Below are 83304 nucleotides of genomic sequence, written 5' to 3' on the forward strand. Positions count from 1 at the left end.
CCCCCCAAACCGATCACAATTCCACTCATTGGCACACGTATCGGCCACACCCTTCGGCGGCGGACCGAATCGCTGCTGGTCCTGCCGTGAATCTACGTCTTGTCACGCATGGTCAGCCATTACTCGGACAGGCTCCTAGCTGGAAGGTATGAGGCATGAACGGTCGATTGATCCTGCCTATCCGCGATGCGCTGTGCCTGCTGGCATAGTCACGGCTTATTATTTCGTGGACGTGCCCATTACTATGTGGCCCGAAAGTGAATCGAACCTTTGGAAAGAACCGCGTACTTTCTTGACTGGTTCTAGGGCTTCTGCCATGTTGCTTGAGTATATTTTGGAGGGCGTATGGGTAAAGAGCAGACTCGTTCAATTGCTGTCGTAGGGCTGGGATATGTGGGCCTTCCCATTGCCGTGGCGTTCGGCAAGCAAGGCCCCGTAGTTGGTTTCGATATTAACAAAGCCAAGATTGCGGAGCTGCGGCGCGGGGTCGATCGAACGGGTGAAGTGTCAACCGCAGATCTCAAGGCTTCGCAGGTGCAGTATACGTGGGAACCGGCGGAGCTCAAGGCGGCTGATTTCATTATTGTTGCGGTGCCGACGCCTATCAACGAGGCGCTTCAGCCTGATTTTACAGCCTTACAGAAGTCGTCCGAGCTGATCGGCTCGAACTTGGCTCCGGGCACCATTGTTGTTTATGAGTCGACGGTCTATCCCGGTGCCACGGAGGAAGTGTGTTTGCCCATCCTCGAAAAGATGTCCGGGATGAAGGCCGGGGTCGATTTCAAGATCGGATATTCCCCGGAGCGCATCAATCCAGGCGACAAGGAACATACACTTGAGAAAATCATCAAGGTCGTTTCAGCGCAGGATACTGAATCGCTGGAAATCGTTGCGAAGACCTATGAGACAGTGGTGAAAGCCGGAATCCACCGTGCGTCCAGTATCAAGGTGGCTGAAGCGGCGAAGGTGATTGAGAATACGCAGCGCGATCTCAATATCGCGTTGATGAACGAGCTCGCATTGATTTTTCATCGGTTGGGAATCGATACGAAATCGGTCTTAGAAGCCGCAGGAACGAAATGGAATTTCCTGAGATTTTCGCCTGGCTTGGTCGGCGGCCATTGCATCGGGGTGGATCCCTATTACCTGACGGCGAAAGCCGAGTCGGTGGGGTACCATCCTCAAGTGATTCTTTCAGGCCGCCGGATCAACAATGGCATGGGAAAGTTCGTCGCTGAGCAGACGATGAAGCTCCTGAGCCGGCTTCCACGGCCGGTCAATGAACTCAAGATCGCGGTGCTCGGATTGACCTTCAAAGAGAATGTGCCTGATCTTCGCAATAGCAAAGTCCCGGATATCATCAACGAGCTTCTTGAGTATGGTGTGCAGGTGGTTGTGCACGATCCGATCGCCGAATCGGAGGAAGCTGTGCATGAGTACGGGATCAAATTGGTTGATTTGAAACAGATCAAGGATGTTGACGGGGTGATCGTGGCGGTGGCTCACCGGAGTTTCCTTGAGATGGGGCTCAGTGAACTGTTAAAGCCCTTGCGTGATCAGAAGAGCGGAGTCCTGATCGATGTGAAAAGCATTTTTGACCCATCCAAAGTCCCTTCCTCAATAAAATATTGGCGTCTCTAGATTAGTGGGGACGGCTGATACGGTTTTCAGCCGTCCCGTCCCTCTATCAGTGCTCGTACGCTCTCAACTAACGAGTGGGGACGGACCTGTAGGCTCCAACCTTCACTGGGTTCCTCGTGCTACTGCCTATTGACAAGTTCTTTCTGAACTTCTCAATATATAGTATAAATAGCCTGGTATGTCTGGTATCAAACTTCCATCCTTCCGTGCTGTTCTTCTGCTGGTCTAAAGAAAGGCTGCTGGCATTGTGATGTGGAGTCTACTGATTCGCGTCGATAGGTTTTTCCCCCACTCAGGGCAAATTGCCCCGGTGCTTTTGTCTCTTGTTCTTCTCTCGGGTTGTCTCGCCTCTCAGGACGCGAAGCGCGGCGATCAGCATTTGGCAGCCGGGAATTGGGAGGAGGCTAGTCTCGCCTACAAGGAGGCCTTGAAGAATGATCCATTTGATCCAGGTCTCACCAGCAAGTATGCGATGGCGCGAGAACGAGCTGCAGGCCTCTATCATGACCGCGGGCAGACGTTTCTCAAAGAACGGCAAATGGATCTGGCGATTGAGCAGTTCAAGCGGGCGCTGACGATTGAGCCTGCCAATCTCGCTCATCAGGCCAGTCTGGCGGAAGCGACCCGAATGAAAGAGTCTCGCTCGCATTTCCGTGAAGCCGATCGGTTGGCCCAGCTCGGCAGAACCGACGAGGCGATGGGAGGCTATACCAGGGCTGCGGAGCTTGACCCTACCTTCAAAGATCCTCTTGAAAGCATCAGCCGATTGACGGAAGAGCAGCAGGCGGCCATGCGCGGCGACCGTCTGAAGCAGCCGGTGACGATGCGATTCAAGAACGCTGGGATTAAAGAGGTATTGGAGGGCGTGGCGAAGGTCGGCGGGTTCACCCTGATCTTCGATAAAGATGTCCGAAACGATCCGATTTCCATCGGGGTGCAGGATACGCCATTTGAGGACGCGCTGAACTTGATCTTGAACAGCAATAGTCTCTTTTCAAGGCAGGTCTCTTCCGGAGTTCTCATCATCAGTCCGAACACCAAACAGAAACAGGAACAGTATCAGGATCTGATGATCCGCACATTTTATCTTTCGACAGCCAAGGCCAAGGATATGTTGGTGTTGCTCAAAAGCATGCTGGATTCCAAACGGATGCATGCCAATGAACAGCTCAATGCCATCGTGATCCGCGATCAACCGGAGAAGCTGGATCTCGCGGAGCGGATCATTCTTTCAAACGACCGGCAAGAGCCGGAAGTTCTGTTTGATCTTGAAGTGCTGGAAGTCAATCGCACCAAGAATCAAACGTACGGATTGAACTATCCCAAGCAGGCCGGCGCCGGACTCATTCCTCCCGGCTTTACGGGGGCGTTGGCGGCAGATCCTGTCCAAATGACGTATCGCCAACTGACGAGTCTTGGGCCGGACAGTTATCTGTTTCGTCTTCCAACGAGTGTTTTGCTCGATTTCTTTAAGCAGGAGTCTGATGCTAAGACGCTGGCTGCGCCAAAAGTGCGGGTGGTGAACAATAAGAAGGCCGAGATTAATATCGGAGACAAGCAGCCGATCCTCTTGTCGACCACCAATGTGTTGCCTGGGCAGGCGGCAACCGGGGCTGTGCCGACGACCTCAACCGTCACGTCGATTGAGTTTCGGGACACCGGAGTCAAGCTTACGGTGGAGCCATCCATTCGATTGGGCAACGAACTTTCCTTGAAGATGAAAGTTGAAGTGATTCGCATCGGCGACCAGGTGACCTTACAGGCCTCGCCGCCAATCCAGCAGTTCCGTTTCGGCAATCGATCTGCGGAAACGACACTCAATATGCGTGACGGGGAGACCATCGTGCTCGGCGGTTTGATTCAGGAGGAGGATCGCAAGACTCGCGTGACCATGCCGTGGATCGGCGATCTGCCTCTCATCGGGAATTGGCTCAGCTCATTCAAAACGGAACGGGTGACGACCGAAGTCATCTTGACGATTACCCCTCGTATCATGCAATCCCCGTTGGCACCCGGATCAACCAACCAGGCTTTCTGGTCCGGGACTGAGACAAGTTATGCGACCACGCCGCTGTTCTCCAGTGCGCCGAAAAAAACGCTGGCCCATCTTTCCGGCAGTCAGACCGGACTCGGATCACTCGCTTCCAACGGCATACGGTCCAAGAGCGACAAAACGTCAGCTGCTTCTCTGATGAAGGCCGCAGTCAGTGGCCCGATCCTTTCTATTCAGCCAGGCGATACTGCGGTCCAAGTCGGAAAAGAGATCAAGCTTTCGATCTTGGATGGGCGTCTTCAGGCATCGGCCGATGGTGTCTTCCTGCTGGAATACGATCCGCTGGTGTTGCACTTCAAGCGAATCGGCGATGCGGAGCTGCTCGATGCCGCGGCCTTTGGAAACGATGGTGGGGGTGAAGACGCGGGGAAGTTGGCGTTCCGTCTGTCAAAAACGGACAGCCGCGCCCCTCGATCAGTGACGGTCATCTTTACGGCTGCTGCCGTGGGTGTTTCTCCGGTGAGGGTCGAGCTCGCTGCGGCTGATCGGGACGGTGGGGCGCAAGCGACCGAAGTCGGGACGGGGGTCGTGAGGGTCCGGTGAAAGAGTCGGGAGTCACGCTTCTTGAGCTCCTTGTCACCATGACGATCGTCGTGATTCTCGCATCAATTGCGATGCCCCTGAGCAAGGTCACGACGCAACGACGGCAGGAAATCGAATTGCGCCAGCAATTGCGGACTATCCGAGCGGCCATTGATACCTTTAAGTTGGAATGGAATCGAGATGGCGATACGCTGCTCGGGCCTGTCTGTCTGAAGAACAAGCTGACCTGTAAAGATGTGACCAGCATCTATGGGTATCCCAAGACGTTGGATGCGCTTCTCGGGGTCAAATTGACCGGGGAGGAAGCGACGGTTCGCGGGACGACGATGCGGCGATACCTTCGAGGAATGCCCGTCGACCCGCTCACCGGGAAGATCGACTGGATACTCCGTTGTTATAAAGACAGTCCGAAGCCGTCCAGTTGGTGTGGCGAGGATGTCTATGATGTGGTGACCCAAAGTGAGGCCGTAGCGCTGGATGGAACGAAGTATCGAGATTGGTAGGCGCGGCGCACTCAACGCAAAGGGTTTTACCCTTATTGAGTTGATGATCGTGATTTCGATTATCGGAATATTAGCCACGCTTGCGGTGCCGTCGTATCAGTCTTCGCTAATCAAGGCGAGGGAGACCGTGTTGCGGCAGGATCTGTTCACGATGCGGGAACTCTTGGATCACCATCGGGCCGACCATGGGAAATATCCGACCAGTTTGGAAGGGCTTGTGGTGGCCGGATATCTGCGGTCGATTCCTAAGGACCCGTTTACGAGTTCTTCCACGACGTGGCAGGAGATCATTGAGCCTACGGAGGGTGGCATCTTTGATGTCTATTCCGGGTCTGATCTTGTCGGAACAACCGGGACCGCCTACAATCAATGGTAATGCTGTCTATGCGCACATGTTCACTTCATGAATCGCCTGTCCGGGTCCCTCGTCCTACGTGGCGGAGAGGACTGGGGGCATGGGCCATTTGGTTTCTGCTCGGGGGGACAGGTCTTGTCGGGTGTGGACCGCTTGAACCTATCGTTGAGCAGGAGGTATCGGACCTTCAGCTGACGGTGGATACGCTGAAGACCTCGCTCCGTGATTCCCAGCGTACGATTGCGGAACTTCGTTCGGAGCTCGATTCTAGGCGGCAAGAGCTCGCGGATTCCCAGATTGCCCGCGCGCAGATGGAAGGACGAATTCGAGAAGCTGAACGGCGGTTGACGGAGGCGCGGCATATCATTGATCTTCAGCGTGAGGAGCTGACTTCATCCCGGACTGAGCGGCAACGGGTTTCCCAGGCCGGCACGGCATTGCAGAACCAGCTCAAACAACTCCAGAAGCAGTTGGCGAAGATGGGAAAGCAGTTTGAACGCGGTGGCGAAACCGGTGCCGCACCGGCCAACCTGTCTTCGACAAATACCCGCCCGTCTGCTGTGCATCCTGTCAACATGGATTCATCCCGTCATGGCGCTGAAAAGTCGCGCGTGGCGGTGGCTCCGGTTGAGCCACTGCCATCCGACGCGCTCATTGATGGCGGAGAGCGTTCTGTGGCGGCGGCCGACTATCCCGCCAGTCTCTCGGTGAAGCCGGGGGATACTCTGTGGAGCATTGCGCAGCGATTTCATACCACGGTACAGGAACTCATGGCGGCGAACGAGTTACAGGACAATCGGATTCTCATTGGGCAAGCCCTTCGGCTCCCCAGCCGTGTCGCATCCGGAACGTCTCCACTCGATAAGGCTGAGTAACCAGACGCCCCATCTCCCGGGGACGCAGGTACCTATTCATGGCCATCTTCACCTACAGAGTCGCTCGGTCTGACGGCTCAATCGTCGACGGGCAGATCGAAGGGGTCGAAGAGGCGGCAGTGCGCGGCAAGCTAGAGTCTCAAGGCCTCTTGGTCTTTACTTTACATCAGCGAAGCGGTGTGGCCTCCGGCCATCCTGCCCCGAGTCGATCCTGGGGAAAGCTTCCTCTGGGAGAGTTTCTGATTTTCAACCAGGAGTTTTTGGCGCTGGTGAAGTCGGGATTGCCGGTGTTGCGAGTGTGGGAGTTGCTTATCGAGCGGGCTCAACACACAGGGTTTCAGCAGGCGTTGCGGGATGTGCGGCAGGATATTCGAGGAGGGACGGCGTCGTCCGACGCGTTGGCCAAGCATTCAGCCTATTTCCCCGAGTTGTATATCGCGACGGTTAAGGCGGGAGAGCAATCGGGTAATCTTCCCGAGGTTCTGCAGCGATACATCGGCTACCTCAAGCTGATGATGGCACTGCGGCAAAAAGTGACGAAAGCCCTGTCCTATCCGCTGTTTCTGGTATTGATCGGAGTGGCCGTCATTGCTTTCTTGTTGACCTATGTGATGCCGACCTTTGTGTCCGTGTATGGGGAGAATGCAAAGACCCTCCCCTGGGCGACTCAATTGCTGATGGATCTTGTGCAGCATAGCGAGGCGCAAGTAATTCCGGGGTTGATACTGGTCGGTGTAGGCGGGGTGGCCTTGCGGGCCTACTATACGACTCCGGCCGGGCGATTCACGATGGATCGCCTTTTGCTCGCGCTCCCATTGATCGGGCCGATTATGGTGAAGCATCACACGGTGCAGCTGACCAGAACCCTGGGGACCATTCTGGCCGGAGGTACGCCTCTGGTGGAGGCGTTGCACATCGCGCGCGGCGCGGTCTCCAATCGCTGGGTGCGGGCCGGTTTGGATGAGGCGGAAAGCGAGATTCGTGAAGGGGCCACGCTGGCGACTGCGCTCGAGCGTCCGCACATCTTGCCGAAGCTGGCGATCGAGATGGTGTCGGTCGGTGAGGAGACCGGTTCGTTGGAAAGCATGTTGCGAGATGTCGGAGATTTTTACGAGGCGGATCTCGATACACGGTTGTCTCAATTGACCACGTGGATTGAGCCGGTCTTGTTGCTGGTGATGGGAGTCCTCGTCGGAGCGATCGTCATTGTTATGTACCTGCCGGTGTTTCAGATGGCCGGCACGATTGGGTAGGCCGTCATGAAGATCGTTTCTACAGGCGCGGCGAACGGTGTCCGGAGGCGTGAGGTGTGTAGTGGCTCGTAGTGTGGCCCGTCCCACGTTGTTGGAGGTCTTGGTTCGCCATGGCCTTGCTCGTGAGCCGATTGAACAGGCGCTTCGCCGCTTAGGTGGAGTATCTCTGGCGCTCGGTCAAACGCTGGTGAGCGAAGGAGTGCTTTCGGAAGAGCAGCTTGCCAAGGCTCTGGCCGAGCAGTACGGACTTCCCTACGAACCGCTCACCGATTATCGCGTCGATCCGCAGTTCTATGAATCCATCTCCGTGAAGCTCATGCAGCGCCATCCGTTTGTGCCGATGGGGGAGCGGGCCGGGGTTCTGACCATTGCCATTGCGGATCCGCAGAATGTGCTGGGATTTGATGAGCTGGAATTGCTGATCGGCAAGCCCCTCGCGCGTGTGGTGAGTTCGCGGAGCGCGATTCTCTCCGCGCTTGAGCGAAGTGAAGGTTCGAGCCAGGCGTTGCGGGAATTGGAAGCGGAATACCGGTCCGTTCTGGTCAAGGAGGACGACCGCGGGGAAGAAGTGCTCACCGTCAATCATGTGGCCGAGGATCAAAGCCCGGCCGTGAAATTGTTGGATTCGATCCTGCTCAGCGCGATGCAGCGTCGCGCGAGCGATATTCATATCGAAGCGTCGGATCGAGCCACGAAGGTGAAGTTGCGTGTGGACGGCATTCTCGTTCCGGCCATGGAACCGTTGGACGTCCGCTTGCATGCGCCGCTGGTGTCGCGGCTGAAGGTCATGTCCGAACTGGATATTGCCGAGCGGCGCGTGCCGCAAGACGGCAGTTTTCGTATGCGGTTGGATCGGAAGACCGTCGACTTTCGCGTGTCTATTCTCCCCAGCGTATTCGGTGAGTCCGTCGTCGTCCGCATCTTGGACCGGGAGGCGATTACTACCGGGGTCTCGGCCCTCCGCCTGGAGCGGTTGGGTTTCAACCCTGAAGATCTGAAGCGGTTTCGTCGGGCGATCGTCAGGCCTTACGGGATGGTCTTGGTGACCGGGCCGACCGGAAGCGGAAAAACGACGACATTGTATGCCGCGATTTCAGAAATGAATACAGCGGAAGACAAGCTGATTACCATTGAAGATCCTGTCGAGTATCAGCTGGCTGGGGTCGTGCAAATTCCGGTCAATGAAAAGAAAGGGCTGACGTTCGCGCGAGGGCTCCGATCCATTCTTCGTCATGACCCGGACAAGATCATGGTCGGAGAAATTCGTGATGCGGAGACCGCGCAGATTGCGATTCAGTCGGCGCTGACCGGACATTTGGTGCTGACGACGGTCCATGCGAATAATGTGTTCGATGTCATCGGCCGGTTCGCCTCCATGGGCATCGATGCCTACAACTTTCTCGCGGCGTTGAATTGCGTGTTGGCGCAACGGCTGGTGCGGATCCTCTGTCCCTCGTGCCGGGTGCCGGTTGTGGCTGAACAATCGCTCTTGGAGGATTCGGGCCTCGACTATGAACAATATAAAGATACCCCCTTCTATCAGGGGAAGGGGTGCTCGAATTGCATGGGGACCGGGTATCGCGGACGGAAGTGTATTACGGAATTTCTGGATCTGACGGATGAGATCAAGGAAATGATCTTGGCGGAACGGCCCCTGTCAGAAATCCGGTATCGTGCCGTGACGGACGGGATGATTACGCTGCGTCAATCCGCCATCAAGAAAGTATTGCAGGGAGAGACCTCGCTGCGTGAGATCAATCGTGTGACCTTCAGCGAGGAGGGGTGAGGGATGTGGGGATGGATGAGCGGTCGGCCGCGACAGTGTCTCAAGATCGGTGTGGAGTCTGTGGCATGGGCGGAGGCGCAGCCGGATTGGCGTGGCAGGCGTGGACATCGATGCGTCACCTCCCCGCTTCCTGAGGGAGCGGTCAAGCCGTCGCCGGCTGAACCGAATCTCGCTCAGCTGACTGTTGTGGAAGCGAAGATTCACGCCTTGGTCGGTCCTCCCCATGACGTTCGGATCCTGGGGCATGCGGTGATGGCCAACTGCCCTCGTCCAGTGACCTTATTGCTCCCGGATGCGGCGGTGCGTGCCGTGGTGCTGCATCTGGACCAACTGCCTGCTCGCGCGGATGAGCGCGACGCGTTGATTCGCTGGCGATTCGGGCAGGAACAGCTGTTCCCACTCACCGGAACGACGATGGTCTCTCAAGTATTTAGCGGACCCCCACGTGCCGCTGGCGCGGCGCAGTCTGTCCTGGCCGTGGCGGTCCATCAATCCGTCTTGCGTCAGTATGAGTCTGTGTGTGAAAGCGTCGGTTTGGTCCCACGGGATGTGGGGCTCACGAGCCTGCGTCTCTTTGATCTATGGGCCAAGATGGCGGGGCGGAGCGGATGGGAAGGCGATGATCTTCTGTGGATCAGCCTGCTGGATCGAGCGTTGACGGCTATGGTGTTTCAGCAGGGTCGCCTGTTGTTCTATCGCTGCAAGTTATTGACCGCTGATGCGCTGAGCGGCGCCGATGCCGGATTGCAGAAGATCGCGGAAGAATGTGCCGCTTCGGTGGAAATGTGCCAGCAGCGCCATTCGGGAGTGTCGGTGAAGCGCGCCGTGCTGTGTGCCGATGATATGGTGCCCTTGCATGAAAAGCTCGAAGAGCATCTGGCGCTGTCCGTTGAGTCCCTGGGCTGGGAAGATATTGAATCGCGTGGATGGGGGAGCGGGGACCATCGTCAAGGCGTGGATTCCCTGGCCGCGCTGGCGGGAGTGTTGTCATGATGGCGGCCCTTCGAGACGGCGTGAGCCGCGTCGCCGATCGCGTTGCGCGTGTCATGGGCCTCCGTCGATATTTTCAGATTTCTCTCGCCACTCGATTTCGATGGTATTTGCTTCCGCTCCAACTTGGGCTGATGGCCGGTTGTTTGGGGCTCTGTGTGGCGATCGTGTGGAGTATCACCCGGACGGTTCTCGGGTACCAAGATGTCCGGCAAATGAGCGTAGAGCTGGAGCATGTGCGGCAGCAGGATCAGCAGCTCATGGCCGAGGCGACTCAAGAAGGGATCGATCTGTCCGAGCGGGCGCTGCAGCAGTTGCCTGCAGAAGTCGCATTGGCCAATCAGCTGCTTGAGAAGCGGACCTTTTCTTGGACGGCGTTTTTGGCGGGGTTGGAGCAAGCGATTCCGCCACGGTTGGCGCTCACCAGTGTCCGGTTGGAGTCCGGAGGGTCTCTCGTGCATTTGACCGGCTCGGCGACGAGTTTGGAAGATCTCACGGCATTTACCGTGGGGTTGCAAGACCATCCCAAATTCAAAGACCCGGTGCTAGCTCAGCATCGAGTCGGGCCGAGTGGTTTGGTGGAGTTCGACGTGACTGTGCGCTATCGGCGGGAGGGCGTGTAAGTGACTGATCGGTTGCAGCGCATGTTGTCCGAACCCTATGCCCCGCTATTGCCGTGGGTTGGGCTGGCGGCATTGTTGCTGGCAGGGCTGATGGTGGTCAATGCGTTCGGCGTTCGGGGAGTCGAAGGCGATCGGATCCAAATAGAAAAAGAGTGGGTGTCCGCGCGCCAGGTGTTGGCCCAGCATCGGGAAGCCAGGAAAGCGCGAAAGGATGTGAGTCAGGTGTGGGCGGTCCTGCCGGTCGAGCGTGACTTTGCTCCGCTGGCCTTGGGGATATCCGAAGAGGCCAAACGCGACCATGTGACGCTGCCGGCGCTGTCCTACAAGACGGAGGCGACGGCCGTAGCGAACACGAGCAAAGGGGTGCTCCAGGGTTCCATGACCGGCCGGTATGAGGATCTGAGGCGGTTTATCTACGATCTTGAAACAGCGGAGGAGCTGCTGTTCATAGAAGATCTGGAGCTTGCCGGTTCTTCTAGTCCGCGCGATCAACAGTTGACCTTTAACATTAAGATTGTGACCTATTTGCGTGGAGAATCAGTGAAGTCTCCATTGGGTGTACAGCAATAGATGGATGCCAAGCGGAAAGCGCTCATCGCAATCGGACTGGTCGCGCTCTGGGGTGGAGTGGCCTATTGGCAGTGGGGCGCGTTGCCCGATCCGGTTCGCATGCCATTGGCCAATACCTCTGGCCCGGCGTCGTCGCTCGTGCGTCCGCTTTCCCGAACCGGTGGATTACGTGTCCACCTCGAGCAGCTGGCGTCCGCACGAACCCAGCGCGAGGCCACGTTTACTGCACCTCGAAATATCTTTGCGGCGTCTGGTTTAGATGGAACGACGTCAGCGGCCGGTGACGGATCGGATGGTGGTCAGTCGACCCAAGTTTCTGAACAGGCATTGCAGCAGCAGGCGGCGTCCTTAGAATTGGATCAATATCGGTATTTGGGATTTGTCCGGATGGGTGAGTCGGCCAAGGGCACCGGCAATACGGCCGTGCTGAGCAAGAATGAAGAGGTGATGATCGGCCGGGTCGGCCAGCGTTTGGAGCGGCATCTGGTGGTGAAAGCCATCACTCCGGACAGCGTGACGCTCCGAGATACTCAGGCGCGGGTCGACCACACGGTTCCCCTCACGGAGGATGCGGAACAACCGCAGCCATAGCCCATGAGAGGGTTTGTCTTCAATGGCAGAGAATCTGAGCGTGGATTTTCCTATGTCGTCTTGATGTTTGCCATCGTGCTCATCGGCCTCGGGATGACCGTGGCCGCACGGCAGTGGAAAGTAATGATACAGCGCGAGCTGGAGGCGGATCTCATTTCTAAAGGCATTGAGATTCAGAACGCGTTGGCGTTCTATTCGGCCAGCATGAAAGCGGGACGAGTGGTTCCGGGAGAAGTGTATCCGCAAACACTGGCCGAGCTCACTCGATTGCCCAAGCCTTTTCTGCGCAAGGTCTATGGAGATCCTGTGGGGCATGGCGACTGGGAGCTGGTTCGTGCCCCGACCGGTGGAATCATGGGAGTGAGGAGCAAGAGCAAGAGCCTGCCGATCTGGCAACACAACTTTCCTCCTGCGGTCAGGCATTTTGACGGGCGCAAATCATATTATGACTGGGTGTTTCAGCATCCGAATCCCTCCATGATATTGATGGGGATGACTGGGATGGGGGCCCCGGGACCAGGTTCAGCCGGGCAGCAGGGCGCGTTCCCGGGAATGGCTCCGATGTCCCCTCAGAACCCCGTCGGCACGACCCCTCCTCAGTTAGGACCTCCAGTCGCCCCGCCCGCTCCCTAAGTCGGCAGGTGAGTCATTGCCAGTCTTCCATTGAACCCTGACACTGCCTGCATTGGGATCTCAATGGCGGAGGATGGTGCCTTGACCGCCTTCAAACGCGCGCGGTATCCTGTCGCCCGTTCACTTTTACACAGAGAAGGCGATGCGCATGATCTCCGACGAGGAACAGCAGGAATTAGCCCCCGTTGATGCTCCCGAGACGAAGGACGTTCAGGAAGTCCCGCCGCTCTCTATCCCGGATTATGTACATGAGCTGGTCACGCGGGCGAGGCAGGCCGCCGGTCGTCTGGCGACGCTCTCCACGGTCATAAAAAATAACGCATTGATCGCCATGGCCGATGCGCTGGATGAGAAACAGGCCCTGCTCATCGAAGCCAATGAAAAAGATATCGAGGCCTTCGGGACTGACCCGGACAAGGCTGCGATGGCCGATCGGCTCCGGCTCACGGAGCAGCGGATCGCCGACATGTCGGCCGGGATTCGGGAAGTCGCCAAGCTGCCGGATCCGTTAGGCGATATGCCGAAGATGTGGACCAGGCCGAACGGGATGCAGGTAGGCCGGGTGCGTGTGCCCATCGGTGTGATCGGCATCATTTACGAATCCCGTCCGAATGTCACCGCCGATTCTGCCGCACTTTGCTTGAAGTCCGGTAATGCCTGTGTGTTGCGCGGCGGGAGCGAGGCCATTCATTCGAATACCGCCATTGCCGCTGTGTTGGCCGAAGCCGCCGAGAAGGCAGGGATTCCCCCCGGCGCCATCAGTTTTGTCGAGCGTCCGGATCGGGAACTTGTGCCGGTCCTGCTCAAGCAGGATCGCTATATCGACCTGATTATCCCGCGGGGCGGTCCGTCACTCATGAAGACCATCGCCGAGCACGCCACCATTCCGGTCGTCAAGCACGATGCGGGGATCTGTCACATCTACGTGGATGCGGATGCCGATCAGGCGATGGCCGAGACAATCTGTGTGAATGCCAAAGCCCAGCGGCCCTCGACCTGTAATGCGATGGAAACGTTGCTCGTCCATCAAACGATCGCGCGGACGTTTCTCCCGCGTCTCATGGAAAAGCTCCAGGCGGCGAAGGTGGAAGTGCGCGGTTGTCCCAGGACTTGCCAGTTGCTGCCGGACGCGAAGCCGGCGGCCGACGATGACTTTGGAAAAGAGTTCTTAGAGTTGGTCCTTGCCGTGAGGGTCGTGAAGAACATGGACGAGGCAATGGAGCACATCGCCAAGTACGGGTCCCAGCACACCGAAGCCATCATCACAACCAACTATCAGCGGGCTATGCGGTTCCTGCGGGAAGTCGATGCGGGGGCGGTGCTGGTGAATGCGTCCACGCGGCTCAATGACGGCTATCAATTCGGACTCGGGGCGGAGATTGGCATCAGCACCTCTCGGATCCATGCCCGTGGTCCCATGGGGTTGGAAGAGCTCACCTGTTCGAAGTTCATTGTCCTGGGGAGCGGCCAGATCCGCGAGTAAATGGCTGGCGACCCTGTTCGTACCGCACTAGCGTCTTCCGACTCTCTCCGGTTTTCTGCCAATCAGACCTTGGCTCATCAATTCGACCAATCCGGCGGACGCGTCGTTCGCCAAGCCACCGGCCATCTGGTCTTCTATCGCCCCGATGGTCGGAGAATGCTTGCCACCGATCCTGACGGCCATCCGCTGCATGAATGCGAGTGGGGTGTCGATCCTCGCGGGAGAACGGTCTTGGTTCGTGCGCGCCTGCGGCTGGACTGGGGGCGATGGGTCGGGCTGAAACCTGGCGGACTGGTCAATGAAACCCGTCTCAACCTGGCAACGAAGCCGGGCTGGCAGCGCCTGAAAGCGGAAGATCTTCGCCATATGGCGGCGCAGGCGATGCGGGTGCCGATCGAAGAGGTCCGTTTCTTCTACGGCGACGAAGATCTGGTCATCGATGCGCATGGCCAGGCGACGATCCGGCATCGGAAAGATGCGTTTTATGTGCTGGAAGACGGCTCGTTTGCGTCGGCTCGTTTCATGTCCTGCATGGGGGCGATGCACTGGGACCAGATCGATTTTCTACCCGTCGTCGAACTTTTCAAATCGCTCCTGCCGGGCACCGGGTCGGCGGCATTTGAGCTGATTCGCGGGCTCTACGACGACCAGAACGGGGGACCATCCAGTCCGCGCCCCTTGCGCTATCGCGGCATTCCGACCTATCCATCCGAAGCGGCCTTTCGGCTCTTCAGCAGTTTCTTCACGCCGCAGGCCGATGCCGGCGGCGATCCGGTCGCGCTGTTCATGGACCCCTCCCGCTCTCATCGGGTCACGTGGCTCCCGGCACCGGCGCCTCCGCTACGCTATTTCGATGAGGCCCAGTCTGTCTGTCTCACGGTGCAGGGAGATGAATTGCTGAAGGCGACCTGCGCCGACGATGGGATGGGCTTGTCGTACGTGAATCCCAAGGGACGGCGGATGGTGGCCTGGGATCGATCGGCCGTCATCGTCGACGGTGAGCTGCAGTTGAACGATCGAGATCACCGGAGGGCGATATCGCTCACGAATGGTCTGGCAAGGGTACGGTCTTCATCTTCAGTGCCTTCTTCCAGTCCCGTCGATTGGCGCTCGGTATTTCAGTCTGGCCTTCCCGCTGTCCAATCCGGAGAAGTGTTTGGCGCGGTGCTCTTGTATCCAGGGGATGAGACGCCGGTCGGAGAATTGGCGGCCCAGCCGTTTGTGGCGGACTATCTGCAAGACCTTGCCGAGCAGGATCGCGAGATCGGGCAGATACTCATGAGAGCAGAGCGCATCCTAATCGACAACGGGGATGCGGTGATCTCAACCTGTGTACCATTCGATCGCCCGCGCGAGGTCGTCGCGCACATCTCGCACCCGCCCTTTGCCTACAAACAGGCGCAGCAGCTTTGGACCGTGTGCGCTGAATTGCAGCGATGGGAGTGGTTGCAGCGAACCAGATTCATGCTCTCTCCCGTCACATCCCAAGCCGAATCCTATGATCTGGTCTATGCCTGGCTTCCCTATGCCGAGTTTGAACAGGCAAGCGCCCTCACGGCGCGGGTACGTGCGCTCACGCTGCAAGTCAAAACGGGTGGCAATGCGTTTATCGTAGGGTCGGCACGAACGGGCGATGAGTTGAGCCGAGCCGGCTTGCAGCGTTGCTGGGAGGAAGCAGTTGAGCGACTCCCGACATTTGCGATGCATAAGACGATTCTGCCGAAGGCCAAGCTCCGGAGCGGGCTGACGCTGTTTCATGTACGCCGAGGTTAGCCGCTTTCCCCTTGCGCCGATCCGTCTTCTTCGATTACTGTCAGGCCTATGAGTGAGCCAACTACAGAGCCGGTGTCTGTCGAGGAGAGCGGCGACAAGGTCGTCATCTACTGGGAGCGGGAGTATTCGACCGCGTTTCCACCGGAGCGGCTGAAGCTGGATTTCAATCCGCACCGTCCGATGTTGAACAACATGACGCTCGATGAACAGCGAGGGCTCGCCGCCGGCGGGTATAAGGTGTTGCCGGACGACTGCGGCCCGGTCCGCACGGTCGGCAGCTATGGCTGGCTGATCCGGTGCCCGGCGGATGTCAAACTGCGCCGGACGGCCGATGGGGTCAGATGGCAATCGCCGCCCATCCAGCCGGAAGAGCGGTTGCTCGGATACAAATCGTTTTCCGGGACGTACGTCGATCTGATCCTCAACAGCGGCTATCCCAAGCTCTGCTGCGGGATTCGCTTTTACTATCCCAAGCATGTCGGGCTGATGATGAAGGACATTCCCAATCACTTCTATCATTACCCTGAGCGCACTTATGCCATCTGGGAAGGCATTAAGACCCAGGAATATAAGCGCACCCCGAATCAGTACGACTGGCTGCCGGACTATGAGGCCTTCACGGCCAATTTCCTGCTCCAACTTCACAAGCCCACGACCATCAAGCGTGGCGATCCCATCGGATTAGTGCTTCCTGTCATGCTGCCGAAGCAGTTCTCCCTCGAAGAAATCAAGCGCCCCTAGCAGGATGCTCAAAAAGTCCGCCAGCGGCGTTCTCGCGTCGCTCAGAGGCTCAACGTACGGAAAGGCAACCGGAGGCAATGGACCTCTCCGCTCGCTGCGCCTTGCCCGCGGAACGGCGCGTCTCGGCGCGCCGGGGTTGGGCGGGTGAGAACGGTGGCCTTTTTGAGCATCCTGCCGTGATTGATGGATTCAATCCTGTCCTCTAGGTTCTCGACATCGTTTGTCCCTCAAGTGTTTTTGCCATAAACCGATACAGGTAGTGGTTCCGCATGCCGGGAGGGGGAGGGGCTATGCGAAAAGTCTTGTTCGTAGATGACATGCCGGAAGTCCTGCGCATGTTGAAGCGCACGCTCGACCCGATCAAGGGCGAGTGGGACATGCGTTTTGTGGAAAGCGCGCCGGAGGCCCTGGCCGTAATGGAACAGGATGCGTTCGACGTGCTGGCGACCGACATGATCATGCCGGGGATGGACGGGTTCCAACTGTTGAAGGAAGCCAAGGCCCGGTATCCGCAGATGGTGCGCATCGCCTTCTCCGGCCAGCAGGGGCAGAGCCTGGGCCTGCGCTCGACCGATCTGGCGCATCAGTTTCTTGAAAAGCCCATCGATGCGCAACTCTTGCGGTCGATCATGATCCGCGCCTGCGGGCTGCGGGCGCTGTTGTCCGACGACAACGTGCGCAAGATTGTCACCAATCTCAAGTGCCTCCCCAGCCTTCCGGTGCTCTATAAAGAATTGATGGATGAAATCCATTCCGGCGATGCCTCGCTCAAGAAGATCGCCAAGATCATCTCCAAAGATATGGCGATGGTGACGAAGATTCTCCAACTGGTGAACTCCGCCTTTTTCGGATTGCGCACGACGGTGTCGAATCCCGAGCAGGCGGTGGCCTTGCTCGGCAGCGACACGATCCGGTCTCTCGTGCTGTCTATGCAGGCCTTCTCCCAGTTTGATGCCAAGGCGTTGCCGGGCTTTTCACTCGAGGCCTTGTGGCAACACGGGCTGAAAACCAGCGGCTATGCGAAAGCGATCGCAAAGGAAGAGCGCGTCCCTCAGGCCATGATCGACGATGCCTTCACGGCGGGACTATTGCACGATATCGGCATGCTGGTGTTGGCGAGTAACATGCCTGACGGGTACAAACAGGTATTGGGACTTCAGAAGGATAAGGGCCTGCTCGACTGGCAGGCGGAGCAGGAGGTGTTCGGCGTCACCCATGCTGAAGTCGGGGCCTATCTGTTGGGACTGTGGGGAGTCGGCGAAGCGATCGTCGAAGCCGTCGCCTATCACCATCGGCCATCCGTCTGCGACGAGCTGGCGTTCAGTCCGCTCACCGCCGTGCATGTGGCCAATGTGCTGGCTGAGAGTGAGCAGCCTATGGGAGAGAGCGGCACATCTCTTTCAATAGATGAAGCCTACCTGACCAAGCTGGGGAAATTGGATCAGCTTGCAGCGTGGAAAGAAGCCTGTCAGCCGGACGAAGAGTAAGACCGCCCTTTCTTCATTGCCCCGTCGAAACTAATCCTAGATCAATCAAGTCAGCTGCCCTTCGGCTCTGTGGAAGCCGGATGGAGTGCTGGCTGTCCATCTATCGAACAGGTAAGATGCCAGCGTAGGAAGATGGATGCCGCAGCAATCCGTGGGTGAGGTTGGTGCAATGAGTATCATGTGGGCCATCTACGCAGTGCGAAATAAAGTTGGCGCTTCCGGAAATCGAGTGGGTCAAGAGCCTGGCGCTCGGTCTACGGCGTCGCGTTCCCTTTCCGATGCCTCCCCTTCGTAAGGGGAGGGGAGGTGGGGTCGAGTCGAGTCTCCGCAGGCTGGCGCGCGCTCATGTGTGCCAGGCAGGTCCGTCCGCATGGCCCCGCGTCTTCGACCTCCCCTGGCCCCTCCTTACGAAGGAGGGGAGTGGCGGGGCGTGGATAGCGTCAAGCCGATGGTGCGAGATCGTGCTCTTCCCCACAGGGAACCCGGAAGCGCCATAAAGTTAATGGGAAGCAGTATGTGGGGCAGACGAAGCAGGACCCCGAGGTGAGATGGCGTCGCCATCGGTCTACGGCTAAGCAGTTCGAGTTACACCGTGATATGGCGCTCTTCGGGAAGCAGCAGTTCAGCATGCGCGTGCTTCAGTATTGCACGACGCAGGACGTGGCAAATGCAGCGGAGGTTCGATGGATCAAGAAGCTGCGCACGATGGTCCCGATGGGCTACAACATGATTGAGCCGCCGTTGTCGGAGAAGGCGCAGGCGGAGAAAGGTCGTCTCCTAATGGCGTCGTTTCGGAGGCGGCGCATGACAGGACTGTTTATGTGCGAGGGGTATGAGCGACAGATGATTAACGGGAAGTGGCAAGGGCCGTGGCGGAGATCTATCTCCAAGGCGCGGAAGGGCAAAGGGTGAGCGGAGAGAGTGAGTTCAACGGGAGGGTAAGAAAAGAAGGCGAGAGTCTGCCCTTGGTAATGCCTACGTGGGTTCAGTTGAAGCGCGCCATGCCCCGCCGCTCGCGCCAGGCCAGTGATGGAGGTCTGTCACGTCTTTGGCGAATGGGTTTCGTTGCCCGGTTACGCACGAACGTGAGGTGGATTCGACAGTCGGATTGGAATTGCGGAGCTTGACAGTCGGGGCGCGCCCCAGTAAGATCCAGATGCCTTTAATGCTCATCCAGAGAGGTGAGTAAGGAGCTTCTATGACAGCGATCTCCGGCTACGGCCGGTCCTCACAACCGAACCTTCTTGCTTGCAAATGCGGCGAGAGGGTTTTTTTTATGTCCACAATTCAGGAATGATGGGATCTGTAATGAATCGTGAGCAAGAGCGGTTGATTATGGATGCCGGCGATATCGCCCGGGCGTTGACCCGTGTGGCGCATGAGATTCTGGAGCGGAACAAGGGCGTGAAGGATCTGGCGCTGGTCGGGATCCGGACGGGCGGCGTCCATCTGGCCCATCGGCTGGCGAAGCGCATTCAGGAGATCGAACAGGCGCCTGTACCGATCGGGGATCTCGACATCACGCTCTATCGCGATGACTTGTCGTTGCGTAAGGAACAGCCGGTGCTGCGCACGACCTCGGTGCCGTTCGATATTTCCGATAAGATCGTCGTGCTGGTGGATGATGTGCTCTTTACGGGGCGAACGATTCGCGCTGCGATGGACGGTTTGATGGATCTGGGGCGTCCCGCGGAAATTCAATTGGCCGTCCTCGTCGATCGCGGCCATCGTCAACTGCCGATCAAGGCCAATTACATCGGGAAGAATCTCCCTACGTCGCGCGACGAACAAGTGCAAGTTTTGTTAGAAGAAGCGGGCGAAGATGATCGGGTGGTAATCCTAAGGGCCTGATGCGGAGGATGCCATGAGTCTCAAACATAAAAATCTGCTCAGTCTGGCACCCTTGTCGGTGGAGGATATCCAGCTCATTCTTGAGACGGCCGATTCGTTCAAGGAAGTGAGCGGCCGCGAGATCAAGAAAGTGCCGGCGCTGCGGGGGCGGACGGTCGTGAATCTTTTCTTCGAGCCGAGCACGAGAACGCGCACATCATTTGAATTAGCGGCCAAGCGGCTGAGTGCCGATGTCATTAATTTTTCTCCTTCGTCGAGCAGCGTCGTCAAAGGGGAAACCTTGCTCGATACAGCGCGCAACATTGAGGCCATGCAGGCGGATATTATCGTGCTTCGCCATTCGTCGGCGGGGGCGGCCGAGACCTTGGCGCGCGGGGTGAAGTCTTCGGTGATCAATGCCGGAGACGGCTGGCACGAGCATCCGACCCAGGCGCTGCTCGATCTCTATACGATTCGAGAGCGGGGGATGGCGTTCAAGGGATTGCGCGTGGCCATTGTGGGGGATGTGGCGCATAGCCGGGTGGCTCGGTCCAATATACTGGCCTTAACCAAGCTGGGCGCGGAAGTCCGTGTGGTGGGGCCGCCGACCATGATTCCTTTGGGCATTGAAAAGATGGGTGTGCGCGTCTTCCACCATCTCGACGAGGGCCTGCGGGATGTGCAGGTCATCATGATGTTGCGGCTCCAGCTCGAGCGGCAGGGACGGGCGCTGTTCCCGACCATTCGAGAGTATGCGCGTCTGTACGGACTGACGGCGGAGCGGGTGAAGCTGGCGGATCCGAAGGCGATTGTCATGCATCCCGGTCCGATCAATCGAGGGGTCGAGATCGCGCCGGAAGTCGCGGACAGTTTGTCGTCGGTGATCTTGGATCAAGTCGCGAACGGTGTGGCCGTTCGTATGGGTGTCCTTTACCTGATGTCAGGAGCGAACTAAATCCTAGCGATAGTGACTCAGGGCGGACGGGTGATCGATCACGGGATCTTGGATCCAGCGGCGAACGGCGTGGCCGTTCGCATGGGCGGCCATCTCATATTAGGAGCAAACTAAATCGTGGCGATACTGATTAAGGGCGGACAGGTGATCGATCCGGGGCGCGTCAATGGAGCAGCGGATGTCTTGATCGATCAGGGCAAGATTGCGGCGGTGGGGGCGAACCTGAAGGCTCCCGCCGGCTGTACGGTCATTGAGGCCAAGGGGCTGTTGGTGTTGCCTGGGTTCGTGGATTTGCATGTGCATTTTCGCGAGCCGGGGTTTGAGTATAAGGAAACGATTCAGAGCGGCAGCGCGGCGGCGGTGGCCGGCGGCTTTACCACGGTGTGTGCCATGCCGAATACGAAGCCGGTGAACGATAATCAAGCAGTGACGGAATTCATGATCGATCGGGCGCGCACGGCGGGGTTGGCGAATGTCTTGCCCATCGGAGCGATCACGAAGGGTTCAGAAGGCAAGGAGTTGGCGGAGATCGGCGATCTGCACCGCTCCGGCTGCGTGGCCATTTCCGACGACGGCAAGCCGGTCATGAACAGTCTCGTGATGCGGCGGGCGATGGAATATGCGGTGGCCTTTGACATCCCGGTGGTGGATCATTGCGAAGATCTGCATCTCGCCGAGGGCGGCTGCATGAATGAAGGGTTGATCTCCACCGAGTTGGGCTTGCCGGGGATTCCGGCCGCCGCGGAAGACGTGATGGTCGCACGCAATCTGTCCTTGTCGGAACTCACCGGGGCACGCTTGCATCTGGCCCATATCAGCACGGCGGGATCGGTGCGGATGGTGCGCGAAGCGAAAGCGCGCGGGATCAAGGTGACGGCAGAGGCGTGCCCCCACCATTTCACGCTCACGGAAGATGTCGTGCGTGGGTACAACACGCTGGCGAAAATGAATCCTCCGCTCAGAACCGGCGAGGATGTGCAGGCGATTAAAGAAGGGTTACGGGACGGGACGATCGACGTCATCGCCACAGACCATGCGCCTCATGCTACGCAGGAAAAACAGCAGGACTTTACTGAAGCCCCATTCGGCATTGTCGGCTTGGAAACGGCGCTCTCGTTGACGCTGGCGCTGGTGGATGAAGGCGTGCTGACGCTGGAGCAGGCGGTTGATAAATTGGCGACCGCGCCGGCTGTGGCGTTCGGACTTAAGAAGGGCACGCTAGCCGTCGGGGTGGATGCGGACGTCGCGATCGTCGATCCCAACGAACAGTGGCAGGTCGATCCCAGCAAGTTCAAGTCGAAGAGCCGGAACACGCCGTTTGCCGGATGGAAGGTGAAGGGGCGGGTCAGAACGACGATCGTCGGCGGGCGGGTGGTGTTTGAAGCGACTCCAGCGGAGCGGTAGTCTATGATGGAGTCTCGGGCGCGCTTGTGGATCTCACGTATCGGTCTGACGCTCGAATGGGTGGCCTTGGGAGTCTGGGTGGGCGGGTTGGTGATTCTGGTGGCCGCCGTGATTCCGGCGGTGTTTAACACGTTCGGCGGGCAGGATAGCGGGGGATTTTTTCTGACGAGAGCCTTTGAAGGATTCAATCGAGCGGTGATGGTGGTGATGGTGGTGATGATAGCCGGGATGGTCTGGCGCCGGTGGGTTCAGCATCCTGTGATGGCTCCCACTACTCTTGAAATGGTCCTGCTCGGGGTGATGGTACTTATTGCGGGGATCATTATCGGGTTCTTGCACCCTCAGGCAGCAGCACTGCAAGCCGAGGCGTTTGCGATCAAAGATGACGCGGCAAGGAAGGCGGCGTTTGAAGCCTTTTTTAAGCTCCATATGCCGGTGCGCGCGCTCTATATGGTGAATCTCTTTTTGGGTATTGCGTTGATGGGCGTGCGGGTCAATCATACGTTGCACACATTGCGAGTGAGTAAGGGGCAGGCATGAAGAAGGCGCTCTTGGCATTGGCCGATGGAACGATTTTCGCGGGGCGCGCTCTTGGCCACGCAGGCGAAGCTGTCTCTGAAGTACTGTTCAACACGGCCATGACCGGGTCTCAACTGGGCGTTCGCGTCAATCACACATTGCGACTGAGTAAGGGGCAGGCATGAAGAAGGCGCTCTTGGCATTGGCCGATGGAACGATTTTCGAGGGGCGTGCCCTTGGGCATGTAGGCGAAGCCATCGGTGAAGTGGTCTTCAATACGGCCATGACCGGGTACCAAGAGGTGCTGACCGATCCCTCTTATAAAGGACAGATCATTACGATGACCTGTCCCCATATCGGAAACTACGGGGTGACGCCGGAGGATAGCGAGTCTCGGAAAGTCTGGGCCGAGGGATTCGTGGTGATGGAGGCCAGCCGGCTGGTGAGCAATTGGCGAGGGAAAGACTGTATTCAGGATTATCTGGCCAAAGCCAAGATCGTCGCGATCGAGGGGTTGGACACACGTGCGCTGACGCGTCATCTGAGGGAGAAGGGCTCGCAACAGGCGGTGATTACACATGTAGATGCCGATCGAGAATCTGTCGTCAAGAAGGCCAAGCAGGCGCCGAGCATTCTCGGCCGCGATCTCGTCGCCGAGGTCACCTCGAAGCGTTCCTATGAATGGGACAAGGGTTCGGGGGAATGGATGCCGGATGTGGTGCCGGTGCGGGCGCGATCCGATCGACGAAAGCCCTGGCGGGTCGTGGCCTATGATTTCGGCGTGAAGGAAAATATCCTGCGACGGCTGGTCGATGTGGGGTGCCATGTGACGGTGGTGCCGGCGTCGACGTCGGCTGCCGAGGTGCAGGCGTTGAAGCCGGACGGGGTGTTTCTCTCGAACGGTCCGGGCGATCCCGAGGGTGTGCCCTATGCGATAGAAGCGGTGCGTGCGTTGATCGGTCGTTATCCGATCTTTGGCATTTGCCTGGGCCATCAGATCATTGGATTGGCCTTAGGTCTTAAGACCTACAAGCTGAAATTCGGGCATCACGGGTCGAACCATCCGGTCATCGATATCAGGACACGCAAGGTCGAGATCACCTCGCAGAATCACAATTTCGCCGTGCAGAGCCCGACCCCGATCGCTGGCGTGCCGGATCGTCCGATGACGATCGAGACCAAGCTCGGCAAGGTGTCGATTACCCACCTGAGCCTGAACGATCAGTCGATTGAGGGGATGGTCTGTCTGGACCAGCCGGTCTTTTCGGTGCAATATCATCCCGAGGCCTCGCCGGGCCCGCATGACTCGGCGTACCTGTTCGAGGAGTTTGTGCAGCTCATGGAGAAACATCATGGATAGATTCCGTCAATCCGTCGCCGGTGTGTTCGTCGTGGTTTTGAGCGCGTTACACACGGGCTGCGTCAATATTCAGATCCCGCCTCCGCCCGCTCCGCTGGAGGAACGGCAGGTCAGCGGAACCGGCAAGGACAAGATTCTGCTCGTGGATGTGTCCGGGATGATCAGTTCGGAAGAGAAGTCGAGTTTCTATACCCATCCCAGCATGATCGCGACGATCAAGGAAGAACTGACGCGGGCCTCACGTGATGAGTCGGTCAAGGCGCTGGTGTTGCGGATCAATACGCCTGGCGGGACCGTCACGGCGTCGGATATCATTCATCATGAACTCAAACTCTTCAAGGCGTCCCGCAAGATTCCGGTCATTGCTTCGATCATGGACGTGGGGGCCTCGGGCGGCTATTACATCGCCTCAGCCGCAGACCGGATCATGGCCCATCCCTCGACGGTGACGGGAAGTATCGGCGTGATCATGCTCACGGTGAATACTCACGGACTGTTGGAGAAAGTGGGGGTAGAGGCCACCGCGATCACGTCCGGCCCCCGGAAGGATATGGGGTCACCGTTTCGCGCGATGACTCCGGAAGAGCGGGGCATTTTCCAAGGGTTGATCGATTCGTTCTATCAGCGGTTCCTGACCGTTGTGCAGGAGGGCAGGCCGAATCTCCAGATGGAGCAGATCAAGAAGCTGGCCGACGGTCGGATCTATACCGGCGATCAAGCGAAAGCGGCGGGACTGGTTGATGAGATCGGCTATCTGGAAGAAGCCATTGAGGCAGCCAAGAAGAAAGCGGGACTGACCGAGGCGAAGGTGGTGACCTATCACCGCCCGGGCGATTATTCGAATAATGTGTACACCAAGCTCATGGCGCCAGGTCCGCTGGCGGCGCTGGGCAATCTCGACGTGATGTCGTTTGTCAGAGGCGGGACGCCGCAATTCATGTATTTGTGGATGCCCTAGGCCAGGCTGAAATCGTTCCGGGCCGGTTCGATTGGGTGACGTCATGGCAGAACAGGTTGATCATAACGTGGACCAGTTTCTCGCTACCCCTGTCGGGCGTCGCGCAGTACTGGCGTTTGGGGCGCGAGGAGTGGCCGGAATTTATGCGGCACTTGGGGCTTGCACGGCTCTGGGACTATTGTCGTCGTTGACCGGCTGTTATCGCGCACCGGGAACCGCCCGCGATCAGCTCATTTTCTTTTCGGAAGAAAAGGAAATGGAGTTTGGTCTTGGCGCGTACCGCGAGGTGTTGCGGCAGGCGACGCTGAGCGACAATGCGGAAATCAATGAGCTGGTTCAGAAGGTGGGGCAGCGGATTGCCAAGGCGGCGAATAAGCCGGAGTATCAGTGGGAGTTTGCGGTCATCGAAGATGACAAGATGGTGAACGCGTTTTGTCTGCCCGGCGGCAAAGTCGCGATCTTTACGGGCATCCTCAAGACGACGAAGAGCGAAGCAGGATTGGCGACAGTCATGGGGCATGAGGTTGCTCATGCGCTCCAGCGGCATGGCGTCGAACGGATGAGCCGCAGTATTATCGATCAAATCGCCCAATTGGGTGCGATCGGGGCGGCAGCGGCCGGGCATGCCGGAGGCGGAGCGATGCAGGGGTTGCTCGGAGCCTACGGCGTGAATGTATCGTTGCCGTTCAACCGGAAGCAGGAGTCGGAAGCGGACTATATCGGCCTGCGCCTCATGGCTGAAGCAGGATTCGACCCGCGGGAAGCGGTGCCGTTCTGGGAGCGCATGAGCGGCTGTCCCCGGCAGATGATCGGGAAGGTGTGCTTTCGGTCGCAGCAGGCGGTTCCGGAGTTTCTCTCGACGCATCCCTCGGACCTTACCCGTATCAATCAAATCGAGGCCTGGTTGCCTGACGCGATGCAACATTATCATGGGGCCAATGCCCCGACGGCTCCGCCTCCGGCACCCTATCGTCCCCTGATCGGGCCGATGCCGCAAATGAGCTAGTTTTTTACTGTCGAGAACGCATGCCGAAACGCACTGATACCAAGTCGATGTTGTTCGGTGGATCCGGTCCGATCGTCATCGGTCAGTATGTTGCACGTGAGCTAGGTTTCACACTGTAGAGGACGCATGCCGAAACGCACTGACATCAAGTCGATTCTGTTAATTGGATCCGGGCCGATCGTGATCGGCCAGGCTTGTGAGTTTGACTACTCCGGCACGCAAGCCTGCAAAGCGCTGCGGGAAGAGGGATTCAAGGTCATTCTCATCAACAGCAACCCTGCAACGATTATGACCGATCCTGAGCTGGCCGATCGCACGTACATTGAGCCGATCACGCTGGAGGTGGTGGAAAAAGTCATTGAACGTGAGCGCCCCGATGCGCTCTTGCCGACGATGGGCGGGCAAACGGCGTTGAATGCGACGATGGGGTTGGTGAAGCGTGGTGTGCTGGAGAAGTACGGCGTCAAGCTGATCGGGGCCTCGGCGGAAGCCATTCACAAGGCCGAAGATCGGGAGGCGTTCAAACAGGCGATGCAGCGGATCGGTTTGAAGGTGCCGGAGAGCGGGACGGCGCACAACCGCGATGAGGCGGCCAGGATTCTTGAGAAAGTCGGATTTCCCGCCATCATCAGGCCTTCGTTTACGATGGGCGGAACCGGCGGCAACATTGCCTACAACCGGGAGGAGTTCGAAAAGCTCATCGACTGGGCGCTGGCCATGAGCCCGACCAGTCAGGTGCTGATCGAGCGGTCGTTGATCGGATGGAAAGAATACGAGTTGGAGGTCATGCGGGATCTCAAGGACAACGTGGTCATCGTTTGTCCGATTGAGAATCTGGACCCGATGGGCGTGCATACCGGGGACAGCATCACCGTCGCACCGGCCATGACCCTGACCGACAAGGAATATCAGCGTATGCGTGACGCGGCTTTGCGGATCATTCGCGAGATCGGCGTCGATACAGGTGGCTCGAACATTCAATTCGGTCTGAACCCCGAGAATGGGGAGATGATCATCATCGAGATGAACCCGCGCGTGTCGCGGAGCTCGGCTTTGGCTTCGAAGGCTACCGGCTTTCCGATTGCAAAGATCGCGGCGAAGCTGGCGATCGGCTATACGTTGGACGAGATCACCAATGACATCACCGGCGTGACCAAGGCGTCATTCGAACCCACGATCGACTATGTCGTGGTCAAGATTCCTCGCTTCGCGTTTCAGAAATTCAAAGGAGCCGATCCGACGCTCACGACGCAGATGAAGTCCGTGGGCGAAGTGATGGCGATTGGTCGGACGTTCAAGGAGTCGCTGCAAAAGGCGATTCGCTCGTTGGAGCTGGACTTGAACGGACTGGCCTCACGGGTCGGCATCGATCGGGGGATTCCTGCCGAGTTCAATCGTGCCGAGGCGGTCGAGAAGATCCGGCGTACCCTGAAAACCCCATTACCTGAGCGGCTCTGGTATCTGGCCGACGGGATGAGGCTTGGCCTTACGAATGACGAATTGTTCGCGATTACCAAGATCGATCCCTGGTTTTTGGAGCAGGTTCGCGAGCTGATCCAGTGTGAGCAGTTGTTAATCGGCAAGGCTGACAAAGCCGCTGCGGTTCTCGCCGGCGATCTGTTGTGGGAGGCCAAGGAGTTGGGATTCTCCGATGACCGGATCGGTCAATTGCTCGGCGTCGAGGGGGCCGTTGTTCGCAAGGCACGCATGGGAACCGGCAAGTCTGCCAAGCCGGCCAGGGCCGTGACGTATAAGCGGGTCGACACCTGTGCGGCGGAGTTTGAAGCCAATACGCCCTATCTCTATTCGACCTACGGCAGTGAATGCGAATCGCGTCCCTCCGATCGCACCAAGGTGGTCATTCTCGGCGGCGGCCCCAACCGGATCGGGCAGGGGATCGAATTCGACTACTGCTGTGTACATGCGGCGATGGCGCTGCGCGAAGAGGGCGTCGAAACGATTATGGTGAACTGCAATCCGGAAACGGTGAGTACCGACTATGACACCTCGGACCGTCTCTACTTTGAGCCGCTCACGGAGGAGGATGTGCTGAACATCATCCATCGGGAGCAACCGCTCGGAGTGGTGCTGCAGTTCGGCGGGCAAACGCCATTGAAATTGGCGTTGCCGCTGTCCAAGGCCGGGGTGAAAATTCTCGGGACCAGCCCGGAGGCTATCGATCGAGCGGAGGATCGGGAACGGTTCCGCGACTTGCTGGACAAGCTTGGATTGCGTCAGGCCGAGAGCGGCATGGCGCGCTCTGTCGATGAAGCGGTGCGGATTGCCGGGAAGATCACCTATCCCGTGATGGTGCGTCCTTCTTATGTTCTGGGCGGGCGGTCGATGCAGATTGTTTATGAAGAAGCCGATTTGCTGGAGTACATGCGTTCGGCAGTGAAGGCGTCGCCTAAACATCCGGTGTTGATCGACAAGTATCTCTCGGACGCGATCGAGATCGATGCCGATGCCATTTCTGACGGGAAGACGGTAGTGGTGGCCGGCATCATGGAACATATTGAAGAAGCCGGGGTGCACTCGGGTGATTCGGCCTGTTCGCTTCCGCCGTACACCTTGGATAAGGCCCTCGTTCGAGAAATTGAACGCCAGATGAAGGCCTTGGCGTTGGAGTTAGGCGTGGTGGGTTTGATGAATGCGCAGTTCGCCGTGAAGGACAAAACGGTGTATGTGCTGGAGGTGAATCCGCGGGGCTCGCGCACGGTGCCGTTCGTCAGCAAAGCGATCGGTGTTCCGCTGGCCAAGCTGGCCATGAAGGTCATGCTGGGGAAATCGCTCCAGGAGCTTGGTTTTACGAAAGCGCCGCAGCCTGCGCACTTGTCGGTGAAAGAAGCGGTATTCCCGTTCAATAAATTTCCGGGGGTCGACGTGTTGTTGGGGCCGGAAATGAAATCGACGGGAGAAGTCATGGGCATCGACAGCGATTTCGGCTGGGCATTTGCCAAGTCCCAGGCTGGAGCAGGAGCCACCTTGCCCCAATCAGGGACGGCCTTTATCAGCGTCAAAGAATCCGATCAGTCGTCGGCGTGGGGTGTGGCAAAACGGTTGCACGGCCTGGGGTTTAAGATTCAGGCGACCAGCGGGACGGCCAGTTTCTTGAAAGATAAAGGGGTTGAGGTGGAGATCGTCAATAAAGTAAAAGAGGGGCGTCCCCATATCGTTGACCATATTAAAAACGGGGCCGTCGCGCTAGTCGTGAATACCGTGCGGACGGCCTCCGCCCATACGGACTCACTGTCTATTCGTCGGGAGGCCCTGCAGAGGGGCGTGCCCTACTATACGACGATGCGAGGAGCGCTAGCGGCTGTGATGGGGATCGAAGCCCTGGCGAAGAAAAAATTGTCGATTCGATCTCTGCAAGAGTATCATCGAGCTCAGGTGTAAAAGGAGTCTGCGGGATGCCGACACCCATTACTAAAAAAGGTTATGAGGCGCTCAAGGCCGAACTTGATCGCTTACGCAAGGTCGAACGACCGAAGAATATCGAAGCGATTGCCGAAGCTCGTGCGCATGGCGATTTGAGCGAGAATGCCGAGTATGACGCGGCCAAGGAGCGGCAGGGATTCATAGCGTCGCGTATGGCTGAGCTCGAAACCAAAATTGCTGAGGCCCGGGTGGTGGATACGACCGGCCGCACGACGGACACCGCGGTGTTCGGCGCAACGGTGCTGGTGATCGAGCAGGAATCGCAGTCGAAAAAAACGTACACACTGGTCGGCCAGGACGAAGCCGATATGAAGGTCAACAGAATCTCCGTGCAGTCGCCGGTCGGCCGCGCGCTCATCGGGAAGCGGGTCGGAGATTTTGTCGAGGTGACGACGCCCACGAAGGTCATGGAATACGAAGTCGTGGAGATCAAGTTCGAGGAACTGTGACGTGCCTCCAGCCCTCCCGCTCATCACTCTCCTGACCGATTTCGGCTCCAAAGATTATTTTGTGGCCAGTATGAAAGGGGTAATCCTGACAATCCACCCCGCTGCCCGCATTGAAGACGTGTCCCATCACATCACGCCGCATCGAATCGACGAAGCCGCCTACTGTCTCCAGTCCTGCTACCGGACGTTTCCCGAAGGCACCGTACACGTTGTTGTGGTCGATCCCGGTGTCGGCAGCAACCGACGGCCGATTCTGGTCAAAACGGGTCGCTATTTCTTCGTGGCGCCGGACAATGGTGTGCTCTCGCCGGTCTTGAATTTGGAAGAGAATGTTGAGATCCGGGAAATTGAACAGCAACAGTATCAATTGCAGTCCCCCGGAGCGACCTTCCACGGCCGGGATGTGTTTGCCCCGGCGGCAGCCTGGCTGACCAAAGGCACGGCGCTGTCATCGTTCGGCCGATTGGTCTCTGATCCGGTCAGAATGAACTGGCCTCAACCCCAGGTGACAGCGCGAACGATTGTCGGAGAGATCGTCTACATCGACCATTTCGGCAATCTGATCTCGAACATTTCCCACACTCAGATTGAAGCCGGCAAGCTCGGCAGGGCGGAGATTCGGGTGGGGGAGCATCGCATCGGGAACTTGGTGGGGAGCTATAGTGAAGGGAAGGCCGACGCTCTCCATGCTTTGATCAATAGCAATGGGATGCTGGAGCTATTTCTCAAGGAACGATCGGCAAGCGAATGCTTGAAGATTGGCGTCGGAGCCGGCGTCGAGATGAATGGGTAATGGAAGGTTATCGTAGACGTTGGTCGATCTGATCGCACACATGAGCGGCGAAGGGCAGTGAACAGGTGAAGGCGGGCGAGACCGCATTGAGGACATGCATCGAGCCGCGGTCTCCTTCCAAGACGAAGTCCATTTCAAGTTTCTTTTTCGTGATGTCGAGGAGTTGCGCCCTGATGCCGGGCCGTCCCCACTTCTGATAGTTCGATTCCTGTACCCCTTCGGCGAGCACCGAGGCGAGTTCGACCATCTTGCTGCGGGAGTATTTGGCAATCTCTTCCATGGCGAGGCGACGGTAGTCGAACTGCGCATTGGTCAGCAGGCCGAGTCCACGGCCCGCGACCTCCATCATCTCACCCAGTTTGAAATTGCTGAGGCCCTCGTAATTCTCGCGCCAGAAGGCCGGAATGGCCGTGGGGCCGATTTTAGCCTTTCCGTCAGCGGTGATGGTGAAGTGCACACCGAGAAACGGATTTCTCAGGTCAGGCACCGGGTAGATATTCGTGCGGATCGCGCCCGGCGGCTCGTTTGAATAGAGATAGAGCCCTTTGAAGGGCAGGATCCGATACTTTTCCGAGAAGCCATACGCCATCGCGATTTTGTCCGCGTACAATCCCGCGGCGTTGACGACATATCCGGCGGTAATCGTGTCGGAGTTGGTCCGGACTCCTTGATCGGTTCGGCTGATATATGCGGTGTCGAATCGTATCTCGATACCTTCTTGGATGGCATCGCGTTGCATGGCGTCGACGACGTGCAAGGGGTTCACGGTCGAGGTGCGGGGTGAGAACAGGGCGCGCTGGTAGGTTTTGACGCGAGGCTCGATCCGTTTGGCTTCCGCTTCGGTCAGCTCCTGAATTTCAATCGCGTTCGCTCGGCCGCGCTTTATAAGCTCGTCGAGGGAGGCAAGATCGCCGGCATCTTTGGCCACGACGAGTTTGCCGCAGCGATTGAGCGGGATGCCTTTCTGCTCACAATAGGCGGTCATCCGCTCGTTCCCGAGCTTGGTGAATTTCGCCTTTAGGCTATCGGGGGAATAGTAGAATCCTGCATGGAGCACACCGCTGTTGCGGCCGCTGGCGTGGGCTCCGCAAGCGGACTCTTTCTCGATCAAGAGAATGCGGGCATCGGCATGGCGTGACTTGAGTTCTCTGGCGATACTCAGTCCAATGACTCCGCCGCCGATCACGAGAAAATCACAGATCCGCATGGACCCTCATGATGGCTTCTTGAAGGATCGTTGTCATGCGTTGGAGTTCCCGTGGTGTCACGGAGAGCGGCGGCATCAGGACGATCACATTGCCGATCGGGCGGAGCAAGAGTCCGCGACGGCGTGCCTCCATGGCGATCCGATGGCCGATTCTAGCCTGCAGGGGGATGGCTTCGCGGCTGGTCTTGTTCCGAACGAGTTCGATGCTCACCATCATGCCGCGCTGGCGGATCTCTCCCACGAACGGCAGGTTGGCAAGGGGCTTGAGCAGGCGTTTCAAGAGGGCGATCTTCGGGCGTAGTCCCGCCAGGGTTTTTTCTTTGCGGAAGACTTCAAGGTTTGCCAGTGCCACCGCGCAGCCCAGGGGGTTGCCGGTATAGCTATGGCCGTGAAAGAACGTCTTGAACTCTTCGTATTGCCCCAGAAACGCGTTGTAGATGTCTTCAGTCGTCAGCGTAGCGGCTAAGGGCATATATCCGCCGGTCAATCCCTTGCTGATGGCCATCAGATCCGGGGTGACGCCCTCATGCTGGCAGGCAAACATCTTTCCCGTGCGGCCGAATCCTGTCGCCACTTCATCGGCGATGAGTAATACATTATGTTGAGTGCAGAGTTCGCGGATGCGCTTCAAGTAGCCGGGCGGAGACATGATCATGCCGGCCGCGGCTTGCACCAACGGTTCGATGACGAATCCGGCGATCTCGCGATGCCGGGTTTTGAGCAGCTGTTCGATCGGATCGAGGCAGGCCATCCGGCAGGAGGGATAGGTGAGTTTGAGCGGACAGCGGTAACAGTAGGGAGGCTCGGCGTCGAGGGTTGGAAACAGAAGTGGTTTGAATCGGCCGTGAAACAGCTCGATATTCCCGATGCTGATGGCCCCGATCGTGTCGCCGTGATAGGCCAGCTTGAGATGCAGAAAGATATGTTTGGGTCCGGCCTTCGGACGGTGTTGCTGCCAATATTGGACCGCCATCTTGAGCGCGACTTCCACGGCCGTTGACCCGTTGTCGGAATAAAACACTCGTGTGAGTCCTTTGGGTACGATTCGGATCAGCTCGCGCGCGAGGCGAATAGCCGGCGGGTTTGAGAGGCCCAGAAAAGTCGAGTGGGCAATCTTGTCGAGTTGGTTTTTAATGGCGCGATCGAGCGTCGGATGCCGATGCCCATGGAGATTCACCCAGATAGACGAGGTTCCGTCGAGGTACTTCTTGCCCTGAGTATCGACCAGGTAGGCGCCCTTTCCCCGTTCGATAATGAGGGGGGCCTCCTGTTCCCATTCCTGCATCTGTGTAAAGGGATGCCAGAGATATTTCCGGTCCCAATCCGCGAGTGTGTCTGAGGGGGTGCGTGACGCCATGCGATTCAGAGTTCCTGCGAAGTCGGGCGGAGTTGAGATGCGTAGAAAGGCTCGAAAATCACTGTGCGGCGGCGATTATACGAGTGAGTCCTGACTTTGACAACCCAGGGGGCAGTTACTATAATGAACCGATTTTTTTCTGAAAAGAGCTAGGATTTGCAAAGCCTTATACGAAACTTCTCGATTATCGCCCATATCGATCACGGTAAATCGACCCTCGCTGACCGGCTCTTGGATGCGACCGGCGCGGTGACCGCCCGCGAGGCCAAGGAGCAGATCCTTGATGCCATGGATCTTGAGCGGGAACGTGGCATTACGATCAAGGCCCATGCGGTCGCCATCCGGTACAAGGCCAAGGATGGGAAGACCTACGATTTGCACTTGATCGATACGCCGGGGCACGTCGATTTCACCTATGAAGTCTCCCGGAGTCTCGCGGCGTGCGAGGGTGCGCTCTTGCTTGTGGATGCCACGCAGGGGGTGCAGGCGCAGACCATCGCCAACGTGAATCTGGCTATGGCGAACAATCTGACCATTATCCCCGTCATCAATAAGATCGATTTGGCCAGTGCGGACGTCGAGGGCACCAAGAATTCCATTTCAGAAGTGTTGCAGCTGGATGCCAGCGATGCGATGCCCATCAGTGCGAAAGAGGGCAAGGGAGTACCGGCAGTGCTCGAAGCGATCATCGAGCGGATTCCGCCGCCGTCCGGTGATCCCAAGGCCCCGCTAAAAGCCCTCATTTTCGATTCCTGGTTTGATAACTACCAGGGGGTGATCGTCCTCATCCGCATCGTGGACGGCGAAGTCCGTCCGGGGATGAAGATTAAAGTCATGTCCAATGACCGGACATTTGAAGTGATGGAAGTCGGGAAGTTTATTCCCAAGCGGTCGAAGACGACCCAGTTGCTGACCGGTGAGGTCGGCTATCTCTGTGCGAACATGCGTGAAGTGGCGGACGTCAAGATCGGTGACACGCTGACCGATGCCGTGCACCCGACGGCTACGCCGTTCCCGGGATATAAAGAAGTGAAGCCGCTGGTCTTTTGTGGACTCTATTCGACCGACACGGCGAAGTATGAAGACCTGCGGGATGCGCTCGTCAAATTGCGATTGAACGATTCCTCTTTCGTCTATGAGCCGGAGAGTTCCTTGGCCTTGGGCTTTGGCTTTCGTTGCGGCTTCCTGGGTTTGCTGCATATGGAAATCATCCAGGAGCGCCTGGAGCGGGAATACGGCCTGACGTTGATTACGACCGCCCCCACCGTCGTTTATCGCGTGATGACGACCAAAGGCGAGGTGCTGGAGATCGACAATCCCGCCGAGCTGCCGGAGCCCAGCAGTATCGAGTCATTTGAGGAGCCCTTTATCCTGGCGACCGTCATTACGCCGGAACGCTACATGGGGGCGATCCTCAAGCTCTGTCAGGAACGCCGTGGCATTCAGCGGGATATCCACTTTCTCGATCCGACGCGTGTCGTCATCAGCTATGAGATGCCGCTCAACGAAGTCATCCTGGATTTTTATGACAAGCTCAAGTCGCGCACGCAAGGCTACGCGTCGCTGGATTATGAATTGCTCGGCTATCGCGAATCCGATCTGGTGAAGCTGGATATTCTGCTGAATGGCGAGGCGGTGGATGCGTTGTCGTTCATTACGCATAAAGAGCGATCGGTCCATCGCGGGCGGCAGATGGCGGAAAAGATGAAAGAGCTGATCCCTCGCCAGATGTTTGAAATTGCCATCCAGGCGGCGATCGGGACGAAGATCATTGCCCGCGAGTCGATCGGCGCGATGAAGAAGAACGTCATCGCGAAGTGCTATGGCGGCGATATCTCACGCAAGCGGAAGCTCTTAGAAAAACAGAAAGAGGGTAAGAAGCGGATGAAGTCGGTGGGGAGCGTGGAAGTGCCGCAAGAGGCCTTCCTGGCGCTGTTGAAAGTGGGGGATGAATGAGTGTCGAACCGACTCCGCCTAATCTTGAGGACGTGTCAGGGGGCGCCCCGGTCACGGTTCCGACCGAAGCCCCGACGGCGGGCGAGGCTCGTCAGAGCGGGAAGTCTATTGTTCGGGAGTATGCCGAAGCCATCGTTGTCGCGATGTTGCTGGCTTTCGCCATTCGGGTGTTCGTTGTGCAGGCGTTTAAAATTCCCTCCGGATCCATGATTCCCACACTGTTGATCGGGGATCACATTCTGGTCAGCAAGTTGTCCTACGGGTTGCAATGGCCGACCGACTGCAAGCTGCAATGGAATTTTCCTCCGGTGAATTGCTACACGTCCTCCAACGTGATGCCGTTCGGCAAGCCGCAGCGGGGTGATGTCATCGTCTTTCGCTTTCCGGAAGATGAAGAAAAAGACTTTATCAAGCGCATCGTCGGCACCCCCGGAGACACGGTGCAGATCCATAATAAGCAGGTGCTCGTCAACGGCCAGGTACTCGACGATCGGGCTTTTACGCAACGGATTGACCCGGGCATCATCGATAGCACGATCAATCCCCGCGACAATTTCGGCCCGGTGACGGTGCCGGAGGGAGCCTATTTTGTCATGGGCGACAATCGCGACCAGAGCCTCGATAGCCGGTTCTGGGGCTATGTGCGGGAAGAGAAGATCCGCGGGAAGGCGTTCCGAATCTACTGGTCCTGGAGCGGCCAGGGGCAATGGACTGAGTGGGTTCGATGGGATCGGTTCGGTAAAGCCATTCAATAGAAGGACGCGCACGGCATGGCTTCGCAAACCACGCAGAATCAATCCGTCTCACAGAAGGCGCTTCGCCAGTATCTCCAGCGATTCCCTCAGGCCAGCCTGCTGGTCATCGGGGATTTGATTCTTGACCACTATGTGATGGGACGGGTGAGCCGGATTTCTCCGGAGGCTCCGGTGCCGGTCGTGCATGTTGAGTCCGAGACTCTCCGATTGGGCGGGGCGGCCAATGTCTTCAACAACATTCTCGCGCTCGGCGGGAAAGCGGACTTATGCGGTGTCATCGGCGCCGACGAGAGTGGACGGCTGCTGCTGAAGGAATTGGGCAAGTCGCGCTCCGGGCGGGGTGGGGTGATTATCGATCATGATCGTCCGACCACCAGGAAGAGCCGGGTGATCGCCCACAATCAGCAGATCGTGCGCTATGACATGGAGGGGCGACAGGAACTGAAAGGAACGCTTCAGAAACGGTTGCTGCGCTATGTCGAATCGCGGATTCGCGAGTTGTCCTGCATTGTTGTCTCAGATTACGCCAAAGGCGTCGTGTCGGCGGCCCTCATGACCGAATTGACGCGGATGGCGGCCTTGCGCAAGATCCCGATCATCGTCGATCCGAAGGTCGAGCATTTCAGCTACTACAAGGGCGTGACGGTCATGACGCCGAATCATCTGGAAGCCACCCAGGCGGCCGGCTTGCATGGCGATGATGATCAGACCATCAATCAGGCCGGCGCCGTGATTCGCCAGCGGCTGGGGTGCCAATCCGTACTGATCACACGCGGTGAGAAAGGCATGAGCCTGTACGAGGGCGAGGGCACGTCCTGGCATCTTCCGACGCAGGCCCGGCAAGTCTACGATGTGACGGGGGCCGGCGATACGGTCATCGGGACCTTGGCCTTGGCGCTGGCAACCGGCGCGAACATGCGGGAAGCCGCGACGCTGGCCAATCATGCGGCCGGCATCGTCGTGGGGATGGTCGGCACGGCGACGGTCTCGCCTAAGCAGCTCCTGGAGGCGGTCGGCAATGGCTAAATCATTGTCGTCGGTCATCGTGGTGATTCCGGCACGGTACGGCTCGTCGCGGTTTCCCGGGAAACCGTTGGTGAAGTTGGCCGGCAAACCGATGGTCCAGCATGTGTACGAACGGGCGCGAGCCTGTCGGTCCGTGAACGACGTGTTGGTGGCGACGGATGATGAGCGCATCAAGCAGGCCGTCGAGCAGTTCGGCGGTCGGGCCATCATGATGGGCGGCGAGTACCGGACGGGGACTGATCGTGTGGCGGCGGTGGCGCGGATGTTTGCGGGGGACTGTTTTCTGGACTTGCAGGGTGACGAGATTCCGCTGAACCCCGAGCTGCTGTCGGATCTCATCGACCCGTTTCTCCAGAGCGGCGCCGAAATGGGCACATTGAAGCGCAAGATGGATGCGACCGACGATCTGCAGAATCCGGCGATCGTGAAGGTGGCGACGGATACCAAAGGCTATGCGCTGTATTTCTCGCGCGCGCCGATCCCGTTGGTCCGCGACGATCCGAGCCGGCGTGTGGTGAGCGGGCTGCATTACATACATCTCGGGGTCTATATCTATACCAAGGAAACCCTGCTGCGCTTCGCCGGGATGAAGACGGGCCTGTTGGAAGATGCGGAAAAGCTGGAGCAGTTACGCGCGCTCGAAAACGGCGTCCGTGTGCGTGTCTGGGAGACGCCCTATGCCTCGCTGCGCATCGATACGCCGGAGGATGTTCCGGAGGCCGAAGAGAAATTGCGGCAGTACGAATCCCTGAAGCAGGAACTCAACCTCAAACGGACCGCACCGAGCCGATGATGGGGGCAGCCATGAGCAAGTTTATTTTCGTCACGGGTGGAGTGGTCTCGTTGCTGGAGAAAGACTTGGCCTCGGCGTCGATCGGCACTGCATGGGGGCAGCCATGAGCAAGTTTATTTTTGTTACAGGTGGAGTGGTCTCGTCTTTGGGAAAGGGGTTGGCCTCGGCGTCGATCGGCAATCTCCTGGAGAGCCGCGGGCTCAAGATCACGTTCTTGAAGCTCGACCCCTACATCAACGTCGATCCGGGCACGATGAACCCCTATCAACACGGCGAAGTCTTCGTCACCGAAGATGGGGCCGAAACGGATCTCGACCTGGGGCACTACGAGCGGTTCACCTCGCTGTCGCTGACGAAGGAAAGTAATTACACGACCGGGCGGATTTACCATTCCGTCATCACGAAAGAACGCCGGGGCGACTATCTCGGCGGCACCGTCCAGGTCGTGCCGCACATCACCGACGAGATCAAGCAATGCATCATGCGGATCTCGCAGGGAATCGATGTCACCATCGTCGAGATCGGCGGGACCGTCGGCGATATTGAAAGTCTGCCGTTCCTCGAAGCCATCCGCCAGATGCCCTACGACGTGGGCCGCGACAATGTGTTGTATGTTCATCTGACGCTGGTGCCCTACATCGGCGCCGCCGGTGAATTGAAGACCAAGCCCACACAGCATTCGGTGAACAAGCTTCGCGAGATCGGTATCCAGCCGCATATTCTGCTGTGCCGTACGGATCGCTACATTCCGCCGGAGATGAAGGCCAAGATCGCGATGTTTTGCAACGTCGAGAAGGATGCCGTCATTACTGCGAAAGATGTGGAGACGATCTATGAAGTGCCGATTGTCTTTCGGAAGGAAGGCCTGGATGAATTGATCGTCCGGCTGTTGCACATCGAGACCGGTCCGCCCAATCTTCGTGAATGGGATGCGATGGTGCAGAAGATCAAGCATCCGAAGCACGAGATTTCCGTCGCGCTGGTGGGGAAATATGCGGGGCTGAAGGAGTGTTACAAGAGTCTGGCCGAAGCGCTGGTGCATGGCGGGATCGATCATGAGACGAAGGTCAACATTACCTGGATCGAGTCCGAGGATGTCGAACGCCAAGGAACCGAGCGGATTTTGCGCGAGGCGGACGGGATTCTGATTCCCGGCGGGTTCGGGACACGCGGGGTCGAAGGGAAAATCCTCACCATCAAGTATGCGAGAGAGCGCGAAATGCCGTTCCTCGGGCTGTGCCTGGGTATGCAATGCGCCACGATCGAGTTTGCGCGGAACGTGGCGGGCCTGGCGGGAGCCAACAGTTCGGAGTTCGACGAGCAATCGCCGCACCCCGTCATCCATTTGATGTCAGACCAGCAGTCCGTGAGCGACAAGGGCGGAACCATGCGGCTGGGCTCCTATCTGTGCAAACTCGGAGAGGGGACGCTGGCCCAGAAGATGTACGGCGTCAACGAGATCGGTGAACGGCATCGGCATCGATACGAATTCAACAACGCCTATCGCGAGCAACTTACGGCCAAGGGATTGGTGCTGAGCGGCCTGTCGCCCGACGGGCGGCTGGTTGAGATCGTCGAGCTGAAGAAACACCCCTGGTTTCTCGCGACGCAGTTCCATCCTGAGTATCGTTCGCGCCCGCATCATCCGCATCCTCTTTTTAGTGGATTCGTTGGCGCAGCATTACGCAAAAAACTCGGGCACTAATCGAAGGACACTATGGCGCACGAAGTCCAGATCGGTTCGTTCAAAGTCGGCGCGGGGAATCGTCCATTCCTCATAGCCGGCCCCTGTGTCATCGAGAGTGAACAGCTCGTGCTGGATACGGCCGGGAAGATTGCCGAGATCGCCAAGGCGCTGGGTATTCCCTATGTCTTCAAGTCATCGTTCGACAAGGCCAACCGGACTTCGATCAAGTCGTACCGTGGCCCTGGCATCGTGAATGGCTTGGCGGTGTTGAAGAAGGTGAAGGAGCAACTAGGACTCCCAGTTCTGACCGACGTCCACACAGAAGAGCAGGCGACGGAAGCGGGCAAAGTGGTTGATGTCTTGCAGATCCCGGCGTTTCTCTGTCGTCAGACTGATCTGCTCATCGCCGCGGCGAAGACCGGCAAAGTCGTCAATGTGAAAAAAGGACAATTCCTCTCGCCGCCTGAAATGGCCAACGCCGTGAAGAAGGTGGAAGAGTGCGGGAGTCAGCGGATTGTGCTCACGGAACGTGGATCGTCGTTCGGCTACAACAACCTCGTCGTCGATATGCGCTCGTTTCCCATTATGCGAAGTTTTGGTTACCCGGTCGTCTTTGACGCAACGCATAGCGTGCAATTACCCGGCGGCGGAGGCACGAAGTCCAGCGGACAGCGGGAGTTCGTCGAGCCGCTGGCTTGTGCGGCAGCCGGCGCCGGTGTGGACGGGTTTTTCATGGAAGTGCACCCCAACCCGGACGAGGCCCTTTCTGATGGTCCCAACATGGTGCCGCTGCATCAACTGAAAGCTTTGCTCGAACGGGTCATGCGGATCTGTGAGGCAGCCAAGCCGCGAAGCTGACTTGGGAGGTGGACCGCTTTATCATGGAAGTTCATACCAATCTGGATCAAGCATTGTCCGACGGTCCGAACATGGTGCCGCTGCATCAATTGAAATCTTTGCTCGAACGGGTCATGCGGATATGCGACGCAGCAAAACCACGAAGCTAAAGCCAAAGCCGAAGCGTTCTCCCGCGCCCAAGGGAGTGAAGAGCCTGGGGAGTCTGGGTGACGGGAAGCGTGTGCTCGAGATCGAAGCGCGCGCGGTGTTGGCGCTCGTCGATCGGATGGACAGCAAGTTCGAAAAGGCTGTGGACTTGCTGGCTCAGTGCAAGGGGAAGGTCGTCGTCTCCGGTATGGGCAAGTCGGGGCTAATCGGTCAGAAGATCGCCGCGACGCTGGCCAGCACCGGTACCTCCTCATTCTTTCTTCATCCCGCAGAAGGCGTGCATGGCGATTTAGGTATGCTGGCCCGTCGCGATGCGTTGATCGCCATTTCCAACAGCGGCGAGACGGCGGAGTTGCTGCAGATCCTGCCCTATGTCGAGCGCATGGGCATTCCGGTTATTGGGCTCACGGGTCGTATGACATCGACTTTGGCGAAGCAAAGCGATGTCATACTGGACGTTTCGGTGTCGGAGGAGGCCTGTCCCATGGGGCTCGCGCCGACGGCCAGCACGACGGCAACCTTGGCGTTGGGGGATGCGCTGGCCGTGGCGCTGTTGCAGAAGCGCGGATTCAAAGAAGAAGACTTTGCGCAGTTTCATCCGGGCGGCACGCTCGGGCGACGGTTGTTGGTCCGGGTGAAGGATCTCATGCATGCGGGGGCCGATTTACCCAAGGTCGATGAGTCGGTGGCCGGCACGACGGCGATGTTGGAAATGACGGCGAAGAAGCTCGGGATGACGACGGTCGTGGATCAGGCGGGGAAACTGGCCGGGATCATCACCGATGGAGACTTGCGGCGGTTCATTCAGGGCGGCGGAGACTTCACGAAGGCGACGGCGAGCGTGCTCGCGTCGAGACAGCCACGGACCATCGGACCAGACGATCTGGCGGCCAAAGCGGTCGAAATGATGGAACGATTTTCCATTACGACGCTCGTGGTGAGCGAAGGCGATCGGAGTATCCGCGGTGTCATTCATTTGCATGATCTGTTGAAGAGCGGCATCGTTTAGTCAGGATGCTGAAAAAGTCGCCCAGCGGCGTTCTCCCCTCGAACGCATCCTCAACGTAGCCGAGAGGCTACGCCTCCGGTGCCTTCTCGGCTGCGGCCTTGCTCGCGGAACGGCGCGTCTCGGCGCGCCGGGGTTGGGTGGGTGAGAACAGCGAGCTTTTTGAGCATCCTGCAAATTAATATCTTGTTGTTCCAGGCGCGGAGTGATATCAAATTCGAGGGGACCTAGTCGGTTCTTTGTAGTTTGAAAGAGGATCGCAATTAGCTATGAATCGTGTCTTAGCAGCATGGCGGGAAATCGGACAGGATTCGTTGAATCTGCCCAACCTGCTCACGCTTACCCGCATTCTCTTGATTCCAGTGTTCGTCGTGTTGTTTGTCACGCCGGATCCGGATCGCTCGCTCATGGCCGCCATCGTGTTTGTCGTGGCCGCCGTGACGGATATGCTGGATGGCTATCTGGCGAGACGGTCGGGTCAGGTCACCAAGCTTGGGAAGTTGCTCGATCCCATCGCCGACAAACTGTTGGTGTTGTCCGCGCTGATTCTGCTCGTGAACGTGGACCGGGTCAGCGCTCTAGTGGCTATTTTGATCATTGCCCGGGAGCTGGGAGTGACCGGTATACGAGCGATTGCCGCCAGTGAAGGATTCATCATTGCCGCGGAGACGACGGGCAAGTACAAGATGGCCTTGCAGGTTGTAGCCATCGTCATGCTGATTCTCGAAGGAACCAGCCTGGCCGCGCTGGGGAATTTGCACCTGGCCGGCATCGTGACGCTCTATCTGTCGCTGGTGCTGGGCTATATATCCGGCGGTCAGTATGTGTGGAGCTTTTGGAAGCAGGTGGTGGAAAAAGGTCTGTAGGCCCACGGCAGGATGCTGAAAAAGTCCTCCAGCGGCGTTCTCGCCTCGAACGCGTCCTCAACGTAGCCCAGAGGCTACGCCTCCGGTGCCTTCTCGGCTGCGGCCTTGCTGGACGAGCTTTTTGAGCATCCTGCTGAACTCGAAGGCGTTCACTCGTTACGCCCCATTCTCCTTGTTTCTATTTCTGAACTATGAATCAAGAAATTCTCTGGGTTCTCATGGCAATGGCCGGCTATCTGCTGGGGGCTATTCCATTTGGCATCGTCGTGTCCAAAGCGATGGGGTTGCCCGATCCGAGAACGGTCGGCAGCAAGAACGTCGGCTTCACCAACGTCTTGCGGGTTTCCGGCAAGAAGGCCGGCATCCTCACGTTGATCGGAGACATGGGCAAAGGATGGGTGATGGGATTTGCGGCAACGCAGATGCTTCAGCAGGAGTGGATGATTCTCATCGTCGCGCTGGCCCCGTTTCTCGGTCACCTCTTCTCGCCGTTTCTCGGATTCAAAGGGGGCAAAGGCGTGGCGACTGCGCTCGGCTCCGTCCTGGGCGTGGAGCCGGCCATCGGATTTCTGCTTTTATTGGCCTGGCTCGGCGCGGTCGCCCTGTGGCGCTATTCATCCGGCGGCGCGCTCACCGCGTTCGGTCTTTTCCCGCTGATTGCTTCGTTGGCCAGGCCTACCGTTGAATTCGTACTCTTCTCCGTGATCGTCAGCGGCCTCATCGTGCTGAAGCACAAGGGGAATATTGAGCGCCTCTGGAATGGGGCAGAGAGTAAGATCGGACAGAAGAAGGCAAGGTAGAGCCAGTCTTGGTGGGCCGCGCCGAACGCGCGCCGGCTTGCACCGGCGGAACTTTTATACTACATTGTCATACATGAAGAGTGCGGTCACCATTCGCCTGGATCAAGACCTTGAGCGCATGCTTGACAAGTTTTGCCGCCGATCCAAGCGGAAGCGCAGTGATGTGGTGCGCGATGCTCTCCGCAGGCAGCTCTCCCTCATGACCTTCGAGCAACTTCGCCACAAAGCGATGCCCTTCGCCGAAGCACGCGGGTTTCTCACGGATGAGGACGTCTTCAAAGCGGTATCGTGAAGGTCTTTCTCGACACCAATGTCTTGGTGAGCGGTTTCGCCACACGCGGTCTCTGTGCGGATGTTATCCGACTTGTCCTCGCCGAACATGAGTTCATCACGGGCGAAGTCGTGCTCAAGGAGCTTGAACGAGTCCTCAAACAGAAAATAGCGCTTCCGACTGAACAGATCCAAGAAATTCTGGCCTTCCTCGAAACTCAAACCATCCAGCCCCAGCCTAAAGTACCGCCTTCGATTTCCGTTCGTGATGAAGAGGATGAGTGGGTGCTAGCCTCAGCGGTGGCGGCTCAAGCCGACGTTTTGGTGACCGGGGACAAAGATCTGTTGGATATTGCGGCACAGGTACGGGATCTGGTGATTACCGATCCTCGCGGGTTCTGGACCCTTGCAAAGAAACGGTCAAAATAGTAGGGGCATCTCGCATGTGAGAAGCAGAGGAATTGAATTCTAATGTCTTTTTTCGACCTTCTCCGCCGTCGTCAGCAGCCAAGCACAAGGGGAACATTGAACGTTTGTGGAGCGGCACAGAGAGTCGGATCGGGCAGCGCGGTTGATTCTTGATTCTGATACGAGGCTCGGCCTTTTCAGGACTACCGCCTGGTGAAGGCGTCGGAATGCCGTGATCTCCTGCACATTGAGAGGCATAGTTAACACCTATACGTTCCTGGGTTATTGCAGGCCTTCGAGGAATTGAGTCTGCTTCTCGGCCACAAATTCAAACCCTAAATTATCGAATGGTTCGGCGTACCATTTGCCCTGAGAAGTGGTTTTGTTGATGCGAACATACCCTTCACGCTCAAGACAATTTAACGTAAATTCGGCCTGGGCTATGCGTTCCTTCATGAAAGGACCTTCTCTAGGCGAACCACCAGATTTTTGCATGACCAATTGCAGATCTGGATTTTTATAACCTCTGATACTGAAAATCACTTGCATCCAATATCGGATAAACCTCTCAGGAGGTTCTCTTATTACTGGATTTGTTATGGGATACGTTTTGATCAAAAGATCAGAAAGGGCTTTTGGTTTTGAACCAAGATTTTGGAAGCTTAGAGAAGGAAGCTCTTTGAGCGCATTTCGTACAATGATGTGGGATAGATCTCTTTGGCTATTTGGCTTCACGGCATTTGAGTGATTCGTCGGGAGCGCTTCTGGATCCTTTGTGCACAGCAAAGTTGCACTACTTCGATCGACGGTAAGTGAGCCTTCCGATGTTTGCGTCTCAAACGCGCAGTAACTAACCACACGTTCCTGAAGGCCTCCGCTTAGCCAATCGCTTTGCTGTGATTTCAGATAAGAGTTCACATCCATTTTTCGCAAATCATCGACCTGTGAACAAGTAGACAGCAAACTGGCAGCATTTGCTTTCCAGGAGCCTCCCGTAGGGGTTGCAAAGAACATTACTAGCGGGACTTTATTTACCATTTCTCTGTTTCGGAGAAGGAATTGTCGCGTAACTAAGCCTCCCATGCTGTGAGCCAAGAAGACGACTTGGTCATGTTCGGAAAATATTCCATCGTTCTTTAGATGAGTGCGCATATGGTTCGCAAGATCTGTTATGGGCAGGCACTGGCCAAATGCGCTAGTTGGATATTGATATGCATATATATCGAAGTCGTTAAAGGCAGGGTCGTCTTTCATTATGTCTGGCCAATAAGTATCGCTTTGATTAGTCCAGCTCGAATAACCATCACCTGTAATTCCGTGTACGAGAATCAAAGCACGTGGGACTTTATCTTTTCGCCTTACGACATATCCTGGCAATGTTGGTCTGGAAGTTTCAGCCGATTCTATAGAAAGCGTAGGGGCAGAGAGAGGCGAGCTTGTGGCACAGGCTGTAATAAGTTGATACGCTACTAGCAGCAAAATGACTGACCGAATGATAGTCATAGTAACGTCCTGAAATATAAGTGCCTCTCTTGTTTCATGAATCTATTAGAACCATAGTTTCCTAATCGGCCGGTTCTCCTCCATGAATTCTCACCGCTACTTCATCGACGATCCATAGTCGGCCTTCGACAGATTCTTGGGACAGAATAGAAATCAGATTCTGTAGAATTCGCAAAACGTGGGCGCGGCTTTGACTGCTGAGGCGTAAGACAATGAGACCTGGTATTGATCTGGCGGGTAAGTTCGGATATCCGCAAAGTCGAGGTCGAGGGTCATGAAGGCCCGGTTCTCTTTCTGGCAGATAGCGGCGATAGAGACGTCAGGCTGTCCTTGAAGCCCCTGGTCCCAAACCGTAAGCGCGTCATGTCCGTGATTTCGGAGGAGGGCAGAAGCCTCAGGCGGGAGATTTTCGTCAATCTTGAAGCGCACTAGGCTGCACCGGTCTCCAGAGAGACGATCCGTTCACGCGCCAACACGGCGGCATATTGCAATGCAGCCTGAACATCTTCTTTGGCGAGACGGTATGTCGTTGCGATGTGTTCTTGGGTTTCTCCGGCGGCGATATTGTCCAAGACGACGGATACCATCACTCTGGTCCCTTTGATGCAGGGCTTTCCATGACAGATGGTAGGGTCTACGGTAATGTGATTGCGCCAGGCCATGTGTAGCCTCCAGCTTTGTAGAATGTCATGCTCGCATAACAGCAACAGCCTTGCAAGAAGTGATGTTCGCTGCCATTCAATTGACTCTCCTCCGACCCATTCCTATAATGCCTTTCCATAACTGTTTTGACTGCCTTTCCACACACTTATGGCGTCCTTCACCAAGGTTTCTCTGACGGAAAAGTGGAAACAGGTCCGTGCGGGACTGTCCCATGCGTTTTCCACTCGATCTGAAGCCGAGTTTTTTACGATTGAAGATCTGGAGTTGCTTCAGCGGGTGGCCGATGCGGTGGTGAAGCGTGGCATGGCTGCTCCGGCTGTCGTGTTTCTGGAATCGCTCGGGCCGATGAGTTTTCTTGGCAGCCAGGCGCTGCATTTCTTTGCACCCATTATCGAGCTCGCGTTCAGCGCCCATGAAGTGTCGCAAGTCGCAGCGCTTCTTGAGCGCCGGGATACGACCGTTCGCCTGATTGCGTTGATCGAGGCGGCTTCAGCTCCTCAGGGAGCGCCGGCCCGATGAGCGCATCTACGCACGTTTCCGAGAAGCCGGCCATCGACCGTCTGCTGAATGTCATTGTTGCCACGGACTGCGGCAGCACCACTACCAAAGCCATTCTCATTGAAAAAGTCGGCGATGAATACCGCCAGACGTTTCGCGGCGAAGCGCCGACGACTGTGGAGGCGCCGTTCGAAGACGTGACGCGCGGGGTGCTCAACGCGATTGCTGAAATTGAAGAGCTGTCTGGCCGGAAGATTCTGGACGGCGAGACGATCATCACGCCGTGTCGTGATGCCAAGACCGGCGTCGACATCTACATTTCCACGAGCAGCGCCGGCGGCGGTTTGCAGATGATGGTGACGGGTGTTGTGCAGAACATGACGGGCGAGAGTGCGCAGCGAGCGGCGCTCGGCGCCGGCGCGATTGTGATCGACGTATTGGCCTCGAATGATGGCCGGCTGCCCCACGAAAAGATCGAACGGATCCGGACGATGCGGCCCGACATGATTCTGATGTCCGGCGGAACGGATGGCGGGGCGGTTACGCATGTCGTCGAAATGGCGGAATACATTGCGGCGGCGGAGCCGCGTCCGCGGTTCGGCGCAACGTACAAGTTGCCGTTGATCTACGCCGGCAACAGAGAAGCCCAGCCGCAGGTGCGGAAGATATTAGGCGAGAAGGCGGCTCTTGAAGTGACGGATAACATCCGCCCGGTGTTGGAAAAGGAAAATCTTGCGCCGGCTCGCAATAAGATCCACGATCTGTTTCTTGAACATGTGATGCAGCAGGCGCCGGGATATAAAAAGCTCATCGAGATGACCGGGGCGCCGATCATGCCGACACCGGCGGCGGTCGGTCTTATCATGGAAGCCATCGCCAAACGGGAGCATCTGAATCTGATCGGCGTGGATATCGGGGGCGCGACGACCGACGTGTTCTCAGTATTTGAAAGCGTCTTCAATCGGACGGTCAGCGCCAATCTCGGGATGTCTTATAGCATTTCCAATGTGCTGGCGGAGGCAGGGCTGGCGAACATCATGCGCTGGGTGCCGTTCAACATCGATGAACAGACGCTTCGTAATCGCATTAAGAATAAGATGGTCCGGCCCACGACGATTCCGCAGACGCTCGACGAATTGCAGATTGAACAGGCCATTGCCCGTGAAGCGCTGCGGTTGGCATTGATCCACCATAAGTCGCTCGCGACCGGTCTCAAGGGCATTCAGCAGGAGCGCACGATCTCCGACGTGTTCGAGCAGCAGACATCCGGCAAGAGTCTCGTGGACATGCTCAAGCTGGATCTGATCGTCGGGAGCGGCGGGATTTTGTCGCATGCCCCGCGCCGCATCCAGTCGATGCTGATGATGGTCGATGCCTATGAGCCGCTCGGGTTTACGATGCTCTCAGTGGACAGCATCTTCATGATGCCGCATCTGGGCGTGCTCTCGACGATCAATGAGAAGGCGGCGACAGATGTCTTTGTGCGCGATTGCATGGTCTATCTCGGCACCTGTGTCGCGCCGATCGGGCAGCTGAAAGACGGCGAACGGTTAGCGGACTACGAGATCATGTTTTCAGACGGGCGCGTCGTGAAGGATCAGTTGAAGATGGGTGAGTTGCGACTCTTCCCGCTCGGGCCGAATCAGAAGGCCAAGCTGACGATGCAACCGGCGAAGACGGTCAACCTTGGCCAGGGCGCCGGCGTGCCGGTCAGCCGCGAGGTGCAGGGCGGTGTCGTCGGCCTCTTGCTGGATGGCCGTGGCCGGCCGCTGCAGCTACCGGCCGATGAACCGGCTCGCGTTGCGGCGCTGACGAAATGGTTCAACGCTGTGGATCTGTATCCGAGGGCCTAGGGGTGATACCGTTGTTCTGCTTGCTCAGGTTGCTCAAAATGGCCTCCGGCGAGGCCGCAAGGAGCGAGCATCCCGAGGCGTACCGGTTCTGTACGTCGAGGGAGCAGAGCGACTGAGAACGAAGCTGGAAGGCTTTTTCAGCAACCTGTTATGGCGCATTCATATACACCAGGGCTGACAGTGACCGAACAGACCGTCGTGCGGCGGCGGCGGCAGTTGCCGTTGCCCGGCACCGTGCTGGTCGCGGTCGGTGATCTCGTGCAATCCAGTCAGCCGGTGGCCAGAGCCGAGTTGCCGGGCAAGGTCTATCCATTGAATCTGGCGAATCAACTGGGTGTCGCGCCGGACGAGATCAAAGAATATTTGATCAAAAAAGAGGGCGAACCGGTTCAGAAGGATGAAATTCTGGCCGAGAACAAGCCGCTGATCAAATGGTTCAAGACGGAGATCAAGTCTCCGATCACCGGCACGGTGGAATCGCTCTCGACCATCACCGGCCAGGTGCTATTGCGTGAGCCGCCGCGCGTGCTGGAGTTGCTGGCGTATGTGGATGGGACGGTCGTGGAGGTGCATCCGCGTCAGGGTGTGACGGTCGAGGCGCGCTGCAGTCTGGTTCAGGGGATCTTTGGCATCGGCGGCGAGACCTCCGGTGTTTTGGCAATCGCCGTCGCGAAGCCGGACGAACCCCTGACCCCGGCTCATATCAACGCCGATATGAAGGGGAAGATTGTCGTCGGCGGGTCGTTTCTCTCCGCTGAGACGATGGCCAAGGCGAAAGAAGTCGGCGTTGCCGGGTTAGTCGTCGGCGGGATTCATGATAAGGATCTCCGGGCCTTGTTGGGATACGATTTGGGAGTGGCTATTACCGGAACCGAGCAAGTGGGGTTTACGCTGATCCTTACAGAGGGGTTCGGGACGATCCCCATGGCGCAGAAGACCTTTACGCTGCTCTCCGCCCATGCCGGGGAAAAGGCGGCGATTTCCGGGGCCACGCAGATTCGCGCCGGGGTCATCCGGCCCGAGATCATCATCGCGAAGCCTGCCGGTGTGGCACAGACCGGAGCGACGGCAGCGCCGCAGCGCGAGGGCATCCGGATCGGCGATCCGGTGCGCATCATTCGCGACCCGCTGTTCGGCAAGATTGGAGAGGTCTCGGCGTTGCCCACCGATCTGCAGAAAATCCCCACAGAAAGTGACGCGCGCGTGTTGGAAGTGCGATTCCCGGACGGGCAGGTTGCCGTCATACCGCGAACCAATATCGAAGTCATCGAAGGCTGAAGCCCGTGAAATGTGAAACGTCAAACGTAAAACGTGTGAAGACTTGGTCGGCAAGCTTGGTCGTCATCGCCTGTGCCGTGGCGTTTAGTTGGTGCTCGGCTGCGGTTTACGCGGAAGATCAGCTGGCAGCTCCGGCTAATCTACAGGTGTTCGATACGCCGAATGATGGAGGCGAAAGTCTCACAATACAGTGGGCGCCGAGTCCTTTGGATGGCCCTGAGGCCCGCTATCAGGTGTTGCTCGGCGATGCCGGGGCCTCGGATGCGGCTTCACTGAAAGTCATCGCCGAGTTCCCGGCCCAGACTCGCTTGGTGAAAGACCTCAAGGGACCTTGGTGGACGAGAACGGCAGAGCGGAATTGGCATCAGTTCGTGATCCGGAACGCAAAGGGTGTCGAGCTGAAAGATGGGACTGCGTGTACGGTGACCGTGGCGATGCTCAAAGGCGAGGACCGAACGGTCGGTCCTTTGCTTCATGCGACCCCGGCTCCCAACTGGTTCAACTGGAACTCGGTGAACAACCTGGTCTTGACGCTCCTCTTCGGGGGCGTCGTGTTTTACTCCATTGCGCAAGCGAAGCGCCGCGAGATCTTTCTACGGCGGATTCCCGGTCTCGATGCGGTGGACGAAGCGATCGGCCGGGCGACCGAGTTGGGGAAGCCGATTCTCTATCTGACCGGTGCACACGATATGCACGATCCCTCGACGATTGCCGCGGCGGTGATTCTCGGACGGGTGGCGAAAAAGACGGCGGCCTATGAAACGGAGCTGCTTGTGCCGCACCGCGATCCCATTACCATGGCGGTCTGCCAGGAAATCACCAAACAAGCGTATTTGGAAGCGGGGAAGCCGGATCTGTTCAAGGAGGATTCGAATTTTTTCATTACGAGCGATCAGTTCAGCTATACCGCCGCGGTCGACGGTATCATGCTGCGCAAAAAGCCGGCGGCGAATTTCTTCATGGGGTCGTATTTTGCCGAGGCGCTGTTGCTCACGGAAACCGGTGCCAGTACCGGGGCCATTCAGATTGCGGGAACCGACTCGGATCACCAGTTGCCGTTCTTTGTGACCACCTGTGACTACACGCTGATCGGGGAGGAGCTGTATGCGGCGAGCGCCTATTTGTCGCGCGAGCCGGTTCAGCTGGGGACCCTGCGCGGGCAGGATATCGGGAAGGCCATTATCCTCTCGGTGATCGGAATCGGAGTGCTGTTGGCGACACTGGGCGTTGTGACGCAGGCCACCTGGCCACAGGACGTGCTCGACTTCTTCAAGGATGTGAAATGATCTTTCTTCGCCGGCAGATGCCGCTGCTGATTACGATGATTACCGGGCTGATCTTTGCGGCTCAGTATTATGTGCCGCATCCCGCCTCCGAGCAGTTGCTCACCTCCGCCACGAAGTGGCTCCAGATTATCGGCGGTTTTGCCCTCGTGCTGGGCGTGACCAGTCTGTTCCATGTGCATGCGGCCAAGATTCGCCGGAAAGAGGCGGGTTGGGGCTACAGCGTAGTCCTCTATGCCGGCATGTTGGGCACGATAGCCGTCGGTCTGTGGGCCAACGGCAAAGAGAGTGTCGAGGGTGTCTCAACGGCATTCGGCTGGGTGTACAACTTTATGATGGTCCCGTTGCAAGGGACCATGTTTGCCATCCTGGCGTTCTTCATCGCCTCGGCGGCCTATCGCTCGTTCCGCGCCAGAAGCCGGGAAGCCGCCGTGCTGCTGATCGCGGCCGTGATCGTCATGATGGGCCGCGTTCCGCTGGGTGAATATCTGGTGCCGATCAGCGGGGATATCTCCCAGTGGATTCTGAATGTGCTGAACGCCTCCGTACGCCGTGCCATTTTGATCGGCGTCAGCCTGGGGGCCGTGGCGCTGTCGTTTAAAATCATCTTCGGCATAGAGCGATCGTATCTGGGCGGGGGGAAAGAGTGACAGGTGACGCGTGACATGTGACGAGCGCAGAAACAGGCCGGTCCAAGTAAATCTTCTACGCGTCACGCGTCACGCGTTACGTGTCACGGTGGTGCCATGACCTTCGCGGAACGCATGCTCAATATCGACCGGCGGATCATCTTTGTGGTGATCGGGCTGTGCACCCTCTTGCCGCTGCTCTATCCGGTCGGCCTGCCCATCAAGATTTCGCAGGAAGTGCGGGGGGTCTACGATCACATCGAAAGCCTGCCCGAACGTTCGGTACTGCTCCTCTCCCTCGATTTCGATCCCGCCTCAAAGCCGGAACTCTATCCGCAGGCCGTGGCCATTCTCCGCCATGCGTTCAAGAAGAATCTCCGGGTGATTGCAATGACCCTGTGGGTCTCCGGTACGGGCATGGCCGACGAGCTGTTGACCAAGGTGGCGACCGAATCGGGTAAACAGCGCGGCGCCGACTATGTCTTTCTTGGGTGGAGCCCGGGAGGGACGGCCGTCATCATCAACATGGGGCAGGATCTCTACAACGCATTTCCCAGCGATTATGGCGGTAAGCCAACCAAAGGACAGCCGGTGCTGGAGGGGGTCAACAGTCTGAAGGACGTCACGTATGCGATCAGTCTGGGGGCGGGGAATCCCGGCGTCGAGGCCTGGTATGTCTTCGGGAAGGACAAGTACAAATTCGAGTTGGGCGGCGGTTGCACGGGGGTGATTGCCCCGGGCTTGTACCCCTTGCTGCGCAGCGGCCAGATCAACGGGTTGATCGGCGGGCTGCGGGGCGCGGCGGAATACGAAAGTCTGATCGGACAAAAGGGCCGGGCTGTGGCGGGGATGGATGCGCAATCGGCCACTCACGTTGCGATTATCGTCCTGGTAGGGCTCTGTAACATCTTTTATTTCTCGCTAAGGCGGCAGTCGCGGCAGCAAGGCTCGCAGGTATAGAAGATGCGAGAAGTCTGTTGTTCCCCTCCTTCGTAAGGAGGGGCCAGGGGAGGTCGAGTCTGACGGCTGGCATATCGGGTGAGGCGGGATCTTACAACCCAGCGGCCCGAGATCTTCTACCCCTCCTTGCCTCCCCTTACAAAGGGGAGGAAGTGTGAAGGGAGCGCAGGCATGAGGACACTCCGAACGGCTGGGCGTTTGGTGTTCTCGATGGCCTGAAGTACCAACGGGATCGTTCCCGTCTTTGAGAGGATCGATCAAGGCAATGGATGCAACGATCATCGGGGCGTGGGTAGCAACAGGGTTAACTCTGTTTATCTTCTCCTTTTTGTATAAGGATAATCCGCTCTTTAAACTGGCGGAGAATCTCTATGTCGGGGTGTCCGTCGGCTACACGATCGTAAAGACCTACGACACGGTGATCCTGCATCTGATTTGGAAACCCATCGTCGAAAATCAGGAATGGACGCTGCTGATTCCCGTGACCATCGGCATGCTCATGCTCACGCGCTATGTGCCGAAAGCTGCCTGGCTATCGCGCTATGCGTTTGCCTTTATCGTCGGGGTGGGGACGGGGCTGGCGATTCCGCGCACCGTGTCATCGTTTATTCTGAAGCAGATCGAGGACACGGTCCGGCCGTTGCTGATGCTCGTGCCGGGGGATGGCGTGACCTTCTCCTGGAATCTGCTGAATCCGGCCAGCAGTATCAATGTCATCATCGTGCTGCTCGGCGTGAGTTCGGTGCTGTTTTACTTCTTCTTCTCAGTGGAGCACAGCGGGCCGGGAAAGGCGGTGGCCAGGACGGGCGTCCTGTTCCTGATGATCGCGTTCGGCGCGGCCTTCGGCTATACGGTCATGGCTCGCATGTCGCTGTTGATTGGCCGGTTGACGGACTTAATCGAGTATTCCGATCCCTCCTATGGGCGGCCGACGCTGTGGCTGGCACTCGTGACCGTCGGGACCCTGATCGTACTCAGCCGGCGGAGTCGAAGCGAGCCGCCGGAGGGGGGATAGGTCTGTCTGGTCTCTCTGGTCTATTCGGTCTGTTCTGTCTGTCTGGTCTATCAGGTCGAACGAGACCAACCAGATAGACGAGATAGACCGAACGGACTAGACCGACCAAACCCCCGGTTGCAGCTTCTTCTTTCCCTCCTTTACAATGACGCTCGACCAAGGAGCATTATGACTACCACGACTGCCAAAGACCCCAAGCACTATCCAGCCCTGCGGAATCTCCAGTTCTCCCCCATTAAGGAAGGAGAAGAGCAGTACATCGTGTTGTGGGATCCGACCGGCCTGAGCAAGGAACGGCTGGTGCTTCCGCTCAACTACTTTTTCATCATTCAGCATTTCGACGGCGAGCATTCTCTCCAGCAAGTGGGGGCCCTCTATCTGAAACGGTTCGGTGAATTCCTGATGCCGGATAAGGTTGAGCAGTTGGTAACCGACCTCGATCAGAAACTGTTTCTGGAAGGGGAACGGGCAGAAGAAGCCCGCAGAGAGCAGCGCGCTCAATATCGCGAAAGCCCGCTTCGCCAGGCGGCGTTTGCCGGCCGCGCCTACGAGGCGGACGGCGTGAAATTGAAGAAGCAGATCGACGGATTTTTTACGTCGAAAGAAGGCCCGGATTTTAAACCCTCAGAGAATGCCGGCAAACCCATCAAGGGGCTTGTCGCACCGACCTACGATCTGAAACAGGCCGGTCCGATCTACGCATGGGCGTACAAAGAGCTGCAAGAAGCCACGCAGCCGGATGTGTATGTCATCATCGGGACAGCCTACGCCGGTCTCGATAATCTCTTTGCCGTCACGGACAAGGATTTTGAAACACCGGTGGGTGTTGTAAAAGCCGATCAGCCCTTGTTGGCGAAGATCAAAGAACGGTTCCCGGTGGCGTTCGAAGAGGATCTCTGCCACCAAGCCGAGCATGCGATTGAATTCCAATTGCCGTTTCTCCAGCAGGTCGTCGGAGCCAAGAAGCCCTTTACCATCGTGCCGATCCTATGTTCATTTTCCGCGCTGAGTATGGCCGAAGCCCCGGTGCAACAATCGGTCGAAGTGTTTCTGGCCGGGCTGCGCGATATTCTCAAATCCTCCAACCGCAGCTATTGTGTCATGGCAGCGGCAGAGTTGGCGCATCTCGGGATGCGCTACGGGGATAAAGAGCCGCCGACCGACTTTTCGTTCCATCGATCGATGCAGCATGATTTGGAAATGTTGAAGCCGGTGGAAGAACGAAAGCCGGAAGAATTCACCAAGTACATCATCACGGAGAACGACAAGCGCCGCATCTCCGGGTTCGCGCCCATCTATGCTCTCTTGCGCCTCATCGAAGCCGAATCAGGCCAAGTCCTCCGCTACGACCGCGGCATCACCGATCAATACAACTCGACCGTCACCTACGCCAGCATGGCGTTCTTCTAGTCAGGCTGCTGAAACAGATCCCCAACTTCGTTCTCGGCTCGACAGAATTCTCAACGTACCCCACCGGGGAAGAGCTGCTTTGGCAGCGCGGGGTTGGGTGGGTGATGAAAGCTACGCCTCCGGTTCTGCCTTGCCTGCGGCTTTGCTGGATAGTTTTTTGAGCAGCCGTCCCTTGCACCCGTCTCCTCTCGATTTCTTGGGCTAGAGTTTTCCCTGGTGTGGTGATTACAATATCCCGCAATGAGAATCCGAACCATTCGAGGACGTATCGTATTAGCCATTGTGCTGGTGGGTTGTATCCCCCTGCTGATCGGTCTTGTGCTGGCCTATGTGTCGGGCATGCGTTCGTTGCGGGACGTCATCGGTGGCAATCTTGAGGCCGTGGCGGTTCAGGCGGCCGATCGCGTCACAATGTTGGTTCAGAGCGAAGTGCAGGGTGTGCGGTTGCTTGGCACGGCGCCGTTGCGAGTGCGTCAGCCGGTCGAGACGGCCAATAATTCGTATCCGGAGGATCGTGCGAAGGCGCAGGCGCTGATCACGGAGCGGATGCAGGTGTGGGAAAAAGGCGGGGACGGTGTCAGGCGGCTGTTGAATGCCGAACTGTCGCGATTCCTCCTGGAAACCAAAGTGCGCGACGGGGATAAAGTCGTCGGCCTATTGATCGCCGATCAACACGGGGCGCTGGTGGCGGCGAGTTCAGAGCCCGACCACTACTCATTTGAAAAAGAGACCTGGTGGACGGCCATTCATGCGGGGGGCGTCGATCAGGTCTACGTCAGCGGGCTGATTCCCGCGCAGGAAGGATCCTTCAGGACGCCCGAGGAAACCATCGACATTGCCGTGCCGATTCTCGACGACCGGCAGCACACCATCATCGGGGCGGTGAAGGCCTCCTATCGGTTCGACAGTCTCTTCGCGATGATCAATCAGATCCGGATCGGGCAGACCGGCCACGCGATGCTCTTCGATGCGGCGGGCAATCCGCTCGTCTGTCCCATCCTGCCCCGGCAGGCCCATCGTATTCCCGCTCAATTGATGACGATGATCGTGTCTTCGCAGCCGGGATGGGGCAATGCGGAGGATGACGGGCATGGGGCGACGGATACGGTCGTAGGGTTTGCGCCGGTTACCGGTCTCCCCCTGCCGGACAATTCCTGGCATATCTTTGTGCGGCAACAGCCGGGAGAGAGTTACGCGCCGATTCGGGATCAAATACGGAACCTGGCAGCGATCGGCCTGGTGATGCTGGGGCTGCTTTGGGCGATGGGGCGCTATGTGGCCGCGAGGATTGCCCGTCCGATTCAGATTCTCCAGACCGGTGTGGAAGCGATTAGCCAGGGCACCTACGACCGCCCGTTGAACATCCAAACAGGGGATGAATTCGAGGAACTGGCCGCCGCCGTCCATCGGATGGCCGACCGGCTGAAGGCGTCGCGTGTGGAGCTGGAGGCGTTGAATGCCGATCTGGCCAGGCGCGTCGAGGAAAAAACCGCCGAAGTGACGGAGCAAATGAAAAAGCTGCAGTTCGCCGAACGGCTCGCGACTCTCGGGAAAGTGGCCAGCGGGATCGCTCATGAAATCAATAATCCGCTGGGGATCATTCTGAACCGGATCGAGTGTATGGAGTTGGAGGCGGCACAGCTGCGCCTGTCGGACGAGCAGCAACGGGACCTGCTGGCGATCCGGACCCAGGCCGACCGTATTTCCCGGGTCACCAAGAGTATGTTGGCCTTGTCCCGGGGATCGGCCACCGTGTTGAAACCCATGGACCTGAATTGCGTGCTTCGGGCCTGTGTGGAGGCGTCGAAGGATCGGGCTGCGGTGAAAGGCGTGCGTATCGAAACGGCGTTGTCCCGGGACGTGTTGCCGATCATGGGCGATCGAGACCGGATTGAAACGGTGATGTTGAACTTGATCAACAACGCGCTCGATGCAGCCCAGGAAGGCGTGCCGCCCGGCCTTGTGACCGTTGAGTCTGAAGGCTGTCCGGGCAAAGAGGGTGATCTGGCAGTGGTGCGGATCAGCGATACGGGGCCGGGCATCCCTCAGGAGATGCTGGGACGCATCTTCGACCCGTTCTTTACGACGAAGGATGAGGGGCAGGGCACCGGCCTGGGGTTATTCCTCAGTTACGGCATTGTGGCCGATCATCGTGGACGTCTTGAAATCGACAACGGCCGGCGCGGGGCCGTGGCGACGGTATCTCTTCCCGCGCTGGTGTCGGTTACGGAATCGCAGCAGGAGGCCGGATGGGAGCAGGTAAGATACTAATCGTCGATGATGAAGTCGATGCGCTGGACAACTGTCGCCGCATCTTGAGCCGGTTGGGGTATGACTGTTCGACGGAGCACGATCCGTTGCGCGCCGTGCAACGGATACAGCTGGAGCGTCCCGATCTGGTCTTTACGGATTTGCGCATGCCGGGCCTTGACGGGATCGGCCTGTTGGTTGAGGCAAAACGGGTGGATCCCAGGATCAACGTGGTCTTGATGACCGCCTATGCCACCGTGCAGACCGCGGTAGCCTCCATGCGGTATGGCGCCTTGGACTATGTGCTGAAGCCCTATACCAGTCAGATTTTGGAAGCGGTGGCCAGACGGGCGTTTGAACAGACCGGATCGGCACCCGCCGGCGCTCTCTCCTGGGCCGGTCTCGACGGACCGGCGGGGATTTCTGGCACCGGCGATATGAGCGCCATCGGGCGCATTCTTGGGCGGAGCCTGGCGATTCAAGAGGTGAAGGATCTCATCAAGAAAGTTGCGCGGACGGACGCCAATATTTTGATCTATGGCGAAAGCGGGACGGGTAAGGAATTGGTGGCTCGGGCCATTCATGATGAAAGTGAGCGGACCCGCCAGCCGTTCATTCCCCTCGATTGTGTCGCCATGCCGGATACGTTGCTTGAATCGGAGTTATTCGGCCATGAGAAGGGGGCGTTTACCGGGGCGCATGCGGCGAAGGTCGGCCTCTTCGAAATGGCCAATCACGGCACGGTCTTTCTGGACGAAGTCAGCGGAATGAGTCAGGCCCTCCAATCGCGACTGCTTCGCGTGTTGCAGGAGCGCCATGTGCGTCGTGTGGGCGGGACACGCTATGCGGACATCGACGTCCGGGTGATTGCCGCGTCCAATCGCGATTTGGAAGAAGCCTGCCGAAAGGGCGAGTTCCGGGAGGATCTGTATTATCGGCTGAACGTGATTCCCATTCTGCTGCCGCCGTTGCGGGAACGTAACGGGGATGTTCAGGTGTTGGCGCAGGAGTTTCTCACGCGCTATCGCGGGCGGGGGAGCGCCGGGTCAGAAGCTCAGCCGGCGTTCGACCCGGCGGCCCTGGCCTGCTTGAAGGCCCATCCGTGGCCCGGCAATGTCCGGGAGCTCCAGAATGTGATCGAACGGGTGGCGGCGCTGGCCGATGGACCCACGATTCGGGCCGAGCATCTTCCCGAGCGGATTCGCGCGGCGCGCGCGGAGGAGTCGTCGGCTGAAGAGGCGGCATCGTACAAACATGCCAAGCAGGAAGTCGTCCGTTCGTTCGAACGCAGTTTTCTCCTGGAGCTTTTGAAACGCCATGACTGGCACATGAGCAATGCGGCGCAAGAGGCCGGTGTGGATCGTAAAACGATCGAGCGCATGGTCAAGCGGCATGGCCTTCGCGAGCCCGGTTAGTGGAATGTGGGCCGCCAGCCGGGGTGAGGTGATCGAGGCTGATCTGGCGGATGTCGATGGATTTATGCTGGAGGCGTAACGCGTTTTCATCGTGCGGCTTCCTCCCTGTCCGGTATTTCGAGCCCCCCCTGCAATATGGGGCGTCGCAGTCCCATCAGTTTCCGTACCCATCGACATTTCACGTTCTTCTCAGCGGCATCGCAATTGCTCTATTGCTCTATGGTTTGCAGTGGTCATTTGGAAGTACTTTTTTCGGGGAGTCGGACACAAGCTGATTTCGGCAGAGGGGCGGGCGGCTGAGGAGTGGGTCGGACGATGGTAGCGGAAAAAATATTGATTGTGGACGATGAACCGGAGGCCATTGAAAATTGCCGCAGGATTCTGAGCCGGCACCGGTACGAGTGCGTGGCGGAAGCCGATGCCCACCGGGCTCTGGAGATCATCGAGCGGGAACGGCCTCAGGTGTTGCTTACGGACATCCGGATGCCGGGTCTCGACGGCATCGAATTGTTGAAGGCTGCTAAGCGCATTGATCCCGCAATCAAAGTGGTGCTGGTGACCGCCTATGCGTCCCTTCAGACCGCGGTGGAGTCCATGCGCTTCGGGGCTTTCGATTACCTCGCCAAGCCGTTTACGGGCAAAGAACTGCGCGGAGTGATTCAGCGGGCGCTCGGGGAAGATTCAGTCCATGTGAATGAGGAGGAGCCGGCGACAGCTCCACCGGCCTCGCGCGTGAGTCAGATTGTAGCGGCAGAACCGGTACTGGCGGGCGACACTCCCTCGATCTGCGCGGTTCGCGGTGTGATTGAGCGCATCGCCCAAACGGAGGCTGCCGTGTGGCTGTTGGGTGAAAGCGGGACCGGAAAAGAGCGCATGGCCCGCGTGATTCATGCCGGCAGTCTTCGTCGGTCCAAACCCTTCATCTCGGTTGACTGTCAGGCCTCAGACGAAGCCCTCGTCGAATGGGAGTTGTTCGGCGGGCTCGCGTCGCAGGGTGTAAGAGCGGGTAGCGCCAGGACAGGGTTGTTGGAATCTGCGGATGGAGGGACCTTGTTCCTGGATGAAGTTGAGGCTCTGAGTGTGCGGCTCCAGGCCAAGCTCCTGCGGGTGTTGAAAGAGCGACGGGGACGCCGAGGAAACGGGGCCACCTTCTATCCGCTGGATGCGCGGGTCGTGGCCGCGTCCACGCATGATCTTCGAAAGGCCTGCCATGCCGGGGAGTTTCGAGAGGATCTCTATCAATATCTGAGCATTGTGCCGATCGTGGTGCCGCCGTTGCGTCAACGTGTGGAGGATATCGATCTCCTGTCGCGTCGATTCATGGAGCCGCTGTGGCTCAGGAAACATCGGACGCTGCCTTCTGTATTCGGCTTTACTCCGGACGCGCTGGCCCGGTTGAGTGAGTATAGCTGGCCCGGCAACGTGCACGAACTGCAGCGCGTGGCAGAGCGCGCGGTCGTATTGGCCGATGGGCCGGTCATCGATCGCTCGTACCTTCCCGATAATATTCAGGCTGAGTAATCCCCGTTTCCGCCTCCATGCCCGGTCTCTCGATCTGACGGTCATTTGTACCGCGCCGCCACAGTTCCACACCGTCCTCTGCATAAAACGATGGACAGCGCTATCCGATTGATTTTATTTCGTGCTTTGCCGTTCACCCGTTTCGTGATGGGACAGCGAAGTCCCATTCTCCGAAAAACTTCTTCATACGGGGCAGCATGGCCGAGAGCCTGGAAACCAGCATGGGCAGCGGGATTTGGCTGGTCGTCCTGTCCCAATGCGGATGGCACTGTTATTGCGCTAGGAGTCTCACGCTGGTGAAGGAGCAGTTGTTTGGACCGGCCTCCGAATAACCGGCATCTCTGGGAGATGCCCTTCACCAGCCCTTATTGTTTTTGGAACGAAGCATGTTCGCCGGCAGCGGCGAGGCCGGCGAGAGTCGTGGACGATCGCAGCGGGGCAGGGTCAATCTCAGCCCGCCGTCCGGAAGAGGGGCGGCGGTGGAAGAAGGAGGCTGTAGTATGAGAAAGGTATCGGGTTCGCGCAGTTGCCGCGCTCACCGCATGGCAGCAAGTCTGCCGGCAGCGCTGCTCGTCAGCAGTCTGCTGGCATCCCCGATGGGACTGGCCGCAGACCAGCATGGCCACCACGGCGACGTGGGGGAGGCATCGGCGGAGAAAGTGATTTATCGCGAGGGCGGATCGGTCTTGCATGACCGCATGATGGAGGAGGTCAAGCGTCAGCAGGAATCGATCGGTCAAAAAGGCGGCTACAGCACAGGCGCCAACAGTCACATGTTGCAGCAGGGTGTCCTCCTGGTGACGGAGGATCCGGCGAAAGTCGCAGTGTCGGGCGGGCAGCGCTGTCCGGCTACCGCTCCAGTGAAAGACTATCACGTCTCGGCGATCAACATCGAAATCACGCTGAGCCGGTTCCTCGACTATTTCCCCGGCTACATGTATGTGCTGACGGAGAACGTCGAGAAGGCCCGCGGTGAAGAATCCGTGAACAAGGCGGCGCGGGACAAGGACAACGATCCCGGCGCCTCGACGAACGGGTTGCAGGGCGACATCATCCAGCCCCTCGTGATCCGGGCCAACCAGGGCGATTGTCTCAAGCTCACGTTGCACAACGACATCAAGGAAGAGCCGACGAATCTCGTGATCAACGGCTCGTCGATGGTGGTGGCGGCGACCGGCAAGCCGGCGACGCCGTCAAATGCAGACGCCACTGTACAGCCGGGCGCCAGCCAGGCGTTCGAGTGGTACATCAAGCCGGACACCCAGGAGGGTGCTCGGTTCCTCCGGTCGCATGCGTCACGCGACCAGTTCAACCAGGGCTTGATCGGTATGCTCGTCGTGGAGCCGCGCGGCTCACGCTATCTCAGCCCGTTCGACGGCCAGCCGATGGCCAGCGGGTGGGAAGTCATGATCGAAGATCCGAACGGCGCGGACTTCCGCGAGTTCGCGATTTTCTATCATGAAGCCGGCGACGAAGCGTTCCGCCTCTTGAACAAGAAGGGCGAAATGCTGCCCCAACGTGATCCCCACACCGACTCGTACCGCCCCGGTGCGAGGCTGCTGAACTATCGCAGTGAACCGCACGGGACGCGCATCGAGTTGCAGGCCCACATGGGCTTCTACGGCGATGAGTCCATGGCCTACGGGTCCTACACGTTCGGCGACCCGGCCACGACCGTTCCTCGATCCTATCTCGGCGATCCGGCCAAGTTCCGGATGGCGGGCGGGTCGGAAATCGTGCACTCACACCATCTGCACGGCGGCTCCATCCGCTGGGCGCGCCAGCCGGGCAACAGCAATCTCGACTTCGCGGCCTCCAGCAACGGGCCGGTGAAGTTCCCGCTCATCAGCGACACCTCCGATCGGTTGGACGTCCAATCCATCGGTCCGACGGAGATCTACGATCAGGTGATCGAAGGCGGATCGGGTGGCTTGCAGGCATTGGCCGGCGAGTTCGTGTTCCATTGCCACATCCCGCAGCACTATGTGACGGGCATGTGGGGCTTCTGGCGCGTGTACAACACGCTGCAGCAGCCGGGCTTCCAGACCGACGTGATGAAGCCGTTGGTCGAATTACCGGACCGGATCGGCCGCATGAAGGCGGGTCTGTCGAGCGACAAGCTCGTCGGGACCACGGTCGATTGGTACGGCGGCAAGAAGTTCGAAATCACCAAGGACAAGACCGATTGGAAGGCGACTCCGGCCAAGGTCTCGGTGAAGGATTGGGTTGAAATGCAGTTGCCGCCGCAAGGCAAGCCGGGTCACAAGAACACCGAGAAGGAACAGACCTTGGCCTACGATTCGACGGTCAACGACTGGGGGTGGGACGGCGCCAAGGCGCTCACCGAGCCGGAGACCGGGTATGACTGGGTGAACTATAAGTCGCCGACACCGGGGAAGCGGACGGATATCCTGTTCGATCCGCGCAGCGGGAAGCTGTCCTGGCCGTGGCTGAGGCCGCATCTCGGACGGCGCGTGCCCTTCTCACCGAGCCACAGCGGCGCGCCGTGGCTGGAGCCGATCCATCGGCGCGAGGACGGCAGTAACTCGACGGAGCCGTCCAAGCCGGGGGAAAACGGGCCCTGGAGCTTGTGTCCGGAAGGGGCTCCTCTCAAGAAGTTCAACATCCACGCGATCACCTTGCCGATCACGTTGAAGCAGGCGACGGCCAAGACACCGGCGATCGTGGATCCGGATGGATTGCTCTATGTGCTGCATGAAGAAGAGCAGGAAGTCCGGAAGAATCCGGCCAAACAGATGCCGCTGGTGATCCGCGGCAACGTGCAAGATTGCATCGACGTCGTGTACAAGAGCGAGTTGAAAGATGATGCGCGGCAAGGGTTCTCCAGCAAGACGAACCTGCACCCGCACATGTTCCAGTTCGACACGCAGGCGTCGGACGGTCCCATCATCGGCTTCTCCTATGAGATGTCGTTGCGGCCCTTCACGATTCTGAAGGACGAGCATCCTGGCAAAGGCATGCCGGTTCCGATGAACACGACGCTGGACGCGGATGCCGCGAAGGGCGCGACCAGCATCAAGGTGAAGGATGCCTCCCGGTTCCACGTCAAGACCGAATTGGGCGTGGGCATGGACGAAGTGGAGGGATTCGAATCGGCCCGCATCAGCAAGATCGACGGCAACACCATCACCTTCGAGCGGCCGCTGAAGTATGAGCACAAGAAAGGCGAGATTGCGTCCGTGGAATGGATCCGCGAGCGCTGGTATGTGGACGCCGATTTCGGCACCACCTTCTGGCACGACCATGTGTTCGGCCTGGACGGCTGGGGCCACGGCTTCTACTCCACCTTCATCGCCGAACCGCCGCGGTCCACCTATCATGACCCGGTGACCGGGAAAGAGCTGCGGAGCGGGCCGGTGGCGGACATTCACACTACCGAGCCGGTGTCCGCGCATATCCGGGGCTCCTTCCGTGAAATCGTGACGCAGGTCATGGATTCCAATCCCCGGACCTCGGAGCTGATCACGGCCGATAATCCACAGGCGAGAGTGGGGGCCGTTTCGGTGGACGGGACTCCGTCCGCGGTCTATCCGGCCAAACTCAACCTGTCGCCGATGAAGTTTTTGAACGGCGGCGAAGCGACGACCGGGGGCGGCTTCAATATGCGCGTGGAGCCGTTGTCGGTGCGGTTAGCGAACAATCCCGATCCGTCGCAGCTGTTCAGCAGCCGGATCCACGGCGATCCCGAGACCCCGATGTTGCGGGCGTACCTGGGCGATCCGATCGTGGTCCGGTTGATCGAAGGATCGGCCAATGAAGTGCATTCCTGGCACATCAGCGGCCACTGGTTCCCGATGGAGCGGTACAGCAAGAACTCCATTCCCAGGAGTTCGCTGCACGTGGTGATCGGCGAGCGGTACGATGCGGCCATTCCGGCCGCAGGAGGACCGCAACAGATGGCGGGCGACTACCCCTACTACAGCGGTCGCGCGTCGCATTTCGTGGAAGGCAGCTGGGGCCTCTTCCGGGTGCTGGATAAAGCGGATGCCACACTGAGGCCGCTGCCGGGCCGTGAAGAGATTCCGCAGTCGGCCAAGTCCGTCTGCCCGGCCGATGCGCCGGTGAAGAGCTTCAACGTGGCCGCCATCGACAAGGCGATTCGCTACAACAAGGGAACGCCCGGCGTGATGGAGGTGGATCTGGAGCGGAAGATGGTGTTGGGCAACGAGACCGGCAAGATGTACGTGCTCGAAGGCGAAAAGACCAAGGTCGCCGCGGGCAGCATTGAACCGAGCCCGTTGACCCTGCACGTGAACGTGGGCGATTGCATCAAGGTCAATCTCAAGAACGAGATGGCCAAGGAGCGGGCCGGGTTCCATGTGGACATGCTGGCATACGATCCCAAGGAATCGATGGGGATCAACGCCGGGAACAACCCCGGCGACCAGACGGTCGCGCCGGGGCAGAGCCGGACCTACACGTTCTTCGCTCATCCGGAGTTCGGGGAGAACGCCGCCCTGATTCAGGACTGGGGGAATGTGATTGAGAATCCGCGGAACGGGCTCTTCGGAGCGATCGTCATCGGCCCGAAGGGATCGCAGTATCGCGATCCGGTGACCGGCGACGATCTGGCCCAGAAGAGTTCCTGGAAGGCGGACGTGATTGTGGATCGGAGCCTGCCGGGCAACATGGCTCGACAGAACTATCGGTCCTTCGCGCTCCTGTTCCAGGACGAGGACAACATCATCGGCACCAGCTTCATGCCCTATATCCAAAAGGTGGCAGGCGTGACGGCGGTGAACTACCGGTCCGAGCCGACCGATTACCGGACCGAGAAAGGCTGTGCGTACAGCGAAGTGTTTGCCTGCGTGAAGACGGGCGACCAGCCGGTGACGCCGAGCATCGCGGCGCATGTCGGCGACCCGGTCGTGATTCACGTGCTGGGCGCCTTCAGCGAACAGGTGCAACTGTTCAGCGTGTCGGGCCATGAGTGGAAGCACGAGCCCTACATGAGCGGAGCGGATCTCGTGAGCACGATGGAGTTCGGCGGCGCCGAGGTCATCAATGCCTGGCTGCATGGCGGGGCCGGAGGTCCGAACGGGATCCCTGGCAACTATCTGTGGCTGAACCAGAGGCCGGGGTATCTCGATGCCGGTCACTGGGGGACGCTGACGGTGCTCGACCGCGACAGCCGCGCGATCCTGCCGTTGGCCGGACAAGCGCCGGCCACGCAACAGGCGGAGCAGACGGCTCCGGTCCAATCAGTGCCGGTCTCTATGAAGACCAACTAACTCGACACGGAGTCGAGTGGGCAGACGGGGGAATCCGGCAGTGTTTAAACCGGGTTCCCCCGTTTCATTCAGCGTCCGGTTGGCGGCTTGGGCGCCCGTGGGGGAGCATCTTATTGGCATCCATTGGGATCGAGAGAGTCCGGCTCGGGCATACAGCCGGACGAGCGTAGGCACAGCATGGGTGTGGAACGACGAAATGACGGGTGGCGGCTTGTGGTTCTCGTACTGTTGGCTGGGGCGTGGGCGGCGCCGGGCTGGGCAGGGGATTTTTCCGCCGAGCGCATGCTGAAGCATGGCAAGGCGGTGGTGATGGCGCATGTCAACGCCAAGCAGGACCGGTGGCGGCTGGAGTTCGCGCAGCCGCAGGGCGTCGCCAGTGTGGCGATTGTGCGGATGGATCTCGGCGTGGCCTGGCTGATTGTGTCTCAGCGGCGGCAGTATCTGGAGGTACCGATCGCTCCGGCCTACCGGCTGGAGTTCGGAGAGCATATGGAGGGGGAGCAGTCGAGGGAATTGGTTGGCGAGCAGGCCTTGAACGGGTATCTCACGGAGCTGTTTGATGTGGTGGTGGCGGAGCGCGCAGAGAGCCGGCATTATTATCGGTGGATCACGAAAGTCGAACGGTTTCCGGTCAAGACCGTGAGCAAGGAAGGCGATTGGTCGGAGGAGTACCGCCATCTCATCTTTACGGAGCAGACGCCATTGCTGTTTGAGCTGCCGCAACGGTTGGACCGGGCGAATCCGCCGGCGAATATCCACCATTAGCCTCAAGGAGAGGAGACGCAGATGACACAGTCGAGGGTGATGTGGGCAGCGCTCACCATATTCGCAATAGGAAGCACGATCATGAGCGGACCGGGCGCGGCTGTGGCCTATGACACCGTTGCCGTGACGGACGGGGCAGTGCTTCGGGGCACGGTGACGTTCAAAGGGACTCTACCGGAGCCCAAGGAGTTCGAGTTGCGCCGATACCCGGATCGCGTCTTTTGCGGCGCACTGTCAGAGGGGGACGGACGTCGGTTTCTGAAGGAAGTGAATGTCGGACAGGGCGGCGGTCTCAAGGATGTGGTGGTCGTCGTGGAAGAGGTGCAGAGCGGGAAGCCGTTCACTTTTACGAATGCCCAGGTCGAAGCCAATGTGTGCCAGTTTCTTCCCTTCGTCACTGTCGTGAGCGACAAGCGGCAACTGACCGTGACCAATCGAGATCCGGTGTCGCACGATATTCAGGGCTACACCTACGATCAGTCCGGCGTAGACATTGTCCTCCATCGGCCGTCGTTGAAAGCAACCGGGACCACGGATATCGTGCATCTGGTCAAAGGGCGGAAAGTGTTTACCATGCAGTGCGGGATGCATCCCTACATGCAGAACTGGGGCTATGCGATCGACAATCCCTATTATGCTGTGACAGACCTGGACGGCTCATTTTCCATCGGTGACCTTCCTTCAGGCACCTATACCGTGAAAGTCTGGCATCCGATTCTGGGCGTCCAGGAACGGGAGCTGACGGTCGAGCCGAACGGCACAGCCACGCTCGATCTACTGTTTGGCGCGAAGTGATCGGAGGCCGATGGTGAACAACCGAGCCCTCTTTCTTGTCATGCTCCTTGGAGTGTTGTCGGTCGGCTCGTCTGTGGCTGCGGAGCAGGCGCCGGCTTCAGCAGGACGGGTTGAAGTGGTGCTGGCATATGAGCATCGTAAGAATGTGAACGAGATCAAGCAGGATTTCGCGGAGGTCGGTCTCGCGAACGTCCATGTTCAATTCATGAAGGCGGGCCATCCGCCGACCAATATCGGTGTTGGGCCGCAGGTGACGGCGGAGCGCGCGCGCGCGGCCATCCGGCTGGCGAAGCGCTACAATCGGGGCATCACAATCCTCCTGCCGGAGCGGCTGTTTCCTGATCAGTATGTGACGATCGCCTCATCCAGTTTCGACGACACGGTGGAATATTCGGTCGGTGAGGAAGCGCTCAAGGAATTGGAAAATCCTGCGCTCACCACGGAACAATTTCACGAGTTGTATCGCCGACTCACACCGGCGGATCGACCACCGATGAAGAAAGGCCGGGTGTTCTGATGGGATTCAAGCAGGTGTGTTGCGGGGTTGTGCTGGGCTGGTCGGTCGGGGTTTCCCTCGTGCTGGCAGGGTCAGTGAAAGATATTCAAGAGCATGGCCAGGCCATGCTCAGGGACGCAGAGGATATGGTGATGCATGGCGGCATGGGTGATGGAAAAGCCATCCTGCATCATTGCGGTGAGGTGGCGAACCATGCGACGGCGATTCTGAAGCTCTTGCCCGCGTCGGACGAGCATGGGAAAGAAGCCGCACCTCTCCTGAAGGAGGCCATTGCGCACTGCAAGCGCGTGGCCGAGATGGGAGACAAGGTCGATCCCGGCGCCAGCTTGAATCCCGCCGTCAAAGCCCGCGCCGCGGCGCGCGCGGCGATGAAACATCTGAAAGAGGTCCGGGAGCACGGCGCGTAAGAGTTGCCGTCAATCGTCACGCGACATTCGTCAACCGACTCGCAGCAGATGATGGGGGCTCTCCATGCGGATGACGCTTGACGAATGACGAGGATCGTCTTTTGTCTGTTAGGGCCCTTCCGGTTTCTGCACGATCGGGCTGACGGCGTTCTGATCCCGCCCGGGCTGGTAGCTTTCCAGCATCTTTGCGATCGTCGGCTGCAATTCTTTCTGTGCCGTCACCGGCATCTTGATCCGCATGCCGCGTCCTTCATTGCGTCCCAGAGAAAAGATGTGAATTTCCAGCATCGGCGTCTGGTGTTCGTCTTGGTAGGTAAAGGCCAGGCGCTTCGCGGGGAAGCCAGCTAGAGTCGTGTCCTGATCTTTCTGCCACGTGAGCGGAATCTTCTTCTTGTCGAAAAGCTCGGTGATGATGCGGCGGTGCGCGGTTGTAAATTCCTCGAGCGTCTGCCGCCTATCCTGGCTCGATCCTTCCAGCAGATTCATGTGGCCGGAGAGGGCGACCAGGCTGTGTTCGATCTCCGGAAACAGGGTTACGCCGATACCGTCCGGCAAAGGATTCCCGCTCCGCCACTGCTCGGGGTAACGGACGGAAAACCCGAAACGGACGTTCGTATAGACTTTCCAGCCATGCTCTTCGCCTCCTGCCGCGTCCGCGAGAGAGACCGGAATCATGGGGGCGGTGCTCAGTACCAGGGCCATCAACAGAGTCGTCCAGATCATGTGAATCCTCATGGCAGTCTGCATGTCGGTTATGGGGTGGATCGGACGCAGCGAAAGCCGATGGTGGCCGCGCGCTGGTCCGGCGGCGCGCCGCTCCTGGTGGCGCTGCGGAGTAACGCGGGCTGGCTCTTCCAGGATCCCCCGCGGATGACTTTGTAGCGTCCGGTGGAGGGCCCGGGCGGATTGCGCTCCGGCATGGTCATATAATAGTCGATCCCGAACCAGTCTTCGACCCACTCGGCGGCGTTTCCCGCCATATGGCGCAGGCCATAGGGACTGCGCCCCTCTTCGCCGCTCCTGACAGACGCGACGATCGGAATCTCATGGACATGGTACTGGCCGAACATGGCGAGCGCCGGGGTGGGAGGCTGCTGCCCCCACGGAAACAGCTGTCCCTCTGCTCCGCGCGCGGCTTTTTCCCACTCGGCTTCTGTCGGAAGCCGTTTCTCCTGTGCGCGGCAGAAGTCCGAGGCCTCGGCCCACGTCACATAGAGCGCCGGCCAGCGCGCCAATGTGTCCGGCGTCAGGGCGTGGACGGTCATGACGTGCTCGATCAGCTTGTGGATCTCGACAGGAATCGGTTGGTGCCGCTGCGCCAGCCATCGGAGGAATTCGCCGAGACTCACCTCGTCCCGGTCAATCTCATAGCGGTCGAGCCAGATGCGGCGCTGGGGCTGTTCGGTATCGTCGTATTGCAGTGTCAGGCTGAACGACTCATGGCCGGTGCGCGTGGTGCCCATGAAAAAGAGTCCTTCCGTCACGGGCATCATGGGGCTGCTTTCGGCTTGTGCGGCGATGGCGTCAACACGGTTGTGTGTCTCGGTCGTCGCTGGAAGTGCGGGAGACAGCGCAGGCTCGAGCATGAGCAGCGCGCCGAGGGCCGCGGCGATGAGATGCCGAACAGCAGGTGATGGAGTTGTGTGTTCTATATTGTGGTCGCAGTTCAGCATGCTGGTGATCGGCGATGAGAGATGAGGGCGCCACTATAATGCGCGCCGGCCGCTTGCGCAAGGTTTCGGAAGGGGCTTGGTGTGAGGGTATTCGTCATGTCCCATGATCTGATTCAATGGGGCGTGTGCGTCCCATAGTGTCTTTCTTCGTGGTCATGAGGTGTTTCCTGAAAAGTTATGGATTTAATCGTGCGTGATCGATGTTGGATGGGATCGTGACGCCCCAATAAGATTCTCCGTCACCCGTAAATCGTTTCCGTCTTCCAGCAAAATCCCACAACGGTTCAGAAATGCGCCAGAGGAACACAATTTGCTCTAAGCGCTGGTTGCATAAGAATGCCAACCAGTCTTTCTTGTGAAATCGAGAACTGTCTGGTGAAGGAGTGGGAGAGAAAGGACCGGCCTCCTGACGATCCCCCCGATGAATGTTGGCCTTCACCAGACTTCGAATTCGATAGAGCCGGGTTTCAGACAGTCAGTAGCGTGGATGGTCCCTGGACGGTTTGTTTGATTGAGGAGGCTGGACGTATGGGTGTATCAATGAAGTGGGTGCGAGTGGGAGTGTTGGGACTGACGACCTGTCTTGGGTTGGCCGGGACCATGCCTGCAGGCGCGGTCATGTCGCATGATGGGCATATCGCCGTCGATCAGCGTGCCGATCTGGCGATGCCGGTACACGCGCAGGCCGGTCCGGTGCTGCAGGACAAGATGTCGAAGGCGATCGAGCAGATCGAGCGGGAGGTCAAGAGTAAGGGGCCGTTCCAGGGGGCCGGGGCTCATGCGATGCAGCAGGGTGTGCTGCTGGTGGCGGAGGATCCGGATAAGGTGCAAGTGACGCAGGGCGCTCGCTGCCCGGTGACGGCGCCGGTCCGCGCGTATGACATCACGGCGATGAATGTCGAGATCACCGTGAACCGGTTCGGCGATTTTTATCCGGGCTACATGTATGCGTTGACCGAGAATGTAGCGGGTGTGCGTGAGGAAGAAACAAAGAACAAGGCTGCGCGGGACAGCGAAGATCCGACGTTTGCCGGCGGCGCCATTTCGAACGGGTTGCAGGGCGATCTGATTCAGCCGCTCGTGATTCGGGCGAATCAGGGCGATTGTCTGCGGATCACATTGCGCAATCAGATTGAGAACGAGCCGACGAACATGATCGTGAACGGTTCGCAGATGCTCGTGGCCAGCACGGGGAAGCCGGCGAATGCCATGAATCCCGAGGCGCTGGTGCCGACGGGAAAAGCGGGCGAGTTCGAATGGTACATTCCCATCGATTTGCAGGAAGGCGGCCGCGCCTTCCATAGTCATGCAAGCCGCGATCAGTATTCCCTGGGCTTGTTGGGATCGATCGTCGTCGAGCCGCGCGGGGCACGGTTCCTCAGTCCGTTTACGGGGGAGGAAATGAAGAGTGGCTGGGAGGCCATGATCGATCTCGATAAAGGTTCCGACTTTCGCGAATTCGTGATTTTCTATCATGAGGCGGGTGACGAGACGTTCCGTCTCTTGGACCGCAAAGGCGACATGTTGCCGCAGCGCGATGCCCATACGGATACCTACCGTCCGGCCGCGCGGTTGCTCAATTTCCGGAGCGAGCCGCACGGCGAGCGGTTGGAAGTTCAGGCGCATTTGGTGGGATTTGCCGACGAGTCGCAGGGCTACGGGTCCTATACATTCGGCGATCCGGCAACCACGATTCCCCGTTCATATCTCGGCGATCCGGCCAAGTTCCGCATGGTCGGCGGATCCGAAATCGTGCACTCGCATCACTTGCATGGCGGATCGATCCGCTGGGCTAGACAGCCCGGCACGAGCAAGCTCGATCCGACGCTGTCGAAGAGCGGTCCCGTGAAGTTCCCGCCGATCAGCGACACGTCCGACCGGTTGGATGTGCAATCCATCGGTCCGTCCGAGATATACGATGAAGTCATCGAAGGCGGATCGGGCGGTTTGCAGGCGCTGGCCGGTGAGTTCGTGTTCCATTGCCACATTCCTCAGCACTATGTGACCGGCATGTGGGGATTCTGGCGTGTGTACAACACCCTGCAATCGACCGGATTCCAGACCGATGTGATGAAGCCGCTCGTCGAGCTGCCGGATCGCAAGGGCAAGATCAAGTTGGCGGTCAGCTCCGACAAGCTGGTCGGGACCACCGTCGACTGGTACGGCGGAAAGAAATACGAAATCACGAAGGACAAGACGGATTGGAAGGCCAATCCCGTGAAGGTGTCGATCAAGGATTGGGTCGAGTACATGCTGCCGCCGCAGGGCTTGCCGGGCAAGACCGAAGATCAGGTCAAGCAGGCGCAAGCGCACGATGCGACGGTCGTGAACTGGAAGTGGGACGGCACGAAGGCGATGAATGAGCCGGAGACCCCGCACAAGTGGGCGGATTATGTCTCGCCGACTCCGTTGCAGCGTCCGGCGATCACGTTCGATCCGCAGACGGGCAAACTGGCGTTCCCCTGGTTGCGTCCGCACCTCGGGAAGCGGCCTCCGTTTGCGCCCAATCACGGCGGCGCGCCATGGTTGGAGCCGTTCCGTGTCCGTGAGGACGGCACCAGAAGCACGGAACCTCCTGTGCCGGGTGCGCAGGGGCCCTGGAGCCTCTGTCCGGAAAATGCGCCGAGAAAGTATTTCAATATCCATTCGATCACCTTGCCGATTACCCTCAAGCCGGCGACCCCGAAAACCGCCGCGGTCGTGGATCCGATCGGCATGATCTATGTGCTACATGAAGAGGAAGAGGAAGTCCGCAAGAATCCCAAGAAGCAAGTACCCTTGGTGATTCGCGGGAACGTGCACGATTGCGTGGACGTGATCTTCAAGAACGAAATCCCGGACGATGCGCGGACGGGATGGGCGAACAAGATCAATCTCCATCCGCACTTCTTCCAGTTCGACACGAGCGCGTCCGACGGTCCGACCATCGGATTCTCGTACGACATGTCGCTGCGGGCTTTCACGATGTTGGAGGATCCGCAACCGGACAAGGGAATGCCCCTGCCAGGCAACACGACTCTGACGGCGGATACGAAAGCCGGTTCACGCAGCATCACGGTGAAGAATTCGTCCAAGTTCCACGTCAATACGGAACTCGGTGTGGGCATGGACGATCCGAAGTATTTCGAGATCGTGCGGATCAAGGACATCAAGGGCAATACCATCACCTTCGATGCGCCATTGAAGTACGCGCACAAGAAGAACGACATTGCGAGCGTGGAGTTCATCCGCGAGCGCTGGTATGTCGATGCGGATCTCGGAACGGTGTATTGGCACGATCACGTGTTCGGCACCGATACCTGGGGACATGGTCTGTTCTCAGCATTCATCACCGAACCGCCGCGATCGACCTATCATGATCCGTACACCGGAAAGGAACTCCGGAGCGGTCCTATCGCGGATATTCACACCCTGGAGCCGGTCTCGGCCCATATCCGGGGCAGTTTCCGCGAAGTCATGATGCATATCATGGACAGCAACGCGCGGTCGGCTGAGTTGATCATGACCGACAACCCGCAGGCGCGCATGGGAGCGGTCACGGTCGACGGGCCTCCGTCGCACCAGTTCCCGGAGCGCATCAACAAGTCGGCGATGACGTTCCTGAACGGCGGGGAAGCCACGACGGGCAGCGGCTACAGCATGCGTGTGGAGCCGTTGAGTGTGCGCCTGGCCAACAATCCGGATCCGTCGAAGCTGTTTGTGTCCGGTATTCACGGAGATCCTGGCACGCCGTTGTTGCGGAGCTATCTCGGTGATCCGATCCTGGTTCGGGCGCTGGTCGGATCGGCCAACGAAGTGCACACCTGGCACGTGACCGGGCACTGGTTCCCGATGGAGCGGTACGCCACTATGGCGATGCCGCGCAGTACGGTGCATCTGGTGATCGGAGAGCGGTACGACCCGGCGATTCCTGCCGCGGGCGGACCGCAGAAGCAGGCCGGCGACTATCTCTACTATAGCGGCCGCGCTTCCCACTTCGCGGAAGGCAGCTGGGGTATCTTCCGGGTCTTTGACGAACTGCAAGGGGATCTGAAACCCTTGCCGAGCCGTGAAGAAATCCAGAAGTCTGCGCCGTCGGTTTGCCCGGCGGATGCGCCCGTGAAGTCCTTCAACGTGTCGGCGATCGATCAAGTCATCCGGTATCACGAGGGTGCGCCGGGTACGATGGAAGTCGATCTCGAACGCAAGATGGTCTTCGAAAATCAGCAGGGCAAGATGTACGTGCTCGACGAGGATCGTGGGCGGGTCAAGGCCGGTGAATTGCGGCCGAGTCCGCTGACGCTGCACGTGAACGTCGGGGATTGTGTGAAGATCAATCTGAAGAACGAAATGGCCAAAGAGCGGGCCGGATTCCACGTCGATATGATGGCGTTCGATCCGAAAGATTCGTTCGGCGCCAATGTCGGCAACAACCCCGGCGATCAAACGATCGCTCCGGGTCAGAGCAAGACCTACACGTACTTCGCGCATCCGGAGTACGGAGAACTGGCCGCCCTCATTCAAGACTGGGGGAACGTGGTGGAGAATCCACGGAACGGCTTGTTCGGGTCGATCATCGTCGGTCCGAAGGGATCGCGCTACCGCGATCCGGTGACGGGCAACGATATTACGATGAAGAGCAGCTGGCGCGCCGACGTGATCGTGGATCGGACGATCCCCGGGAACGACAATCGGAAGAACTACCGCGATTTCTCGTTGATGTTCCAGGACGAGGACAACATCGTGGGTGTCAGCTTCATGCCCTACATCCAACAGGTCGCCGGTATCACGGCGGTCAACTACCGGTCTGAACCGACCGCGTGGCGGATGGAAAAGGGCTGTGACGTGTCCGAGGTCTTCAGCTGTGTGAAGACCGGCGACTCGCCCTCGACGCCGCTGTTGCAGGCGCATGTCGGAGATCCGGTGGCGGTGCACGTGCTCGGCGCATTCAGCGAGCAGGTGCAGTTGTTCACCGTGGACGGCCACGAATGGCCGCATGAGCCGTACATGCAGGGTGCCGACCAGGTCAGCACCATGGAGTTCGGCGGTTCAGAAGTGATCAACGCCTATCTGACGGGAGGAGCAGGCGGTCCGAATAAGATCGTCGGCGACTACATGTGGAAGAACCAGCGTCCGGGCTTTGCGAACGCCGGGCAATGGGGACTCTTCAGGGTCCTTCCAACCGGTGACCAGCGGGTCCTTCCGTTGACCCCGCAAGTTCCGTCCAGCCAAAAGGCGGAGCGCGGGAGCGACAACGGAACTGTCTCGCGGACATCGATGATGGGACGGTAAGCAGCAATCAGGCGGCGTCCTCGCTCACGGGCGAGGGCGCTGCCGACACAGTGTGCCAGGCCGGTCTAAATCACTCAGACCATGGGGGAGCATTCACGATCCCCCATGTATGTTTTACGGTGGGACATATGGCAACACGTATAAATCGATTCGTGACGTATCTCTTTGGCTCTCTGATTCTGAGCGGATCCATGATCGGGGCAGCTCCGGCAGCAGCCTATGAGGAAACGGCGGTATCCAACGGGGGGACGGTGACGGGGACGGTGCAATTTGCCGGTGACATTCCGGATCCCCAGCGGTTCGAACTGCGACGGTATTATGATCGGGTCTATTGCGGGGCGCTGTCCGACGGCTCGGGCTATCGACTGTTGCGTGAGGTGGCGGTCGGCGAACAGCAGGGCTTGAAAGATGTGGTGGTGACGATCGAAGGAGTGACGAAGGGAAAGCCGTTCGAGTTTCAGGAGACGAAACTCGAGGCGAATATCTGCCAATTCGTGCCGTTCGTCTCGGTCGTGAGAAATGAACATCCGCTCAGCGTGGTGAATCTGGATTCAGTCGCCCACGATTTGCAGTTCTATGAACGGGACCGGGAGCATATTTTCATTATGTTTCACCGGCCGGCCCTGACGAAAGCCGGGACCAGCGACATTGTCCGGTTCACCGGAAACCGGCGTGGGGTTACCATGCAATGCGGCATGCACCCCTTCATGCAGGGGCACGGACTGGCCGTGGACAATCCCTACTATGCCATCACTGGAACGGAGGGGACCTTTGCCATCAAGGATCTTCCGGCCGGTACCTATCGCATCAAGGCCTGGCATCCCGTGTTGGGTGAGAGAGGGCAGGAAGTCACGGTGGCGGACAATGGGAGCGCGTCGGTTGGATTTACCTTCGACGCGAGATAGGGCATGACGCTGAAAACATATGTGACTGCGTTTGCAATGGCCGTCTGTACCGGCACGATGGTGACATCGGCTGTCATCGCCGAGGGACCAGCAGTTTCCTCTGTGAGCCGTGTCGAGGTCGTACTGGCCGATCAGTATCGGAGCCAAACGGCGACACTCACCGAAGAATTTACTCAGGCAGGATTGACGAACGTTCATTTTCAGTTCGCCAGGCTGGGCCAGCCGCCGCAGAACATCGGCCTTGGCCGGGACGTGCCGGCCGACAAGGCGCGGGAGGCGATCCGTCTGGCGCTGAAGTATAACCTGGGGGTGGGGATCCTGTTGCCGGAACGATTGTTTCCTCCACGCTTCGTGACGATCGCCTCATCGAATTACGACGACACGGTCGAGTCCAGAATCGACCAGGCGGCGCTGGCGCAGATGCAGAATCCTGCGTTGACCACGGAAGAGTTCCATGCACTATATCGCACGTTAACGACCATGAAAGAGTCGCCCGGGCGCTATTAAGGAGAGCCGGTGAGAAAGCTTCACGTATCCGTCGGTCGTATTGTGTGTGCGAGTCTTCTTGCTGCCGTTTTTTCCGGCGGTCTTTCGTTCGGGCCTCGTACGGCTCATGCATCCGAGCCGATAATGCAAGAACGGAGAGATGCGTTGATGAAGAACGTGGAGGACATGATGGCGCATGGCGGCATGGGGGACGCCAAGGCGATCGTCCATCACTGCGAAGCCGCCGCCGGTGACGCCGAAGCCATTCTCAAGCAGCTGCCGGATTCAGATCCCCGCCGGAGTCAGGCCCTTGTGCCCCTCACCGATGTGATTCAACAGTGCAAGCGCGTAGCGGCCGCCGGCGTTCACGCCGATCCCGGTCAGTTGCTCAATCCTGCAAGTAAAGCCAGTGCCGCTGCCAGGGCTTCAATCAAAGCTCTGGGATTGGCAAAGACGAATTAGGGCGGGGTGCTGAGGAGCGGCTATTCTTTCACCGTCACGGTCATGCTGACTGGCCGGGTCGGGAGGTGTACGTCGCTATGCCAGATGTTTGACCTCAAACTCATTGCTGGATATGGGGGGGCAAGACTAGGTCGAGACGCTTGGCGAGCCGAATGATGACCGTATTGATTCCGGACTCGGCATCGAGCTGGGTGAAAAATTCTTCAACTTCGATGCCCAGAATGCCTTGGAGCCGGTCGCGCAGCTGGGCTTCTCCTGAGCGGAATGCTGCGGTATGCATCTGTTGGAGTTGGACTCTGCCTTCCGGCGACTGCGCGAGGAGTTGCTCTGCCGGGATCGGGCGGCGCGGGGCGAGAGTGACTTCAATCACATTATCGATCATTTGAATGCGGACATGGGAATAGTGCAATGCAAGATAATCCCGATGGAAGTTCAAGACCGCCAGCATCACCTGGTATTCCACATCCGCTTTCGTTTTGGTTGCAGCGGGAAGCATCGGTCTTGTCTCCATACAGTCAACTGATCCGTTTACCGGTGCCGGGGGCTGCGAGTGAGCGGCTGGGCCAGTCATCCGGGAAAGCCTCTTGTTCCCGGGATAAGGCTCAGGGGTGCGGCATCAGGGCATACGCCGTCATTTGCCGGTAAATCAGGAGATGCGTCCCTCTAGCGTGATTGCTGAGGCGCCGCTGCGAAAGGTACGCCCCCTCGCAGCGGCAGCCAATGGGCCAAGGCTAGTACGCCTTGCTGAATCCTGCCTCGCCGTCGTAGTTCCACAACTTTTGGGCGGCAGACCACCACCAGCCCTGTTTGGTCAAGGCGTCCAAGAATGTGTTGACGTCCGCGTCTTGCACATCCTTGGACGCCATAAACCGGCAGCGGTACCAATTGACCTGCAGCAAATCGGGACTCACGAAGCCGGGCCAGACCTTCGTGCCACGGTTCGAAATGAATTCACATTTGAACGGCCCGATATCGTCGAACTTCGGGATCCCCTTCTCGGTGATGAGGTACATATCGACCCCGACCAATTTAATCTCGCGTTTCTTCTTCGTCGCTTTTGCAATGTCAGTGCATGTTGGCATGGTGTTCTCCTTGTTCATTCAGCCGGTAGTCTCGAACTCAGGCCGTCGCGTGCATTTTATCCACGATGGCTTGCGCATACTCGTCCGTTGTTGCGGTTCCGCCGACGTCGTACGTCACGTGCTTCCGCTCGTCGAGGACGGCAAACATCGCCTTTTGTATCCGATCGGCTGCCGCTTCCTCCTTCAACCAGCGCAGCATCATGATTCCGGAGACCAGCACGGCCGAGGGATTGACCTTCTTCAGCCCGGCATACTTCGGGGCAGAGCCGTGGACCGCTTCGAAAATCGCGCAGTTGTCGCCCACGTTGGCGCCCGGCGCGAAGCCCAGACCGCCGACCAATCCGGCGCAGAGATCCGTCAGAATGTCGCCGTACAGATTCGGGAGCACCAGGCAATCGAACTGCGCTGGATTTCTCACGAGCTGCATGCAGCAATTATCCACGATGATGTCGCCGGATTCGATGTCCGGGTATTTCTTGGCGACCTCTCTGAAGGCATCGAGAAAGAGCCCGTCGGTCATCTTCATGATATTGGCCTTGTGGACGCAGTAGATCTTCTTGCGTCCGTTGGCTTTTGCCCACTTGAAGGCAAACTCGGCGATGCGATAGGAGCCCGGCCAGGTGATGACTTTCAAACATTGCGCCACTTCGTCGGACACCATATGCTCGATGGCGGCGTAGCAGTCTTCGGTGTTCTCCCGAAAGTTCAGGATATCGATCTTGTCCCAGGGCCGCTTGAGCACCGGAATCAGTTTCGCCGGACGCACATTCGCATAGAGATCGAACACCTTCCGCAAGGTCACGTTCGCGCTCTTGTGACCGGTCCCGATCGGCGTGGTCGTGGGGCCTTTCAGTGCGATCTTGTTTCTGGCGATGGCTTGGACCGTCTTATCCGGCAGCAATGTGCCGTGCTTATCCAGGCAGTCCAGTCCGATCTCTTCGTACTCCCATTTGATATCGACGCCGCTGGCATCGATCACCAGCCGCACCGCTTCGCAAATTTCCGGGCCGGTGCCCTCTCCCGGTAACATCGTCACGATATGTTGCGTACCCATTGAACAACCTCCCTTAAGCAGCAAGGGGGATCGGACCATCCGCTCCCATGACTTGTCATGTTTGCAAATCAGATTCCAGACTGAGATGGGACTCCTCAGCGAGCACACTATCGAATTATTACCGAGAATTAGCGCAATCTGACGATAGGGTGATTGTGGCAAGCATGGAGTTCTCTTGTCGCGGCGAATGTCGCGTGCGTCGGTGCACGGGCTGCGCTCCGAGGTGTGCGCTTATGCTCGGTTGCCAGCTCCGCTCAGATTGTCTTAGACCGATCAGAGGGGTGTTGCGAGTACGTTGTCACCGCACGAGTTTAGCCAGGTCCAGGTTTTCTGCTAGGGAACGGGGAGGGTATAGGCCTGAGAGTTTATCGAGCGGGCGATCAAGCCCGGTTGCGGAAGGCCCCGAAATCCCAGTTCGGTCTGGTCTGGTCTGGTCTCGTCTAGTTTTCAGGAGTGGGTTATCAGCTGTCACGGTTTCTCTAGCGATAGCTCACCCACGGGCAGGCCGCAGAGACGCATCGCTGCTTGCAGATGGATATGTGGTGGCTTGCTCCACGGCTAAGAAAGAAGTGAATTTAGAATCTCTAAGTGTGATTTGTTCTTAACCTTTGACTCCCGTAGCCGTTGGTTCAGCTTGGAAAACAGTTTATACATTCCGCCCCCCGCAATCAGATATTCGAACCATCCCTTTTGCCGAAGTCTCAGGGCAAGAGAAGAAACGGTGTCTTGTGTGGGCAATGTGATGTGGCTTTGCCGGCGTTTCCGTTTGAATAAAATTCGGAGGTTCGATCGGGCCTCTATAACCAGAGGGTCAAAGTATTTGCTGGCACAAGCGGATAGCGTCGCCCTATTAAAGTAGAACAGGTGCGCTTTGAAATATATATTGTGCGGCGAAGCATCGTTTGTTTCTATATTAGGAACCTCAATGAACAGCGATCCCCCTTCGTTCAGCATGGACCACGCCATCTTAAAGGACTCGAAATTGGGCATATGCTCAAGTACATGAAACATTGTAATAATGTCGTAGGTTTCTCGTGTCTCGCATAATTCTCCAGTCTTGATTTCCACGCCGTACTGATTTCTGGCAAACTTTGAATAGCCGATATTCGGCTCAATACCTTTGGAGTCATACCCTCGGGTTTTGGAAATATAGACAAATTCTCCCCCGCCTGCACCTACGTCAAGCAATTTGCCGCCGTGAACCCCATGAGATTGTAAGAAATTAACTCGCTCAATCGCCGCCATGCCAGCCCTGTAAATATGCTTGGCTTTTGGCATATATGTTTTCTTGTAGTCTGTTCTATAGGTATGAGCGTAAAAGTGGCGAAGTTCCGTTTTCGAAGGCATCGGATCTTGTTGAACAAGCCCGCAACCGCCGCATATGGCCACATTCAAGGCACCGTGTGATTTAGCGTCTACCGTAGAGATCGTTGAGAGCGATGTCTGTCCACATAAAACACACGGCATTATCTTGCTCTCCTTTGGGCTGAGGCGGTACCTGTCGGCAGATGCGGCGACAGGCGCTCCCTATTCGTTGGCCAGCACATTGATGCGGTGCGCCAGGCAGCCGGCGCTGAATCCGTTATTGATGTTGACCACCCCCACGCTGGAAGCGCACGAATTGAGCATGGTCAAAAGAGGGGCGATGCCGCCAAAGCTGGCCCCGTAGCCGATGCTCGTCGGAACCGCGATCACCGGGCAGTTGACCAGTCCCCCGACGACGCTCGGAAGCGCCCCGTCCATGCCGGCCACCACCACCACGACACGGGCCCGCAAGAGCCTGCTATGACGGGCAAGGACTCGGTGCAAACCGGCCACCCCTACGTCGCAGATCACCTCCACCAGACTCCCTAAGACTTCGGCCGTGACCCGGGCCTCTTCTGCTACCGGGGTGTCGGCTGTGCCGGCGGTGACGATCAATACATCTCCGCTTGGCCTCCGTGTTGGGTGACATACCGTGACGGCGCGGGACAACTCATGATAGACGGCATGGCGATTCAGACGCAGCAAGACACGTGCGACCTTGGGTGCAACGCGAGGCACCAAGAGATGCTGATGCTGAGCCAGCAGCTTGCGCGCAAGGCTGACAATTTCTTGTTGGGTTTTTCCGTCACAGAACACGACGGGCGGAAATCCTTGCCGTGCGGACCGCAGCATGCCCTGAGATACGCCATCGCCGCTCTCACAGGGCTTCTTTGAGCGTACATTGGTAGCTAGTGTGGACTTCCTTATCATCCCATCAGTCCTCGTCGTGTGAGGTAAACAGAAATGCCATCACCTGCTCACCGGTAGAGACGGCGAAATCCGTCAAGACATCAGTTACCACCATGCCCGTGATCGCCGCGACCTGGTTCACCAGGATGCGGCGCTGTTGAGCAAATAGCGTGCGATACAGCTGCTTCACCAGCGCCTGACCCTCTTCTGTCCGAGCAAGGTGCTGTTCCGCCGCCGGCAGTACGCCCTGCGAACGAACGATGATCATGTCGGAGGCTACGAGCACGCGGATGCGCTCGGCGAAGCTGCCCGCCATGAACTCCAACTGAAACTGGCAGACCGCCTTGCGAACAGCCGCTTCCAGGGCTCCCTGCTGCTGTAAGGCCTCACTGTGCATCGTTCAGCCTCTCCTCGGGCTGTGTCATCTGTAGCACCAGCCCGGCTGGATGCGACATGAAGCCTCCGTCAGCAGCTCTACCACGAGCACCTGTCGTCTACTGGCGCATTCGGACTTCGCATGGATCTGTTGGTTCTTCATGCCTTAGCTGTCTGCACATCCCGAGAGAGAGGGAACCGACAAGAGCGCCACAGAGAGCGCTTGCCGCTGCACTGGCTTCTCCATCCAGTCCTGTGCCCCCGCACTCAGTAGCTGCCGGCCGAGCTGAGGAGTCATGAGGGCGCTCATCATGATCACCGGTAGATCGTGGTAGTAGCGCTTGATCGCATGCAGCGTTTCCAATCCATCCATCGTGGGCATCACAAGATCCAACAGGACGACATCGACCCGGCTACATTGGAGAACCTCTAACGTCTCCCAGCCGGAAGCGGCCTGCACCGGTTCGTACCGCCAGTGCGCCAGCAAATCGCAGAGAAACATACGGATATCGGCATCATCGTCGACAACCAGAACCCGCCGCCGAGGTTTCCACTGTTTGCTCGCCATGACGACACCCTCCTTAGCCTTCCTCGTTCACAGAGGCCTGCACTTCGAATTGAACGGGTACCGCACAGCGTCGGAGCCGGTCCATGATCGCCAGACCGAGGCCCTGATCCTCGCAGGGCACGGCGTACAGACGGTCGAGGCCTAGCGCATCCAGCCGCCGCAGTGCGGCGAATAAATTCCGCGCGGCCTCCCGCAGATCGCCCGACGCCGAGAGCACTTCGATCGCACAGAACCTCTCGTCCACATGGCCCGGTGCCGACATGGCCAGCAGTCCGGCGCGCTCATGGGCATGCAGAACGGGTCTGACTTCCGGAGCCGCCAGAACCGTCATCGGAGTGCGGGTTGCGTAATGGCGGGGAAGCTGGCCCGGCGCGACCATCGTCCGGCTGGCAGGTGTTCGCACGACCGGGCCAATGACTTTTCGGAGGGCTGCGAGCGTGACCGTACCTGGGCGCAGGAATTCCGGCCAGGCTCCGCCCATCGATACGATGGTGGACTCGACACCAATCGGGCACGGCCCTCCGTCGAGAATCAGATCGACGCGATCGCCGAGCCCCTCGACGACATGTTGCGCGCACGTCGGACTGACATAGCCGAACGGATTGGCGCTCGGTGCGGCAATCGGGACGCCTGCCTCCCGAATCAGCGCCTGTGCCACGGTATGGGCGGGCATCCGAATCGCGACAGTGGGAAGGCCGGCCGTCACGAGATCGGGAACGTCCGCCCGCTTCGGCAACACGAGGGTCAGCGGACCTGGCCAGAAGGCATCTATGAGTCGGTGGGCGCGTGTCGATACGAACGGAGTCAGTGACTCCAGCGTCGCCCGGTCCGCGATGTGCACGATGAGGGGATCGAAATGGGGCCGCTGCTTGGCCTCGAAGACGCGCGCCACCGCCTCTGGGTTCAGCGCATCGCAGCCGAGCCCGTACACGGTTTCCGTCGGGAAGGCGACGAGTCCTCCCTGGCGGATGATTGCGCCAGCCATCCGAATCGACTCCGGATTTGAGGCAGGAAGGACTGTCGCCGCCGCCATTATGCTGCCCTGCATGAGGGGGTGAGTGGATGTTGCGTCGGCGCACTCATTGTGTCACCGTTCACCCGCATGAAGTCCCCTCGGTTCACCTTGCACGCCTCACGTTTCACTCTATTGGTTCGTGCTGGCATCGGGGCGGTTATTCTCCCAATAGCCTTTGTCGGGCAGTCCCTTCGCCTCGATCGTAAACGACCCGGCCTCAATGGTCAGCCATTGCTTCTGCGAGCAGCACGTGCCGTCCGGGAGAACATCCCACGAGCCCCGCCGGACCACCAACGGGCCGGTGGAGAGATCGTCGAAGAACGCCCCGCGCTTCCCGATCCCGTACAAATTGCGATGGGGGACTTTCACGACAATCTCGGTATCGGTCCAGGATTGGACGAGGGCCGCCGCGCCATTGAAGAGCACCTCCGTCC

General features: G+C 58.4%; 73 protein-coding genes and 1 pseudogene. 59 read left to right on the top strand and 15 right to left on the bottom strand.

Annotated elements, in window-relative coordinates:
- Positions 1-345 precede the first annotated feature (345 nt).
- The 28 genes and pseudogenes from Q8N04_02295 (at position 346) to Q8N04_02430 (ending at position 30615) form a co-directional block, all read left to right on the top strand.
- The gene (locus Q8N04_02295; GenBank protein ID MDP3089480.1) at positions 346-1641 is read left to right on the top strand and encodes a nucleotide sugar dehydrogenase; all 1296 of its coding nucleotides are present in this window, start codon (positions 346-348) and stop codon (positions 1639-1641) included.
- 427 nt (positions 1642-2068) lie between these two features.
- Positions 2069-4237 carry a secretin N-terminal domain-containing protein gene (locus Q8N04_02300; GenBank protein ID MDP3089481.1) on the top strand — a complete coding sequence of 723 codons (2169 nt, stop codon included), beginning with the start codon at positions 2069-2071 and terminating at the stop codon, positions 4235-4237.
- Positions 4234-4740, top strand: coding sequence for a type II secretion system protein (locus tag Q8N04_02305; protein MDP3089482.1), 507 nt, complete (start codon positions 4234-4236; stop codon positions 4738-4740). The genes Q8N04_02300 and Q8N04_02305 overlap by 4 nt, the downstream gene beginning before the upstream one ends.
- Entirely contained in the window at positions 4715-5116 is a 402-nt protein-coding gene (locus Q8N04_02310; protein MDP3089483.1) for a prepilin-type N-terminal cleavage/methylation domain-containing protein, read from the top strand. The genes Q8N04_02305 and Q8N04_02310 overlap by 26 nt, the downstream gene beginning before the upstream one ends.
- A 176-nt stretch (positions 5117-5292) precedes the next feature.
- Positions 5293-5970: a LysM peptidoglycan-binding domain-containing protein gene (locus Q8N04_02315; protein MDP3089484.1), complete on the top strand. Its 678-nt coding sequence runs from the start codon at positions 5293-5295 to the stop codon at positions 5968-5970.
- Positions 5971-6008: 38 nt separating this feature from the next.
- Positions 6009-7223 (top strand): type II secretion system F family protein, encoded by a 1215-nt coding sequence (locus Q8N04_02320; protein ID MDP3089485.1) that lies wholly within the window; start codon positions 6009-6011, stop codon positions 7221-7223.
- 61 nt (positions 7224-7284) lie between these two features.
- Positions 7285-9009 (top strand): ATPase, T2SS/T4P/T4SS family, encoded by a 1725-nt coding sequence (locus Q8N04_02325; GenBank protein ID MDP3089486.1) that lies wholly within the window; start codon positions 7285-7287, stop codon positions 9007-9009.
- A 15-nt stretch (positions 9010-9024) separates the two neighbouring features.
- Entirely contained in the window at positions 9025-10002 is a 978-nt protein-coding gene (locus tag Q8N04_02330; GenBank protein ID MDP3089487.1) for a hypothetical protein, read from the top strand.
- On the top strand, positions 9999-10622 hold the full coding sequence (locus Q8N04_02335; GenBank protein MDP3089488.1) for a PilN domain-containing protein: 624 nt from the start codon (positions 9999-10001) through the stop codon (positions 10620-10622). The genes Q8N04_02330 and Q8N04_02335 overlap by 4 nt, the downstream gene beginning before the upstream one ends.
- Entirely contained in the window at positions 10623-11192 is a 570-nt protein-coding gene (gene pilO / locus Q8N04_02340) for a type 4a pilus biogenesis protein PilO (GenBank protein ID MDP3089489.1), read from the top strand.
- Positions 11193-11783, top strand: a complete 591-nt coding sequence (locus Q8N04_02345) for a hypothetical protein (GenBank protein ID MDP3089490.1) — start codon at positions 11193-11195, stop codon at positions 11781-11783. It begins immediately after the preceding gene.
- Between the two features lie 3 nt (positions 11784-11786).
- Positions 11787-12416: a type II secretion system protein gene (locus Q8N04_02350; protein MDP3089491.1), complete on the top strand. Its 630-nt coding sequence runs from the start codon at positions 11787-11789 to the stop codon at positions 12414-12416.
- 148 nt (positions 12417-12564) lie between these two features.
- Positions 12565-13899, top strand: a complete 1335-nt coding sequence (locus Q8N04_02355; GenBank protein ID MDP3089492.1) for a glutamate-5-semialdehyde dehydrogenase — start codon at positions 12565-12567, stop codon at positions 13897-13899.
- On the top strand, positions 13900-15672 hold the full coding sequence (locus tag Q8N04_02360; protein MDP3089493.1) for a hypothetical protein: 1773 nt from the start codon (positions 13900-13902) through the stop codon (positions 15670-15672).
- Between the two features lie 48 nt (positions 15673-15720).
- Positions 15721-16413, top strand: coding sequence for a hypothetical protein (locus Q8N04_02365; protein MDP3089494.1), 693 nt, complete (start codon positions 15721-15723; stop codon positions 16411-16413).
- Positions 16414-16703: 290 nt separating this feature from the next.
- Positions 16704-17900, top strand: coding sequence for a response regulator (locus tag Q8N04_02370; GenBank protein ID MDP3089495.1), 1197 nt, complete (start codon positions 16704-16706; stop codon positions 17898-17900).
- A gap of 501 nt (positions 17901-18401) precedes the next feature.
- A pseudogene (locus Q8N04_02375) lies at positions 18402-18812 on the top strand (GIY-YIG nuclease family protein).
- A gap of 396 nt (positions 18813-19208) precedes the next feature.
- Entirely contained in the window at positions 19209-19751 is a 543-nt protein-coding gene (pyrR, locus tag Q8N04_02380; GenBank protein MDP3089496.1) for a bifunctional pyr operon transcriptional regulator/uracil phosphoribosyltransferase PyrR, read from the top strand.
- A gap of 13 nt (positions 19752-19764) precedes the next feature.
- Positions 19765-20685 carry an aspartate carbamoyltransferase catalytic subunit gene (locus tag Q8N04_02385; GenBank protein MDP3089497.1) on the top strand — a complete coding sequence of 307 codons (921 nt, stop codon included), beginning with the start codon at positions 19765-19767 and terminating at the stop codon, positions 20683-20685.
- A gap of 117 nt (positions 20686-20802) precedes the next feature.
- Positions 20803-22089 carry a dihydroorotase gene (locus Q8N04_02390; protein MDP3089498.1) on the top strand — a complete coding sequence of 429 codons (1287 nt, stop codon included), beginning with the start codon at positions 20803-20805 and terminating at the stop codon, positions 22087-22089.
- A gap of 3 nt (positions 22090-22092) precedes the next feature.
- Entirely contained in the window at positions 22093-22629 is a 537-nt protein-coding gene (locus Q8N04_02395) for a hypothetical protein (protein MDP3089499.1), read from the top strand.
- Positions 22626-22793 carry a carbamoyl-phosphate synthase domain-containing protein gene (locus tag Q8N04_02400; GenBank protein MDP3089500.1) on the top strand — a complete coding sequence of 56 codons (168 nt, stop codon included), beginning with the start codon at positions 22626-22628 and terminating at the stop codon, positions 22791-22793. Before Q8N04_02395 ends, Q8N04_02400 begins: the two co-directional genes overlap by 4 nt.
- A complete protein-coding gene (carA, locus tag Q8N04_02405; GenBank protein ID MDP3089501.1) occupies positions 22790-23968 on the top strand; it encodes a glutamine-hydrolyzing carbamoyl-phosphate synthase small subunit in 1179 nt (392 codons plus the stop codon). Before Q8N04_02400 ends, carA begins: the two co-directional genes overlap by 4 nt.
- The gene (gene sppA / locus Q8N04_02410) at positions 23961-24926 is read left to right on the top strand and encodes a signal peptide peptidase SppA (protein ID MDP3089502.1); all 966 of its coding nucleotides are present in this window, start codon (positions 23961-23963) and stop codon (positions 24924-24926) included. The genes carA and sppA overlap by 8 nt, the downstream gene beginning before the upstream one ends.
- A gap of 43 nt (positions 24927-24969) precedes the next feature.
- Complete coding sequence (locus Q8N04_02415) at positions 24970-25932, top strand: M48 family metallopeptidase (protein MDP3089503.1); 963 nt, start codon at positions 24970-24972, stop codon at positions 25930-25932.
- A gap of 126 nt (positions 25933-26058) precedes the next feature.
- On the top strand, positions 26059-29331 hold the full coding sequence (gene carB / locus Q8N04_02420; protein ID MDP3089504.1) for a carbamoyl-phosphate synthase large subunit: 3273 nt from the start codon (positions 26059-26061) through the stop codon (positions 29329-29331).
- Between the two features lie 14 nt (positions 29332-29345).
- Positions 29346-29822 carry a transcription elongation factor GreA gene (greA, locus tag Q8N04_02425; protein ID MDP3089505.1) on the top strand — a complete coding sequence of 159 codons (477 nt, stop codon included), beginning with the start codon at positions 29346-29348 and terminating at the stop codon, positions 29820-29822.
- Position 29823: 1 nt separating this feature from the next.
- On the top strand, positions 29824-30615 hold the full coding sequence (locus Q8N04_02430; GenBank protein ID MDP3089506.1) for an SAM-dependent chlorinase/fluorinase: 792 nt from the start codon (positions 29824-29826) through the stop codon (positions 30613-30615).
- A 7-nt stretch (positions 30616-30622) separates the two neighbouring features.
- On the opposite strand, the gene lhgO is transcribed toward Q8N04_02430, so the two are convergent.
- Both lhgO and bioA read right to left on the bottom strand, forming a co-directional pair.
- Positions 30623-31822 carry an L-2-hydroxyglutarate oxidase gene (lhgO, locus tag Q8N04_02435; GenBank protein ID MDP3089507.1) on the bottom strand — a complete coding sequence of 400 codons (1200 nt, stop codon included), beginning with the start codon at positions 31820-31822 and terminating at the stop codon, positions 30623-30625.
- Positions 31809-33179 carry an adenosylmethionine--8-amino-7-oxononanoate transaminase gene (gene bioA, locus Q8N04_02440; GenBank protein MDP3089508.1) on the bottom strand — a complete coding sequence of 457 codons (1371 nt, stop codon included), beginning with the start codon at positions 33177-33179 and terminating at the stop codon, positions 31809-31811. Before bioA ends, lhgO begins: the two co-directional genes overlap by 14 nt.
- A 156-nt stretch (positions 33180-33335) precedes the next feature.
- Here bioA and lepA point away from each other — a divergent pair, with 156 nt between their 5' ends.
- The 11 genes from lepA (at position 33336) to Q8N04_02495 (ending at position 43772) form a co-directional block, all read left to right on the top strand.
- Positions 33336-35135 carry a translation elongation factor 4 gene (gene lepA / locus Q8N04_02445; GenBank protein ID MDP3089509.1) on the top strand — a complete coding sequence of 600 codons (1800 nt, stop codon included), beginning with the start codon at positions 33336-33338 and terminating at the stop codon, positions 35133-35135.
- The gene (lepB, locus tag Q8N04_02450) at positions 35132-35890 is read left to right on the top strand and encodes a signal peptidase I (GenBank protein MDP3089510.1); all 759 of its coding nucleotides are present in this window, start codon (positions 35132-35134) and stop codon (positions 35888-35890) included. Before lepA ends, lepB begins: the two co-directional genes overlap by 4 nt.
- Before the next feature lie 15 nt (positions 35891-35905).
- Positions 35906-36916, top strand: a complete 1011-nt coding sequence (rfaE1, locus tag Q8N04_02455) for a D-glycero-beta-D-manno-heptose-7-phosphate kinase (protein ID MDP3089511.1) — start codon at positions 35906-35908, stop codon at positions 36914-36916.
- Complete coding sequence (kdsB, locus tag Q8N04_02460) at positions 36909-37709, top strand: 3-deoxy-manno-octulosonate cytidylyltransferase (GenBank protein MDP3089512.1); 801 nt, start codon at positions 36909-36911, stop codon at positions 37707-37709. The genes rfaE1 and kdsB overlap by 8 nt, the downstream gene beginning before the upstream one ends.
- A gap of 103 nt (positions 37710-37812) precedes the next feature.
- Positions 37813-39414, top strand: a complete 1602-nt coding sequence (locus tag Q8N04_02465) for a CTP synthase (protein MDP3089513.1) — start codon at positions 37813-37815, stop codon at positions 39412-39414.
- A gap of 12 nt (positions 39415-39426) precedes the next feature.
- The gene (gene kdsA / locus Q8N04_02470) at positions 39427-40254 is read left to right on the top strand and encodes a 3-deoxy-8-phosphooctulonate synthase (GenBank protein MDP3089514.1); all 828 of its coding nucleotides are present in this window, start codon (positions 39427-39429) and stop codon (positions 40252-40254) included.
- A gap of 121 nt (positions 40255-40375) precedes the next feature.
- A complete protein-coding gene (locus Q8N04_02475) occupies positions 40376-41410 on the top strand; it encodes a KpsF/GutQ family sugar-phosphate isomerase (GenBank protein MDP3089515.1) in 1035 nt (344 codons plus the stop codon).
- A 266-nt stretch (positions 41411-41676) separates the two neighbouring features.
- Entirely contained in the window at positions 41677-42273 is a 597-nt protein-coding gene (pgsA, locus tag Q8N04_02480; protein MDP3089516.1) for a CDP-diacylglycerol--glycerol-3-phosphate 3-phosphatidyltransferase, read from the top strand.
- 191 nt (positions 42274-42464) lie between these two features.
- Positions 42465-43073 carry a glycerol-3-phosphate 1-O-acyltransferase PlsY gene (plsY, locus tag Q8N04_02485; GenBank protein ID MDP3089517.1) on the top strand — a complete coding sequence of 203 codons (609 nt, stop codon included), beginning with the start codon at positions 42465-42467 and terminating at the stop codon, positions 43071-43073.
- A 73-nt stretch (positions 43074-43146) separates the two neighbouring features.
- Positions 43147-43365, top strand: a complete 219-nt coding sequence (locus tag Q8N04_02490) for a ribbon-helix-helix protein, CopG family (GenBank protein MDP3089518.1) — start codon at positions 43147-43149, stop codon at positions 43363-43365.
- The gene (locus Q8N04_02495) at positions 43362-43772 is read left to right on the top strand and encodes a putative toxin-antitoxin system toxin component, PIN family (protein ID MDP3089519.1); all 411 of its coding nucleotides are present in this window, start codon (positions 43362-43364) and stop codon (positions 43770-43772) included. Before Q8N04_02490 ends, Q8N04_02495 begins: the two co-directional genes overlap by 4 nt.
- Positions 43773-44033: 261 nt before the next feature.
- On the opposite strand, the gene Q8N04_02500 is transcribed toward Q8N04_02495, so the two are convergent.
- Together Q8N04_02500 and Q8N04_02505 are read right to left on the bottom strand one after the other, a co-directional pair.
- Entirely contained in the window at positions 44034-45254 is a 1221-nt protein-coding gene (locus Q8N04_02500; GenBank protein MDP3089520.1) for an alpha/beta hydrolase, read from the bottom strand.
- Between the two features lie 428 nt (positions 45255-45682).
- Positions 45683-45916, bottom strand: a complete 234-nt coding sequence (locus tag Q8N04_02505; GenBank protein ID MDP3089521.1) for a DUF433 domain-containing protein — start codon at positions 45914-45916, stop codon at positions 45683-45685.
- Between the two features lie 148 nt (positions 45917-46064).
- Here Q8N04_02505 and Q8N04_02510 point away from each other — a divergent pair, with 148 nt between their 5' ends.
- From Q8N04_02510 to Q8N04_02585, 16 genes are all read left to right on the top strand, one after another.
- Positions 46065-46436 (top strand): hypothetical protein, encoded by a 372-nt coding sequence (locus tag Q8N04_02510; GenBank protein MDP3089522.1) that lies wholly within the window; start codon positions 46065-46067, stop codon positions 46434-46436.
- Entirely contained in the window at positions 46433-48268 is a 1836-nt protein-coding gene (locus tag Q8N04_02515) for a glutamate mutase L (GenBank protein ID MDP3089523.1), read from the top strand. The genes Q8N04_02510 and Q8N04_02515 overlap by 4 nt, the downstream gene beginning before the upstream one ends.
- Positions 48269-48418: 150 nt before the next feature.
- A complete protein-coding gene (locus Q8N04_02520) occupies positions 48419-49546 on the top strand; it encodes a hypothetical protein (GenBank protein MDP3089524.1) in 1128 nt (375 codons plus the stop codon).
- Between the two features lie 35 nt (positions 49547-49581).
- On the top strand, positions 49582-50832 hold the full coding sequence (locus Q8N04_02525; protein MDP3089525.1) for a hypothetical protein: 1251 nt from the start codon (positions 49582-49584) through the stop codon (positions 50830-50832).
- Positions 50829-51479 (top strand): hypothetical protein, encoded by a 651-nt coding sequence (locus tag Q8N04_02530; GenBank protein MDP3089526.1) that lies wholly within the window; start codon positions 50829-50831, stop codon positions 51477-51479. Before Q8N04_02525 ends, Q8N04_02530 begins: the two co-directional genes overlap by 4 nt.
- Before the next feature lie 96 nt (positions 51480-51575).
- Complete coding sequence (locus Q8N04_02535; protein ID MDP3089527.1) at positions 51576-52418, top strand: hypothetical protein; 843 nt, start codon at positions 51576-51578, stop codon at positions 52416-52418.
- A gap of 265 nt (positions 52419-52683) precedes the next feature.
- Positions 52684-53433, top strand: coding sequence for a hypothetical protein (locus Q8N04_02540; protein ID MDP3089528.1), 750 nt, complete (start codon positions 52684-52686; stop codon positions 53431-53433).
- Between the two features lie 168 nt (positions 53434-53601).
- Positions 53602-54843: an AmmeMemoRadiSam system protein B gene (amrB, locus tag Q8N04_02545; GenBank protein MDP3089529.1), complete on the top strand. Its 1242-nt coding sequence runs from the start codon at positions 53602-53604 to the stop codon at positions 54841-54843.
- Positions 54844-55083: 240 nt separating this feature from the next.
- On the top strand, positions 55084-57114 hold the full coding sequence (locus tag Q8N04_02550) for an ATP-binding protein (GenBank protein MDP3089530.1): 2031 nt from the start codon (positions 55084-55086) through the stop codon (positions 57112-57114).
- Positions 57093-58508, top strand: a complete 1416-nt coding sequence (locus Q8N04_02555; protein MDP3089531.1) for a sigma-54 dependent transcriptional regulator — start codon at positions 57093-57095, stop codon at positions 58506-58508. Before Q8N04_02550 ends, Q8N04_02555 begins: the two co-directional genes overlap by 22 nt.
- 315 nt (positions 58509-58823) lie before the next feature.
- Positions 58824-60029: a sigma-54 dependent transcriptional regulator gene (locus Q8N04_02560; GenBank protein ID MDP3089532.1), complete on the top strand. Its 1206-nt coding sequence runs from the start codon at positions 58824-58826 to the stop codon at positions 60027-60029.
- A gap of 500 nt (positions 60030-60529) precedes the next feature.
- Positions 60530-65281, top strand: a complete 4752-nt coding sequence (locus Q8N04_02565) for a multicopper oxidase domain-containing protein (protein ID MDP3089533.1) — start codon at positions 60530-60532, stop codon at positions 65279-65281.
- A gap of 177 nt (positions 65282-65458) precedes the next feature.
- Positions 65459-66046: a hypothetical protein gene (locus Q8N04_02570; GenBank protein ID MDP3089534.1), complete on the top strand. Its 588-nt coding sequence runs from the start codon at positions 65459-65461 to the stop codon at positions 66044-66046.
- A 21-nt stretch (positions 66047-66067) separates the two neighbouring features.
- The gene (locus Q8N04_02575) at positions 66068-66841 is read left to right on the top strand and encodes a carboxypeptidase regulatory-like domain-containing protein (protein ID MDP3089535.1); all 774 of its coding nucleotides are present in this window, start codon (positions 66068-66070) and stop codon (positions 66839-66841) included.
- A gap of 10 nt (positions 66842-66851) precedes the next feature.
- Complete coding sequence (locus Q8N04_02580; GenBank protein ID MDP3089536.1) at positions 66852-67358, top strand: hypothetical protein; 507 nt, start codon at positions 66852-66854, stop codon at positions 67356-67358.
- Entirely contained in the window at positions 67358-67765 is a 408-nt protein-coding gene (locus tag Q8N04_02585; GenBank protein MDP3089537.1) for a hypothetical protein, read from the top strand. The genes Q8N04_02580 and Q8N04_02585 overlap by 1 nt, the downstream gene beginning before the upstream one ends.
- A 108-nt stretch (positions 67766-67873) precedes the next feature.
- Here the strand turns inward: Q8N04_02585 and Q8N04_02590 are convergent, their stop codons facing one another.
- Positions 67874-68488 (bottom strand): hypothetical protein, encoded by a 615-nt coding sequence (locus Q8N04_02590; protein ID MDP3089538.1) that lies wholly within the window; start codon positions 68486-68488, stop codon positions 67874-67876.
- Positions 68489-68517: 29 nt separating this feature from the next.
- Positions 68518-69438 carry an SUMF1/EgtB/PvdO family nonheme iron enzyme gene (locus Q8N04_02595; GenBank protein MDP3089539.1) on the bottom strand — a complete coding sequence of 307 codons (921 nt, stop codon included), beginning with the start codon at positions 69436-69438 and terminating at the stop codon, positions 68518-68520.
- Positions 69439-69966: 528 nt separating this feature from the next.
- Here Q8N04_02595 and Q8N04_02600 point away from each other — a divergent pair.
- The 4 genes from Q8N04_02600 (at position 69967) to Q8N04_02615 (ending at position 76562) form a co-directional block, all read left to right on the top strand.
- On the top strand, positions 69967-74709 hold the full coding sequence (locus Q8N04_02600; protein ID MDP3089540.1) for a multicopper oxidase domain-containing protein: 4743 nt from the start codon (positions 69967-69969) through the stop codon (positions 74707-74709).
- A 128-nt stretch (positions 74710-74837) separates the two neighbouring features.
- On the top strand, positions 74838-75614 hold the full coding sequence (locus Q8N04_02605) for a carboxypeptidase regulatory-like domain-containing protein (protein MDP3089541.1): 777 nt from the start codon (positions 74838-74840) through the stop codon (positions 75612-75614).
- Between the two features lie 3 nt (positions 75615-75617).
- Positions 75618-76121 carry a hypothetical protein gene (locus Q8N04_02610; protein ID MDP3089542.1) on the top strand — a complete coding sequence of 168 codons (504 nt, stop codon included), beginning with the start codon at positions 75618-75620 and terminating at the stop codon, positions 76119-76121.
- Between the two features lie 147 nt (positions 76122-76268).
- Positions 76269-76562 (top strand): hypothetical protein, encoded by a 294-nt coding sequence (locus Q8N04_02615; GenBank protein MDP3089543.1) that lies wholly within the window; start codon positions 76269-76271, stop codon positions 76560-76562.
- Between the two features lie 100 nt (positions 76563-76662).
- Here Q8N04_02615 and Q8N04_02620 read toward each other — a convergent pair whose 3' ends face one another.
- From Q8N04_02620 to Q8N04_02660, 9 genes are all read right to left on the bottom strand, one after another.
- Positions 76663-77058 carry a Na-translocating system protein MpsC family protein gene (locus Q8N04_02620; GenBank protein MDP3089544.1) on the bottom strand — a complete coding sequence of 132 codons (396 nt, stop codon included), beginning with the start codon at positions 77056-77058 and terminating at the stop codon, positions 76663-76665.
- Positions 77059-77293: 235 nt separating this feature from the next.
- Complete coding sequence (locus Q8N04_02625; GenBank protein ID MDP3089545.1) at positions 77294-77644, bottom strand: isocitrate dehydrogenase; 351 nt, start codon at positions 77642-77644, stop codon at positions 77294-77296.
- A gap of 37 nt (positions 77645-77681) precedes the next feature.
- Positions 77682-78698 (bottom strand): isocitrate/isopropylmalate family dehydrogenase, encoded by a 1017-nt coding sequence (locus Q8N04_02630; protein MDP3089546.1) that lies wholly within the window; start codon positions 78696-78698, stop codon positions 77682-77684.
- A gap of 558 nt (positions 78699-79256) precedes the next feature.
- Complete coding sequence (locus tag Q8N04_02635) at positions 79257-80165, bottom strand: class I SAM-dependent methyltransferase (protein MDP3089547.1); 909 nt, start codon at positions 80163-80165, stop codon at positions 79257-79259.
- Between the two features lie 60 nt (positions 80166-80225).
- Complete coding sequence (gene larB, locus Q8N04_02640) at positions 80226-80855, bottom strand: nickel pincer cofactor biosynthesis protein LarB (protein ID MDP3089548.1); 630 nt, start codon at positions 80853-80855, stop codon at positions 80226-80228.
- Positions 80856-80937: 82 nt separating this feature from the next.
- On the bottom strand, positions 80938-81309 hold the full coding sequence (locus Q8N04_02645; GenBank protein MDP3089549.1) for a Na-translocating system protein MpsC family protein: 372 nt from the start codon (positions 81307-81309) through the stop codon (positions 80938-80940).
- Between the two features lie 144 nt (positions 81310-81453).
- Complete coding sequence (locus tag Q8N04_02650; protein MDP3089550.1) at positions 81454-81855, bottom strand: response regulator; 402 nt, start codon at positions 81853-81855, stop codon at positions 81454-81456.
- 13 nt (positions 81856-81868) lie between these two features.
- Positions 81869-82888: an L-threonylcarbamoyladenylate synthase gene (locus Q8N04_02655; GenBank protein ID MDP3089551.1), complete on the bottom strand. Its 1020-nt coding sequence runs from the start codon at positions 82886-82888 to the stop codon at positions 81869-81871.
- A gap of 111 nt (positions 82889-82999) precedes the next feature.
- Positions 83000-83304: hypothetical protein (locus Q8N04_02660; protein ID MDP3089552.1), on the bottom strand; the 305-nt coding region annotated here is incomplete at its 5' end.

Source organism: Nitrospira sp. (genome assembly GCA_030692565.1).
In the GTDB taxonomy this organism is placed as follows: domain Bacteria; phylum Nitrospirota; class Nitrospiria; order Nitrospirales; family Nitrospiraceae; genus Nitrospira_D.

Excerpts from the sequence above, each read along its gene's own strand:
- Q8N04_02570 (MDP3089534.1), top strand. The coding sequence starts at position 65,459 with ATGGGTGTGGAACGACGAAATGACGGGTGGCGGCTTGTGGTTCTCGTA.
- Q8N04_02295 (MDP3089480.1), top strand. The coding sequence starts at position 346 with ATGGGTAAAGAGCAGACTCGTTCAATTGCTGTCGTAGGGCTGGGATAT.
- Q8N04_02475 (MDP3089515.1), top strand. The coding sequence starts at position 40,376 with ATGCGACGCAGCAAAACCACGAAGCTAAAGCCAAAGCCGAAGCGTTCT.
- Q8N04_02565 (MDP3089533.1), top strand. The coding sequence starts at position 60,530 with ATGAGAAAGGTATCGGGTTCGCGCAGTTGCCGCGCTCACCGCATGGCA.
- Q8N04_02355 (MDP3089492.1), top strand. The coding sequence starts at position 12,565 with ATGATCTCCGACGAGGAACAGCAGGAATTAGCCCCCGTTGATGCTCCC.
- Q8N04_02350 (MDP3089491.1), top strand. The coding sequence starts at position 11,787 with ATGAGAGGGTTTGTCTTCAATGGCAGAGAATCTGAGCGTGGATTTTCC.
- Q8N04_02645 (MDP3089549.1), bottom strand. The coding sequence starts at position 81,309 with ATGCACAGTGAGGCCTTACAGCAGCAGGGAGCCCTGGAAGCGGCTGTT.
- Q8N04_02630 (MDP3089546.1), bottom strand. The coding sequence starts at position 78,698 with ATGGGTACGCAACATATCGTGACGATGTTACCGGGAGAGGGCACCGGC.
- Q8N04_02560 (MDP3089532.1), top strand. The coding sequence starts at position 58,824 with ATGGTAGCGGAAAAAATATTGATTGTGGACGATGAACCGGAGGCCATT.
- Q8N04_02370 (MDP3089495.1), top strand. The coding sequence starts at position 16,704 with ATGCGAAAAGTCTTGTTCGTAGATGACATGCCGGAAGTCCTGCGCATG.
- Q8N04_02510 (MDP3089522.1), top strand. The coding sequence starts at position 46,065 with ATGGCGTCCTTCACCAAGGTTTCTCTGACGGAAAAGTGGAAACAGGTC.
- Q8N04_02400 (MDP3089500.1), top strand. The coding sequence starts at position 22,626 with ATGAAGAAGGCGCTCTTGGCATTGGCCGATGGAACGATTTTCGCGGGG.
- Q8N04_02365 (MDP3089494.1), top strand. The coding sequence starts at position 15,721 with ATGAGTGAGCCAACTACAGAGCCGGTGTCTGTCGAGGAGAGCGGCGAC.
- Q8N04_02600 (MDP3089540.1), top strand. The coding sequence starts at position 69,967 with ATGGGTGTATCAATGAAGTGGGTGCGAGTGGGAGTGTTGGGACTGACG.
- Q8N04_02465 (MDP3089513.1), top strand. The coding sequence starts at position 37,813 with ATGAGCAAGTTTATTTTTGTTACAGGTGGAGTGGTCTCGTCTTTGGGA.
- pgsA (MDP3089516.1), top strand. The coding sequence starts at position 41,677 with ATGAATCGTGTCTTAGCAGCATGGCGGGAAATCGGACAGGATTCGTTG.
- Q8N04_02345 (MDP3089490.1), top strand. The coding sequence starts at position 11,193 with ATGGATGCCAAGCGGAAAGCGCTCATCGCAATCGGACTGGTCGCGCTC.
- Q8N04_02310 (MDP3089483.1), top strand. The coding sequence starts at position 4,715 with ATGGAACGAAGTATCGAGATTGGTAGGCGCGGCGCACTCAACGCAAAG.
- carA (MDP3089501.1), top strand. The coding sequence starts at position 22,790 with ATGAAGAAGGCGCTCTTGGCATTGGCCGATGGAACGATTTTCGAGGGG.
- Q8N04_02610 (MDP3089542.1), top strand. The coding sequence starts at position 75,618 with ATGACGCTGAAAACATATGTGACTGCGTTTGCAATGGCCGTCTGTACC.
- Q8N04_02500 (MDP3089520.1), bottom strand. The coding sequence starts at position 45,254 with ATGACTATCATTCGGTCAGTCATTTTGCTGCTAGTAGCGTATCAACTT.
- Q8N04_02605 (MDP3089541.1), top strand. The coding sequence starts at position 74,838 with ATGGCAACACGTATAAATCGATTCGTGACGTATCTCTTTGGCTCTCTG.
- Q8N04_02490 (MDP3089518.1), top strand. The coding sequence starts at position 43,147 with ATGAAGAGTGCGGTCACCATTCGCCTGGATCAAGACCTTGAGCGCATG.
- Q8N04_02520 (MDP3089524.1), top strand. The coding sequence starts at position 48,419 with ATGGCGCATTCATATACACCAGGGCTGACAGTGACCGAACAGACCGTC.
- Q8N04_02395 (MDP3089499.1), top strand. The coding sequence starts at position 22,093 with ATGATGGAGTCTCGGGCGCGCTTGTGGATCTCACGTATCGGTCTGACG.
- Q8N04_02515 (MDP3089523.1), top strand. The coding sequence starts at position 46,433 with ATGAGCGCATCTACGCACGTTTCCGAGAAGCCGGCCATCGACCGTCTG.
- Q8N04_02595 (MDP3089539.1), bottom strand. The coding sequence starts at position 69,438 with ATGCTGAACTGCGACCACAATATAGAACACACAACTCCATCACCTGCT.
- carB (MDP3089504.1), top strand. The coding sequence starts at position 26,059 with ATGCCGAAACGCACTGACATCAAGTCGATTCTGTTAATTGGATCCGGG.
- kdsB (MDP3089512.1), top strand. The coding sequence starts at position 36,909 with ATGGCTAAATCATTGTCGTCGGTCATCGTGGTGATTCCGGCACGGTAC.
- Q8N04_02580 (MDP3089536.1), top strand. The coding sequence starts at position 66,852 with ATGGTGAACAACCGAGCCCTCTTTCTTGTCATGCTCCTTGGAGTGTTG.
- kdsA (MDP3089514.1), top strand. The coding sequence starts at position 39,427 with ATGGCGCACGAAGTCCAGATCGGTTCGTTCAAAGTCGGCGCGGGGAAT.
- Q8N04_02590 (MDP3089538.1), bottom strand. The coding sequence starts at position 68,488 with ATGATCTGGACGACTCTGTTGATGGCCCTGGTACTGAGCACCGCCCCC.
- Q8N04_02505 (MDP3089521.1), bottom strand. The coding sequence starts at position 45,916 with ATGGCCTGGCGCAATCACATTACCGTAGACCCTACCATCTGTCATGGA.
- Q8N04_02575 (MDP3089535.1), top strand. The coding sequence starts at position 66,068 with ATGACACAGTCGAGGGTGATGTGGGCAGCGCTCACCATATTCGCAATA.
- Q8N04_02535 (MDP3089527.1), top strand. The coding sequence starts at position 51,576 with ATGACCTTCGCGGAACGCATGCTCAATATCGACCGGCGGATCATCTTT.
- greA (MDP3089505.1), top strand. The coding sequence starts at position 29,346 with ATGCCGACACCCATTACTAAAAAAGGTTATGAGGCGCTCAAGGCCGAA.
- Q8N04_02330 (MDP3089487.1), top strand. The coding sequence starts at position 9,025 with ATGAGCGGTCGGCCGCGACAGTGTCTCAAGATCGGTGTGGAGTCTGTG.
- Q8N04_02320 (MDP3089485.1), top strand. The coding sequence starts at position 6,009 with ATGGCCATCTTCACCTACAGAGTCGCTCGGTCTGACGGCTCAATCGTC.
- Q8N04_02655 (MDP3089551.1), bottom strand. The coding sequence starts at position 82,888 with ATGGCGGCGGCGACAGTCCTTCCTGCCTCAAATCCGGAGTCGATTCGG.
- rfaE1 (MDP3089511.1), top strand. The coding sequence starts at position 35,906 with ATGGCTTCGCAAACCACGCAGAATCAATCCGTCTCACAGAAGGCGCTT.
- Q8N04_02335 (MDP3089488.1), top strand. The coding sequence starts at position 9,999 with ATGATGGCGGCCCTTCGAGACGGCGTGAGCCGCGTCGCCGATCGCGTT.
- Q8N04_02650 (MDP3089550.1), bottom strand. The coding sequence starts at position 81,855 with ATGGCGAGCAAACAGTGGAAACCTCGGCGGCGGGTTCTGGTTGTCGAC.
- Q8N04_02585 (MDP3089537.1), top strand. The coding sequence starts at position 67,358 with ATGGGATTCAAGCAGGTGTGTTGCGGGGTTGTGCTGGGCTGGTCGGTC.
- Q8N04_02555 (MDP3089531.1), top strand. The coding sequence starts at position 57,093 with ATGGGAGCAGGTAAGATACTAATCGTCGATGATGAAGTCGATGCGCTG.
- sppA (MDP3089502.1), top strand. The coding sequence starts at position 23,961 with ATGGATAGATTCCGTCAATCCGTCGCCGGTGTGTTCGTCGTGGTTTTG.
- lepB (MDP3089510.1), top strand. The coding sequence starts at position 35,132 with ATGAGTGTCGAACCGACTCCGCCTAATCTTGAGGACGTGTCAGGGGGC.
- Q8N04_02530 (MDP3089526.1), top strand. The coding sequence starts at position 50,829 with ATGATCTTTCTTCGCCGGCAGATGCCGCTGCTGATTACGATGATTACC.
- pyrR (MDP3089496.1), top strand. The coding sequence starts at position 19,209 with ATGAATCGTGAGCAAGAGCGGTTGATTATGGATGCCGGCGATATCGCC.
- bioA (MDP3089508.1), bottom strand. The coding sequence starts at position 33,179 with ATGGCGTCACGCACCCCCTCAGACACACTCGCGGATTGGGACCGGAAA.
- plsY (MDP3089517.1), top strand. The coding sequence starts at position 42,465 with ATGAATCAAGAAATTCTCTGGGTTCTCATGGCAATGGCCGGCTATCTG.
- Q8N04_02550 (MDP3089530.1), top strand. The coding sequence starts at position 55,084 with ATGAGAATCCGAACCATTCGAGGACGTATCGTATTAGCCATTGTGCTG.
- larB (MDP3089548.1), bottom strand. The coding sequence starts at position 80,855 with ATGCTGCGGTCCGCACGGCAAGGATTTCCGCCCGTCGTGTTCTGTGAC.
- amrB (MDP3089529.1), top strand. The coding sequence starts at position 53,602 with ATGACTACCACGACTGCCAAAGACCCCAAGCACTATCCAGCCCTGCGG.
- Q8N04_02625 (MDP3089545.1), bottom strand. The coding sequence starts at position 77,644 with ATGCCAACATGCACTGACATTGCAAAAGCGACGAAGAAGAAACGCGAG.
- lhgO (MDP3089507.1), bottom strand. The coding sequence starts at position 31,822 with ATGCGGATCTGTGATTTTCTCGTGATCGGCGGCGGAGTCATTGGACTG.
- Q8N04_02360 (MDP3089493.1), top strand. The coding sequence starts at position 13,900 with ATGGCTGGCGACCCTGTTCGTACCGCACTAGCGTCTTCCGACTCTCTC.
- Q8N04_02615 (MDP3089543.1), top strand. The coding sequence starts at position 76,269 with ATGAAGAACGTGGAGGACATGATGGCGCATGGCGGCATGGGGGACGCC.
- Q8N04_02385 (MDP3089497.1), top strand. The coding sequence starts at position 19,765 with ATGAGTCTCAAACATAAAAATCTGCTCAGTCTGGCACCCTTGTCGGTG.
- Q8N04_02540 (MDP3089528.1), top strand. The coding sequence starts at position 52,684 with ATGGATGCAACGATCATCGGGGCGTGGGTAGCAACAGGGTTAACTCTG.
- Q8N04_02620 (MDP3089544.1), bottom strand. The coding sequence starts at position 77,058 with ATGCTTCCCGCTGCAACCAAAACGAAAGCGGATGTGGAATACCAGGTG.
- Q8N04_02635 (MDP3089547.1), bottom strand. The coding sequence starts at position 80,165 with ATGCCGTGTGTTTTATGTGGACAGACATCGCTCTCAACGATCTCTACG.
- Q8N04_02415 (MDP3089503.1), top strand. The coding sequence starts at position 24,970 with ATGGCAGAACAGGTTGATCATAACGTGGACCAGTTTCTCGCTACCCCT.